Annotated in this window: 78 protein-coding genes (2 of these 78 only partly in view); 32 read left to right on the plus strand and 46 right to left on the minus strand. The window is 64.6% G+C overall.

Annotation, left to right across the window (positions count from 1 at the left end; genetic code table 11):
• The 7 genes from cysT to cysG all read right to left on the minus strand — a co-directional run.
• Window positions 1-682 carry the 5' portion of a sulfate ABC transporter permease subunit CysT gene (gene cysT, locus AC1RUR_RS14490; protein WP_492845009.1) on the minus strand. Its footprint begins 155 nt before the window's first position, so 682 of the gene's 837 nt are visible here — the first part of the coding sequence; it begins with the start codon at window positions 680-682; its stop codon lies off the left edge, out of view.
• A gap of 37 nt (window positions 683-719) precedes the next feature.
• Entirely contained in the window at window positions 720-1,721 is a 1,002-nt protein-coding gene (locus AC1RUR_RS14495; RefSeq protein WP_492845011.1) for a sulfate ABC transporter substrate-binding protein, read from the minus strand.
• A 112-nt stretch (window positions 1,722-1,833) separates the two neighbouring features.
• Window positions 1,834-2,565, minus strand: a complete 732-nt coding sequence (locus AC1RUR_RS14500) for a phosphoadenylyl-sulfate reductase (protein WP_492845013.1) — start codon at window positions 2,563-2,565, stop codon at window positions 1,834-1,836.
• Window positions 2,562-3,077: a DUF934 domain-containing protein gene (locus AC1RUR_RS14505; RefSeq protein ID WP_492845015.1), complete on the minus strand. Its 516-nt coding sequence runs from the start codon at window positions 3,075-3,077 to the stop codon at window positions 2,562-2,564. Before AC1RUR_RS14505 ends, AC1RUR_RS14500 begins: the two co-directional genes overlap by 4 nt.
• A complete protein-coding gene (locus AC1RUR_RS14510; RefSeq protein ID WP_492845017.1) occupies window positions 3,064-4,719 on the minus strand; it encodes a nitrite/sulfite reductase in 1,656 nt (551 codons plus the stop codon). The genes AC1RUR_RS14505 and AC1RUR_RS14510 overlap by 14 nt, the downstream gene beginning before the upstream one ends.
• Before the next feature lie 24 nt (window positions 4,720-4,743).
• Entirely contained in the window at window positions 4,744-5,058 is a 315-nt protein-coding gene (locus AC1RUR_RS14515) for a DUF2849 domain-containing protein (protein ID WP_492845019.1), read from the minus strand.
• The gene (gene cysG / locus AC1RUR_RS14520; protein ID WP_492845021.1) at window positions 5,055-6,479 is read right to left on the minus strand and encodes a siroheme synthase CysG; all 1,425 of its coding nucleotides are present in this window, start codon (window positions 6,477-6,479) and stop codon (window positions 5,055-5,057) included. The genes AC1RUR_RS14515 and cysG overlap by 4 nt, the downstream gene beginning before the upstream one ends.
• A 236-nt stretch (window positions 6,480-6,715) precedes the next feature.
• Between cysG and cysD the strand changes: the two genes are divergently transcribed.
• The 4 genes from cysD (at window position 6,716) to AC1RUR_RS14540 (ending at window position 12,331) form a co-directional block, all read left to right on the plus strand.
• Complete coding sequence (gene cysD / locus AC1RUR_RS14525; protein WP_492845023.1) at window positions 6,716-7,510, plus strand: sulfate adenylyltransferase subunit CysD; 795 nt, start codon at window positions 6,716-6,718, stop codon at window positions 7,508-7,510.
• Window positions 7,511-7,530: 20 nt separating this feature from the next.
• Window positions 7,531-9,447 carry an adenylyl-sulfate kinase gene (gene cysC, locus AC1RUR_RS14530; protein WP_492845025.1) on the plus strand — a complete coding sequence of 639 codons (1,917 nt, stop codon included), beginning with the start codon at window positions 7,531-7,533 and terminating at the stop codon, window positions 9,445-9,447.
• 341 nt (window positions 9,448-9,788) lie between these two features.
• A complete protein-coding gene (locus AC1RUR_RS14535) occupies window positions 9,789-11,954 on the plus strand; it encodes a malate synthase G (protein WP_492845027.1) in 2,166 nt (721 codons plus the stop codon).
• A 176-nt stretch (window positions 11,955-12,130) separates the two neighbouring features.
• Window positions 12,131-12,331 (plus strand): CsbD family protein, encoded by a 201-nt coding sequence (locus tag AC1RUR_RS14540; protein ID WP_492845029.1) that lies wholly within the window; start codon window positions 12,131-12,133, stop codon window positions 12,329-12,331.
• A gap of 116 nt (window positions 12,332-12,447) precedes the next feature.
• Here the strand turns inward: AC1RUR_RS14540 and AC1RUR_RS14545 are convergent, their stop codons facing one another.
• The gene (locus AC1RUR_RS14545; protein ID WP_042335954.1) at window positions 12,448-12,603 is read right to left on the minus strand and encodes a Thivi_2564 family membrane protein; all 156 of its coding nucleotides are present in this window, start codon (window positions 12,601-12,603) and stop codon (window positions 12,448-12,450) included.
• Between the two features lie 270 nt (window positions 12,604-12,873).
• On the opposite strand from AC1RUR_RS14545, the gene AC1RUR_RS14550 reads away from it, so the two are divergent.
• Window positions 12,874-14,967, plus strand: a complete 2,094-nt coding sequence (locus AC1RUR_RS14550; protein ID WP_492845032.1) for a methyl-accepting chemotaxis protein — start codon at window positions 12,874-12,876, stop codon at window positions 14,965-14,967.
• Between the two features lie 151 nt (window positions 14,968-15,118).
• Here AC1RUR_RS14550 and AC1RUR_RS14555 read toward each other — a convergent pair whose 3' ends face one another.
• Complete coding sequence (locus tag AC1RUR_RS14555; protein WP_492845034.1) at window positions 15,119-15,754, minus strand: DUF2865 domain-containing protein; 636 nt, start codon at window positions 15,752-15,754, stop codon at window positions 15,119-15,121.
• Between the two features lie 17 nt (window positions 15,755-15,771).
• Window positions 15,772-16,545: a L,D-transpeptidase gene (locus AC1RUR_RS14560; protein WP_492845036.1), complete on the minus strand. Its 774-nt coding sequence runs from the start codon at window positions 16,543-16,545 to the stop codon at window positions 15,772-15,774.
• A gap of 207 nt (window positions 16,546-16,752) precedes the next feature.
• Here AC1RUR_RS14560 and AC1RUR_RS14565 point away from each other — a divergent pair, with 207 nt between their 5' ends.
• From AC1RUR_RS14565 to AC1RUR_RS14585, 5 genes are all read left to right on the plus strand, one after another.
• The gene (locus AC1RUR_RS14565; RefSeq protein WP_492845037.1) at window positions 16,753-17,865 is read left to right on the plus strand and encodes an AI-2E family transporter; all 1,113 of its coding nucleotides are present in this window, start codon (window positions 16,753-16,755) and stop codon (window positions 17,863-17,865) included.
• A 77-nt stretch (window positions 17,866-17,942) separates the two neighbouring features.
• Entirely contained in the window at window positions 17,943-18,314 is a 372-nt protein-coding gene (locus AC1RUR_RS14570) for an ElaB/YgaM/YqjD family protein (protein ID WP_492845039.1), read from the plus strand.
• 76 nt (window positions 18,315-18,390) lie between these two features.
• On the plus strand, window positions 18,391-18,846 hold the full coding sequence (locus AC1RUR_RS14575) for a hypothetical protein (protein ID WP_492845041.1): 456 nt from the start codon (window positions 18,391-18,393) through the stop codon (window positions 18,844-18,846).
• Window positions 18,847-19,161: 315 nt separating this feature from the next.
• Entirely contained in the window at window positions 19,162-20,304 is a 1,143-nt protein-coding gene (locus AC1RUR_RS14580) for an OpgC domain-containing protein (RefSeq protein WP_492845043.1), read from the plus strand.
• A 102-nt stretch (window positions 20,305-20,406) separates the two neighbouring features.
• Window positions 20,407-21,015 carry a TetR/AcrR family transcriptional regulator gene (locus AC1RUR_RS14585; protein ID WP_492845288.1) on the plus strand — a complete coding sequence of 203 codons (609 nt, stop codon included), beginning with the start codon at window positions 20,407-20,409 and terminating at the stop codon, window positions 21,013-21,015.
• Window positions 21,016-21,023: 8 nt separating this feature from the next.
• Here the strand turns inward: AC1RUR_RS14585 and AC1RUR_RS14590 are convergent, their stop codons facing one another.
• The 16 genes from AC1RUR_RS14590 to urtA all read right to left on the minus strand — a co-directional run bounded on the left by AC1RUR_RS14590 (window position 21,024) and on the right by urtA (window position 36,039).
• A complete protein-coding gene (locus AC1RUR_RS14590) occupies window positions 21,024-22,682 on the minus strand; it encodes a CHASE domain-containing protein (protein ID WP_492845045.1) in 1,659 nt (552 codons plus the stop codon).
• Between the two features lie 298 nt (window positions 22,683-22,980).
• Entirely contained in the window at window positions 22,981-23,604 is a 624-nt protein-coding gene (gene ureG, locus AC1RUR_RS14595) for an urease accessory protein UreG (RefSeq protein ID WP_492845048.1), read from the minus strand.
• A gap of 161 nt (window positions 23,605-23,765) precedes the next feature.
• A complete protein-coding gene (locus AC1RUR_RS14600; protein ID WP_492845290.1) occupies window positions 23,766-24,494 on the minus strand; it encodes an urease accessory protein UreF in 729 nt (242 codons plus the stop codon).
• On the minus strand, window positions 24,475-25,131 hold the full coding sequence (gene ureE, locus AC1RUR_RS14605) for an urease accessory protein UreE (RefSeq protein WP_492845050.1): 657 nt from the start codon (window positions 25,129-25,131) through the stop codon (window positions 24,475-24,477). The genes AC1RUR_RS14600 and ureE overlap by 20 nt, the downstream gene beginning before the upstream one ends.
• 14 nt (window positions 25,132-25,145) lie before the next feature.
• Complete coding sequence (locus AC1RUR_RS14610) at window positions 25,146-25,445, minus strand: putative quinol monooxygenase (protein ID WP_027530199.1); 300 nt, start codon at window positions 25,443-25,445, stop codon at window positions 25,146-25,148.
• A 141-nt stretch (window positions 25,446-25,586) separates the two neighbouring features.
• Entirely contained in the window at window positions 25,587-27,302 is a 1,716-nt protein-coding gene (ureC, locus tag AC1RUR_RS14615; protein WP_492845052.1) for an urease subunit alpha, read from the minus strand.
• A gap of 78 nt (window positions 27,303-27,380) precedes the next feature.
• The gene (locus AC1RUR_RS14620) at window positions 27,381-27,524 is read right to left on the minus strand and encodes a hypothetical protein (RefSeq protein ID WP_492845054.1); all 144 of its coding nucleotides are present in this window, start codon (window positions 27,522-27,524) and stop codon (window positions 27,381-27,383) included.
• Window positions 27,525-27,623: 99 nt separating this feature from the next.
• Window positions 27,624-28,751, minus strand: a complete 1,128-nt coding sequence (locus AC1RUR_RS14625; protein ID WP_492845056.1) for a patatin-like phospholipase family protein — start codon at window positions 28,749-28,751, stop codon at window positions 27,624-27,626.
• A gap of 12 nt (window positions 28,752-28,763) precedes the next feature.
• Window positions 28,764-29,069 carry an urease subunit beta gene (locus AC1RUR_RS14630; protein WP_008131873.1) on the minus strand — a complete coding sequence of 102 codons (306 nt, stop codon included), beginning with the start codon at window positions 29,067-29,069 and terminating at the stop codon, window positions 28,764-28,766.
• Between the two features lie 10 nt (window positions 29,070-29,079).
• Window positions 29,080-29,382 (minus strand): urease subunit gamma, encoded by a 303-nt coding sequence (locus AC1RUR_RS14635; protein ID WP_007605424.1) that lies wholly within the window; start codon window positions 29,380-29,382, stop codon window positions 29,080-29,082.
• Between the two features lie 40 nt (window positions 29,383-29,422).
• Window positions 29,423-30,253 (minus strand): urease accessory protein UreD, encoded by an 831-nt coding sequence (locus AC1RUR_RS14640; RefSeq protein WP_492845058.1) that lies wholly within the window; start codon window positions 30,251-30,253, stop codon window positions 29,423-29,425.
• 36 nt (window positions 30,254-30,289) lie between these two features.
• Window positions 30,290-30,985, minus strand: a complete 696-nt coding sequence (urtE, locus tag AC1RUR_RS14645) for an urea ABC transporter ATP-binding subunit UrtE (RefSeq protein WP_194479504.1) — start codon at window positions 30,983-30,985, stop codon at window positions 30,290-30,292.
• An 88-nt stretch (window positions 30,986-31,073) separates the two neighbouring features.
• Window positions 31,074-31,835, minus strand: a complete 762-nt coding sequence (urtD, locus tag AC1RUR_RS14650) for an urea ABC transporter ATP-binding protein UrtD (protein WP_018646608.1) — start codon at window positions 31,833-31,835, stop codon at window positions 31,074-31,076.
• Between the two features lie 5 nt (window positions 31,836-31,840).
• Window positions 31,841-33,010, minus strand: a complete 1,170-nt coding sequence (gene urtC, locus AC1RUR_RS14655; RefSeq protein WP_492845061.1) for an urea ABC transporter permease subunit UrtC — start codon at window positions 33,008-33,010, stop codon at window positions 31,841-31,843.
• Window positions 33,007-34,614 carry an urea ABC transporter permease subunit UrtB gene (urtB, locus tag AC1RUR_RS14660; RefSeq protein WP_492845064.1) on the minus strand — a complete coding sequence of 536 codons (1,608 nt, stop codon included), beginning with the start codon at window positions 34,612-34,614 and terminating at the stop codon, window positions 33,007-33,009. The genes urtC and urtB overlap by 4 nt, the downstream gene beginning before the upstream one ends.
• A 96-nt stretch (window positions 34,615-34,710) precedes the next feature.
• Window positions 34,711-36,039 carry an urea ABC transporter substrate-binding protein gene (gene urtA / locus AC1RUR_RS14665; protein WP_492845066.1) on the minus strand — a complete coding sequence of 443 codons (1,329 nt, stop codon included), beginning with the start codon at window positions 36,037-36,039 and terminating at the stop codon, window positions 34,711-34,713.
• A 505-nt stretch (window positions 36,040-36,544) separates the two neighbouring features.
• On the opposite strand from urtA, the gene AC1RUR_RS14670 reads away from it, so the two are divergent.
• The 3 genes from AC1RUR_RS14670 to AC1RUR_RS14680 all read left to right on the plus strand — a co-directional run bounded on the left by AC1RUR_RS14670 (window position 36,545) and on the right by AC1RUR_RS14680 (window position 38,910).
• Complete coding sequence (locus AC1RUR_RS14670) at window positions 36,545-38,116, plus strand: DEAD/DEAH box helicase (RefSeq protein WP_492845067.1); 1,572 nt, start codon at window positions 36,545-36,547, stop codon at window positions 38,114-38,116.
• Between the two features lie 23 nt (window positions 38,117-38,139).
• Entirely contained in the window at window positions 38,140-38,427 is a 288-nt protein-coding gene (gene infA, locus AC1RUR_RS14675) for a translation initiation factor IF-1 (protein WP_008131890.1), read from the plus strand.
• A gap of 270 nt (window positions 38,428-38,697) precedes the next feature.
• Window positions 38,698-38,910, plus strand: a complete 213-nt coding sequence (locus AC1RUR_RS14680) for a cold-shock protein (RefSeq protein WP_008131892.1) — start codon at window positions 38,698-38,700, stop codon at window positions 38,908-38,910.
• 102 nt (window positions 38,911-39,012) lie between these two features.
• Here AC1RUR_RS14680 and AC1RUR_RS14685 read toward each other — a convergent pair whose 3' ends face one another.
• The 4 genes from AC1RUR_RS14685 to AC1RUR_RS14700 all read right to left on the minus strand — a co-directional run bounded on the left by AC1RUR_RS14685 (window position 39,013) and on the right by AC1RUR_RS14700 (window position 41,919).
• On the minus strand, window positions 39,013-39,591 hold the full coding sequence (locus AC1RUR_RS14685) for a TadE/TadG family type IV pilus assembly protein (RefSeq protein ID WP_492845068.1): 579 nt from the start codon (window positions 39,589-39,591) through the stop codon (window positions 39,013-39,015).
• A 21-nt stretch (window positions 39,592-39,612) separates the two neighbouring features.
• Window positions 39,613-40,191, minus strand: a complete 579-nt coding sequence (locus AC1RUR_RS14690) for a TadE/TadG family type IV pilus assembly protein (RefSeq protein WP_492845070.1) — start codon at window positions 40,189-40,191, stop codon at window positions 39,613-39,615.
• Window positions 40,192-40,428: 237 nt separating this feature from the next.
• Window positions 40,429-40,926 (minus strand): pilus assembly protein N-terminal domain-containing protein, encoded by a 498-nt coding sequence (locus AC1RUR_RS14695; RefSeq protein ID WP_492845072.1) that lies wholly within the window; start codon window positions 40,924-40,926, stop codon window positions 40,429-40,431.
• Window positions 40,927-41,091: 165 nt separating this feature from the next.
• On the minus strand, window positions 41,092-41,919 hold the full coding sequence (locus tag AC1RUR_RS14700; RefSeq protein ID WP_492845074.1) for a sterol desaturase family protein: 828 nt from the start codon (window positions 41,917-41,919) through the stop codon (window positions 41,092-41,094).
• Between the two features lie 267 nt (window positions 41,920-42,186).
• Between AC1RUR_RS14700 and AC1RUR_RS14705 the strand changes: the two genes are divergently transcribed.
• The 10 genes from AC1RUR_RS14705 (at window position 42,187) to AC1RUR_RS14750 (ending at window position 51,116) form a co-directional block, all read left to right on the plus strand.
• Entirely contained in the window at window positions 42,187-42,351 is a 165-nt protein-coding gene (locus AC1RUR_RS14705; protein WP_492845076.1) for a Flp family type IVb pilin, read from the plus strand.
• Window positions 42,352-42,421: 70 nt separating this feature from the next.
• Window positions 42,422-42,568 (plus strand): hypothetical protein, encoded by a 147-nt coding sequence (locus AC1RUR_RS14710; protein ID WP_492845078.1) that lies wholly within the window; start codon window positions 42,422-42,424, stop codon window positions 42,566-42,568.
• Window positions 42,569-42,693: 125 nt separating this feature from the next.
• A complete protein-coding gene (locus AC1RUR_RS14715; protein WP_492845080.1) occupies window positions 42,694-43,218 on the plus strand; it encodes an A24 family peptidase in 525 nt (174 codons plus the stop codon).
• Between the two features lie 127 nt (window positions 43,219-43,345).
• On the plus strand, window positions 43,346-44,146 hold the full coding sequence (cpaB, locus tag AC1RUR_RS14720) for a Flp pilus assembly protein CpaB (RefSeq protein WP_492845082.1): 801 nt from the start codon (window positions 43,346-43,348) through the stop codon (window positions 44,144-44,146).
• Window positions 44,147-44,157: 11 nt separating this feature from the next.
• Window positions 44,158-45,633, plus strand: coding sequence for a type II and III secretion system protein family protein (locus tag AC1RUR_RS14725; protein ID WP_492845084.1), 1,476 nt, complete (start codon window positions 44,158-44,160; stop codon window positions 45,631-45,633).
• A 20-nt stretch (window positions 45,634-45,653) separates the two neighbouring features.
• A complete protein-coding gene (locus tag AC1RUR_RS14730; RefSeq protein WP_492845086.1) occupies window positions 45,654-46,388 on the plus strand; it encodes a CpaD family pilus assembly protein in 735 nt (244 codons plus the stop codon).
• Window positions 46,385-47,653, plus strand: coding sequence for a CpaE/TadZ family protein (locus AC1RUR_RS14735; protein ID WP_492845088.1), 1,269 nt, complete (start codon window positions 46,385-46,387; stop codon window positions 47,651-47,653). The genes AC1RUR_RS14730 and AC1RUR_RS14735 overlap by 4 nt, the downstream gene beginning before the upstream one ends.
• Before the next feature lie 21 nt (window positions 47,654-47,674).
• The gene (locus tag AC1RUR_RS14740) at window positions 47,675-49,138 is read left to right on the plus strand and encodes a TadA family conjugal transfer-associated ATPase (protein ID WP_492845089.1); all 1,464 of its coding nucleotides are present in this window, start codon (window positions 47,675-47,677) and stop codon (window positions 49,136-49,138) included.
• 16 nt (window positions 49,139-49,154) lie between these two features.
• On the plus strand, window positions 49,155-50,132 hold the full coding sequence (locus AC1RUR_RS14745; RefSeq protein ID WP_492845091.1) for a type II secretion system F family protein: 978 nt from the start codon (window positions 49,155-49,157) through the stop codon (window positions 50,130-50,132).
• A gap of 9 nt (window positions 50,133-50,141) precedes the next feature.
• Window positions 50,142-51,116 carry a type II secretion system F family protein gene (locus AC1RUR_RS14750; protein WP_492845093.1) on the plus strand — a complete coding sequence of 325 codons (975 nt, stop codon included), beginning with the start codon at window positions 50,142-50,144 and terminating at the stop codon, window positions 51,114-51,116.
• Window positions 51,117-51,177: 61 nt separating this feature from the next.
• Here the strand turns inward: AC1RUR_RS14750 and AC1RUR_RS14755 are convergent, their stop codons facing one another.
• The 3 genes from AC1RUR_RS14755 to AC1RUR_RS14765 all read right to left on the minus strand — a co-directional run bounded on the left by AC1RUR_RS14755 (window position 51,178) and on the right by AC1RUR_RS14765 (window position 54,082).
• A complete protein-coding gene (locus tag AC1RUR_RS14755) occupies window positions 51,178-51,990 on the minus strand; it encodes a tetratricopeptide repeat protein (RefSeq protein WP_492845095.1) in 813 nt (270 codons plus the stop codon).
• A gap of 89 nt (window positions 51,991-52,079) precedes the next feature.
• Window positions 52,080-53,582 carry a metallophosphoesterase family protein gene (locus tag AC1RUR_RS14760; protein ID WP_492845097.1) on the minus strand — a complete coding sequence of 501 codons (1,503 nt, stop codon included), beginning with the start codon at window positions 53,580-53,582 and terminating at the stop codon, window positions 52,080-52,082.
• Between the two features lie 296 nt (window positions 53,583-53,878).
• Entirely contained in the window at window positions 53,879-54,082 is a 204-nt protein-coding gene (locus AC1RUR_RS14765) for a hypothetical protein (protein WP_018454690.1), read from the minus strand.
• Between the two features lie 203 nt (window positions 54,083-54,285).
• On the opposite strand from AC1RUR_RS14765, the gene AC1RUR_RS14770 reads away from it, so the two are divergent.
• Window positions 54,286-55,659: a leucyl aminopeptidase family protein gene (locus AC1RUR_RS14770; protein WP_492845099.1), complete on the plus strand. Its 1,374-nt coding sequence runs from the start codon at window positions 54,286-54,288 to the stop codon at window positions 55,657-55,659.
• Complete coding sequence (locus AC1RUR_RS14775) at window positions 55,652-56,494, plus strand: C40 family peptidase (protein ID WP_492845101.1); 843 nt, start codon at window positions 55,652-55,654, stop codon at window positions 56,492-56,494. The genes AC1RUR_RS14770 and AC1RUR_RS14775 overlap by 8 nt, the downstream gene beginning before the upstream one ends.
• Window positions 56,495-56,595: 101 nt before the next feature.
• Here the strand turns inward: AC1RUR_RS14775 and AC1RUR_RS14780 are convergent, their stop codons facing one another.
• The 6 genes from AC1RUR_RS14780 to AC1RUR_RS14805 all read right to left on the minus strand — a co-directional run bounded on the left by AC1RUR_RS14780 (window position 56,596) and on the right by AC1RUR_RS14805 (window position 65,041).
• Window positions 56,596-58,233, minus strand: coding sequence for an ABC transporter ATP-binding protein (locus tag AC1RUR_RS14780; protein ID WP_492845103.1), 1,638 nt, complete (start codon window positions 58,231-58,233; stop codon window positions 56,596-56,598).
• Between the two features lie 7 nt (window positions 58,234-58,240).
• Window positions 58,241-59,419, minus strand: a complete 1,179-nt coding sequence (locus AC1RUR_RS14785; RefSeq protein ID WP_492845105.1) for an ABC transporter permease — start codon at window positions 59,417-59,419, stop codon at window positions 58,241-58,243.
• Window positions 59,419-60,528, minus strand: coding sequence for a microcin C ABC transporter permease YejB (locus tag AC1RUR_RS14790; RefSeq protein WP_492845107.1), 1,110 nt, complete (start codon window positions 60,526-60,528; stop codon window positions 59,419-59,421). The genes AC1RUR_RS14785 and AC1RUR_RS14790 overlap by 1 nt, the downstream gene beginning before the upstream one ends.
• 2 nt (window positions 60,529-60,530) lie before the next feature.
• A complete protein-coding gene (locus AC1RUR_RS14795; protein WP_492845109.1) occupies window positions 60,531-62,375 on the minus strand; it encodes an extracellular solute-binding protein in 1,845 nt (614 codons plus the stop codon).
• Between the two features lie 14 nt (window positions 62,376-62,389).
• Window positions 62,390-64,279, minus strand: coding sequence for an extracellular solute-binding protein (locus AC1RUR_RS14800; protein ID WP_492845111.1), 1,890 nt, complete (start codon window positions 64,277-64,279; stop codon window positions 62,390-62,392).
• 207 nt (window positions 64,280-64,486) lie between these two features.
• Window positions 64,487-65,041, minus strand: a complete 555-nt coding sequence (locus AC1RUR_RS14805; protein WP_492845113.1) for a c-type cytochrome — start codon at window positions 65,039-65,041, stop codon at window positions 64,487-64,489.
• A 221-nt stretch (window positions 65,042-65,262) separates the two neighbouring features.
• Between AC1RUR_RS14805 and AC1RUR_RS14810 the strand changes: the two genes are divergently transcribed.
• Window positions 65,263-66,003: a 3-deoxy-manno-octulosonate cytidylyltransferase gene (locus AC1RUR_RS14810; RefSeq protein ID WP_492845115.1), complete on the plus strand. Its 741-nt coding sequence runs from the start codon at window positions 65,263-65,265 to the stop codon at window positions 66,001-66,003.
• Between the two features lie 21 nt (window positions 66,004-66,024).
• Window positions 66,025-66,885 (plus strand): prephenate dehydratase, encoded by an 861-nt coding sequence (locus tag AC1RUR_RS14815; protein WP_492845117.1) that lies wholly within the window; start codon window positions 66,025-66,027, stop codon window positions 66,883-66,885.
• A gap of 125 nt (window positions 66,886-67,010) precedes the next feature.
• Here AC1RUR_RS14815 and AC1RUR_RS14820 read toward each other — a convergent pair whose 3' ends face one another.
• Complete coding sequence (locus tag AC1RUR_RS14820; protein WP_492845119.1) at window positions 67,011-68,024, minus strand: LLM class flavin-dependent oxidoreductase; 1,014 nt, start codon at window positions 68,022-68,024, stop codon at window positions 67,011-67,013.
• A gap of 377 nt (window positions 68,025-68,401) precedes the next feature.
• On the opposite strand from AC1RUR_RS14820, the gene metF reads away from it, so the two are divergent.
• The 3 genes from metF to AC1RUR_RS14835 all read left to right on the plus strand — a co-directional run bounded on the left by metF (window position 68,402) and on the right by AC1RUR_RS14835 (window position 75,518).
• Window positions 68,402-69,322 (plus strand): methylenetetrahydrofolate reductase [NAD(P)H], encoded by a 921-nt coding sequence (metF, locus tag AC1RUR_RS14825; protein ID WP_492845121.1) that lies wholly within the window; start codon window positions 68,402-68,404, stop codon window positions 69,320-69,322.
• 6 nt (window positions 69,323-69,328) lie between these two features.
• On the plus strand, window positions 69,329-73,183 hold the full coding sequence (gene metH, locus AC1RUR_RS14830; RefSeq protein ID WP_492845123.1) for a methionine synthase: 3,855 nt from the start codon (window positions 69,329-69,331) through the stop codon (window positions 73,181-73,183).
• 634 nt (window positions 73,184-73,817) lie between these two features.
• The gene (locus AC1RUR_RS14835; RefSeq protein WP_492845125.1) at window positions 73,818-75,518 is read left to right on the plus strand and encodes a methyl-accepting chemotaxis protein; all 1,701 of its coding nucleotides are present in this window, start codon (window positions 73,818-73,820) and stop codon (window positions 75,516-75,518) included.
• A gap of 75 nt (window positions 75,519-75,593) precedes the next feature.
• Here AC1RUR_RS14835 and AC1RUR_RS14840 read toward each other — a convergent pair whose 3' ends face one another.
• Window positions 75,594-76,223, minus strand: a complete 630-nt coding sequence (locus tag AC1RUR_RS14840; RefSeq protein ID WP_492845127.1) for a glutathione S-transferase family protein — start codon at window positions 76,221-76,223, stop codon at window positions 75,594-75,596.
• A gap of 155 nt (window positions 76,224-76,378) precedes the next feature.
• On the opposite strand from AC1RUR_RS14840, the gene AC1RUR_RS14845 reads away from it, so the two are divergent.
• Entirely contained in the window at window positions 76,379-77,326 is a 948-nt protein-coding gene (locus AC1RUR_RS14845; RefSeq protein ID WP_492845129.1) for a threonine/serine dehydratase, read from the plus strand.
• A gap of 10 nt (window positions 77,327-77,336) precedes the next feature.
• Window positions 77,337-77,759 carry a DUF6636 domain-containing protein gene (locus tag AC1RUR_RS14850; RefSeq protein ID WP_492845131.1) on the plus strand — a complete coding sequence of 141 codons (423 nt, stop codon included), beginning with the start codon at window positions 77,337-77,339 and terminating at the stop codon, window positions 77,757-77,759.
• An 86-nt stretch (window positions 77,760-77,845) separates the two neighbouring features.
• Here AC1RUR_RS14850 and AC1RUR_RS14855 read toward each other — a convergent pair whose 3' ends face one another.
• The 5 genes from AC1RUR_RS14855 to AC1RUR_RS14875 form a co-directional block, all read right to left on the minus strand.
• Window positions 77,846-78,439, minus strand: a complete 594-nt coding sequence (locus AC1RUR_RS14855; RefSeq protein ID WP_492845133.1) for a GNAT family N-acetyltransferase — start codon at window positions 78,437-78,439, stop codon at window positions 77,846-77,848.
• A gap of 185 nt (window positions 78,440-78,624) precedes the next feature.
• Window positions 78,625-80,130, minus strand: a complete 1,506-nt coding sequence (glpK, locus tag AC1RUR_RS14860) for a glycerol kinase GlpK (RefSeq protein ID WP_492845135.1) — start codon at window positions 80,128-80,130, stop codon at window positions 78,625-78,627.
• Window positions 80,131-80,461: 331 nt separating this feature from the next.
• Window positions 80,462-80,902, minus strand: coding sequence for an endonuclease domain-containing protein (locus AC1RUR_RS14865; protein WP_492845137.1), 441 nt, complete (start codon window positions 80,900-80,902; stop codon window positions 80,462-80,464).
• Window positions 80,903-80,973: 71 nt separating this feature from the next.
• Window positions 80,974-81,747, minus strand: a complete 774-nt coding sequence (locus AC1RUR_RS14870; protein ID WP_492845139.1) for an SDR family NAD(P)-dependent oxidoreductase — start codon at window positions 81,745-81,747, stop codon at window positions 80,974-80,976.
• Window positions 81,748-81,899: 152 nt separating this feature from the next.
• Window positions 81,900-82,329, minus strand: the 3' portion of a protein-coding gene (locus AC1RUR_RS14875; RefSeq protein ID WP_492845141.1) for a hypothetical protein. 158 nt of this gene lie beyond the right edge of the window; 430 of the gene's 588 nt are visible here — the last part of the coding sequence; its start codon lies beyond the right edge, outside the window; the stop codon is at window positions 81,900-81,902.

The following is an 82,329-nucleotide window of genomic DNA, read 5'->3' on the forward strand; positions in this document are numbered from 1 at the left end:
CAGAGACGTTCGGCAGATTGCCGGCAATGAAGATCACCGAGCCGTATTCGCCGACGGCGCGGGCGAAGGCGAGCGCGAGGCCGGTGAGCAGCGCCGGCGCGAGCGATGGCAGGATCACCCGGACGACGGTCTGCCAGCGGCTCGCTCCCAGGCTGCCGGCGGCCTCCTCGATCTCGGGATCGAGATCCTGCAGCACCGGCTGCACCGTGCGGACCACGAAGGGAATGCCGATGAAGATCATGGCGACGAAGATACCGAGCGGCGTGAACGCGACCTTGATGCCGAGCGCAGCAAGCGGCGCACCCAGCCAGCCTTTCTCGGCGAACAGCGAGGTCAGCGCGACGCCGGCAACCGCCGTCGGCAGCGCGAAGGGGACGTCGACGATGGCATCGAAGATTCGCCGGCCGGGAAAGCGGTAGCGCACCAGCGCCCAGACGATGATGCTGCCCATCACCAGATTGACGCAGGCTGCCGCAAAGGCGAGGCCGAACGAAACCCTGAGCGCGTTCAGGGTGCGGCGGCTGGAGAGGATGTTCCAGAACTGCTCGGGGCTGAGCTCGAGCGATTTCAGGAACAGGCCGGCGAGCGGAATCAGGATGATGATAGACAGCCAGGAAAGCGTCAGCCCCATGGTGAGACCGAAGCCCGGCAATGTCCGGCGTCGTGCTGCGAGTGCGCTCACCAGGCCCTCTGCTCAAGCCTCCTACGACAGCGCCCGATCAGTTCTTGTAGATCTGATCGAAAACGCCGCCATCGGCAAAATGTTCCTTCTGCGCCTTGGTCCAGCCGCCGAACACGTCGTCGATCGTGAACAGCTCGACCTTTGCGAAGGAGTTTTCATATCTCTTAGCGATCTCGGCATCGCGTGGCCGGTAGAAATTGCGCGCTGCGATCTCCTGGCCTTCCCTGGTGTACCAGTACTGAAGGTAGGCATCGGCGGCGTTGCGGGTGCCTTTCCTGTCGGCAACCTTGTCCACGATCGCGACCGGCGGCTCGGCGAGGATCGACAGCGGCGGCGCCACGATCTCGAACTTCTGCGGACCGAATTCCTTGAGCGCGAGATAGGCCTCGTTCTCCCAGGCGAGCAGCACGTCGCCGACGCCGCGCTCGACGAAGGTTACGGTGGCGCCGCGCGCACCGGTGTCGAGCACCGGCACCTGCTGGAAGAGCTTTCCGACGAACTCCTTGGCCTTGTCGGCCGATCCGTATTTCTTCTGCGCAAAACCCCAGGCCGCCAGATAATTCCAGCGCGCGCCGCCCGACGTCTTCGGGTTCGGCGTGATCACGGCAACGCCCGGCTTGAGCAGATCGTCCCAGTCCTTGATGCCCTTGGGGTTGCCCTTGCGCACCAGGAACACGATGGTCGACGTGTAGGGCGATGAATTCTGCGGCAGACGCTTCTGCCAGTCGGCCGCGGTGAGACCTTTGCCGGCGATGGCGTCGATGTCATAGGCCAGCGCCAGCGTCACCACGTCGGCCTGCAATCCGTCGATCACGCTGCGCGCCTGCGAACCGCTGCCGCCATGCGACTGCTTGATCTCGACGCTCTTGCCGGTTTCCTTCTGATAGGCACCAGCAAACGCCTTGTTGAACTCGGCATAGAGTTCGCGCGTCGGATCGTACGACACGTTCAAAAGATTGATGTCAGCGGCGAGAGCCGAACCTGCCCAAAGTAGTGCGGCCGCGAGCGGAACGATACGACGCATCATCTCCATCTCCATTCACCTCGACGGCATCGGCGCCGTCGATGGCATGCGGGCATAACTCGGGGCGAAACGCTCTTAAGTCAACGGAACCGGATTTTCTTGTTCGTAGCCGGACAGCCTGACTGTGCTACGAAGTCTTCATCGTATGGATGCCGCATTCTGTCTTGGCCCGGCCGCGCCAGCGACCGGCGCGCGCATCCTCGCCCTCAGTCGTTCTGCTCGTGCAAGGCATACACCCAACCGACAGGAAACCGGAGGCGGCCAGCGGATGACGCGGCAATTTGGCGCGGACGAAGATCGCCTCGAGTTCCTCGCGCGAGACATTGGCGAAGGGGTTGAACTTCAACCGCACGCCGTCGTCCTCGACCACGGGAATGTCGGTGCGCGCATTGCCCTGGAAGCGCTTGCGGCCGTTGAGCCAGGCATCGAACGGCTTCAGCGCGCGAGAGAGCGGCTCGACCTTGCGGATACGACAGCAGGCGTCGGGATCGGAAAACCAGAGGTCGCGCTCAGGATCCTCGCGCGACAAGGCTTCCTCCGCCGGCTTGATCGAGCGGACGTCCTTCAGGCCGAGCGTCGCGATCAGCGTATCGCGATAGGCCAGTGTCTCCTCGAACAGCCAGCCGGTGTCGAGAAAGATCACCGGGATTGCCGGATCGACATCCGCCATGACTTTCAGCAGCGTCGCCGATTCCGTGCCGAAGGACGACACCAGTGCGAGCTTCTCGCGCCCGACCGCCTTCAGGGCCGCCGCGATGATCTCCGCGGGCGAAGCATCGCGCAAAGCGCGATCGAGCTCCTCCGCTGGAGGCAGCGCAGAGACGGGCGTCGACGAAACCTGAGGCGCGATGGCGTTCACGTGCCGACACCTTCGGAGTGGCGCAGCTGCATGCGCCGGTGCAGCGCCGTGATCCGGCCGTCGCCGGTCGGCTGGTAGAACACCGAATAGCGCTTGGCGGTCTGCATGAAGGCGTCCGCGTCGGCCTGCTTCTTGACCTCGAAGGCATCGAAGCCGGCACGCAGCATGAACACGAACTGGTCGCGCAGCACCTGTCCCGTCGCACGCAGCTCGCCGCGATAATTGTAGCGCTCGCGCAGCAGCCGCGCCTGGCTGTAGGCGCGTCCATCGCGGAAGCTCGGAAACACCAGCGCGACCACGGCGATCCTGCCGAGATACGGCACGAGCTCGGCGATGTCGCGGTTGTTCGGCCAGATCACGCCGAGCCTGCCCGCACGCTCGAGCAGCGCATCGGCTTCGCTCAGGAAACGCTCGGCCGGCACCAGGATGTCGCCGCCCTCGGGCAGCGGCGTGTCGACGGCGAGCTTGACGAAGCCGTCCGCGGCGATCTTTCCGCCGTTAACGAGTGGCATAGACGCGCTCCTTGAAGGGTTCGACGCCGAGGCGCTTCACCGTGTCGACGAACAGCTCTTCCGGCCGCTCGCGCAGCGCGAGATAGGCTTCCACGATGTCCTCGACGACATCGGCGACCTCGTCGAACTTGACGCCGGGGCCGATCAGATTGCCGAGCGCGGCGCTCTCGTCGGCACGGCCGCCGATGGTGATCTGGTAGACCTCCTCGCCGTTCTTCTCGACGCCGAGAATGCCGATATGGCCGACATGGTGATGGCCGCAGGCGTTGATGCAGCCGGAGATGTTGATGTGGAGACGGCCGATCAGATTGGCCAGCTCGTGGTTGGCGAAGCGCCGCGTCAGCTCCTGCGCGATCGGGATCGAGCGCGCATTGGCCAGCGAGCAATAGTCGAGCCCCGGGCAGGCGATGATGTCGGTGATCAGATTGACGTTCGGCGTGGCCAGCCCGAGCTTGTCGAGCGCCTTCCACAGCGCCGGCAGGTCGCGCTTGGCGACGTGCGGCAACGCCAGGTTCTGCTCATGGCCGACGCGGATCTCCCCGAAGGAATATCTGTCGGCGAGATCGGCCAGCGCATCCATCTGCTCGGCTGTGGCATCGCCGGGAGGTCCGCCGATCGGCTTCAGCGAGATCGTGACGATGGAATAGCCCTGGTTCTTGTGCGCGGCCACCGAGTTCTTGCGCCACGCCTCGAAATCAGGGTCAGCCGCGGCCTGCCGCAGTTCGTCCGGCATGTGCGGCAGCTTCTCGTAAGCCGGATAGGTGAAGCGCGAGCGGATGTCCTCGATCACCTCGTCGTCGATCTGGAGCGAGGAGTTGCGGATGTGCTGCCACTCCTCCTCCACCTCGCGGGAGAATTTCTCGATGCCGAGCTCGTGCACCAGGATCTTGATGCGCGCCTTGTAGATGTTGTCGCGGCGGCCGTACTGGTTGTAGACGCGCAGGATCGCCTCGATGTAGCTGAGGATGTCGCGGCCGTGCACGAAGTGCTTAATGGCCTTGCCGATGAACGGCGTGCGGCCGAGACCGCCGCCGACCAGAACCTCGAAGCCGGTCTCGTTCTTCTCGTTCTTGGTCAGGCGCAGGCCGATGTCATGGATCTTGATCGCGGCCCGGTCATGGTCCGACGCGGTGATCGCGATCTTGAACTTGCGCGGCAGGAACGAGAATTCCGGATGCAGCGTGGTGTGCTGGCGGATCAGCTCCGACCAGATGCGCGGATCCTCGATCTCGCCCGGCGCGACGCCGGCCCACTGGTCCGAGGTGACGTTGCGCATGTTGTTGCCGGAGGTCTGCATCGCGTGGATGCCGACCTCGGCGAGATCGGCCAGCGCGTCCGGCAGATCCGACAGCTTGATCCAGTTGAACTGGATGTTCTGGCGCGTGGTGAAATGGCCGTAGCCGCGGTCGTATTTGCGCGCGACATGGGCAAGCTGCCGCAGCTGGTTCGACGCCAGCGTGCCGTAGGGAATCGCGACGCGGAACATGTAGGCGTGCAGTTGCAGATAAACGCCGTTCTGCAGGCGCAGCATCTTGAATTCGTCTTCGGTGAGCTCGCCCGAGAGACGTCGCTGCACCTGGTCGCGGAATTCCGAGACGCGCTCATTGACCAGCGTGCGGTCGATTTCGTCGTAAGCATACATAAGAAATTGCCTTGCAGCTTCGCCTTAGGCCTGAGCCGGCAGGTCGATGGTCGCGCCCGCGCGGCGGATCTCTTCGCGCAGATTGCCCGGAAGGATCTTGCCGTCATCGTCGACTTGCACCGGCGCGATATAGGGACCGATCGCTCCGACGTCATCGGCGATCGACTCTGCGAGCAACACTTTCGCCTCGTCGGCGTTTCTCACGATCGCGGCATCAGCCAGTTGTTCCGACCAACCCTTGGCGGTGGTGCGGTAGATCACGACGCCATCCCAGGTGCGGTTGGCGGTGACGACGGAAGGACCAGTGACTTTGAGTTTCTGTTGCAGGGGGGAAGTCATTCGGCAGCATCCAGGAGGTCAGAGATGATTTGCTTGGGTGTTTGGCGACGCAGGGAGCCGGCATGCCGGACCACGTCGCCGATGACGAGAATGGCAGGACCGCCATGGATCCGCCGCACCAGTTCGGGCAGGTCGCGCAGCGTGCCGATCGCGCCTTGCGCATCGGGCCGCGTGACACGGGCGAACACGCCGACCGGCGTCTCCGGCGAACGACCGGCCGCGAACAGGCCGGCGCGCACGGCCGGTGCCGCGGTCATACCCATGTAGACGACGACGGTCATCCTGGTGTCGGTCAGCGTCGACCAGTCCACGGCTTCCGCATCGCGCGCCTTGTGCGCGGTGAGGAAGGTGATGCGGGTCGCTTCATGACGATAGGTCAGCGGCACCTCGAAATCGGCGGCGCCGCCGAGCCCGGCGGTGATGCCGGGAATGATCGAATAGGCAACGCCCGCCGTGCGCAGCGCTTCGACCTCTTCGCCGCCGCGACCGAACACGAAGGGATCGCCGCCCTTCAGCCGTACCACGCGCTGGCCGGATTGCGCGGCCTCGATCATGCGCCTGTTGATGGCGTCCTGGCCGATGCCCGGCTTGCCGACGCGGCGGCCGACCGGCACGCGCGTCGTATCGCGACGGATGCGGTCGAGAATTTCAGGAGAAACCAGTTCGTCATGGAAGACGATGTCGGCATCCTGCAATGCGCGCAGGGCCTTGATGGTGAGCAGATCCGGATCGCCGGGGCCGGCGCCGACCAGCGCGACGGAGCCTTCCGGCTTGTCGGCGCGCGCAAACGCGGAGGGATCGGAAATGGCCTTGAGCGCCGCGTCCGCTTCGCTCCTGCGGCCCGCGAGCACGGCGGCGCCGATCGGACCGTCGATGACGCGCTCCCAGAAGCGGCGGCGCAGCGGAAACTCGGCGATGCGCTCGTTGATGGATTTGCGGAAACCGCCGATGAACTCGGCGAGTTCGCCGATGCGCGCCGGAAGCAGCGCCTCGATCTTCTCGCGCACGCGCCGCGCCACCACGGGCGAGGTGCCGCCGGTACCGACCGCGACCACGACATCGCCGCGATCAACGATCGCCGGGAAGATGAAGCTGGAATGCTCGAGGTCGTCCATGACGTTGACGGGCAGGCCGAGCGCCTTTGCCCGCGCCGACATCGCAACGCCGACATCGCCCGCGCCTGCGCAAACGACAGCGATGACGCCTGCGAGATCGGCGGTGAGCGGATCACCGGCCGCGATCTCGATGCGTGCCGCGTCCTCGGAGCCGAGGCCCAGATCATGATTGCCGTCGATCGCATGCACGCGAATGCGCGCGCCGGCAGCGCTGAGCACGCGCAGCTTGGCGCGCAAAAGCTCACCCGCGCCGATGAGAATCACCGGACCGGCGTTGAGATCGAGGAACACGGGCAAGAACCGCATACGATACTCGCTTCCCCCACATCCGGGGTTGACTGGAATTATTTTCTATATATGTGTCGTTTCGAGCGTGCAAAGAGAAAATTTCTTCTTCTCTTCTGCATCGCAACTATAGAATTTTCGCCTCCAAACGCAAAGTGGCAGAGATGCATCTTCTCAGGACCGATTCCGGTGCAGATGGACGGGACTCCCGCCCTCCCGTTTCCGAGCAAATTCCCATCGCGCTGACCGCGCCCAGCATGGACCATCTGGACCAGCTCGAGGCGCAGAGCATCTACATTTTCCGCGAAGCCTTCGCCCGCCTGAAGAAGATCGCCCTGCTGTGGTCGCTCGGCAAGGATTCCAACGTCATGATCTGGCTGGCGCGCAAGGCGTTCTTCGGCCGCATGCCGTTCCCGGCCCTCCATGTCGACACCGGCAAGAAGTTTCCGGAGATGTATCGCTTCCGCGATCATTACGGGAAGGAGTGGGATCTCGACCTGCGCGTCGAGCCCTGCCCGCCCATCGATGCCGTCGACCCAACGCTGCCGCCGGCCGCCCGTTCCGCCGCGCGCAAGACCGAGGGCCTCAAGATGGCGCTCGGCAAATACGGCTTCGACGGCTTGATCGCCGGCATCCGCCGCGACGAGGAGGCAACACGTGCCAAGGAGCGCGTGTTCTCGCCGCGCGGTCTCGAAGGCAATTGGGACGTGCGCGACCAGCCGCCGGAATTCTGGGATCATTTCAACGCCTCGCCGCCGCAAGGCGCGCATTTGCGCATCCATCCGATCCTGCATTGGACCGAGGCCGACATCTGGGCCTACACCAAGCGCGAGAACATCCCGATCATCCCGCTCTATCTGTCGAAAGACGGCAAGCGCTACCGCTCGCTGGGCGATCAGGACATCACCAATCCGGTTGTTTCGACCGCATCGACCATCGACGAGATCCTGGTCGAGCTCGAACAGACCAAGGTGCCGGAGCGCGCGGGACGCGCGCTCGACCACGAGACCGAGGACGCTTTCGAGCGCCTCCGCGTCGCCGGCTATCTCTGACCCCAGGACGCAACGCGGCCATGAACATGATCGTCACCTCCGCTTCGCCCGCGACCCCGAACGGCACCACGCGTCCGCAGGTCCGCATCGTCATCGTCGGCCATGTCGACCACGGCAAATCGACGCTGGTCGGCCGCCTCCTGCACGAGACCGGCAGCCTGCCCGACGGCAAGCTCGAGATGCTCAAGGCCGTCAGCGCCCGGCGCGGCATGCCGTTCGAATGGTCGTTTCTGCTCGATGCGCTCCAGACCGAGCGCGACCAGGGCATCACCATCGACACCACGCAGATCCGCTTCCGTACCAATTCGCGCGACATCGTCCTGATCGACGCGCCCGGCCACGCCGAATTCCTGCGCAACATGATCACCGGCGCCTCGCAGGCCGACGGCGCGGTGCTGATCATCGACGCGCTCGAAGGCGTGCGCGACCAGACCAGGCGGCACGGCTATCTGCTGCATCTGCTCGGCGTGAAGCAGGTCGCGATCGTCGTCAACAAGATGGACCGCGTGGATTTCTCCGCCGATCGCTTCCAGGCGATCAGCGACGAAATTTCCGCGCATCTGCAAGGCCTCGGCGTGACGCCGACGGCGGTGATCCCGATTTCCGCGCGCGACGGCGACGGCGTCGCCGAGCGCACCGACCGCATCGGCTGGTACAAGGGACCGACCGTGGTCGAGGCGCTGGACCGGCTCGAGCCGGCGCGGCCGCTGGAAGCGCTGGCGCTGCGGCTGCCGGTGCAGGCGATCTACAAGTTCGACGACCGCCGCATCGTGGCGGGCCGCATCGAATCCGGCAGCCTGATTGCCGGCGACGAGATCGTGATCATGCCGGCCGGCAAGATCGCCAGGATCAAGACCGTCGAGAGCTGGCCGGTGACGCCGGTCGCCGGACGGCAGGGCGCGGGCCGCTCGGTCGGCATTACGCTCGACCGCGAATTGTTCATCGAACGCGGCGACATCGTCGCGCACACCGGCTCCGCCCCGCGCGAGACGCGCCGTCTGCGCGCGCGCATCTTCTGGCTGCACGACAAGCCGCTGGCCAAGGGCGACCAGCTCCTGGTCCGCTGCGGGCCGAAGGAAAGCCGCGCCACGGTCGTCGCGATCGAGAAGGCGGTCGATCCCGGCGAATTGTCGAGCGTCGAGAACAAGGCGATCGGCCGCAACCATGTCGGCGAGATCGACATTTCTCTGTCGAGCCCGATTGCCACCGATCCCTACACGGAAAATCCGCGCACCGGTCGTCTCGTGATCGAGGTGTCCGGACGTATCGCCGGCGGCGGCCTCGTACTGTCGGTCGATGCCGGCCAGCGTGCCGTGCCTGTCGATATCGTGCCGGTGGAATCCGCGCTGCGCCTCGACGAGCGCTCTGCGCGCTACCGCCACAACGGTGCCGTGGTCTGGCTCACCGGCCTGCCGGCCTCCGGCAAGTCGACGCTGGCCAAGGCACTGGAACGGCGGCTCTTCACCAATGGCGGCTCGCCGATCCTGCTCGACGGCGACACGCTGCGCGCCGGGCTCAACAGCGATCTCGGCTTCTCCGCCACCGACCGCAGCGAGAACATCCGCCGCCTCGCCGAGGTCGCGACGCATCTCGCCCGCAACGGCCACATCTCCATCGTCGCTGCCGTCTCGCCCGCCCGCGAGGACCGCGCCACCGCGCGCCGCATCGCCGATACCGCGTTCCGCGAGATCCATGTCGCGACGCCGGCCGGCGTCTGCGAAGAGCGCGATCCGAAGGGTCACTACAAGAAGGCCCGTGCCGGCGCGCTGGCCTCGTTCACCGGCATCGGCAACGACTACGAGGCGCCGCAGGCGGCCGAGCTCGTGATCGACACCTCGACACGGACGGTCGCCGAGGCAGCCGACGAGATCGAACAGATGCTGAAGTCGACCGGCGTGCTGTTCGACGAAGTCGTGGATCTCGCCGCGAATATCTGAGGGGCGCGCTCCTCTTGAGGGAGCACACTCGGCGCCACACCACCGGTGTCGCCCTGGCGAAGGCCAGGACACATACTGCGTGATTTATCCGTTGGGCTCGGTCGCAGTACCAAACGACGAGTCTTCGCCAAACCCCTCCTTGGGGTAATGGGTCCTGGCTTTCGCCAGGACGACAGATGTGGCTCCCACCCTTCCTTGACATTTTGACAGACGTCGGAGGCCTTCTCACCGCCCCGATTTTGGGGCTAATAGGACCCCGAAAGCCGCTCCCTGGAGCGCATTTTGCTGCTGTCGGGTCAAAAGCAGCCAAAAAACAGCCATTTCCAACAAGAAAGACCATCATGAAACGCGTCGACGCCCACGGATTGAAGATCGCTCCCGTCCTGTTTGACTTCATCGCCAAGGAAGCGGCCCCGAAAACGGGGATCGCGCCGGATGCGTTCTGGGCCGGGGTTGCCGCCATCATCAAGGAGCTGGGGCCGAAGAACCGGGCCCTGCTGGCAGTGCGCGACACGCTGCAGGCCAAGATCGACGACTGGCACCGCGCCAACAAGGGCAAGGCGTTCGACCTCGACGCCTACACCGCCTTCCTGAAGGAGATCGGCTATCTGGTCCCGGAGCCGGCGACGCAGAAGGTCGAGACCGCCAATGTCGACGAGGAGATCGGCAAGATCTGCGGCCCGCAGCTCGTCGTGCCCCTCACCAATGCGCGCTATGCGCTGAATGCGGCGAACGCGCGCTGGGGCTCGCTCTATGACGCCTTCTACGGCACCGACGCGATCCCGCACGACCCGTCCGAGGGCGGCAAGGGTTACAACAAGGCGCGCGGCGACAAGGTGATCGCGAAGGCAAAAGCCTTCCTCGACGCAGCCGTGCCGCTCGCGACCGGCAGCCACACCGACGTCACCGCCTACAGCATCGTCGCGGGCCAGCTCGCGGTGAAGCTGAAGAGCGGCAACGCGACCGCGCTGAAGAACGCAGCGCAGTTCGCCGGCTTCCAGGGCGATGTGGCCGCGCCGAGCGCCGTGCTGCTCGTCAACAACGGCCTGCATGTCGAGGTGACGATCGACCGCAGCAGCGCGATCGGCAAGGACGATCCGGCCGGCGTCGCCGACATGGTCATGGAAGCCGCGGTCTCGACCATCCTCGACATGGAGGACTCGGTCGCCGCGGTCGATGCCGAAGACAAGGTGCTGGTCTACCGCAACACGCTCGGCCTGATGAACGGCACGCTCTCGGCCGACTTCGAGAAGGGCGGCAAGACGCTGACCCGTTCGCTCAATGCCGACCGCAGCTACAAGACACCGGACGGCAAGGGCGAGGTCAAACTGCACGGCCGCAGCCTGCTCCTGATGCGCAATTGCGGTCACCATATGTTCACCGATGCGGTGCTGGACGAGAAGGGCGAAGAGGTCCCCGAAGGCCTGCTCGACGCCGCCGTCTCGGGGCTTCTTGCCATTCATGACTTGAAGGGCAACTCCAAGGTCAAGAACAGCCGCACGGGATCTGCCTATATCGTCAAGCCGAAGATGCACGGCCCGGACGAAGTGTCGTTCACGTGCGAGATCTTCGACCGCGTCGAGAAGATGCTGTCGCTGCCCGAGAACACGCTCAAGGTCGGCATCATGGACGAGGAGCGCCGGACCACGGTCAACCTGAAGGCCTGCATCCAGCGCGCCTCCAAGCGCATCATGTTCATCAACACCGGCTTCCTCGATCGCACCGGTGACGAGATCCACACCTCGATGGAAGCGGGTCCGATGATCCGCAAGAACGAGATGAAGGCGCAGGCCTGGATCAAGGCCTATGAGGACTGGAACGTCGACATGGGCCTGATCGACGGATTGCCCGGCCATGCCCAGATCGGCAAGGGCATGTGGGCGGCGCCCGACAAGATGGCGGACATGCTTCAACAGAAGCTCGCCCATCCGCAGGCCGGCGCCACCACCGCCTGGGTCCCCTCGCCGACCGCCGCGACGCTGCACGCGCTGCACTACCACCAGGTCAACGTCGTCGCGCGGCAGCAGGAGCTGACCAAGGGCGGACCTCGCGCAAAGCTGTCCGACATCCTCACCATCCCGGTGTCGAAGTCGAACTGGGCGCCCGACGACGTCAAGCAGGAGATCGACAACAACTGCCAGGGCATTCTCGGCTATGTCGTGCGCTGGATCGACCAGGGCGTCGGCTGCTCCAAGGTGCCCGACATCCACGATGTCGGGCTGATGGAAGACCGCGCTACCTTGCGCATCTCCAGCCAGCATCTCGCCAACTGGCTGCATCAGGGCGTGATCACCGAGGCGCAGGTGATGGAATCGCTCAGGCGCATGGCCGTCGTCGTCGACAAGCAGAACGCGGGCGATGCCATCTACAAGCCGATGGCACCCGCCTTCGACGGCGTCGCCTTCAAGGCCGCCTGCGACCTCATCTTCAAGGGCCGCGAGCAGCCGAACGGCTACACCGAGTACATCCTGACTGCGCGCCGCCGCGAGGCCAAAGCTATTGGCTGACAAGGCGGCGGGCTGAGCCCGGTCACCGAAACGTCAAAAGCCCCGGCACGCGCCGGGGCTTTTTTGTTGGGCACCCGTGGATGGGCAAAGGCCGGCGGGCGAAACGTCGCGGCGCGCGCAGGAACGGCGGCGCGCCGCTCGCGTTGTCAGGTCATCAACCACGGGAGATGATGGTCATGGACTGGAATCGTATCGAAGGAAACTGGAAGCAGTTCAAGGGATCGGCCAAGGAGAAGTGGGCCAAGCTCACCGACGACGACCTCGCAGTGATCGAGGGACGCCGCGAACAGCTCGAAGGCCGGCTCCAGGAGCGCTACGGCAAGGCCAAGGACCAGGTTCGTCAGGACGTCGACGACTGGCTCAAGACGCTGCACTAGCACCGATACGGCAAATAAGGCCCCGGCTCACGCCGGGGCTCTTCATTGGACGATCCCTCGGGACCTTGATTGTGGCATCACGGATATCACTGTGGCTCATCCGCGCGTCGCCCTCGCTAGAACACCGTGAGATATTTCAACAGCGACACCACGCCGATGATGATCACGATCACGCGCGCGATCTGCTTGGCGCGGCCATCCATGGGCAACATGTTGATGAGATAGAGCACGAGAATAACGACGAGAAAGGTAACGAGTACGCCGACCAGCATCGCGAGGCCCCCTTCAGGCAAATTGCTAACGATGTCCTAACGCCCGTCTCGCGCGCCGGTTCCATTTCGGCAACTCACTACAACTTCTGGTAAATGCGTACTTCTACCAGCAGGCCGACTGCATAAAACTTTACCCTTTTCCTTTCAGATGCAGACACCGTTTGGGCCCCGCGGCGCAAACGGCATGCGATTGCCGATCTGCCACGCCCCCTTTTGTCGATGTTGCCGGGCGTCGTCACGAACTTTGCGATGGGAATTTGGGGGACTTCGATGCTCAATCGTCTGACCGTATCCGCGCTGCTGAAAGCGGTGATCGCGATCACCTCGGTCTGCGTGGTGATTGCGCTCTCGCTCACCGCCCATGAATCCTGGGATCGGCTGAAGACCGCCAACCGCATCTCGCAGATTGCGGACGCCTCCGCCGATCTGTTCAAGGCGATGCACAATCTGCGCACCGACCGCTCGACCACGACGCGGCTCCTCAACTCGACCGAACCGATGGACCCGGAGATCGAGAAATATCTGCGCGCGATCCGGGACGCCGAGATGCCGGCGATGGTCCACGCGCTGGAGCTGTTGCCGACCATGGACTTTCCGCAGTCCGGCATGCTGGTGCCGGAGCTGGCGCGCCTCCACAAATTGCTGAGCGAGGAGCAGAAGCAGTTCTGGGAAGACGTGGCCAAGCCCAAGGACCAGCGCCGTGCGGGCCTGCCGAAGGAATATATGGAGACGACGCAGGGTCTGCTCGAAACGCTCGACAAGCTCTCGAACGTCCTCGCCGCCACCGTCAACCACCAGGACGCCGCGATCGACCAGTTGCTGTCGATCAAGCAGAGCGCCTGGCTGCTGCGCAATACCGCGGGTGAAGCGTCGCTGATCATCTCGACCGGACTCAATGCCGGTCGCATCACGCCGGAGGCCCGCCTCGTCTATACCCAATTCGTCGGCGGCACGGCCGCGATGTGGAAGGCGCTGGAATTGTCGACGTCAGGCATGCAGCTGCCGCCCGCACTGTCCTCCGCCATGACGACGGCCAAGACGGCCTATTTCGATCCGCAATATCTGACCCTTCGCGACCGACTGGCCAATACGCTTGTCAACGGTGAAAAGGCCGAGATGACTGCGAACCAATGGACACCGGTCACGGTGGGCCGTCTGGCCAGCGCGGTTGCCGTCGCCGAAACGGCACTCGACGCCGCCAAGAGCCATACGCTGGAACAGCGCGGCGCGGCTCAACGCGCACTCATCGTGCAGCTCGCACTTCTGGCGCTCGCCATCGCCCTCGCCGTCAGCGCCATCATGCTGGTCAATCGCCGCGTCATCCATCCGCTCAACACCATCCGCGACGCCATGCTGAAGGTCGCCGGCGGCGACCTTGCCGTGGACAGCGGCTATCTCGACCGCAATGACGAGATCGGCGCGCTCGCCGGCGCGCTGGAAGGCTTCAAGCAGCAGGCGGGCGACAAGCTCAAGATCGAGGAGCAGGAGCGCGAGCGCAATGCGGGTGCTTCGGCGCGCCAGCGTGCGATCGAAACTTATGTCGGCGAGTTCGAGGGCGCGGTGCGCAAGACGCTCGGCGAATTGAGCGAGGCCTCCGGCGAGATGCGCAAGACCTCGGGCGATCTGTCCGCCGTGTCGCGCCAGACCAACGACCGCGTACAGGTTGCCGGCAAGGCCTCCAACGACGCCTCCATGAGCGTCGACAGCGTGGCCGCCGCCGCCGAGGAGCTCTCCGCCTCGATCAACGACATCAGCCAGCAGGCGGCCCATGCCGCCGGCATCGCCGGCCGCGCCGTCACCCAGGCGCGCGAGACCGACGGCACCGTGCAGGGCCTGGCGAAATCCGCCGGCCGGATCGGCGAGGTCGTCGGCCTCATCAACACCATTGCGGCACAGACCAATTTGCTCGCACTCAACGCCACGATCGAGGCGGCACGCGCCGGCGACGCCGGCCGCGGCTTTGCCGTGGTCGCCTCCGAGGTGAAGTCGCTGGCGAGCCAGACGGCCAAGGCGACCGAGGAAATCTCCGAGCAGATCGCCGACATCCAGCGGGTGGCCGGCGATGCCATCAACGCGATCCAGACCATCGGCGGCATCATCGGCGAGGTGAACGAGGTCGCGACCGCGATCGCGGCCGCCGTGCAGGAGCAGGGCGCGGCGACGCAGGAGATCACCCGCAGCACGCAATATGCGGCGCAGGGCACCAAGAACGTCTCCGACAACATCACAGGCGTCAAAGCCGATGCGGATGCCGCCGCGGCCGCTGCGGACAACGTGAAACACGCCTCCGAGATGCTGGAGAGCCAGAGCCGCCAGCTCGGCGAGGACGTCACCGGCTTCCTGGGCAAGATCCGCGCGGCGTAGGGCACGCTGGCGCAACACGCTCGGTGTCGTCCTGGCGAAAGCCAGGACCCATAACCACCGGCCTCTGCAGTGGGCAGGCAGGTCGGTATCTGCGTGCCGCCAGTCTGGGATTCGGGGTAATGCGTCCTGGCTTTCGCCAGGACGACAGGGGCTACTCCTTGGCCACCACCGGCACCTGGCGGAACTTGGCGCGGACCGAGTCCGGCAGCGGGGAGAAGTTCATCGCCACGCCGCGGCGGTCGTTGGCGTTGCGGCTGGCAACCACCAGGCCATCGCTGCCCGCGACGATGTCGCCCTTGCGCAAGGTGGGATCGTCCTCGACCTTGATCTGGGCGAGGCCGGCCGAATTCTTGCCGTTGCAGGTGCAGCCCGACACGATCTCGTTGCGGTAGCGGAAAGCGTTCGGCAGCTCGGAATAGGACTTTCCGCCCTCGGTCGTCGCGTCGTCGATGTTGCTGCCATAGACCAGCGAGGTTTCCGCGGCCGGGCAGAAGCTCTTGCAGGATTGCGCCTTGCTCTCCGCGTCATTTCCTTGCGCCGGGAAGTAGCGACCATCGCAGCCGCGCACGCAATAGGCGGCACCACCGCCATAGGAGGCCCGCTGGCGCGGCATGTCATCGTTCGGGAACGGTAGACGGATTTCCGGCGGCGGCCGCGTCCGGAAGCCGCCGAACAGCGCCGAGAAGAAATCCTCCGCATGCGCGGACGGTGCCAGGGCAAGACCGGCGGCGGCGACGATCAGGATCGCCGTACCGCCCGCCAGCCTGCCAATCAGACGTCTGCTCATGTGACCTCACTCAATCCTTAGTTCACTGCCGACGTCGTGACGTTCAGCGCCTGCCGGCCCGAAGGCAGCGTGGTCACCGCCGGTCGCTTGCGCCAGGAATCGCTCCCTCGGTCGCCGCCTTTCGCCATCAGGGGCGCGTTCTTCGGCAACACCACGACCTTGGTGCCGACGCTGACGCGGCTGAAGAGATCGCTGACGTCCTCGTTGGTCAAACGGATGCAGCCGGAGGAAACGAACTTGCCGATGGTGGAGGGGTCGTTGGTGCCGTGGATGCGGTATTCGCTCGAGCCCAGATACATCGCGCGCGCGCCGAGCGGATTGCCGGGACCGCCGGCGACGAAGCGCGGCAGATAGGGCTGGCGCGCGATCATCTCCGCCGGCGGATGCCAATCCGGCCACTCCGCCTTGCGGCTGACGCTCTGCACGCCGGACCATGTGAACCCCTCGCGGCCGACGCCGACGCCGTAGCGGATGGCGCGGCCGTTGCCGAGCACGTAATACAGGTAGGTATTGCCGGTATCGATCACGATAGTGCCGGCCGGCTCGCTGCGGTCGAAGCTGACGATCTGCTTGCGCAGGCGGTCGGGCAATTGGGCATCCTCGTCCGCTTGCGGCGCCTCGCTCGTGTAGCCCTGCGAATAGGTCTGATCCTGCGGGTACCCCTGCGGCTGCATCGGCGCATAGCCCAGCGTTTGCGCACCTGCGCTGCCGGACGCAGCGACCAGAACCGTGGCGGCGAAAGCGCTGACGGCGCGCGGCGAGAAGCGACGGACTGGAGAGACCTTGGTCATGTGCTGCCCCGTTGGATGTATGCATCGCGAGTGATGCGGCTTCCCAACAAACGCAGCCGAACCGGCTCAAGTTCCATCGCTCGATGCGGCGACCATGTCACAGTCAAGCGAGCGCAACTTCACGAGGCCGCGATGGAACCGCAGTGCTGCTCCGGCGTTTCCTGTTGACCTATGGGCGCCCGGAGACCTCCGTGCGGGAGAGATATTGTGCGCGTCCTTCCCAGTGAACGTCTGCTTTCCGGCAACAACGAGGGCGCCCCGCTTCCCGACAGTCGCAGCGAGCTGCCGCCGATCGTCCGCCGCACCGAGTTCGTTGCCTATGCGCTCGCCGGCCTGCTCCTGATCGCCACTATCGCGGTGCTCTATTTCGCCAAGGCGTTCTTCCTCCCAGTGGTGATGGCCGTCGTCGCCGGTACCATGCTGTCACCGGCGGCGAGTTTCCTGGAACGGCGTCACGTGCCGCGCGCTCTCGGCGCAGTTCTGATCGTGATCGCGGTGACGACGGTGGTCGCCTTCGTCGTCGCGCTGATTGCCGTGCCGGCAATGGAGTGGAGCTCGCGCCTGCCGGAGCTGGGCGCGCAGTTGAAGGAGAAGCTGCATGTCTTCGACCGGCCGCTGGCGCTGTGGAAGGAGCTGCAAACCATGGTCGGCGGGTCCGAGGGGCTGCCAAGCCTCCCGCTGCCGAAAGCCGAATGGGTGCAGCCGATGCTGGAATTCCTCTCGCCGACCTTCGCCGAATTCCTGCTGTTCTTCGCCACCCTGATCCTGTTCATCGCAAGCTGGCGCGACCTGCGGCGGGCGCTGATCATGAATTTCGGCGACCGCGACGCGCGGCTGCGCACGCTGCGGATTCTCAACGAGATCGAGGTCCACCTCGGCAACTACCTGTTGACCGTCACCGTCATCAATATCGGCGTCGGCATCGCGACCGGCATCGTCTGCGCGATCACCGGCATGCCAAACCCGGCCGGGCTCGGCGCACTGGCGGCCGCGCTCAACTTCATCCCGATCATAGGACCGGTCGCGATGTTCATCGTCCTGGTCGTGGTGGGACTCGTCGCCTTCCCGACCATCGGCGGCGGACTGATGGCGGGGCTCGCCTTCGGCGGCATCACCTTCCTGGAAGGGCACTTCGTCACGCCGACCATCATCGGCCGGAGACTGGCGCTGAACGCGCTCGCCGTCTTCATCGCGCTCGCGTTCTGGACCTGGCTGTGGGGCCCGATGGGCGCGTTCCTGTCGTCGCCGCTGCTGATCGTGGGGCTGATCCTGAAGGAGCATCTGTTGCCGGAGAATTCGCCGCAGCTCCCGCAGGCGTGACGGGCTCCCGCGAACGGAACTTACCCCACAACGAAACGTTTTCCGCTCATCTCACCGCCAACAGTTCGGAGCCTGTCATGTCAATAACCGACGGCGAAACCAGGATGAGAGACTGGACTGACAAAGCCACCGCAGAACGCCTCGAGAAGGATGTAGCAGCCGTGAAAAACGATATCGCCGCCCTCACCGACCAGATCACCGACGCGCTCAACACGTTCGCCAATTCCGCGGGAAAGCAAGCCCGGCGCGGCTACAAGCAGGCCCGCGAGAACATGGATTCGACGCTCGACGACATGTCCGAGCGCGGCAGCGCCATGATGGGCGCGGCGCAGGATGCCTATGGCTCGCTCGAGGAGACGCTGGAGGACACCATCACCGCGCGGCCGCTCGCGACCGTCGGTATTGCGCTCGGCATCGGCTTCCTGATCGGCGCCGCCTGGCGCCGGTAGAACGCGGGACGGACCCTGAGATCGCGGCGGCAAGGCCGCCGCCGCCTCGGGCTTGTGGGGGATTGAGGAGCAAGGCATGTTTCAGCGCATTATCAACGGCATCAGCGCATCGACGGGGACGACGGTCCGTCTGACGTCGCTCGCCGCAGGCGCCGCATTCGCGCTGTTCATCACGACGTGCTTTCTTTGCGCGGCCGCGTTCATCTCGGTGCTGGAAAAATACGGCCCGGTGCAGGCCTGCCTCGCCGGCGCCGGCATCTTCTTCCTGCTGACGCTCACCGTGGCGGGCACCTATTGGGGCTACAAGCGCGAGGCGCAGAAGCGCGCCCGGATCGCCGCCGAACGCGCCGCGAAGTCGGCGGCCCCGAGCATGCTCGCCGATCCCATGCTGCTTGCCACGGGGCTCCAGATCGTTCGCGCCATCGGAGTGAAGCGGCTGCTGCCGATCCTGGCGATCGGCGGCGTCGCACTCGGAATCATGGCAAGCCGGGCCGGTGTCTCCGACGAAGCATCGGCTGAGCCTGCCGAGTGACGGCGCGGGCGCCGTGCCCGACATGACTTACGCCCCGCTGCGGCAGGGCGATCGGCCCGAGCGCACCGATCGTGAATCTCACACCGCCGGGCCGCCGAGCTCTGAGGCGCGGACCGCGACCGCAGAGTAGACCGTGCTCCCTTTGCAAAAATTGCGTCCCAGGCAGGCCAAACGCGCACGCGCGAACGCACCGGCGGACCTTGCGTAATTTTTCACCAGTTAGGACGAACCGGCCCCACTCACGCAAACGCTACTCGGATAGGCAGGCGGTTGCCGGTAAAAGCATCACCCTGATTCTCAAAGCTATTTTACTCAATGAAACCGTCCGTCAAGGCGAACCTCGCCGCATTCCATCACGACGCCAGGCTCTATCTGACGCTGGGCATCGCCAACTGGTCGGTGTTCGTCGACCACATCCCGAACAACGTCGTCAATCTGCTGACGCTGCGCAATTTCGGCTTCAGCGGCGCCGCCGACCTGTTCGTGTTCGTGGTGGGTTATGGCGTCGCCATCATCCACGGCAGGATGGCGCTGGAGCGCGGCTATGTCGTCGCGGCGACACGCATCTTTCGCCGCGTCTGGCGACTCTACGCCGCCTATGTCGTGCTGTTCGTGATCTATATCGACACCATCGCCTACGTGGCCTCGCAATCGATGGCGCCGGAGATCATCCACGAATACAACATCTCGGGCATTCTCGAGCATCCGCTGCGCATCCTGGTCCGCGGCCTCGTGCTCCAGGAAGAGCCGCTGAACCTCGACCTGCTGCAATTGATGATCCCGCTGATGGCGTTCTTCCCGTTCGCGCTGTGGGGCCTGCTGCGACGGCCGAACCTGACGCTGGCGGCATCGGTCGCGCTATACGTCGCGGCGCGCTGGTTCGACTGGAATTTCAGGGTCTATCCGGACCAGGAGTGGACCTTCAATCCGCTGTGCTGGCAGATGCTGATGGTGCTGGGCGGCTGGTTCGCGGTGACAGGCTCGCCCGGGCGCGCGCTGCACGGCATGTCCTGGCTGCGGATCCTCGCGGGCGCCTATCTCGTCTTCGCGATGGCCGTCACCCTGATGCGCCACGTGCCGGCGCTGTCCGCCTATTTGCCGGATCTGCTGCTCAACAGCATCGCGCCGACCGACAAGGAAAACCTCGCACCCTATCGGGTGATCCACTTCCTCGCGCTCGCGTTCATTGCGACCCATCTCATTCCGGCCGATCATCCCGGCCTGAAATGGCGGCCGCTTCGGGCGGTGATCATATGCGGCGAGGAATGGCTCGCGGTGTTCTGCGTTGCCGTGTTCCTCTCTTTCGCCGGTCACCTCATCCTGATCACCGGGCCGAACCTGGTGGTGATGCAGGTCGCGGTGAGCGTCATTGGCTTCGCCGCGATGACAGCGGTCGCCTATTACATCACCTGGTCGAAGCGACAGGACCTGCCTGCGGCCCTCCGGCAGCAGGCCTGACCACATGATAATCGTGCGATTCTGCTAGGCCGAGAGCTGTGGCTGCGCTATGCGGAGTGACTCTGCGTATGGGTGCTCTGCGTAAGGAGATTTGGCGTGGCGATGGCGAAAGGCGGGGGTGACGAGGCTGACAGCGCGCCCCGGCGCGGGCGGCCGCGGTCGATCGAGACCACCCATGCCATCCTCGAAAGCGCCTATGCGATGATGGCCGCCACCGGTCTTGCCGCCACCACCATCGACGCGGTCGCGCGCCACTCCAGCGTCTCCAAGATGACGATCTACAAATGGTGGCCATCGCGCGAGGCGCTGCTGATCGACGCCTTTCTCCATCACGCCGCGCAGATGCTGCCGCTGCCCCCCGAGAGTTCCGGCACACCCGCGGCACGCGCGCGCCGCCACGCCGCAGCCTATGCCGAGGCGCTCCAGGGCGAGTTCGGCAAGGTCCAGCTTGCCGTCATCTCCGAATGCATCTCGAAGACCGGCTCGGCGGAGCTGTTCTATGCGCGCTATCTGCAATTCCGCCGCGACGCGCTGGTGGAGATGATTGCGGCGGGCCAGAAGGACGGCAGCATCCTGGCCACGGCGGCGCCCGAGGATCTCTATGATGCGATCTATGGCGCTCTGTTCTATCGCTACGTCTTCGGCATCGCGCCGATCACGCCGGCCTACGCACGCAACCTGGTCGACCTGGTGTTGCGGCCGAAGGGATAGCCGCGCGACTATCGTGCGGGCCTCACCGGCGCCGAGATCTTGTCGGTGCGATCGCGCTCGGTCATGTCGATGACCGTCTCCATCGGCGCGGTCAGCTCGTAGACGTAGGAGACGTCGGTGAAATAGCGCTTGGCGGTGCCGCCGAGCGCTTCGGGCGCGACGCGGTCGAGCAGGATCAGGCCGAAATCGGAATCCGGGCGACGCGTCGCCTCGCTGGTGTTGAACTCCTCCCAGCGGAAATGGAAGACCTCATCGTCCGCCTCGCCCGTCACCGTCCAGTTGGCGGTGATGTGCGGATGCTTGCCGACCAGCGAGAGGCCTTCGTCGGAATGCGAGGCGAGCTCGAAGAAGAGAAGTGACAGGCTCTGCGCCGCGCGGGCGCTGACCGCGATGTCGGGACCGGTGACGGCGATGCGGTCCGCATGTGGAATGGCGCGCGCCTCGAACAGGCCCTTCAGCTTGACGCCCTGCCACTGGCTCTCGCTGAGCAGCGAGACCACGTTGGACATGGCGTGGATGCGGCCGATCAGCAGCTCGCGCGCGACGTCGATGTCCGAGCCGTGGCGCAGCGTGCGCGTCACGATCGACTGGATCACGGCCAGGATGTTCTTGACCCGGTGGTTGAGCTCGTCGATGACGGCGGTCAGGCGGCGCTCGAAGCCGATCCGCACCTGGATTTCCCGGCTGAGCCTCAGATTGTTGTAGGCGACATAGCCGAACAGGCCGCACACCATCGCGGTGATCGCAAAGCCGATCGCCGCCACGATGATCGCGGTCTGCTCGGCACGCCGCGCCGAATTGGTCTTTGCGTAATAGCCGAGCTGCCAGTCGCGGCCGCCGAAACTCACCGTGCGCGTCGCCGATGGTGCTGGCCCGTCCACCGCCGCCATGCGCGTGGAGACAATACCCTGGTCGTTGGCGACGAGCTCGCCGCCGTCCTTGCGCGGGTCCTTGAGCGCGACCGCGAACAACGACATGTCGTCGTTGGTCAGCATGAGCGACGCAAGCTCATAGGAGAATGTGATGAAGCCGACGGGCTCGGTCGCGCCTTCGGGAATGACGGGAGCCGCGACGATCACGCCGACCGGCCCGTTCGCACGCAGGAGGGGCACCGGATCGGAGGCGACCGACCGCTTCTCGATCCTGGCCCGGGCGAGCATCGCGCTGCGCACCGGGTCCTGGTCATAGCTGCGGCCCGGCAGCGCCTTGGTCTCGTCGCTGCGCGGCTCGAGATCCATCAGCACGTCGATCGGCTGGGTGAGGCTTGCAGGATCGATCGGCTTGTCGCCGTAGTCGCGAATTTGCGGCTTCGGGAATCCGGCGGCCGCGATCGCCGCCTGCGCCGCAGCGAGTTCGTTCGGCTGGAGGCGAGCGACCCAGCCGGCCACCACGAAATCGGTCTTGAAGGCGTAGATCGCCGAGCGCAGCGGCTCCAGCATGTTGGGCTTGAGCACCGATGGCGCGCGGAACAGGCCTGAGGCGACACGCGCGAGCAGCTCGCGCTCGGTCAGCCGGTCCTGCACCAGGCTCGCATGGACGTCGATCGCACGCGCGAGCGCGATCCGGTCCAGCGCCAGCTCCTGGTCATGGACGCGATAGGCGGCAAGCCCGGAAAGCAAGGCCCCGAGCAGAGCGATGAAGCCGATGATGAAACCCAGCCGGACCACGCGACTACTCAGACAAAAGCGGGAGGTCGGCAATAAACACGGAGCATATGAACGCCGCTCGAACGGCCATGTGCCGAAACAGGGTGAACCCCGGTGGCAGAGATAATGGAGGAGGAGGCATCAGTACGCAACTTGGGTCGCCTGAAAAGCTTAATCCGCCCGGCCGGTCGTCCGGCCGGAATGGATTTGCCCCGGGTACCGGAGGTAATCAATCGCCATGTCCGAAATTTGTTCCGCGGATACGGTGCTGCCTCAGGCGTTAACGGCAGAAAACGCCTGTGCCAAGTCGTCGCGTCGGTCAGCCCGGCCGTTTCAGGCCGCCTTTGGCCTCGATGAAGCCGACGATACGGTCGAGCCCCTCGCTCTTCTTCAGGTTGGTCATGACGAAGGGGCGCGCGCCCCGCATGCGCTTGGCGTCCGTCTCCATCTTCTCCAGGGAGGCGCCGACATGGGGCGCAAGATCGATCTTGTTGATGACCAGAAGGTCGGACCGGGTGATGCCGGGACCGCCCTTGGACGGGATCTTGTCGCCGGCCGCCACGTCGATGACGTAGATGGTGAGGTCGGCAAGCTCGGGGGAAAAAGTGGCAGCGAGATTGTCGCCACCGGATTCGATCAGCACGAGGTCGAGCCCCGGGAATTTCGCTCGCATGTCCGCGACCGCAGCCAGGTTCATCGAGGCATCTTCGCGGATCGCGGTGTGCGGACAGCCGCCGGTCTCGACGCCGGCGATGCGATCCGGCGTCAGCGAGCCCGAACGCACCAGGAATTCGGCATCCCATTTGGTGTAGATGTCGTTGGTGATCGCGGCGATGTCGTAGCGCTCGCGCATGGTCTTGCAGAGCAGATCCATCAGCGCGGTCTTGCCCGATCCGACCGGACCGCCGACGCCGACACGCAAGGGGCCGTGAGATTTCGACATGTCGCTCGCTCTCTCCTAGTGTCGTCCCGGCGAAGGCCGGGACCCATAGCCGCCGGACTCAGTTGATGGGGCAGGCTGTGGCCACATCCCTCCATAACCACATCCATTTGTGGTTATGGGTCCCGGCCTTCGCCGGGACGACGGAATACGGCGCGCCCCGTTCACGACCGAAACAGCCGCGTATATTGCGTCTCGTGCCGCAGGCTGGCGAGATCAGCGCGAAACGTCGCGCTGCCGAGGTCGTCCAGCGTCGCGCTCAGCGCACGGCTGGCGGTCGCGGCAACCGCGGCTTCCAGCCTCACCAGCACGCGCTGGCTGTCGGTCTGGCCGAGCGGAATGAGCCGGCTGGCCGCGGAAATCCAGTTCGAGACCACGGCGTGCAGGAAGGCGTGCAGCGTCGGCGCCAGCGGAACGCCGTGCATCGCGGCGACCACACCGACCGCGACGGGGTAGACCAATGGCGTGCTGCATGCCGCAACCATGGCATCCAGCCCCTCCGCATCCCACGCGGCGCGGGAGATGTCGATGAAGGCGCGCCCCTGCGATGTCGTCTCGAGCTGCCGCTCGCGCGAGGGCACGAAGGCGCTCGCGAGCTCGGCGGCATCGTTCAAGGCGGCGTCATCGCCAGCCTCAGCGGCACGGTAAGCATGGACCAGGAACGTCGCGTCGCAGAAGCCCGAGCCGTCGCCGAGCATCGCATCGAGCCAGTCGGCGAGCGTCGCCGTGTCGGTGATATCGCCCGCCTCGACCGCCCATTCGATGCCGCTGGAATAGGAAAAGCCGCCGACGGGAAACGCCGGCGACAGCCAGGTCATCAGCCTGTACAGCGCCGCCGCCTCGCGCGCGGCGAGGTCGCCGGCATTGACCGGCTCATTTGTGGTCATGAGCATGCTTGTGGCCGTGGTGGTGGTCGGGATGGTCGCAATGCTCGTCGTGATGGTGGTGATCATGCCCATGGTCATGCGCGGCATGATCATGGTGGTCGTGGCCATGATGATCATGGCCATGGTGGTCATGATGATCGTGACCGCGATGATCATGGTGATGGTCGCCATGATCGTGGTGGGCATGGTCGTCGTGCCCATGCGCGTGACCGGCATCGGCATAGGCGCCGCCTTCGGGATCGAACGGCGCCTCGATCTCGACAACACGCGCGCCAAGCCCCTTCACCATGGCCTCGATGACGTGATCGCGGCGGATGCGCAAGGCCTTGGCCATGATCTGCGTCGGCAGATGACGGTTGCCGAGGTGCCAGCCGACGCGGATGAGGTGGTGCGGATCGCGGCCGCGGATTTCCAGCAGCGGCTCGGGCGCCGCGACCACCTCGACCAGCCGGCCGTCCTCCAGCACCAGCGCGTCGCCGCCGCGCAGCGCGACGGCGTTCTCCAGGTCGAGCAGGAATTCGAGGCCCCGCGTCCCCGTCATCGCCATGCGGCGGCGGTGCCGATCGTCGAAATCGAGCACGACCGTATCCGCCGGCGTCTCCGCGAAACGGTGCTGTCCCTTAACCTGCGTCGCCCGGATCATTGGCTTCTACCCTGTTACCGTGTCTCGACCTTCTCGGGCGTGATCACTTCGATCTTCGGCGGTGCCGTGAAGCATTTCACCGCGACGCGGCCGAACGTCTTCATGTGCTCCTGGCCACGGTGCGGCACCAATGCCTCGGCATTCTCCCACTGCTCGACGAACACCATCTTGGAGGGGTCGGTGACGCTCTCATGCAAATCATAGGCGATATTGCCGGGCTCCTTCCGCGTCTCCTTGATGCAGGCGGTGGCGGCTGCAATGAATTCGGCGCGCGTCTCGGGCTTGATGGTCAAGGTGGCAACGACATAGATCACGAGAAATCCTCCCGGCTTTTCTTCTGGGTTCAGATACCGGGCGGGACATTAGACCAGGTGGGATCGAACGCAAAACCGGAAAAGCCGCACCCGGGGCCATACAGTGCGACCTGCGCCAGGGACATGCGTTGAGGCGCTATTTCAGTACATGAAATAGCGCTGCGCCATCGGCAGCACCTCGGCAGGCGCACAGGTGAGCAGTTCGCCGTCAGCGCGCACCTCATAGGTCTCCGGATCGACCTCGATATTGGGCGTGGCGTCGTTGTGGATCATGCTCTTTTTCGAGATCTTGCTGCGGGTGTTCTGGACCGCATAGAGCTTCTTCTCGATGCCGAGTTTTCGTGCGAGGCCACCGGTGATCGCGGCCTTTGACGTAAACACCACCGAGGACGCCGTGCGCGCCCTGCCGAAGGCGCCGAACATCGGCTGGTAGTGCACCGGCTGCGGCGTCGGGATCGAGGCATTGGGATCGCCCATGGGCGCTGCGACGATCATGCCGCCCTTGACGATGCAGTCCGGCTTGACACCGAAGAAGGCCGGCGACCACAGCACGAGATCGGCGAGCTTGCCCTTCTCCACCGATCCGATCAGCTTCGACACGCCGTGCGCGATCGCGGGATTGATGGTGTATTTGGCGATGTAGCGCTTGACGCGGAAATTGTCGTTGTCCTTGCCCTTGTCCTGCGGCAGCGAGCCGCGTTGCTTCTTCATCTTGTCGGCGGTCTGCCAGGTCCGGATGATGACCTCGCCGAGGCGGCCCATCGCCTGCGAATCCGAGGACATCATGGAGAGCGCGCCGAGGTCGTGCAGGATGTCCTCGGCGGCGATGGTCTCTTTGCGGATACGGCTTTCGGCAAACGCCAGATCTTCCGCGATCGAGGGATCGAGGTGGTGGCACACCATCAGCATGTCCAGATGCTCGTCGATGGTGTTGCGCGTGAAGGGCCGCGTCGGGTTGGTCGAGGACGGCAGCACGTTCTTCAGGCCCGCGACCTTGATGATGTCAGGGGCATGACCGCCACCGGCGCCTTCGGTGTGGAAGGCGTGGATGGTGCGGCCCTTGAACGCCTTGATGGTGTCCTCGACGAAACCGGATTCGTTCAGCGTGTCGGAATGCAGCATGACCTGGACGTCATAGTCATCGGCAACCGACAGGCAGTTGTCGATCGCGGCCGGCGTCGTGCCCCAATCCTCGTGCAGTTTTAGCGCGCAGGCGCCGGCCCTGATCATCTCGACCAGCGCGGCGGGCCGCGAGGCGTTGCCCTTGCCGGAGATGCCGAGATTGACCGGGAAGGCATCGAACGACTGGATCATCCGCCCCATATGCCAGGGCCCCGGCGTGCAGGTGGTGGCGAAGGTGCCGTGCGACGGACCGGTGCCGCCGCCCAGCATCGAGGTGACGCCAGACATCAGCGCGTGCTCGATCTGCTGCGGGCAGATGAAATGGATGTGACTGTCGAAGCCGCCGGCGGTGAGAATCTTGCCCTCGCCCGCGATCACGTCCGTGCCGGGGCCGATGATGATGGTGACGCCCGGCTGGATGTCGGGATTGCCGGCCTTGCCGATCGCGGAGATCATGCCCTCCTTGATGGCGACGTCCGCCTTCACGATGCCCCAATGGTCGACGATCAGCGCATTGGTGATGACGGTGTCAGCCGCGCCCTGTTTGTTCGTGACCTGCGACTGCCCCATGCCGTCGCGGATCACCTTGCCGCCGCCGAACTTCACCTCCTCGCCATAGGTGGTGAAATCCTTCTCGACCTCGATGATGAGGTCGGTATCGGCCAGCCGCACCTTATCGCCGGTAGTCGGGCCGAACATGTCGGCATAGACGGAACGCTTCATTTTGACGGACATCACAAGCCCCGTTTGCTTTTGAATTTCTGATCAGCGCTCACAGCGAAGCCCTCGCCGTTCGCACCGCGTCGTCGAACTTCAGGTCGGGCCATCGGTGCCCCCGCGACAGCCCGCGACCACCTGTTCGGCCCAACCGGTGTAGTCGACCAGATCGTCGCGCTCGTCGGCGGTCAAGTCGGAATGAATTCGCGACCTCGGCGAGATGGTTGATGTAGGGCTCATTGCCCCGCCCCTTGCGCGCCATTCCGTTGTGCCGGCGCGCGGCCAGCTCGGCGGCTTCGGAGACGAGGCGGATCGGAGAAATCACCGGCGAACTCCTGGTCAATGAAGCGCCGGCAGCAAGCCGCGCATCTTGAACAAGTCCTGGAGCTTCAATTGCGCAAGTTGATATCCGGCCTTGCGACGCCGCTGAATCCCTGCGGTCGAAAAATCGCGAAAGGCTCCGGAATCCTGGGACTCCAGGGAAAGGCGGGCCTCCTTCATGAGATCGGCATCGGCCAGATCGATGTTGGTGATCGCGCCCAGTGTCTTGAAGCGCTGCGCGTCCAAAACCCGTCCGACCAGCTGCGAATCACGCGCCTCTTCGGGGACAGCCGCGTAGAGCGCCTCGACGGTCTGCAACAGTTCATTGATGACCGCTGCGTTTGCGCCGTCCTGACGAAGCCGGTTGCCGTAGCGCAGCTCACTCAGGCGGTCGTTGACCTCGATCATGTTCTTCGGCGCAGCACGCTTGCTTCGAAAAAGGTTCATCACGACCAGAATGCGATCGACATTGTCCGATCCGGAGAACGCATCGATGGCATCGCCGAGCGGCGTATTGTCGACGATGCCGCCGTCCCAGAAATTCGCGCCACCGACCGGCGTTGGCGGAAATCCGGGCGGAAGGCTGCCGCTTGCCAGGACATGCTGGGGCCCGATCTCGGTTCGCGGCTCGTCCTTGTGCGGATGGTTCCGGAAGCGCATCAGCTCGCCGGACGAGACATCGACCGCGGTGACGATGAAGGCGGTCGGACTGTCGTTCAGCGCTGCGAAATCCACGTGTTTCTTCAACGTTCCGAGCATGGGCTCGGTGTCGTAGAAATTGGTCCAGCCAAAGACATTCCAGTAATCATAACGCGGCTTGTAGAAGCCGTGCACGCCAAACAAGGCGAGGTCCCGGTTGGCGATGCCCCACCAGTAGTTTCGCGGCTCCAACGAAAGCTCCGACCACAGGGCTTGCAGGCGCTCTCTCGCATCGGCCCGGTCCGCGGCGCCGACCACGCAGGCAGCATTGATCGCGCCAATGGATACGCCGGTGACCGCGACCAGCGTCACGGTCCTACCAGGAGTATCGATGGCATCCATCAATTCCAGCAGCGCCTCGATCGCCCCGAACTCATAGGCTCCAAGCGCGCCGCCGCCCTGGAGCACGAGCCCGATCTCGACTTTATCCTTGGCGAGCGTATCCATGCCAGGCTTGCCTCACAGCTTCCCCATCACGTCACCGCGAAAACCGTAGATGGTCTTCTTGCCGGCGAGTGCGACGAGCTGGATGTCGCGGGTCTGGCCGGGCTCGAAGCGGACGGCGGTGCCGGCAGCGATGTCGAGGCGCATGCCGCGGGCTTTCTTGCGGTCGAATTTCAGCGCCGGGTTGGTCTCGAAGAAATGGTAGTGCGAGCCGACCTGGATCGGACGGTCGCCGGTGTTGGCCACGGTCAGCGTCACGGTCTTGCGGCCGGCATTGAGCTCGATCTCGCCGTCCTGGATGAAGAGTTCACCGGGGATCATGTTTGCGCTCCTACCTGATCGGCTCGTGCACGGTGACGAGCTTGGTGCCATCCGGAAACGTCGCCTCGACCTGGATGTCGTGGATCATCTCGGGAATGCCGGGCATCACCTGGTCGCGGGTCAGCACCTGCGCGCCGGATTGCATTAGCTCGGCCACGGTGCGGCCGTCGCGCGCGCCCTCGAGAATGAAATCGGAGATGATCGCGATCGCCTCGGGATGGTTGAGCTTGACGCCGCGGTCCAGCCGGCGGCGCGCCACGATCGCCGCCATCGAGATCAGAAGCTTGTCCTTTTCGCGGGGAGACAGGTTCATGCGAAATCTCTTCCGTTCAACACGTCAATTCAGCCAGTCATCAGTTCAGCCAGAGTCGCGGCAGCGCCGCCCCGGTGCGCGCCAGCACGGCCATCATGTCGGCGCGCAAACGCGCCGCATCTTGGGCACAGAACCGCGCCATTGCAAAGCCATTCCAGGCGGATATCCCGACCTCGCCGGAGAAGGACTCCGATGCCTCGCGGAGGCGCTCGACCAGGGCCTCGTCGCCGGGCACCACCAGCGCCGTACCGATCGCGGCACCGCCCTTGGCCACGGCCGGTCGCACAAGTTTTGCGCCGATATTGCCGTCGAGCCTGACCGTCTCGGCGAACACCAGCCGGCCGCCACGGCGCAGGCGCCAGCGGTCGACGAACTCGCCCTGCTCCATCCGCTCGCCCATGGCGGTACGGCCGAACACGACGATCTCGCAGAGCAGGAGCGAGGCGGCCTCGTCGAGATCGATGTCGAAGCGGCGATTGACCCGGGCGCGATCGAACAGGATCGTCTCCTGCGGCAACCAGGACAGATGCGAGCCCGCGCCCACCTTCAAGGCAATGTTGAGTTCCGCCGCCGCGCCCGGCGCGCGATAGACTTTCTCCGCGGCCGCCGTCGTCAGTGTCAGCCGCGAGCTGTCCGTCGCCGAGATTTCGATATCGAAGCGATCGCCGCCGGCAACGCCCCCGGCCGTATTGACGAAGACGCCGGAGAGGCCCTCGTCTTCCGGCGAGGGAAAGCGGACACGGAGCGAACCGGATTCATGCAAGACGCCGCGCCGCGTCACGCCGTCGCGGGCGTGCACATCGAACCTGACGGCGCCGCGGGCGCGGTTGGCCTCGAACACCGAAGATGTCGCCAAAGCGTCGCTGCGCATCCGTCTCCCCAGCCGGTCGCGGCAGGATTTTTCGGCCTACAGCGCCATCTGGCGGCTGATTTCGGCCGGGTCGAGATTGGACCGGTCGCAGGTGAACTTCACCGCGCCGCGATCCATCACGGCAAAACTGTCGCCGAGTTCGCAGGCAAAGTCGAGATATTGTTCGACCAGCACGATGGCGATGTTGCCGAGGTTGCGCAGGTAGGAGATGGCGCGGCCGATGTCCTTGATGATCGAGGGCTGGATGCCCTCGGTCGGCTCGTCGAGCAGGAGAAGCTTCGGCCGCATCACCAGCGCGCGCCCGATCGCGAGCTGCTGCTGCTGGCCGCCGGAGAGGTCGCCGCCGCGCCGGCCGAGCATGGATTGCAGCACCGGGAATAGCGAGAACACGTCGTCCGGAATGTTCTTGTCCTGGCGCTTGAGCGGGCCGAAGCCGGTCTTGAGGTTCTCCTCGACCGTCAGCAGCGGAAATATCTCGCGGCCCTGCGGCACGAAGCCGATGCCCTTGCGCGCGCGCTCATAGGGCTTCAGGCCCGTGATGTCGCTGCCGTCGAACACGATCGCACCCGAGGAGATCGGATACTGCCCGACCATGGCACGCAGCAGCGAGGTCTTGCCGACACCGTTGCGCCCGAGCACGCATGTCACCTTGCCGGGCTCGGCCGCAATCGAGACGCCGCGCAGCGCCTGCGCCGCGCCGTAGAACAGGTTGATGTCCTTAACTTCGAGCATCGGAAACACCTTTGTGGGTGAATAGCGAATGGCGAGTAGCGAATAATAGAAACGGCCGGTCCATTCGCCACTCCCTATTCGCCATTCGCTATCTACCTAGATAAACCTCGATGACCCGCTCGTTGGACGAGACCTGGTCGATGGTTCCTTCCGCGAGCACCGTGCCTTCGTGCAGGCAGGTCACCTTGACGCCGAGCTCGCGCACGAACGTCATGTCGTGCTCGACCACCATGACGGTGTGGGTCTTGTTGATTTCCTTCAGCAGCTCGGCAGTGAGATGCGTCTCGACGTCGGTCATGCCGGCGACGGGCTCGTCGACCAGCAACAGCTTCGGATCCTGCGCCAGCAGCATGCCGATCTCGAGCCACTGCTTCTGGCCATGGCTGAGGCTGCCGGCCAGCCGATTACGGGCCTCGGTGAGGCGGATCGTCTCCAGCACCTTGTCGATGCGCTCAGACTCCGCCTTGCTGCCGCGCCAGAACAGCGTGCCGCGGACCGAGTGATCGACATTGAGCGCCAGCAGCAGATTGTCCTGCACGGTCTGGCTCTCGAACACGGTCGGCTTCTGGAATTTGCGGCCGATGCCGAGCTCGGCGATGCGGGTCTCGTCCAGCCGCGTCAGGTCGGTGACACCGTCGAACAGCACGGTACCCTCGTCGGGCTTGGTCTTGCCGGTGATGATGTCCATCATCGTGGTCTTGCCGGCGCCGTTCGGGCCGATGATGGCACGCATCTCGCCGGGTTCGAGCGTCAGCGACAGATTGTTGATGGCGTGGAAGCCGTCGAACGAGACGTGCACGCCATCGAGATAGAGCATTGCGGACGTCGCGCGGGTGTCCATGACGTTCATGACCGCTACTCCGCCATCTTGGGTTCGGTGACGCCGTCTTCGGCAGCAGCGCTCGCGGTGGTCGCCGCGGTACGCTTTTCCTTCGCCTGGTCCCACCATGCATTGAAGGTGCCGACGATGCCCTTCGGCAGCAGCAGCGTCACCAGGATGAACAGCGCACCCAGCATGAACAGCCAGTACGGCGCCAGCATGCCCGAGGTGAAGAACGTCTTGGCGTAATTGACGACGACGGCGCCGAGCGCGGCGCCTATCAACGTGCCGCGGCCGCCGACAGCGACCCAGATCACCGCCTCGATCGAATTGCCCGGCGCGAATTCGGACGGGTTGATGATGCCGACCTGCGGCACGTAGAGCGCGCCGGCGACACCAGCCATGCAGGCCGAGAGCGTGAACACGAACAGCTTGTAGGATTCGACGCGGTAACCGAGAAACCGGCTACGTGATTCCGCGTCGCGGATCGCGATCAGCACCTTGCCTAGCTTGGAGGACACGACGGCGCGGCAGATCAGGAAGCTGCCGATCAGCGCCAGGCAGCTCAGCGCGAACAGCGCGGCGCGCGTCCCCTCGGCCTGCACGTTGAAGCCGAGAATGTCCTTGAAGTCCGTGAGGCCGTTGTTGCCGCCGAAGCCGAAATCGTTGCGGAAGAAGGCGAGCAGCAGCGCATAGGTCATCGCCTGCGTGATGATCGACAAATACACGCCGGTGACGCGGGAGCGGAAGGCGAGCCAGCCGAAGCAGAAGGCGAGCAGGCCCGGCACGACCAGCACCATCAGCGCCGCGAACCAGAACATGTCGAAGCCGTACCAGTACCAGGGCAGCTTGGAATAGTTCAGGAACACCATGAAGTCGGGCAGGATCGGGTTGCCGTAGACGCCGCGGGTGCCGATCTGCCGCATCAGGTACATGCCCATCGCGTAGCCGCCGAGCGCAAAGAAGGCGCCGTGGCCGAGCGAGAGGATGCCGCAATAGCCCCAGATCAGGTCGATCGAGAGCGCGAGGATCGCGTAGCAGACATATTTGCCCCAGAGCGCGACCAGATAGGTCGGCACTTGCAGGAACGAGCCCGCAGGCAGCAGCAGGTTGGACAGCGGGATCAGCACGCCCAGCGCGGCGACGACCAGCAGGAAGATCGTCGCGCCGCGGTCCAGCGATCGCGTCAGCATGTGAGGGGTCATGCTTCCACCGCACGGCCCTTGAGCGCGAACAGGCCGCGCGGCCGCTTTTGAATGAACAGGATGATGAGCACCAGGATGGCGATCTTGCCGAGCACGGCGCCGGCGACCGGCTCCAGGAACTTGTTGGCGATGCCGAGCGTGAAGGCGCCGACCAGCGTGCCCCAGAGATTGCCCACCCCGCCGAACACCACGACCATGAAGCTGTCGATGATGTAGCTCTGGCCGAGATTGGGGCTGACATTGTCGATCTGCGACAGCGCCACGCCGGCGATACCCGCGATGCCCGAACCGAGGCCGAAGGTGAGCGCGTCGACGCGCGAGGTGGCGATGCCCATCGAGGCCGCCATGCGACGGTTCTGCGTCACCGCACGCATCTCCAGGCCCAGCGCGGTGTAGCGCAGCATCGCGAGCAGGATCGCGAACACGGCGAGCGTGAAGCAGAGGATCCAGAGCCGGTTGTAGGTGATGGTGATCTGGCCGAGCTCGAAGGCGCCGCTCATCCAGGAGGGATTGCCGACCTCGCGGTTGGTCGGGCCGAACATGGTGCGGACCGCCTGCTGCAGCACCAGCGACAGGCCCCAGGTCGCCAGCAGCGTCTCCAGCGGACGGCCGTAGAGGAAGCGGATGATGCTGCGCTCGATCAGCACGCCGATGGCGCCGGCGACGAGAAAGGCGAGCGGCACGGCAACCAGCAGCGAATAGTCGAACAGGCCGGGATAGCGGGTGCGGATCACCTCCTGCACGACGAAGGTGGTGTAGGCGCCGATCATCACCATCTCGCCATGGGCCATGTTGATGACGCCCATCACGCCGAAGGTGATGGCGAGCCCGATCGCGGCGAGCAGCAGCACCGAGCCGAGCGAGAGGCCGTACCAGGCGTTCTGCACCGTGGACCACACCGCGAGCGAAGACTGGATCGAGCCGATCGCGCTCGCGGCGGCCTTGGTCACCGAGGCCGGCTGGTCGCCCATGCCGGTGAGCAGCGCCAAGGCTTCCTGGTCGCCGCGCCCCTTGAGGGTGGCGACGGCCTCGAGCTTCTCGACCTCGGTGGCGTCGGACTTGAACAGCAGGATCGCCGCGCGGGCCTCGCCCAGTACAGCCTTGACCGATTTGTTGGCTTCCTTGGCGAGCGCGGCATCGACCGCCTCGAGCGCGGTCTCTTCGTGCGACTTGAAGACGGATTGCGCGGCCTGGAGGCGCGTCCCGATATCCGGCGACTGTAGCGTCAGGCTGCCGACCGCGGCATCGACGCTACGGCGCAGACGGTTGTTGAGGCGGACCGCGCTTGCACTGTCGGGAACGCTGGCCACCGCCTGGCCGGTCGCGGCATCGATCGACTTGCCGTCGGCGCCGGTGACGTAGACCTTCTTGCTGTCCGGATCGGCCATCAATCGGCCGTCCTGGAGCGCGCTGATGATGGGAAAAGCCAGCGGATTGCCGCTGCTCGCGACCACGCCGATCGCCTCTTCCGTATCGGAATAATCATCATTGGCGAATTTGGCGACCGCATCCTCGAACGGACCGGCGAAGGCCGGCAGTGCGAACGCGATCAGGAATAGCGAGAGCAGGAGCGAACAGAGACGGGCGGACAAATTGGCTGGCACTGTGAATGACCCCGGCAGAAATGGTGGAGAAGGCGGCGGGATCGCCGCCTTCTCCGGTCGTGATTGGCCGTCAGGCCTTGTTCGGTCGCCCCCGGATCAGGAGCCCGAGCCCAGGCACTTGTTGGTCTTGACGTTGAAGTTGCCGCACTTCTTGCCGACCCAGTCGCCGATCAGGTCCTTGGAGCCGTCAAGCTCCTTCGACCAGGCATCGCCCGCGACAAGGCCGGGGGTCTTCCAGACCACGTCGAACTGGCCGTTGCCCTTGATCTCGCCGATGAATACCGGCTTGGTGATGTGGTGGTTCGGCAGCATCTTCGACACGCCACCGGTCAGGTTCGGCGCCTCGATGCCGGGAAGCGCGTCGATCACCTTGTCCGGATCGGTCGACTTCACCTTCTCGACCGCCTTCACCCACATGTTGAAGCCGATCACGTGCGCTTCCATCGGGTCGTTGGTCACGCGCTTCGGGTTCTTGGTGTAGGCCTGCCAGTCCTTGATGAACTTCTCGTTCGATCCGTCCTTGGTCTTGATCGACTCGAAGTAGTTCCAGGCGGCGAGATGGCCGACCAGCGGCTTGGTGTCGATGCCGGCGAGCTCTTCCTCACCCACCGAGAACGCGACCACCGGGATGTCCTTCGCCTTGATGCCCTGGTTGCCGAGCTCCTTGTAGAAGGGAACGTTGGCGTCGCCGTTGATGGTCGAGACCACCGCGGTCTTCTTGCCGGCCGAGCCGAACTTCTTGATATCGGCCACGATCGTCTGCCAGTCGGAGTGACCGAACGGCGTGTAGTTGATCATGATGTCTTCCTGGGCGACACCCTTCGACTTCAGATAGGCTTCCAGGATCTTGTTGGTGGTGCGCGGATAGACGTAGTCGGTGCCCGCCAGCACCCAGCGCTTCACCTTCTCGTCCTTCATCAGGTAATCGACGGCGGGGATCGCCTGCTGGTTCGGCGCAGCACCCGTGTAGAACACGTTGCGCTCGCTCTCTTCACCCTCGTACTGCACGGGGTAGAACAGGATGTTGTTCAATTCCTTGAACACCGGCAGCACCGACTTGCGCGACACCGAGGTCCAGCAGCCGAACACGACCGAGACCTTGTTCTTGGTGATCAGCTCGCGCGCCTTTTCGGCGAACAGCGGCCAGTTCGAAGCGGGATCGACGACGACCGCCTCGAGCTTCTTGCCGAGCACGCCGCCCTTCTTGTTCTGCTCGTCGATCAGGAAGAGGATGGTGTCCTTCAGCGTGGTTTCGCTGATGGCCATGGTGCCGGAGAGAGAGTGAAGCACGCCGACCTTGATGGTGTCGTCCGCGGCCTTTGCACCGGAAATGGAAGCCAGACCGAGCATCAGTCCGGCGGTCGCGGCGAGCACGCCGCGGCGGCTAAATGACGCCGCTATATCGTGAGTGGATTTGGTGAGCATTTGTGTATCATCTCCCTGACGCAGACGTGAAAAACGCTGCGAAACGGCCCCACGGCCGCCTGCGATTAACGGAATCGCAAGAACCATGCCATGGGCTGAACACACACCAAGCCCCTGTTTTCATTAGAAAATTTGGCTGAAATCAAAGTTTCGCCGCAGTCCGATTGCTCAAAAAATAGGCCCATAAAATGTATGCTAATGCGGCATACGGTTCATTTTTTGAGCAAAATGCTGCCTCTGTCTAAATTTCCGGCATAACTATTTCTGCACCGCGATGGCCGTTTGGGGCCGACCTGCCTTGAAAGCGCCCGCCCGATGTTCCATATGAACGGTCGAGACCTCTTGCGAATCAAGGGGTCGTTGCGAGCCGCGTGTTCTTAAGCCCTCTACGGGCCTCTGGCTTGCCCCACATCTCCCAAGCCATCCGACACCCCAAACACGCAGGTGTCTTCTCGACACCCTTTTGCGCGCGCCGCGCTGATTGCGCCGGGCGCCCGCTTTTGACATGGAAAGAACCCATCTTTTGACTTCGTTTCAGGACTTCGGCCTCGCCGAACCGATCGCACGCGCTCTCTCCGAGGAGAACTACGTCACCCCCACCCCCATCCAGGCCCAGACCATTCCTACGGCGCTGACCGGCCGCGACGTCGTCGGCATCGCCCAGACCGGCACCGGCAAGACCGCGTCCTTTGCCCTGCCGATCCTGCACCGCCTGCTCGAGAACCGCATCAAGCCGCAGCCCAAGACGGCGCGCGTCCTGGTGCTGTCGCCCACCCGCGAACTGTCCGGCCAGATCCTCGACAGCTTCAACGCTTATGGCCGCCATATGCGCCTGTCCTCGACGCTCGCCATTGGCGGCGTGCCGATGGGCCGTCAGGTCCGCTCGCTGATGCAGGGCGTCGACGTGCTGGTCGCCACGCCCGGCCGCCTGCTCGACCTCGTGCAGAGCAACGGGCTGAAGCTTGGAAGCGTCGAATTTCTCGTGCTCGACGAGGCCGACCGCATGCTCGACATGGGCTTCATCAACGACATCCGCAAAATCGTCGCCAAGCTGCCGATCAAGCGGCAGACGCTGTTCTTCTCGGCCACCATGCCGAAGGACATCGCCGAGCTCGCCGACTCCATGCTGCGTGACCCCGCCCGCGTGGCGGTGACCCCGGTCTCCTCGACCGTGGAGCGGATTCAGCAGCGCATTATCCAGGTCGACTTCTCGGCCAAGCCGGCGTTCCTCGCCCAGCTGTTGAAGCAGGAGCCGGTCAACCGCGCACTGGTCTTCACCCGCACGAAGCACGGCGCCGACAAGGTGGTGAAGACGCTCGAGAAGGCCGGCATTGCCGCCAGCGCCATCCACGGCAACAAGTCGCAGAACCATCGCGAGCGCACGCTGGCGCAGTTCCGCTCCGGCGACATCCGCACGCTGGTCGCCACCGACATCGCCGCCCGCGGCATCGATGTCGACGGCATCACCCACGTCATCAATTTCGACCTGCCCAACGTGCCCGAGACCTACGTGCACCGCATCGGCCGCACCGCGCGCGCCGGCGCCGAAGGCACCGCGATCTCGCTGGTCGCAGGTGGCGAGGAGCTCGCCTATCTCCGCGACATCGAGCGGCTGATCAAGGTGGCGCTGCCGCGCGAAGACCTCCGCACCGATGCCGGTCGCCGCGATGCAGGTCCTCCCCCGCCGCAGCAACGGCAGGGCCGGCCGGGCCGCCCGGGCCAGCGTCCGCAAGGCGCAAGGCATGGTGAGGGACGCCACGGTGACGGACGGCGTGCCGACGAAAGGCATGCCGACGGGCGTCACCATAGCGCCGGCAAGCAGGGTGACGGACGGCCCGGTGAAGGTCGGCATGGCGACGCGCGCCACGTCGATGGAAGGCCCGGCAGCGGCCCGAAGGCCTCAAAGGGGTCTCGTCGCCGCCGCTCCAATGGTAAGATGCATTCTTCGCCGACCGACCGTCCGGAACAGCGTTCCGCGCATAGCGCCGGGACGTCTGATGGGATACAAGGCGTTGCCTTTTTGCGCCGCGAGAGTCGGCCGAACGGCCAACCGAACCGCAAACCCTACTCGCACTAGCCGTCCACGACCTGGAGACATTCATGGCTAAGGAAGAGCTGATCCAGTTCGAAGGACTGGTCACCGAAATCCTCCCCGACGCACGCTACCGCGTGCAACTCGACGCCGGACACGAGATCGTTGCCTACACCGCCGGCAAGATGAAGAAGAACCGCATCAAGACGCTCGCGGGTGACCGCGTGACAGTGGAGATGTCGCCCTATGATCTCGAGAAGGGCCGACTGATTTTCCGTCACAAGGACGAACGTCCCAGTGGGGTGGGTGGACCTCCCCGTCCCGGACAGCGTGGTGGCCAGTTCCGCCGCCGTTGATCGGCTTCCGGCGCGTCAATTGCGGAAGTAAAATTCTGACCTGTATGCTGATCCGCCGCGCACGTCACGGCGGATCAAAAAATCGTGCATGTCAGGATTGTTTCGGAGCCCTATTTCCAATAAAATAAGCTAATCGATTTTCGGCCGGACGACATTGGCATCCACCGGTACAGCCGGTTCAGACACGCTGACGACCCTTCCAGAAATTCGATCTAACCGGCCTGCGCGAGCGGGCTCTTACATTGTGTGATCTGAGAAGGACCTACCCCCGTGAGCATGGGAACCGTGAAGTGGTTTAACGCGACCAAGGGCTTTGGCTTCATCCAGCCCGATGATGGTGGACAGGACGTGTTCGTCCACATCAGCGCCGTCGAGCGCGCCGGCCTCGGCACGCTGCGTGAAGGCCAGAAGCTCTCCTACGAGATCGTGGCTGACCGCCGTTCCGGCAAGTCGGCCGCCGACAACCTTCGCTCCGCCGGCTGAGCCTGCGGACCTTCGGTCCGAATCGGCTCGAGCGAACAAGCCAAACAACAGAAAAGGCCGTGCGCAACGCACGGCCTTTTTTCATGGAAGAACCGGGTGCGCTCAGTAGGTCGTGCAGGCCGTATCCGGGCTGTAATAGACGCAGGTGGACTGGCGTGGCCGGGTGTAGGCGACGTCGCTCAGCGTGATCGCGCTCTTGAGCATATAGCCGACCGACGGCGTGTAGATGTAGCTGACCTCGCTGAAGATCAGATAGGTGCCTCCGATCGCAAGCGTCGTCGGAATCGTGACCGCGGATTTCGCCGTTCGCGGCACGGATCCCTTGCTCCACTGCACATGCGCCTGCAAGGTCGTGGGATCGACATAGAGCTCGCTGATCGTCGCCGACACCGGCGTGGCGGCATAGGGCGTCATGATGCCGGTCGAGGCGGCGAAGAAATTGGTCATGTCGGTATCGCCGACCGAGGTCGACTGCGAGGTGAGGTCCGACAGCGTCCGCGCCATCAGCGTCACCTTGCGATCGATCGCCACGGCCGAGGAGAACTCCACGGTGCCGAAGAACATCACCAGCATCAGCGGCACGATCACCGCGAATTCGGTGGCCGCAAGACCTCTGCCATCGGCAAGGAATTCGTACGCGGATAGGCGCGTCGCCCGCCAGAATTTCGCAATCGCCTGCATCGTTCCGCCCGATCCGTTGTCTCAGTAAGGCTCGTTCTTGAACGCAGCCGTGGCCACCAGCAGCCGCTTGTTGCCCGTGAGATTGGAGATGTTGTAGCCGAGCCCGGTGACGAACAGCGGCCACTGATAGAACAAACGCACCACCACGATGTCGCCCGCGCTACCCGGGCTGTAGCCCATCGTCGTGTCGAAATTTCCGGAGCCGTCGATATGGCTCGACAGCGTCACCGCCGAGAAGGACGAGAAGCTCGTGACGTCGACATAGAGCTTGCTGCAATCGAACAGCGCCGGGATCTGGCTGCAGACGTAGGTCTTGAAGGTCGTTTGCGTGCAGGGCGTGCTCACGCCGGACACGGCGCAGGAGGTCACGGAACCGGATTGCGCCTGCCCGGTCAGCACCACACGCGCGGAATTCTGCGTGATGGTCTCCAGCACCTGGCTGGCGAAGAACATGAGCGCCGTCTCGATGATGGCGAACAGCAGCCCGAAGAAGATCGGCGCGACCAGCGCGAACTCGACGGCTGCTGAACCGCGGCGGCTGCCGCGAAACCGGCGCAGCGCGGCTCGGAGCGTGAAGCTCGTAGGTGCAGGCGATGGCATCGCGTCAAATCCCCCGGGAGCGGCGATCATCTGCTCCGTTCAATAGCTAAAACTGATTGTTTAAGTGTTTCAGGCGAGCCGCAGCCGGCGGATCGCGCCGTTAAGGGGGCGTTAACCAGGACCGACCCGAGGCGCGCAGAAAACGAATGCGCGGAGAGGCGAACTCCTCCCCGCTCGTGCAAGCATCCGGACCCGACCCGTGCGATCGTGCACGGGCCAAGCCGCCAATCGGTCGCGCTAGTTGGTTTTGGCGCCCGCGCCGGCGCTACCGCTGGCATTGCTGCTCAACGAACCGGCCTGGCTCATCGTGGTGTTGAAGTAATTGTCGCTGTCGCCCAGCGTCACGCGACGCTGGCAAAGCGGCATGCAGCTATAGGACTCGCGCTCGATCCCGCGATAGACGGTGACGAGCCGATCGCTCGGACCTTCGACCTGGATCTGCCGGTCGACCAGGATCTCGCCGGCCCGGTCGAGCGCAATGAAGTTGGTGGCGCCGTAGCCCTTCCCGGTCACGACGATCATGCCGCCGGGCTGGAGCGTGACGTCGGCGATCAGGGGATTGCCGACCACGATGGTCGCCACCTTGCCGGGCAGCCGGACCAGCTTGGCCTGGTCGACATTGACGGCGATGGTGTCGGCGGTGGATTCGGCAAGGCCGGCAGCCGGCGATGCCAGCACCGCAGCCGCAACCAGAAGACAGACGCGCGCACGACGGCGCAGCAGTTCTTTACGCATACTCTTACCCCCGGGACGTCACAAACCGGCAGAAGCGACTGGATACAGCGGAGCCGGTGCCCGACCCCGCTAACCTGCCCTCAATTCGTGAACGTTCCGCAAATTCGCTGACTATTGTTTGAACGGACAGGCGTTTTACCGCCGCGGGCGGCCAGAGAGGTCGCGCTAGCGGCGAAACGGATAGGCGAGCTGGCCCGCGATCTCCTTCGGCATGGTCGCTTCGTCCTTGCCGTATTCCTGCGGCAGTTGCCCCTCCGGCATGCGGAAGGTCCCGAACAGCACGTCCCAGATCGGGAACGTCCCGGCGAAATTGGTATCGCCGCCCTCTTCGAGGGGGGTGTGGTGCCAGCGGTGGAACACCGGCGTCGCCAGCACATATTTGAACGGCCCGAAGGTCCAGTTCAGGTTGGCGTGCACGAAGGCCGAATGGAAGGTGGTGAACGGGGCGACCCAGATCATGACGTTCGGGGAGATGCCGGCGATCAGCAGCACGACGTCGACGCCGATCGTACCGAGCATGAGATTGACCGGATGGAAGCGGGCCGCCGAAATCCAGCTCAGTTCCTCCGAGGAGTGATGGATCGCATGGTACTTCCAGAACTCGCCGCCATGGAACAGCCGGTGCAGCCAGTACAGCATGAAATCGGACAGGACCAGGAACAGCACGGCCTGCACCGGAAGCGGCAACTGCGACAGCGGGCCGTGGCCATTGTCGTAGAAGGCAATGAGATCGTCGGCATCGTGGATGTTGAAGAGGAGGCTCGCACCGGCGATCAAGAGCCCGATCCGCATGGTGCGGGCGAACACCGGAACGAAGAACCAATAACAGATGTCGGTGACGATCTCCCGCTTGCGCCACCACGGCGCGCCTGGATTGCAGGCCCAGAAATGCTCGAGCACCGTGAAGACCATCGCGAGCACGAACGTGACGGGGACCACCTTCGCGATGGTCTCGCCGAGCATCAGGGCGACTTGCATGGGCAGGCTCGACATCGTCGCCTCTCTTCCGGATTGCTGGTCCTCCTAGGCCTACTCCGCGAAATTTAAGGGAGGGTGAAGCCGGAGGCGGGCTTGCGGCACATTCGGAACCGAAGCGAATTGCAGCTGCCGCCTTAAGGCGAAATTCACTCTGGGCAAAAGCATCGCGCAGGAATCGGGTTTGCACGATCGAATTAACTCTACCGAAAGAGCTCGGCTTTCATGTTCGTCGCGTCAAAGACAGCGCCGAACGAGGCGATCCAACCCAGATGGAGTTTGTTCATGAAGAACCTGCTTGCGCGTTTCGCCAAGGATGAATCCGGCGCCACCGCCATCGAATACGGCCTGATCGCCGCCGGCATCGCGCTGGCCATCATCACCGTCGTCAACAACCTCGGCAGCACGCTGAACACCAAGTTCGGCTCGATCAGCACCTCGCTGAAGTAAGCGACCGACAAACGACGGCAAAAGCCCCGGACCCCCGGGGCCTTTGTTTTTCTGAGTACGGCGAGTTCCAGTGGCGTTGCGCAAATACAGAACCGGTGCCGCGGTTGCGGCGAGCGAGGCGGAGACGGCGCAGACCGGCTCACCGGCCTACTGGGTCTGCCTTGCACTGCTGCTTGCGACGGTCGCGCTGGCCGTGCGCATCGCCAGCCTCTGGTGAGAGCGCCTCTCGCGGGGGCTCCGCCTGTCAGGGCTGCTGCCGCCGTTTTCGGTTTGTTTAGCACTGCCGGCTAGCATCGAGCGACGCCAGATCCCGCGACAAACCCAGGCCTCAAGACGCAGCCCATGATCCTCGACCTTGCGCGCCTCCTGCTCTTCCCGGCCCTGATGGCGTTCGCCGCCGCAAGCGATCTCTTCACGATGACCATCTCGAACCGCGTGTCGCTGGCGCTGATCGCGGGCTTCTTCGTTCTCGCCCTCGCCGGTGGCATGGCACCTTACGAGATGCTCAGTCATGTCGGCGCCGGCGCGCTTCTCCTGGTCGTGGCCTTTACCTGCTTTGCGATGGGCTGGGTCGGCGGCGGCGACGCCAAGGTCGCGGCCTCCGTCGCGCTGTGGTTCGGCTTCGCGCAATTGATGAACTTCCTGCTCTACGCCTCGCTGTTCGGCGGCGCGTTGACGCTGCTCCTGCTCCAGTTCCGGCAATGGCCGCTGCCCTACGGCCTCGCAGGCCAGGCCTGGCTTGCACGACTGCATGCCAAGGAGAGCGGAATTCCCTACGGCATCGCGCTCGCGCTGAGCGCTCTGATGGTCTACCCGGAAACCGAATGGGTGAAGGCGATCGACCTCGCTCACCTCGCGTTGCGCTGAACGTTCCGGGTAAACCCGGCGTTAAGGCGATTTAGATACGCCTCATTAACCATGCTTTGACGAATAGCTGGTCAACTGCCGATTACGGCGGCGGCTGCGTCGCGGCGTTTGTTGGAAAGTGAAGCGTATGAATAGGGCACGCATTGTCGTCCTGACGGTCGCCATCTGCGCCGGCGGTGTCGCCGCGTACCTGGCGAGCGGCTCGGACAATTCTGCGCCGCCTCCGGCGGCTCCGGTCGCGCAGCTTCCGACCGTCGACGTCCTGGTCGCCAAGAACGACATCGGCCTCGGCCAGACCGTCAAACCGGAAGACGTGCAATGGCAGACCTGGCCGTCCGCGACCGCCAGCGCCACCTTCATCCGCCGCAACGAGCGCCCCGAGGGCGCCACCCAGGTGACCGGTTCGATCGCGCGCGCCCCCTTCATCCAGGGTGAGCCGATCCGCGACCAGAAGCTGGTCAAGGCCGAGGGCTCCGGCTTCATGGCGGCGATCCTGCCCACCGGCATGCGCGCGATCTCGACCGAGATCTCGCCGGAGACCGGCGCGGGCGGCTTCATCCTGCCCAACGATCGCGTCGACGTCCTTCTGACCCGCCGCCTCAAGAATCCGGATCAGAGCAGCGGCGCCCCCGACATCGTCACGTCAGAGATCATCCTGGCCAATGTCCGCGTCCTGGCCATCGACCAGGCGCCAAAGGAGAAGGACGGCCAGAACGCGGTGATCGGCAAGACCGTCACCCTCGAGCTCAATCCCACACAGACGGCGACGCTTTCCGCCGCCCGCCAGAGCGGCACGCTGTCGCTGGCACTGCGCAGCATCGTCGACGTCAAGATGAGCGAGATCACGCTCGATGATTCCGCACAGAAACGCGATGGCGTTTCGATCATTCGCTACGGTATCCCAAGCTCGACGGCGAAGGCACGATGAGGGCAGTCGATATGAAATGCAGGGCAGATCTGGCGGCAATGCGAACCTCCGTGGTCCGCGCCCTGTCGTTTTCGGCCGCCCTCGCGCTGGTGCTCAACCCGGCGTTGACCCCCGTGGTCGCCGCCGACTATCGCCCCGTAGCACCGGTCTCGGCCGACGGCCAGATGAACGCGCGCTTCCTCTCGCTCGGCGTCGGCAAGTCCATCGTGATCGACCTTCCGCGCGACATCAAGGACGTACTCGTCGCCGACCCGAAGATCGCCAATGCGGTGGTCCGCTCGTCGCAGCGCGCCTACATCATCGGCGCCTCGATCGGGCAGACCAACATCGTGTTCTTCGATTCCGCGGGCCAGCAGATTGCGGCCTATGACATCGCGGTCAAGCGCGACCTCAACGGCGTGCGGGCCGCGCTGAAGCAGGTCCTGCCCAATGCCGACATCCAGATCGACGGCCTCGGCGAAGGCGTCGTGCTGACCGGCACGGCGGCGAACCCGATGGAAGCGCAGCAGGCCAACGATCTCGCCGCGCGCCTCGCCGGCGGCGCCGACAAGGTCGTGAACTCGATCGTTGTCCGTGGCCGCGACCAGGTCATGCTCAAGGTGACGGTCGCCGAAGTCGCGCGCAACATCGTCAAGCAGCTCGGCATCGACCTCACCGCCAATCTCAACTACGGTACCTCGGTGGTGAGCTTCACCAACTCCAACCCGTTCACCGCCCTCGGCCGCAATCTCGTCGACGGCAACAATCTGACCACGAAGTTCGGCGCGACGCCGTCGGTGCAGGCCACCCTGCGCGCGATGGAGACCGCCGGCGTGATCCGGACGCTGGCCGAGCCGAACCTGACCGCGATCTCCGGCGAGTCGGCAACCTTCATCGCCGGCGGTGAATTCCCGGTGCCGGCGGGCTATGCGTGCGATCCCACCACGCATGTCTGTACCACCCAGATCAGCTTCAAGAAATTCGGCATCTCGCTCAACTTCACCCCCGTGGTGCTGACCGAGGGCAAAATCAGCCTGCGGGTGATGACCGAGGTTTCGGAGCTGTCGAACGAGAATGCGATTACGCTGTCGCAGGCCGTGACCTCGACTTCGGTGAACTCGCTCACGGTGCCCTCGATCAAGACCCGCCGCGCGGAGACGTCGCTGGAAATTCCCTCCGGCGGCGCAATGGCGATGGCCGGACTGATCCAGCAGCAGACCAAGCAGGCGGTCAGCGGACTGCCGGGCCTGATGCAGCTCCCGATCCTCGGCACGCTGTTCCGCAGCCGCGACTTCGTCAACAACGCGACCGAACTGGTCGTGATCGTGACGCCCTACATCGTTCGCGCGGTGGCGCAGAAGGACCTCTCGCGTCCGGATGACGGCTTCTCCGCGCCTGCCGATCCGCAGGCCGAGCTGCTTGGCAACATCAACCGCATCTACGGCGTGCCTGGCCGGACCGAACCGGCCCGGAATTACCGCGGCACCTACGGCTTCATCACCGACTAAGGCGGAACGGGGACTTCGTTATGACCACAACACCACCCCAGATTCGCAAACGCGCCATCGGCTTCGGTGGCGCGCTCGTCGGCATCGCGCTTGCCCTCGGCGGCTGCCAGCACGACGAGGTCGCCACCGCCTCCATTCCCGACGGCTACAAGCAGCGTCATCCGATCGCGATCGAGGAACAGAATCGCTCAATCGTCGTGTTCGTCGGCCATGCCCGCGGCGGGTTGACCGCGGCCCAGCGCGCCGACGTGATGGGTCTGGCATCGTCCTGGCTGCATGAAGGCACCGGCGCCATCCATATCGACGTGCCGTCCGGCACGCCCAACGCGCGTCCGGTCGCGGAGTCCATGCGTGAAATCCAGGCGATGCTGTCGGCCGCGGGCGTTCCGCCCCGCGGCGTCATCGCCCGCCCGTACCAGCCGGAAGACAAGCGCTTCCTGCCGCCGATCCGGCTGACCTATTCCAAGGTCGCGGCGGTCGCGGGCCCCTGCGGCCTGTGGCCGGAGGACATCGGCCCCTCGATGAAGAACAAGAGCTGGTTCGAGAACAAGGAATACTACAACTACGGCTGCGCCTATCAGCGCAACCTCGCAGCCATGGTCGACAATCCCTCGGATCTCGAGCAGCCGCGGTCGGAGACCCCTTCCTATACGATACGACGCACCGCCGCCTTCGAGAAGTATCGCAAGGGAATGCCGACGGCCGTCTCCTATCCTGAAGCCGACAAGGCCAAACTCAGCGAAACCGGCAAATGATCAGCTACGCTCGCCAGGCCCAAGAAGAGCAGCCGGAAACCTCCCTTCCGCCGGTCGAGGAGCACATTGCGCCTGCGCCTCGCGTCTCGGTCCAGGCCTTCTGCGAAACCGTGGAGACCGCTGCCGCAGTACAGTCGGCCGGCGAGGATCGTCGCCTCGGCAAGGCCCATTTGAAGATCCAGATGGGCGGCATGGCGGCCGCGGTCGAAGCCTACCGCTCGGCGCCCACGCCGAACGTGATCGTGCTCGAGAGCGACGGTCGCAACGATCTGCTGGGCGGGCTCGACCAGCTCGCCACCGTCTGCGACGCCGGTACCCGGGTGGTGGTGATCGGCCGCATCAACGACGTCACGCTCTATCGCGAGCTGGTGCGCCGCGGCGTCAGCGACTACGTGCTCGCGCCGGTTGGCGCGATCGACGTCGTGCGCTCGATCTGCAACCTGTTCTCCGCGCCGGAAGCCAAGGCGGTCGGCCGCATCATCGCCGTGGTCGGCGCCAAGGGCGGCGTCGGCGCCTCCACGATCTCCCACAACGTCGCCTGGGCAATCGCGCGCGATCTCGCGATGGACGCGGTCGTCGCCGATCTTGACCTCGCCTTCGGCACCGCCGGGCTCGACTACAATCAGGACCCCCCGCAGGGCATCGCGGACGCGGTGTTCTCGCCCGATCGGGTCGATACCGCCTTCATCGACCGCCTGCTGTCGAAATGCACCGACCACCTCAGCCTGCTGGCGGCGCCGGCCACGCTCGACCGGGTCTATGATTTCGGCTCCGACGCTTTCGATGCCGTGTTCGACACGTTGCGCTCGACCATGCCCTGCATCGTGCTCGACGTCCCGCACCAATGGTCGGGCTGGACCAAGCGCGCTCTGATCGGGGCGGACGACATCCTGATCGTGGCGGCGCCCGACCTCGCCAATTTGCGCAATACCAAGAACCTGTTCGACCTGCTGAAGGCCTCCCGCCCGAACGACCGGCCGCCACTCTACTGCCTGAACCAGGTCGGCGTCCCGAAACGTCCGGAAATCGCCGCGGCGGAGTTCGCCAAGGCGATCGAGAGCCAACCGGTCGTCTCGATCCCGTTCGAGCCCCAGATCTTCGGCTCGGCGGCCAACAACGGCCAGATGATCGCGGAGATCTCCGCCAACCACAAGTCGATCGAGATGTTTCTTCAGATCGCCCAGCGCCTGACCGGGCGCAGCGAGACGAAGAAGCAAAAGTCGTCCCTGCTTTCACCCCTGATTGAGAAGTTGCGGGGAAAATAAGCCGCCGCATGGAGTCGTTAAGTGTTCGGTAAGCGTAGCGGAACAGACACCGACCTTCGGGCCCCGAAGCCCGGCGCCGTGTCGCCAGAGCCTGTCCCGGCTCCGGCGCCGACGGTGTCGCGCGCGCCGCCCCCGCCGGCCGTCGCCTCGCCGCCGCTCGCCCCGGCGAAGCCTGCGCCGACCATGGAAACCCGCCGCTCGGACAATTATTACGAGGTCAAGGCGACCATCTTCGGCGCGCTGATCGAGGCCATCGACCTTGCCCAGCTCGCCAAGCTCGATTCGGAATCGGCCCGCGAGGAAATCCGCGACATCGTCAACGAGATCATCGCGATCAAGAACATCGTGATGTCGATCGCCGAGCAAGAAGAGCTGCTCGACGATATCTGCAACGACGTCCTGGGTTACGGTCCGCTCGAGCCGCTGCTGTCGCGCGACGATATCGCCGACATCATGGTCAACGGCGCCAACACGGTCTTCATCGAAGTCAACGGCAAGATCCAGAAGACCGGCATCCGCTTCCGCGACAACCAGCAGCTCCTCAACATCTGCCAGCGCATCGTCAGCCAGGTCGGCCGGCGCGTCGACGAATCCTCGCCGATCTGCGATGCGCGTCTCGCCGACGGCTCCCGCGTCAACGCCATCGTGCCGCCGCTGTCGATCGACGGACCCGCGCTCACCATCCGCAAATTCAAGAAGGACAAGCTGACGCTGGATCAGCTCGTCAAGTTCGGCGCGATCTCGCCGGAGGGCGCGGAAATCCTCCAGATCATCGGCCGCGTCCGCTGCAACGTGCTGATCTCCGGCGGTACCGGCTCGGGCAAGACCACGCTGCTCAACTGTTTGACCAATTACATCGAACACGACGAGCGCGTCATCACCTGCGAGGACGCCGCCGAGCTCCAGCTCCAGCAGCCCCACGTGGTCCGGCTGGAAACCCGCCCGCCCAACATCGAGGGCGAGGGCCAGGTCACCATGCGCGAGCTGGTGCGCAACTGCCTGCGTATGCGCCCCGAACGCATCATCGTCGGCGAAGTCCGCGGACCCGAGGCGTTCGACCTGCTCCAGGCCATGAACACCGGCCACGACGGCTCGATGGGCACGCTCCACGCCAACAATCCGCGCGAAGCGCTGTCGCGCTGCGAATCCATGATCACGATGGGCGGCTTTTCCCTTCCGTCGCGAACAATTCGCGAGATGATCTGCGCCTCGATCGACGTCATCGTCCAGGCCGCGCGCCTGCGCGACGGCTCGCGCCGCATCACGCACATCACCGAGGTGATGGGCATGGAAGGCGATACCATCATCACCCAGGACATCTTCCTCTACGACATGATCGGCGAGGACGCCAACGGCAAGATCATCGGCCGGCATCGCTCGACCGGCATCGGTCGTCCGAAATTCTGGGAACGCGCCCGCTATTACGGCGACGAGAAGCGCCTTGCCGCCGCGCTCGACGCCGCGGAAGTGGCGCCGAAGACGTGAGCAGGTCAGCACAGTCATGAACATGCAGGTCCTCGCCCTCGCCTTCCTCGCCACCGCCGCCGTCGGCGGCATCGCCTGGGTGTTCCTCTATCCGCTGCTGTCCGGCGAGCGAAAGGCGGAAAGCCGTCGCGCCTCGATCTCGCGCGCTGACGCGCCCGCGGCCAAGCAGACCGAGAAGAGCCACCGAACGCGCCGCGAGCAGGTCGAGAGTTCGCTGAAGGATCTCGAGGCGCGGCGCCAGCAGGAGAAGAGCGTTCCGCTCAGTGTCCGCCTGTCGCAGGCAGGTCTGGACTGGACGCCGCAGAAATTCTGGATCGTGTCCGCCGTCGTGGCGGGCGCACTGTTCGCGGCCGCCATGTTCGTCGGCGGCGGCCCGCTCGGCGCCGCCGGCCTCGCCTTCGCCGGCGGCTTCGGCTTGCCGCGCTGGGCGCTCGGTTTCCTGAAGAAGCGTCGCGAGAACAAGTTCCTGGCGGCGCTGCCCGACGCGGTCGATGTGATCGTCCGCGGCATCAAGGCCGGCCTGCCGCTGTTCGAATCGATCAAGGTGGTCGCCGCCGACTCGCCCGAGCCGCTGCGCAGCGAGTTCCTGGCCATCATCGAGACTCAGGCGATCGGCATGCCGCTCGGCGAAGCCTGCTCGCGCCTCTACGATCGCATGCCGCTGCCGGAAGCCAACTTTTTCGGCATCGTCATCTCGATCCAGCAGAAGTCGGGCGGCAACCTCTCCGAAGCGCTAGGCAACCTCTCCAAGGTGCTGCGCGACCGCAAGAAGATGAAGGAAAAGATCCAGGCGATGTCGATGGAGGCCAAGGCCTCCGCCGGCATCATCGGCTCGCTGCCGCCGATCGTGATGTTCCTCGTCTATCTCACGACGCCGCACTACATCTCGCTGCTGTGGACCCATCCCACCGGCCAGCTCATGCTGGTCGGCTGCGTCGTCTGGATGTCGATCGGCATCATGGTGATGAAGAAGATGATCAACTTCGATTTTTGACGGTGGCGTATGGTCGAATTTCTCGTTTCGAAACTGCATGACGTACGCTTCATGACGATGTTGCTGGCGGCCATTGCCGCCAGTGCCACCGTCTATACGCTGGTGATGCCGCTGTTCGCCGGCGAAGGCCTTTCCAAGCGCATGAAGGCGGTGGCGAGCGAGCGCGAGCGGATCCGGCAGCGCGAGCGCGAGCGCCTCAACAAGAACGAAAAGGTCTCGCTGCGCCAGACGCCAAAGCAGCTCGTCTCCAGGGTCGTCGAGGATTTCAACCTCACAAAGTGGCTCGCGCAGGAAGCTGCCCGCGACAAGCTCATCATGGCCGGCTACCGCGGTCAGGCGCCCTACATCACCTTCCTGTTTGCGCGCATGGTCACTCCGATCGTCCTGTTCGTAGGCTCGGTCTTGTACGTGTTCCTGATCGCGCATATGGAAAAGCCGATGCCGATCAAGATCGGCATCTGCGTCGGCGCCGCCTATCTCGGGCTTCAGGCGCCGATGCTGTTCCTCAAGAACGCGATCTCCAAGCGCCAGCTCTCGATCAAGCGCGCCTTTCCCGACGCGCTCGACCTGCTGCTGATCTGCATCGAATCCGGCATGTCGGTCGAAATGGCGTTCAGGAAGGTCGCCACCGAGATCGTCGGCCAGTCGATCGCGCTGTCGGAAGAGTTCACGCTGACCACCGCCGAGCTGTCCTATCTGCAGGACCGCAAGGTGGCCTACGAGAACCTGGCACGGCGCACCGGGCTCGAGGGCGTCAAGTCGGTGTGTCTCGCGCTTCAGCAGGCGGAACGTTACGGCACGCCGCTCGGGCATTCCCTGCGTGTCATGGCGCAGGAAAATCGCGACATGCGCATGAACGAGGCCGAGAAGAAGGCCGCAGCGCTGCCGCCGAAGCTGACGGTGCCGATGATCCTGTTCTTCCTGCCGGTGCTGTTCGTCGTCATTCTCGGACCGACCGGCATCAAGGTCACCGAGCTGCAGTGACGCGGACGCGAACCGCGCGCGGTTCGCGTTGGCGACGTCATGACGGCACGATCAGGTAGGATCAGTCGGGCTGGCTGAGCGCGGCGACCGGCGTCCGCTTCGGCGTACTGCGCGGGGCATCGTTGCGGCTCAGCATGTCCTTCAGATAGGCGACATTGGCTGCGGCCTGGTCCGGCGGCAGGTCTGCCTTGACGATGGTCTCGGCTTCGGCGAAGCGGCCCTGGAGGCCGACGACGAGCCCGAGATTCTGCCGCACGCGCGCGCTCGCGCGCGGCGAGGCATAGGCCTGCCGCAGTGCCTCTTCGGCCTTGGGCAGGTCCCTCGACAGCATGTAGGACAGGCCGAGATTGGAGAGCACGCCGGGATCGCCCGGCGCGATCTTCAGCGAGCTCGCATAGTAGGCGCGCGCCTCCTCGTGCCGGCCCAGCTGATCGAGCGCCGTACCCTGCACGGAGAGCAGGCGCCAGTCGGGATTGTCGGGTGAATGCGCCTTCGACAACACGTCGAAGGCCTGCTGGAAATTGCCGTTGTCGGCGAGCGCACGGCCGTACTGGGCAAGCAGCGCCTTGTTGCCGGGATTGGCGATGGTCGCCTGCTCGAGGACCGCGACGGCCTGGGCGCGCTGGCCGTTGGCGCGCAAGGCCTGACCATAGCCGAGCGCCGCCTCGGCGTCCTTCGGATTGGCACGGTAACGCTCGCCATAGACTTCGACCGCGCGCACGGGATCGCTGGGAGGAGCCTCCGCGCGCGACCCGATCGAGCCGGTGACGTCGGAGAGTTTTGACATTGCCGTGCAGCCGCCGAGGCTCATGGCCACCATCGCAAGGAGCGAGGCAGACGCGAGAAGCCGGGCAGGACTGAACCGTTGACGCATGACGCTTTGACTCTCGAGCAGATGGATCGAGCCGAACGCGCCAGCAATAGACTGTTAACCCTAATGGCCGGTTAACGCCGGGATCCCCCTCACGGCGGTGTCTGCGGCGGCACCTCGCCCCCGAGACCCAGATCGGGGCCGAGCGCCTTGACCTGCTCGTTGAGGTCCCGCAGCAATTGCAGCCTCTGCCGGACCTGCGCCTCGACATCGGTGCCCGTGCGCAGCATCCCGGACATTTCGCGCCCGAGATCTTCGCGATTGACCAGGCGCTTCGCGCGGAGCTCGTCGAGCCGAAACGGATCGATGTCGAGTACGCTGGCGGATTGCTCGATCAACCGGCGCAGCAGCACCGTCACCGCAGTAACCGCCTCGGCACCATGCCTGCGCCCGGACCTCGAGAACTTGCCGTCGAGATCGGCCCAGCTACGGGAGGTGACGAGATAGGTACAGAGCGCATTCGCCCAGTCCGGCTCGCCGTCGGCATAGAAGGCGCGGCGCGTCAGGAGCCGGCGAGCCAGCGCCGCGACCTGATCCCGCTTCAGCGCCGCGATCGAAGCGATCTCGATTGCCGACTGGATGGCCGGGTCGCGGGAGTAATCCCGCCCTGCCGGCAACCAGATGGTGCCGTCCGGCAGGTTCGAGTCGAGCAGGCGGAAGCCGCCATCATTGCGCGGCCGCGAGTAGCGCGCGATCGCAAATCCATGTTCGGAATTGCCCGCACGGGACATTGGAGCGAAATGGATGATGTTGAAGCCGGCATCGTCGCCGCCCTGCCCAGTCGAAGACGGACAGGACAGCACGTAGATCGTGCGCCAGAACGCTTCATCGCCGCTGCTTCGCGTCGCACGCGGATCCGGAATCGAATAGCGGGCCAGCCCCTCGACATGCCGGTGACCGTGCAGGACGAGATCGACGTTGAGCGAGGTGACTGCTTCGAGGAAGGTCGCGGGCGCGGCGAGATACATCAGCGGCTCGTCCGGGGCGCCGAGAAAGCGCTTTCCTTCGCCGGTCGCCTGCGGCAGCGGATGATGGTGCAGAGCCAGCACCCGCACCAGGTTTTCGACCGGCTCGGCATGATCGGCGCGGCCGGTCGATCCAAGGCTGCCCGCGAGCTCGACACTCAGCCGGGCGGAATCCGCAACCATGGCCTTGTAAGTGCCCTGATCGATATTGCCGCTCGCAAGCGTCGTGAGGCTCGCGCGGTTGGAATCCAGCAGCACCAGATCGAGGCCGGCCTGACGGTAATAGACGCTCTTCGAAGTCCGCGGCAGATGCAGGTAGTCATAGACGTCGTGGCGGCCTGCGCGCTGGCTCGGGCGCTTGGCGTCATGATTGCCGGCAATCGCCTGAATGTCGGTGAACACACGAGTCTGCCGCAAGGACGCGATGACGGCGAGCGCTTGGTCGAGCGCGCGCGGGGTCGGATCATCGACGAGATCGCCTGTGATCAGCAAAATGCGATCGGGAACATCTGCGAAGTCCGCCATCCTCTCCCGGAGAGCGGCCTTCAGGGTCTCGATCGTCGCAAACAGCCGCCCCGACCCGTCCAGGTGCAGGTCGGAAATCTGCGCAATAACGAACGATCTATCCATTTTGCGCCGCTCATTGCGAGTGCTGCGCCGCTCAAGAACGACGAGAGAAATGCCTTCGACGAACGGGTCCAGGCCGGTCTCGGCCCGGACAAGGAAGAACCCCGGGCAAGTATCAACCATGCGCCGCCTCGTTCTTGCACGCGATGCGTGCAGAATTGTACGACGCAATCTAAAATATCAGCCGATAATGCCACAACCGCAGCGCTAGTAAAGCCCTGCGGCCGCGCTCTCGTGAACGGCAGTTCTCAGCATGGATGGATACGAGATCTGCCCGTCGCCGGTTTCATGTCGTCCGATCAATATTCGATGGCAAGCCGCTTGCGGATTTCGTCGATGCGCTTGTCGAGTGCATCGAAGCGCGCATGTACGGAGCGATCGTGGAGATAGAAGACGTAGCCGCCGGCAAGGAACGCGAAGATCCAGTGATGATGCTCGACATAGCCGAAAATCGCCTCGACGGCCTGGCCGATGAACGTGACCACGCTCCACACAAATTCCATCGCATGTCCTCCCGGCAGGCTTCGCTTCGGCCATCGGCAATCTCTGCACACCTGGCGGCCGCCCTGGGAACCTAGCATGGCCCCCTTGCGGCGAGTAGCGGCTCGCTGAACGGTGACGGCAAAGCCGATTGCAGCCACGGCCAAACTCTGCGAAGTCTCCTCCATTCGCATGACCCGCTTGATCTGACGATCCGGACCCGCCAATGCCTTCTGTCTTCGAGACATCCTCAACCGCCATCCCGATCACCTTCGTCACCAAGTCGAGCTGGGATCAGGTCGCCGAGACGCTGCCGCCGGCGCAGCGGCAGTTCGCCACGGCGAGCGCCTTTGCCGCCAAGCCGGGCGGCTATCTCGCGCTACCCGCGCCCGACGGCGCGATCGCGCAAGTGCTGTTCGGCCTCGAGGACGAGGGTGCAAGGTCGCGCGACCTGTTCCGGCCAGGCGCCCTGCCCGGCCTGCTGCCGCCGGGCATCTATCGCTTTGCCAATGCACCGCACGATGCACGCCTCGCCGCACTCGCCTTCGCGCTCGGCAGCTACCGCTTCGCCCGTTACCGCAAGGCCGACAGGCCCGATGTCCGGTTGGTGCCGCCTGATGGCGTCGACGCCGCCGAGATCAACCGCATGGCCGACGCCGCAATGCTGGCGCGCGACCTCATCAACACACCGTCCAACGACATGGGGCCGGAGGAATTGGCCGCGGCGGCGCAGGCGCTCGCCAGCGAATTCGGTGGGAGCTTTACCTGCACCATCGGGGAGGATCTGAGAACGAATTTTCCGCTGATCCACGCTGTCGGCATGGCCTCGGACCGCGCGCCGCGGCTGATCGACATCGGCTGGGGCAACCCTGATCATCCCAAGGTGACGCTGGTCGGCAAGGGCGTGTGCTTCGACACCGGCGGGCTCGACCTGAAGCCGTCGAGCGGCATGCTGATCATGAAGAAGGACATGGGCGGCGCCGCCAACGTGCTGGCGCTCGCGCGCATGGTGATGGACGCGAAGCTGAAGGTCCGGCTGCGCGTGCTGATTCCGGCGGTCGAGAACGCGGTCGCAGGCAATGCCTTCCGCCCGCTCGACATCTTTACATCGCGCAAGGGGATCACGGTCGAGATCGGCAATACCGACGCGGAAGGCCGCCTGGTGCTCGCCGATGCGCTGGCCCTCGCCGACGAGGAGAAGCCCGACCTGCTGATCGATCTGGGCACGCTGACCGGCGCCGCACGCGTCGCGCTGGGGCCGGATTTACCGCCCTTTTACACCAATGATGAGACATTGGCCGCCGACGTCGCGCGCTGCGCCGTCAAGGAGAACGATCCGTTGTGGCGCATGCCGCTTTGGCCGGCTTACGATGCGTGGCTGGACTCCAAGACCGCCACCATCACCAACGCACCATCCGGCGGCTTTGCCGGATCGATCATTTGCGCGCTGTTCCTGCAACGCTTCGTCGAAGAGGCGAAGAGCTGGCTGCATGTCGACATCTATGGCTGGACGCCGTCGGCGAAGCCGGCGCGCCCCGAAGGCGGCGAGTGCCAGGCCGCCCGCGCGATCTACAGATTGCTGAGCGAGCGCTATGCATGATCCGCGAGTAACGCCGGCGCGGGGCGACATCGCCGCCAAATATCTCGAAGGCAAGGTGCAGGCGGAGCGCTTCGTCACCGGCGAGGAATTCGAGGTGACGGAGGCGATTGCAGCGGTGCGCGAGCAGCCGTCCTCTGACGCGATGCTGATGACGCAGGCGCTGCGCGGCGAGCGCGTCACGGTCTACGACCGCAATGGCGAAGGCTGGGCCTGGGGCCAGCTCGCCGGTGACGGCTATGTCGGCTGGCTTCCCGATGCGACGCTCGTGAGGCCGACGGCCGCGCCGACGCACAAGGTGAGCGCGCTCCGGACGTTTGCCTTCCCCGGTCCCTCGATCAAGCTGCCGCCTGCCGACACACTCGTGATGGGATCCAAGCTCGCGGTGGCCCGCGAGGACGGTAGCTTCGCGGTGACGCGGGACGGAGCCTATCTGCCGAAGGCGCATCTTGCACCGCTCGACCATCGCGAACCGGACTTCGTCGCGGTGGCCGAGCGCTTCCTCGGCACGCCCTATCTGTGGGGCGGCAAGAGCAGCCTCGGCATCGACTGCTCGGGCCTCGTGCAGGTCTCGCTGACGGCGGCAGGCACCGGTTGCCCGCGCGACAGCGACATGCAGCAGGCCGGCCTTGGACGAGCCCTGGAGCCCCACGAGCGGAGCAGCTTGCGGCGCGGCGATCTGATCTTCTGGAAGGGCCACGTCGCCATCGTCCGCGACGGCAGCACCATGGTTCATGCCAATGCGCATCATATGGCGACGGTGATCGAGCCGATCGAGCCGGCCATTGCGCGGATCAAGCAGGCCGGCAGCGAGGTCGTCGCGATCAAGCGGCTGTAGCCGCATCTTGTGGGATGGGTAGAGCGAAGCGAAACCCATCGCTTTGCGGCCGCGTCGTTAGAATGATGGGTTTCGCTTCGCTCTACCCATCCTACCGAAAACTACGTCGCCACCGATCCATTGCCCGCCGTCTCCAGCCGGAACGCGGCCGCGAACAGCGCGCGCGTGTAATCGCTCTTCGGGTTCTTGAACAGCTCGGCCGCCTGCCCCTCCTCGACCACCTTGCCGCCGCGCATCACGATCAGATGGCTGGCGAGCGAGGCGACGACGCGCAAATCATGCGAGATGAACATGTAGGTGAGATCGCGCTTGCGCTGGAGCTCGCGCAGCAGATCGACCATCTGCGCCTGGAACAGCATGTCGAGCGCGCTGGTCGGCTCGTCCAGCACCACGAAATCCGGCTCCAACACCACCGCGCGCGCGATCGAGATGCGCTGACGCTGGCCGCCGGAGAACTCGTGCGGATAGCGGTAGCGGGTGTCGGGCTTCAGCCCGACGTCCTCCAGCGCCTTGACGACGCGCACTTCACACTCCTCGCGCGACAGTTTCGGCTGATGCACGGAGAGACCTTCGGCGATGATGTCGGCGACCGACATGCGCGGGCTGAGCGAGCCGAACGGATCCTGGAACACGATCTGCATGTCGCGCCGGAACGGCCGCATCTCCTTGAAGCGCAGGCCCTGGATGTCCTTGCCCAGGAACACGATGCGGCCATTCGAGGAGATCAGCCGCAGCAGCGCCAGACCCAGCGTGGTCTTGCCCGAGCCGGATTCGCCGACGACGCCGAGCGTCTCGCCCTTGCGGACGGCGACGCTGACGCCGTCGACCGCCTTGATGTGCCCCACCGTCTTGCGCATCAGGCCACGCTTGATCGGAAACCACACCTTCAAATCATCGGTCGACATCACCACCGGCGCATTCGGCCGCGGCGGCGCGGGATCCGGCCTCGGCTCGGCGGCGAGCAGGTCGCGCGTATAGGGATGTTTCGGGGTCTTGAAGACCTGCTCGACCGGCCCCTGCTCGACGATCTCGCCGCCCTTCATGACGCAGACATGGTCGGCGATGCGGCGCACGATGCCGAGATCATGGGTGATGAAGAGCAGGCTCATGCCGAGCCGCGAGCGAATCTCGGCGAGCAGCGTCAGGATCTGTGCCTGCACGGTGACGTCGAGCGCCGTGGTCGGCTCGTCCGCGATCAACAGATCCGGCTCGTTGGCGAGCGCCATCGCGATCATCACGCGCTGGCGCTGGCCGCCGGAGAGCTGATGCGGATAGCTGTTGAGCCGCGTTTCGGGCTCGGGAATGCCGACCTGCGTCAACAGCTCGAGCGTGCGCTTGCGCGCCTGCGCATTGCTGGTCGGATTGTGCAGCTGGATGATCTCGCCGATCTGCGCCTCGATCGTGTGCAGCGGATTGAGCGAGGTCATCGGCTCCTGGAAGATGATGGAGATGTCGCTCCCGCGAATCTCCCGCATCTCTCGCTCCGACTGGTCGATCAGCTCCTGCCCCTTGAAGCGAATGCTGCCCGAGGGATGCGAGGCGTTCGGATAGGGCAGGAGCTTCAGGATCGAAAGCGCGCTGACGGATTTGCCTGAACCGGACTCGCCGACCAGCGCGACGCATTCGCCGCGCTTGATCTGGAAAGAGACCTTGTCGACCGCGAGCGTCGTCGCGCCGCCCTGGTGGAAGGCCACCGAGAGGTCGCGGACGGCAAGCAGGGGTTGGTTGATCGCGTCCATCACGCCCTCACTTGAACGTCTTGCGCGGATCGAAGGCGTCGCGCACGGCTTCGCCGATGAAGATCAGCAGCGACAGCATGATCGCGACCGAGAAGAAGCCGGTGAAGCCGAGCCACGGCGCCTGCACGTTCGACTTGCCCTGCGACAGCAATTCGCCGAGCGAGGGCGAGCCGGGCGGCAGGCCGAAGCCGAGGAAGTCCAGCGCGGTCAGCGTCATCACCGAGGACGACACGATGAACGGCAGGAACGTCATGGTCGCGACCATGGCATTCGGCAGCAGGTGCCGGAACATGATGACCTTGTTCGACACGCCGAGCGCGCGCGCGGCCTGGATGTATTCGAAATTGCGACCGCGCAGGAATTCCGCGCGCACGAGGCCGACCAGCGACACCCATGAGAACAGCAGCAGGATGCCGAGAAGCACGAAGAAGCCGGGCACCAGCACCGACGACAGGATCAGGAGCAGATAGAGCGAGGGAATCGCCGTCCATATCTCGATGAAACGCTGGAACAACAGATCGATCCAGCCGCCGAAATAGCCCTGCACCGCGCCGGCCGCGATGCCGACAACGGAGGAGATGATGGTCAGGCAGAGACCAAACAGCACCGAGATGCGGAAACCGTAGATCACGCGCGCAACCACGTCGCGACCCTGATCGTCGGTGCCGAGCCAATTGTATTCGAGATCACGGCAGCTCTTCAGGCCCTTCTTCTCCACGACGGGCTTGCACTGCGCCTCCGTCAGCATCCAGGTCGGCGGGGACGGCGCCGGCGTCGGCAGGTCGAGATTGTGGGTGTCATAGGAGTAACGGATCAGCGGCCAGACGATGCTGCCGCCCTTCTCCTTGATCAGCTTCTGCAGATACGGATCGCGGTAGTCGGCCGCCGTCTCGAAATCGCCGCCGAAAGTCGTCTCGGAATAGGTGACGAAGGCCGGCCAATAGAGATGGCCATCGTACTTGACCAGGAACGGCCGGTCGTTGGCGATCAGCTCGGCGAACAGCGACACCACGAACAGGATCATGAAGATCCAGTACGACCAGTAACCGCGCCGGTTCGCCCTAAAATTCTGCCAGCGGCGCCTGTTGAGCGGCGATGGCGCGAACGGCTTGCGCGTGATCGGTACGGCGTCGCCGAGCGGCGACTTCGCGGTGGTCTCGATCGGGGTGGGAGCGGCCAGCGTCATCAGACCTCCCGCGCCTCGAAATCGATCCGCGGGTCGATCCACATGTAGGTGAGATCCGAGATGAGGTTGATCACGAGGCCGACGAGCGAAAAGATGAAGAGCGTGCCGAACACCACGGGGTAGTCGCGGTTGAGAACGCTCTCGAAACTGAGCAGCCCCAGCCCGTCCAGCGAGAAGATGGTCTCGATCAGAAGCGATCCCGAGAAGAAGGCGTGGATGAAGGTGCTGGGAAAGCCCGCGATGACGATCAGCATCGCGTTGCGGAAGACGTGACCATAAAGCACCCGGTTTTCGCTGCAGCCCTTCGCGCGCGCGGTCGTCACGTACTGCTTGCGGATCTCGTCCAGAAACGAGTTCTTGGTCAGGAACGTCATGGTGGTGAAGGCGCCGAGCCCCATCGCGATCAACGGCAGCGTCAGATGCCAGAAGTAGTCGATGATCTTCCAGTACCAGGGAAATTGCGACCAGCCGTCCGACGTCAGTCCGCGCAGCGGGAACCAGTTGAAGAACGAGCCGCCGGCAAACAGGATGATCAGGAGGATCGCGAACAGGAATCCGGGAATAGCATAGCCGAGCACGAGCACGCTCGAGGTCCAGGTGTCGAACCGCGTGCCGTCCTTGACCGCCTTGCGGATGCCAAGCGGGATCGAGATCAGATAGGTCAGGAGCGTCAGCCAGATGCCGAGCGAGATCGAGACCGGCAGCTTTTCCTTGATCAGCTGGAGCACGCTGACATCGCGGAAATAGCTGTTGCCGAAATCGAAGCGGGCGAAATTCCAGACCATCAGCGCAAAGCGTTCCGGTGCCGGCTTGTCGAAGCCGAATTGCTTCTCCAGCTTCTTGATGAAATCAGGGTCGAGCCCCTGCGCGCCGCGATATTTCGAGTTGATGGCATCGCCACCGGCGCCGAGTTGCCCCGGCGCCCGTTGGGCAAAGTCGCTGCCGCCCGAAATGCGCGAGGTACCGCCGGTGTCGGAGCCCGAGAGCTGCGCGATGACGCGCTCGACCGGACCGCCAGGCGCGAACTGCACGACGACAAAGGACACGAAGAGGATTCCGAGCAAAGTCGGGATCATCAGGAGGATGCGACGCGCGATATAGGCGCCCATGGCTATTTTGCCTGCTCGAGCTTGGCCGCTTTGGCCTTGTCGGACCACCACGTCTCGGGTACGCCGCGCGCGAAACGCGGCTTGACTTGCGGGTGACCGAACTCATCCCAATACGCGATCCAGAACGACGCCTTGTTCCAGTGCGGAATCCAGTAACGTCCCGAGCGCAGCACGCGATCGAGGGCACGACAGGCACTGTAGAGCTCGGCCTGCGTCTTCGCCGAGGCCGCCTTCTCCACGAGCACGTCGATCACGGGATCGGAAATGCCGGCGAGATTCTTCGATCCCTTCATCTGGACGAATTTGCTGGAAAAGTAATTCCGAAGGGCCGCACCGGGAATCTGCGGATAGATGAATCGGTCGATCGCGATATCGAAATCGAATTCCTTCTTGCGGAGCTCCTCCTGGGTCGGGTCGACAAATCGAAGACTCGCTTCGATGCCGAGCACGCGCAGGTTCTTGATGAAGGGGGTGTGGTGCGGCTCGAAAGAACGCTCGTCCAGCAGGAACTCCAGCGTGAGCTGCTCGCCGGAAGCGTTGACCCGGCGGCCATCCTTGATAGTCCACCCGGCTTCGATGAGAAGCTCTCCGGCCCTGCGCAACAGCTTGCGGTCCTGCCCGGAGCCGTCACTTTCCGGCGGGAGCCAGACAGGGCCGAAGACCTCCGGCAAGAGCCGGTCACGGAACGGTTCGAGCAAGGCGATTTCATCCGCGGACGGTTCGCCCTTGGCCATCATCTCGGAGTTCTCGAACACCGAGCGGGTCCGCTGATAGGACCCGTACATCAGGTTCTTGTTGGTCCATTCGAAGTCGAACGCCAACCCGATGGCCTCGCGCACGCGCCGGTCCCTAAACTTCTCCCGCCGCGTGTTGATCAGCCAGCCCTGCGCGCCCGACGGCCGCTCGTCCGGAATGACCTCGCGCTTGACACGTCCATCCTTGAAGGCCGGGAATTCGTAGCGCGTTGCCCAGACACGAGACGTGAACTCCTCGCGAAACAGGTAATTGCGCCCTGTGAAGGCCTCGAAACCGGTTTCGCGATCCCGGTAGTACTCGTCTCGGAACACATCGAAATTGTACTGACCGCGGCAAACCGGGAGGTCGGCGCCCCACCAGTCCTTCACCCGCTCGAACTCGACAAACCGACTCTGCTCGAAGCGGGAGACGCGATACGCTCCCGAGCCGAGCGGAGACTCGAGGGAGGTCTCGTCGAACGAGCGGTTCGCGTAATAGGCTTTCGAGAAGATCGGAAGCGCGGCGGCGAGGGGCGGCACATCGAGGCCGCGCGACGCGGAGAATTTCAGCAGCACGGTCCGCGGATCCTCCACGACGACGTCGACAAGCTCCGCCAGGATCGCACCGTAGCTCGGATGCCCCTTGGTCTTGAGCACGTTGAGCGAGAACGCCACGTCTTCAGCGGTGATCTTGCTGCCGTCGTGAAAGGTAATCCCGGGGCGCAGCTTGAAGCGAAAGCTCGACCGGTCGGCCGACACGCTCAGCTCTTCGGCCGCAAACAGGTAGACCGCGTCAGGTTCGTCGAACGCCCTGGCCATCAGCGAAGCGAAGGTCAGATCCATGTCGCTCGCCGAATTCCCCTTCACAATATAGGCGTTGAAGGAATCGAAGGTGGATCCGCCGGAACCGACAAGCTGCGAGAACAGCCCGCCTTTGGGCGCGTCCGGATTGACGTAGTCGAACCTGGCAAAGCCGGCGGGGTATTTCAGCTCGCCGAACGCCGAAAGGCCATGACTGGGGACGTCGTCGTTCGCGAGCGCCGGCCGCAGCCCGGCGCTGAGCGCACCGCCGGCACCCAGGGCCAGCACATGCCGGCGTGAAAGCTGCGCCATGCGGGGAGTATCCTTCACGACTTCTTTGCGATCCGCGCCGCCTTGTCTGCGTCGTACCACCAGATGAACGGGAACCCCGACGCACCGTATCTGGGCAATTCCGCCGGTCGGCCGAAGCGATCCCAACGCGCGGTACGCACCTTCGAATAGGTCCACTGCGGCACGACAAAGTGATTCCACAGCAACACACGGTCAAGCGCCTTGGTTGCCGCGACGAGCTCGTCGCGCCCCTTGGCATAGATCACCTGTTCGATCAGCTTGTCGACCGCAGGATTTTTGATGCCCGCAAGATTTTGCGAACCAGCGATGTCAGCCGTCTTCGACGACCAGTATTCGCGCTGCTCGTTACCTGGTGACTGCGATTCCGGCCACGACTTGGTGATCACGTCGAAATCCCACGCGCGCGTCCTGTTCTCGTATTGGGTCGGATCGACGGTCCTCACGCTCACGGCAATTCCCAGCCGCTCCAGGGATGGCTTGTAAAACAGCGCGACCCGTTCGAAGCTCGGATCCTCATTCAGCAACTCGAGAGAGAACTGGGTGCCGGTCTTGACGTCGATCAACTTGCGATCGCGCACTTCGTAGCCGGCTTCCTTGAACAGTCGGAGTGCTTCGCGCAGATTGTCGCGCACGGCTTCCGGACTGCCGCCGACCGGATTGGTGTAGGCCGTCGTGAAGACCTCAGGCGGGACTTCGGCACGGACCGTATCGAGAATATCGAGCTCCTTGCCCTGCGGCAGGCCCGTCGCCATCAGATCCTCGAGTCCCTCGAAATAGCTGCCGACGCGCTTGTACTGGCCGTAGAAGAGCTGCTTGTTCGTCTCCTCGAAGTCGAACGCGAAGTTGAGCGCGCGACGCACGCGAGGATCGCTGAACTTCGCGCGGCGCAGGTTCGGCACGAAGGCCTGCATGACGCCAGAGCTGCGATTGGGAAATTGCTCGAGGATCACCCGCTTTTCGGTCACGGCCGGGAAATCGTAGGCTGTCGCCCAGTTCTTCGCGCTGTTCTCAGTGCGCCAGTCGACCTGATCGGCCTTGAAGGCCTCGATCGCCACGGTGGTGTCGCGGAAATACTCGTAGCGGATCTGGTCGAAGTTGTTCTGGCCGACAGCGGCGGGCAGGTCGCGCCCCCAATAGTCCTTGGCGCGTTCGAGCGTGAACGACCGGCCCGCGACGAACTCCTTGACCCGATAAGGGCCAGACCCGAGCGGAATCTCCAGCGTGGTCGTGGAGATATCGCGCTTGCGGCCCTGCGCATCGGTCCCCTCCCACCAGTGCTTCGGCAACACCGTGAGTTCTCCCACGATCTGCGGCAGTTCGCGGTTGCCCGGCGCGTCGAATGTGAACTTCACATCGCGCTCGCCGACTTTCTCGGCCTTCACCACATGGCTGTAGTAGGCCGCATATCTCGGGTGATGCGTCTTGAAGGAATCGAGCGAGAAGATCACGTCATCCGCGGTCACCGGCTTGCCGTCATGCCATTTGGCCTGTGGTCGTAGACGATAGATGACGAAGGAAAAATCATCGGGATGGCTGACCGCCTCGGCCAGCGCGCCGTATCCGGTCGAGACTTCGTCGAGCGAGGACGCCATCAGGGATTCGTAGATAAACGCGATGGCGCCGGCGACCTGCCCTTTCACACCGGAGACGACCATGTTGAGATTGTCGAAGGTGCCAATGGCGATCTGACGCACGATGCCGCCTTTGGGTGCGTCCGGATTGACGTAGTCGAAGCGCTTGAAGTCGGCGGGGTACTTGACCTTTCCGAACAGCGACAGCGCGTGGCGCCATGGGAGCTCGCTCGCCGACTGCGCCTGGGCCGGTCCAACAACGGGAACACCAAGGGCGGGGAGCGCTGCGGCAGCAGTGCTGGTGAGCAGGAGATCGCGTCGGGTAATGGCCAAATCAACATTCCTGTCTTGAAGGAGGCTACTCCTTTAAGTTCCCAATATAGGCGAGGTTTCGACGGAATATGTTGCTTTTTCCTCATCTTGGAAGGCCGGCCTCCTGGATGCGGCCAAACGCCCCGATAAACTCACCGCGAGCCCCGGATACGGAAACGGCCGGGCTTTTCAGCCCGGCCGTTAATTCCAAGACAGGTTTTTGACGCCTTACTTCGAGGCCGTCGGGATCGGCTGCGGATGCTCTGACAGCGAATTCAGATAGGCAATCACGTCGGCGCGCTCGGAATCCTTTGGGATGCCGGCGAAGCCCATCGCGGTGCCCGGGATGAAGCCCTTCGGATTGGCGATGAACTTGTTGAGGTCGTCGAACGTCCAAGTGCCGCCCTTGCCCTTCATGGCGGCGGAGAAGTTGAAGCCGCCACGGCCCTCGCCCCTGGCCTCTCCGACGACGCCATAGAGGTTCGGACCGACGCGATTCGGGCCGCCCTTCTCGAAGGTGTGGCAGGCGCCGCATTTCTTGGCTGCGGCAGCGCCCTTCTCGACGGAAGCGGTCTGGAGCAGCTTCTCGATCGGCTCGGACGGGGCAGCGGCGGCGCCGCCTTCCTTGCCGTGGCCAGCGTCTTCCTTCACGGCGATCTCGAAGCCCGGCTTTTCCGGCATCTTGGGCGAGAACAGCGCGCTCGCGGTGAAGCTGGTCACCAGCAGGATGAGACAGGTGCCGAGCACGGCACCGAGAATCTTATTGAGTTCGAACGAGTCCATTTCCGGCCAGGCCCCACACCGCAGTAAGGAAATAGCGGCCAAGCGGCCGCCAGGACGAGCCTCGGGAGAATCAAAGCGTTCCTTGTTGTTTCCCCGAGTTTTGCCATTGAGATATCGGTTTGCCCGGGGTCTGGCAACCCGTATAAGCGACCCGGCTTCGAACCCGTCCCCACCCCATTTCTCGGCGCGGAAAACGCCCCCGTTTCCAGGCCTTTAAACCAATGACCGATCCCCGCATCCTGGTGCTGATCCCGGCCCGCATGGCCGCCACCCGCCTGCCCGGCAAGCCGCTCGCCGATATCGCGGGCCTGCCCATGATCGTGCATGTGATGCGCCGCGCGGAAGCCGCCGGCATCGGCCGGGTCGCGGTCGCAACCGACACCGCCGAGATCGCGTCCGTCGTGACCGCCCATGGCGGCGAAGCCGTGATGACCCGCCCGGAGCACCCCTCCGGCTCGGACCGCATCCACGAGGCCATGCAGAAGCTCGATCCCGAGGGGAAGGCCGAGATCGTGGTCAATCTGCAGGGGGATTTCCCGACCATCACGATCGACAATATCCGCGAGGTGCTGCCGCCGCTGCAAGACCCGGCCGTGGACATCGCGACGCTGGCCTCGCAGATCCACACCGAGGAAGAGGACCTCGCACCGAGCGTCGTGAAGGCGATCGGGACCTCGCTTGGGGGCAAGCGGATGCGCGCACTTTATTTCACCCGCGCCACCGCGCCGACCGGCGACGGACCGCGCTACCACCATATCGGCCTCTACGCCTATCGACGCGCCGCGCTGGAGCGCTACGTCTCGCTCCCCCCCTCGCCGCTGGAATTGCAGGAGAAGCTCGAGCAGCTCCGGGCGCTGGAGGCCGGGATGCGCATCGACTTCACCATTGTCGATACCGTGCCCCGCGGGGTCGACACGCCGGCGGACCTCGAGACCGCCCGCAGCCTCCTTTCCAAATCCTGAGCCGCTGTTACAAGGCCCGTCATGAGCAAGCTGAAAATCGCATTCCAGGGCGAACCTGGAGCCAATTCCCACATCGCCATCGTCGAGGCCTATCCCGACGCCGAGCCGATGCCCTGCGCCACCTTCGAGGACGCGCTGTCGGCGATCTCGTCGGGCGAGGCCGATCTCGGCATGATTCCGATCGAGAATTCGGTCGCCGGTCGCGTTGCCGATATCCATCATCTGCTGCCGGCCTCCGGCCTCTTCATCATCGGCGAATGGTTTCTGCCGGTCCGGCATCAGTTGATGGCGGTGAAGGGCACCAGGATCGAGGACATCAAGAGCGTCGAGAGCCATGTCCATGCGCTCGGCCAGTGCCGGCGCATCATCCGCAAGCTCGGCATCAAGCCGATCGTACACGCCGACACCGCCGGCAGCGCCCGCGACATCTCCGAACGCAAGGACAAGACGGTCGCCGCGATCGCCTCGCGCCTCGCCGCAAAGATCTACGGCCTCGACATCCTCGCCGAGGACATCGAGGACGAGGCCCACAACACCACGCGCTTCGTGGTGCTGGCACGCGAGCCGAAATGGGCCGCGCAAGGCTCCGGCCCGCTGGTCACGACTTTTGTATTCCGGGTACGCAATTTGCCAGCCGCGCTCTACAAGGCGCTCGGCGGCTTTGCCACCAACGGCGTCAACATGACCAAGCTCGAAAGCTACATGGTCGACGGCAATTTCTTCGCCACGCAGTTTTATGCCGATGTCGACGGCCACCCCGAGGACAAGGGCCTCGCCTTCGCGATCGAGGAGCTGAAATTCTTCTCGCGTGAATTCCGCATCGTCGGCGTGTATCCCGGCCACCCGTTCCGCGCGACGTTCAGCGAAACCCAGCAGGACTGATCTCGTGTCCCGGACGCGCAAAGCGCGAGCCGGGACCCAGGGGCCGCGAGACCCGGACTGCGATGGGCCCCGGCTCAGCAGCGCACCGCTGGAGAGTGTTGCGCTGCGTCCGGGGCAAGAGAGCTTTACGCGGCCGCCTTCAGCCCAAACGCCTCCGCCAGCAGCGAATACGACTTCTTCCGCGCGTCGTGATCGTAGACGGCCGTGATCACCATCAACTCGTCCGGCTTGCTGGCATCGATCAGCGGCTGAAGTTTTTTCTGCACCGTCGCTGGATTGCCGACAAACAGGCGCGAGCGGTTGCGGGCGATCGAGGTGCGCTCGGAATCCGTATAGGGATAGGCCAGCGCTTCCTCGACGCTCGGCAGCGGCAGATACTGGCCGCGGTCGCGGCGCAGGCGGTTGAGGTCGAAAGAACTCGCGAGCCTTTCGGCCTCCTCATCGGTGTCGGCAGCGATAGCGGCGACCGCGAGGATCGCGTGCGGGCTCGCGCTCCAGGCCGAGGGCTGGAAGCGGTTGCGGTAATGCACCATCGCATCGATGGCATCGTGGCTGGCAAAATGATGGGCGAAGGCGAAGCCCATGCCGACTTGCGCCGCCAATTCCGACGAATAGTCGCTGGAGCCGAGCAGCCAGATCGGCGGCAACGGCGTATCGTCGGGCATCGCCACGACATTGTTGTAGGGGTGACCTGCGGGGAATTCGCGGGTCTGCCACAGGATCAATTCGTGCAGCCGTTCCAGGAAATCGTCGCCCTCGCGGCGGTCGAGCCGGCTGCGCAGCGCGTAGGCCGTGGCCCCGTCGGTGCCGGGCGCACGGCCGAGGCCAAGGTCGATGCGGCCGGGAAACAGCGCCTCCAGCATCTTGAAGCGCTCGGCCACGACCAGCGGGGCATGGTTGGGCAGCATCACGCCGCCGGAGCCGACGCGGATATGCTTCGTCACCGCCGCGATCTGCCCGATCATCACGTCAGGCGCCGGGCTCGCCACCGAGGCGAGGTTGTGGTGCTCGGCGAGCCAGTAGCGGACATAGCCAAGCCCATCGACATGGCGCGCCAGATCAAGGCTGTTGCGCAGCGCCGCGGCGGGCTTCGTGCCTGTGGTGACGACGGAGAGGTCGAGGACTGAGAGCGGGATCATGGCGTGTTAACGTAGTGGAGGGCGGCGCAGCGGCAATGGGCAGGTAGCGCAGGTCTGGCGTGTGCGAGCCTATACGCCCCATCAAGCGCGCTGTTGGGACAATTGAGATTGGCGCGATAGCAAATTCAATCTGCCCACAACAATGCCGGCCACCGGATCACCGCAAGATATAATCTATCTCATTGATATTACTTATATTAATAACATACCGCTCAGCCCACAATAAATTCTATAGTCGTAAAAATTCAATACATTATCACATAAGTGGGCTACTTCCCATCTCCGATGGGCTGTCGAGTACGGCCGCTTTGGCTTATCTTAGCAACTCCCAATCTAGACCTGACCGCGGGCCGCGAAGACCTGGAGTGAGTGGTGCCATGACTGATCTGACGACGCCTGCGACAGCCGACGGGCAAGACGGGTACCTGAAGCGGCCTGCGATCTCCTTCGAGTTCTTCCCGCCCAAGTCGGAAGATATGGAGCGGAATCTCTGGGAGACCATCAACCGGCTGGCGCCGCTCGACCCGAAATTCGTCTCGGTGACCTACGGCGCCGGCGGTTCGACCCGTGAGCGGACCCACTCGACCATCACCCGTATCCTCAAGGAGACCGCGCTGCTGCCGGCCGCGCACCTGACCTGCGTCGGCGCCTCCCGCGGCGAGATCGACGAGATCGTCGACCGCTATCACGAGGTCGGCGTCCGCCACATCGTGGCCCTGCGTGGCGATCCCGTTGGCGGCATCGGCACGCCCTACTCGAGCCATCCCGACGGCTACCAGAGCTCTGCCGACCTCGTCGCCGGCATCAAGAAGCGGCACGCGGATATCGAAGTGTCGGTCTCGGCCTACCCCGAGAAGCATCCCGAAGCGCGCGACTTCGATGCCGACATCGACACGCTGAAGGCCAAGGTCGACGCCGGCGCTGCGCGCGCGATCACGCAGGTGTTCTTCGATAACGACCTCTACTTCCGCTATCTCGACCGCGTCCGTGCGCGCGGCATCGATATTCCGATCGTGCCGGGCATCATGCCCATGCACAATTTCAAGCAGGCGAGAGCCTTCGTCACCCGCACCGGCACCTCCGTGCCGGACTGGCTGGCCGAGAAATTCGAAGGCCTCGACGAGGACGCCGAGACCCGCAAGCTGGTGGCCGCGACCGTCGCGGCCGGCCAGGTGCAGAAGCTGGCGAAGCGCGGCGTCGACACGTTCCATTTCTACACCATGAACCGCGCCGATCTCGTGTTCGCGATCAGCCATTTGCTCGGCATCCGCGCCAAGAGCGCGCAGAAGGCGGCTTAAGACACAATGACCGTAACTCCCTCTCCCAAGCGAACTGCCCTGCTCAACGCCGCGCGTGAACGCATCCTGGTGCTCGACGGCGCCATGGGCACGATGATCCAAAACCTCCAGTTCGACGAGGCCGCCTTCCGCGGCGAGCGCTTCAAGAATTTTCACCGCGACCTGCGCGGCAACAACGATCTCTTGATCCTGACCCAGCCGCAGGCGATCGAGGACATCCACGCCGCCTATTTGCGCGCCGGTGCCGACATCGTCGCGACCAACACCTTCTCGACCACCTCGATCGCGCAGGCCGATTACGACCTCACCGACATCGTCTACGAGATGGCGCGCGAAGGCGCCCGCCTCGCCGGCAATGCCGCAAGGCGCGTCGAAGCCGAGGACGGCAAACCGCGCTTCGTTGCGGGTGCCATCGGACCAACCAACCGCACCGCCTCGATCTCGCCTGACGTGTCCAACCCCGGATACCGCGCCGTCACCTTCGACGATTTGCGCAAATCCTATGGCGAGCAGATCAACGGCATGCTCGACGGCGGCGTCGATCTGCTGCTGGTCGAGACCATTTTCGACACGCTGAACGCCAAGGCGGCGCTCTATGCGATCGCCGAGATCACCGAAGCGCGCGGCATCGACGTGCCGGTGATGGTGTCCGGCACCATCACCGACAAGTCCGGCCGCCTGCTCTCCGGGCAGATGCCAGAGGCGTTCTGGAATTCGGTGCGGCACGCCAGGCCCGTGACCATCGGCTTCAACTGTGCGCTCGGCGCCGAAGATCTGCGCGCGCATATCGCCGATATCGGCCGCGTCGCCGACACGCTGGTCTGCGCGTACCCCAACGCCGGCCTGCCCAACGAATTCGGCCAATATGACGAGACCCCGGAATACATGGCGCGCCTGGTCGGCGAGTTCGCGGCGTCCGGCCTCGTCAACATCGTCGGCGGCTGCTGCGGCACCACGCCGGACCATATCGCGGCGATTGCGGCCGCGGTCGCCCCGCACAAGCCGCGCATCGTGCCGGAGATCGAGCCGCGCCTGCGGCTCTCCGGCCTCGAGCCCTTCATCCTGACCGACGCGATTCCGTTCGTGAACGTCGGCGAGCGCACCAACGTCACGGGCTCGGCCCGCTTCCGCAAGCTGATCACCGCCGGCGACTACACCGCCGCGCTGCAGGTCGCGCGCGACCAGGTCGAGAACGGCGCCCAGATCATCGACGTCAACATGGACGAGGGGCTTCTGGACTCGGAAGCCGCGATGGTGACGTTCCTCAATCTCGTCGCCGCCGAGCCCGACATCGCCCGCGTCCCCGTGATGGTCGACTCTTCGAAATTCTCGGTGATCGAAGCCGGCCTGAAATGCGTGCAGGGCAAGCCGGTCGTCAACTCGATCTCGATGAAGGAAGGCGAGGAGAAGTTCATCCACGAGGCCAGGATCGCCCGTCGCCACGGCGCAGCGGTCGTGGTGATGGCGTTCGACGAGGTCGGCCAGGCCGACACGTTCGCGCGCAAGACCGAGATCTGCAAGCGCGCCTACGACATCCTCGTCAACCGCGTCGGCTTCCCGCCCGAGGACATCATCTTCGATCCCAACATCTTCGCGATTGCGACCGGCATCGAGGAGCACAACAATTACGGCGTCGACTTCATCGAGGCGACGCGCTGGATCCGCCAGAACCTGCCGGGCGCGCATATCTCGGGCGGCGTCTCCAACCTGTCGTTCTCGTTCCGCGGCAACGAGCCGGTGCGCGAGGCCATGCACTCGGTGTTCCTGTATCACGCCATCAAGGCCGGCATGGACATGGGCATCGTCAATGCCGGACAGATGATCGTCTATGACGACATCGACGCCGAACTGCGCCAGGTCTGCGAGGACGTCATCCTCAATCGCGATCCTGGCGCCTCCGAGCGCCTGCTGGCGCTGGCGGAAAAATTCCGCGGCACCAAGACCCAGACCAAGGAAGCCGATCTCGCCTGGCGCGAATGGCCGGTGGCCAAGCGGCTGTCGCATTCGCTGGTGCACGGGATCACCGAGTTCATCGAGGTGGACACCGAAGAGGCCCGCAAGGAGTCGAAGCGCCCGCTCGACGTGATCGAGGGGCCGCTGATGGCCGGCATGAACGTGGTCGGCGACCTCTTCGGCGACGGCAAGATGTTCCTGCCGCAGGTGGTGAAGTCCGCGCGCGTGATGAAGCAGGCGGTGGCCTGGCTGATGCCGTTCATGGAGGAAGAGAAGGCGCGCAACCTCGCCAACGGCATCGGCACCGAGGGCTCCTCGTCCGCCGGCAAGATCGTGCTCGCGACCGTGAAGGGCGACGTCCACGACATCGGCAAGAACATCGTCGGCATCGTGCTCCAGTGCAACAATTTCGAGGTCATCGATCTCGGCGTGATGGTGCCGGCGGCGAAGATCGTCGAGACCGTGAAGGCGGAGAAGGCCGACATCGTCGGGCTATCAGGCCTGATCACGCCCTCGCTCGACGAGATGGCGTTCTTCGCCGGTGAATTGCAGCGCGAAGGCCTCAAGCTGCCGCTCTTGATCGGCGGCGCCACCACGAGCCGCGTGCATACCGCGGTCAAGATCGACCCGAGCTATCGCGCCGGTCCCGTGGTCCACGTGAATGACGCCAGCCGCGCCGTCGGTGTCGCCTCCTCGCTGCTCTCGCCCGAGAGGCGCGAAGCCTATGCCGCCGAGGTGCGGGCCGAATATGCCAAGATCTCGGATGCGCATCTGCGCGCGCAGGCCGACAAGAAGCGGCTGAAGCTGGATGTAGCCCGCGCCAACCGGGTGCCGGTCGACTTTGCCAGGAACAAGCCGGTGAAGCCGACCTTCCTGGGCACCCGCAGCTTCGACGAATACGATCTCGCCGAGCTCGTGCCCTATATCGACTGGACGCCGTTCTTCCAGACCTGGGAGCTCGCGGGACGCTTCCCCGCCATTCTCGACGACGCCAAGGTCGGCGAGGTCGCGCGTTCGCTCTACGACGACGCGCGCAAGATGCTCGACCTGATCGTCAGGGAAAAATGGTTCCGGGCGCGCGCCACCGTCGGCTTCTGGCCGGCGAATGCGCAAGGCGACGACATCGTGCTCTATGCCGACGACAGCCGGACCAAGCAGATCGCGACGCTGCACACGCTGCGCCAGCAGCTCGAAAAGCGCGAGGGCCGTTTCAACGCGGCGCTCGCCGACTTCGTCGCGCCTGTCGGCACCGGCGTGCCCGATTATGTCGGCGGCTTCGTCGTCACCGCCGGCATCGGCGAGGACGCGGTCGCCGACCGCTTCAGAAGCGCCAATGACGACTACTCCTCGATCCTGTGCAAGGCGCTGGCCGACCGCCTCGCCGAAGCCTTCGCCGAGCGCATGCATGCCCGCGTGCGCCGTGAGTTCTGGTCCTATGCGCCGGACGAGACACTCTCCCCCGATGATCTGATCCTCGAAAAATACCAGGGCATCCGTCCCGCGCCCGGCTATCCCGCGCAGCCCGACCACACCGAGAAGGCCACGCTGTTCGAGCTGCTGGATGCGGAGGCCACCGCCGGTGTGAAGCTGACCGAGAGCTTTGCGATGTGGCCGGGCTCATCCGTGTCAGGGCTCTATTTCGCCAGCCCCGAGAGCTATTATTTCGGCGTCGGCAAGATCGAGCGCGACCAGGTCGAGGATTATGCCGCGCGCAAGGGCATGACGGTCGCGGAGGCCGAGCGCTGGCTGGCACCGGTGCTGAACTACATCCCGTCGCAACAGACCGACAAGGCCTTCGCGGCAACGCCCGCGAACGACGAGACGCCAGCGGATCTCGCCTCGCATCCGCCGGGCTGCACCTGCGCGGTGCACCTCGTCTGGCAGAAGAAGCGCGCGGGGGCGGGGTAGGTCCGCCTTCCAAACAAAAATGCGAAAACAACCCCATGCACAGTAGAATGGAGTTGAAAGGCTTGAGGAATTTCGGTGTTACCGAAAATGACTTGATCCGTCGGGCAAAACACCTGTAATATTCCACCATCGCCCACCGCGCCGATCATCGTCAGCCCCGGGGCACGCGCCACGATTTTCGCGGCTGCACGGTATCCGGAAACGACGCGCGAGTTCCGCAGCGATGTCCGCTGCGGAGGACCGGCAGGACTTCGCGTGAACGAAACGATTTTCCCGACAGACGATCCGCAGCTGTCGTGTCGCAGCTCTTCGCACACGACAACCATTGCTGCGCGCAGAAGCAGGATTGCGATCGACTGCCGTTAATGTCCTGCAAGGCGCAGGGACGAACGATTGCGCGGCGCGCGGGAAGTATCGGCAGGATAATTCCGCGATGTCGAACATGTGCACGCTATCGTGCGTGCAACCGCGACAACACGGCGCAGTCGTCCCGTGGAACTACGGCATGCCTCCTTAACGGTCACTGAAGCGCATCCGTATAATTTCGGCTTCGGCAGTGAGCCGCCGTTCGATGCGGGCGCGGTCCAACAATCAACAATTCAATGCGGATCTGCCGCGCCTCGAGGATCAGACAATGCCCTTCGCTTCGTTCCGCCCCAGGATGACAATCGGCAGCAGGATCTATGCGCTGATCGGCCTCAGCTTCATCGGTCTGATAGGAATCGCCTACCTGGATTCGCGCGAGCTCGGCTCGAGCCTGACGCAACAGAGGGAGCTCGAACTCCGTCATGTCGCCGAAGTGGCGCTTGGAGTCATCAGGCAGGAGTATGATGCCGCGCAGAAGCGGGAAGTGACGGAGACCGACGCACAGAAGCGCGCGTTGGCGCGCGTCGCAGCGCTTCGCTATGGCAACAACGACTACTTCTTCATCATGGACATGCGCGGCCGGCTCCTGATGAACCCGGTCTCGGAAAAGCTCATCGGGCAGGACCTGTCGGACTTCAAGGACGAGACCGGCAAGCACTTTTTCACCGAGATGATCGAGAAGGTTCGGACCAACAGCCGCGGCTATGTCGACTATTACTGGCCCAAGCCCGGCTCCGAACGGGCCCAGCCCAAGCTCAGCTATGTCGAGGGCTTTGCTCCCTGGACCTGGGCGATCGGCACTGGCGTCTACATCGACGATCTCGAAGCGCAGAAATGGTCCTCGACGAAGCGCTCCCTGGTGATCCTGGCCGTGCTCCTGCCGCTCGTGCTCACGATCTCTGTATTCGTCGCCCGCCTCATCACGCGGCCGCTGCAACAAATGGCAGTCGCGATGAAGGACATTGCGGGCGGCAAGCTCGACGCCGCAGTGCCTGGTATCGGCCGGGCCGACGAAGTCGGCGAGATGGCTGCCGCCGTCGAGGTGTTCAAGAGCAACGCCGTGGCGCGCCTGAAGCTCGAGGCCGAGCAGAAGGAGGCCGAGGCGAGGGCCATGACTCAGCGCAAGACCGACATGCTCAAGATGGCCGACGATTTCGAAGCGGCCGTCGGCCTGATCATCGAAACCGTTTCCACCCATTCGTCGCGGCTCGAATCGTCCGCGGGCGTGCTCACGTCCACCGCTGAACGGGCCGAGGAACTCGCCACGACCGTCGCGGCGGCCTCCGAGGAGGCCTCGACCAACGTGCAGTCGGTTGCGTCCGCGACGGAAGAGCTGTCGTCCTCGGTCAACGAGATCAGCCGCCAGGTCCAGGATTCCGCCCGGATGGCCGGAGAAGCCGTTCATCAGGCCCGCACCACCACCGATCGGGTAAGCGAGCTGTCGAACGCTGCGGCCCGGATCGGAGACGTCATCGAGTTGATCAACAGCATCGCCAGCCAGACCAATCTGCTGGCACTGAACGCGACCATCGAGGCCGCGCGCGCCGGCGAGGCAGGCCGCGGATTTGCCGTGGTCGCCTCCGAGGTGAAGGCGCTGGCGGCACAGACCGCCAAAGCGACCGACGAGATTGGCCAACAGATCACCGGCATTCAGTCCGCGACCCACGAGTCAGTGAGCGCGATCAAGGAGATCAGCGGCACCATCGAAAAACTCTCCGAGGTCTCGTCGGCGATCGCCTCGGCGGTGGAAGAACAGGGCGCAGCGACGCAGGAGATCGCGCGCAATGTCCAGCAAGCCGCGCACGGGACGCAGGAGGTCTCCTCCAACATCACCGACGTGCAGCGCGGCGCGACCGAGACGGGCTCGTCCTCGGCGGACGTGCTGACGGCGGCCAAATCGCTGGCGGCAGAGAGCGGCCGCCTCAAGCGCGAGGTCAGCAAATTCCTCGAAACGGTGCGAGCGGCCTGACCGCCGGCTGCGGCTACCGCTTTTCTTGGGATATCCCGCGCTTCTCTTCCGCGAGGATCCGGCGGAGCGACACGTTCACCCCTTCGGCGGCGCCAGCGGCTGCACGATCTCCTGGAACGGGATAAGCGCCTCGCAGCGCGCGGCATGCGCCGCGAGCGCCGGATAGCGCGCTGCGTCGAACAATTGCGGGTGCGCCTCGCGGGTGAAGCGGACGACGCAGGCGACCGCGATGTCGGCGTGGCCGATGCGATCCCCCAGCCAGTATGATGTCGTCACGCGGCCACGTTCGGCTTCGAGCACCTTCAGCACGTCGCCGATCTGCGCCTGGCACCGTTCGACCCACAGCGCGAGCTGCTCCTTCCGCAGCACACGCTCGTAGAGCAGGCTGACGGCCTTGTCGCCGAGGCCGGAGGCGAGCGCGCAGATGCGCAAATGCCTTCGCCGGTCGGCGCCGCTTCGCGGCAGCATCGCCTTCGCCTCGCCGACCAGCTCGTCGAGATGATCCAGGATGATCGTGCTCTCGATCAGCGCCTCGCCGTCGTCCAGGACCAGCGTCGGCACGCGGCGCAACGGATTATACGGCGCTATTCTGTCGGCGTCGCCGAAGGTCGACCACGGCCTGTGCTCGAAGGCGAGCCCGTAAAGCCTGAGCGCAATCGCGACCCGGCGGACGAAGGGGGAATCATATTGGCCGATCAGGAACATGGTTCTCGCTCTTCTTTGTCGTTGAACAAGGCAGGGCCGATCAGTTTCCACGACAGGATCGCCGCCGCGCAAGAAAGATCTTGGAAATGGAGCATTGCGCCGGATGCAACGGCGCCGCGACAGCGTCTCGCGGATGCGCTATCAAGGACGGCAACATGACAGTGACATCAGACATCAATCGGGAGCGGATTGCGGCGACCGAGGCCGTCATCCGTCCACACATCCGGCGTACGCCGCTCGTCCAGGCCGATCTCGCCGATTTCGGCCTGCAGGCGGCGCCCGTCACGTTCAAGCTCGAGCTGCTGCAGCATTCAGGATCGTTCAAGGCGCGGGGCGCCTTTGCCAATCTGCTGTTGCGGCAGGTGCCGGAGGCCGGTGTCGTGGCCGCTTCGGGTGGCAATCACGGCGCGGCGGTCGCCTATGCCGCACAACGCCTCGGCGTTGCCGCGACGGTCTTCGTGCCTGACATCACCTCGCCGGCCAAGGCCGAGCGGATCAGGAGCTATGGCGCGAATCTCGTGATTGCGGGCAGCCGCTACGCCGATGCGCTCGCCGCGAGCGAGGCCCATGTCGCGCAGACCGGGGCGCTTGCCGTCCATGCCTACGACCAGGTCGAAACCCTGCTGGGCCAGGGCAGCGTCGCCCTGGAGCTGGAGCAGGACGCGCCCGGCATCGACACGCTGCTGGTGGCGGTCGGCGGCGGCGGACTGATCGGCGGCACCGCGGCGTGGTGCGCCGGCAGGACGCGCATCGTCGCGGTCGAGCCGGAGCAGTCGCCGACGCTGCATGCCGCCTTCGCGGCGGGCGCGCCGGTCGATGCGCCCGCCGGCGGCATCGCCGCCGACAGCCTTGCACCGCGACGCGTCGGCGAATTGATGTTCCCAATCGCACGGGCCCATGTCGAGCGAGTCGTCCTGGTCACCGACGATGCGATCCGGCAGGCGCAGACGGCGTTGTGGTCGAGCCTGCGCCTGGTGGCCGAGCCCGGTGGCGCAACCGCGTTTGCCGCGCTGCTGTCCGGCCGCTATCGTCCCTCACCCGGCGAGCGGGTCGCAGTGCTGGTCTGCGGCGCCAATACCACGGCGGTGAATTTCAACAGCTAGGAAGCGTCGCATGATCAGGCATCGCGGATTCGTCCTGACGTTGATCCTGCTATCCCTGACCAGCCACGGCGCCCACGCCCAGGATCGCCCGATCGGCTTCCTGACCCCGTCGAAGAACATCGTCTGCCAGTTCTTCACCGACAATGGCCAGGGCGTGCTCCGCTGCGACATCATGAACATGGAGACGCGCCCGCGCCGGCCCGCCGATTGCGAGCTCGACTGGGGCCACGCCTTCGAGATGAGCGCGAAGGGCAGCGCCGGTCGCATCTGCGCCGGCGACACGGTGATGGACCCGTCGCTGCCGGTGCTGGCCTATGGCGAGGTGTGGCAGCGCGGGGGATTTACGTGCCGGTCGGAGCAGACGGGGCTGACGTGCTTCAACGCGATGCAGCACGGGTTCTCGCTGGCAAGGGCGGAGCAGAAGGTGTTTTGAGATCGTAGCTCCGCATGGACCGGAGCGGAATGCGGGGATGCTGTCCCGGATTACGCTTCGCTCCATCCGGGCTACGAGCGCGCGCGCTATTCGATGATCGGCACATGCTTCGCCGCCGTCCGCGGTGCCGTGCCATCGAGGCGCGGGTCGTCGGCAATCTCGATCTGGCGGCGGAACGGGCGGAAGCCGGAGCGCTGGTAGAATGCGACGGCGGAGGGATGGTCGAAGGTGCAGGTGTGCACCCAGACGCGGCGGAGCTCGCGCGACCATGCGAGCTCCATCGCGCGGTTCATCAGGAAGCGGGCGGCACCTCGCCCGATCAGGCCGGCGGTGACGCCGAAATAGACCAGCTCGCACTGGTCGGCTTCGCGGAAATCCAGCTCCAGCAGGCCTTCGTCGCGGCCGTCTGCAACCAGCGCGCAGACTTCGATTCCAGGCGCGTGGATGATTGCGGCGAGCTCCGCATCGTTCATGCGTGCGCGCGAAAACCACAGCCAGTCCTCGCCGACGCGGCGGTGGAGATCGCGATACCAGGGAAGCGCGGGGGTGTCGACCTTGCGCAGCGACCAATTGCCGGGAGGGTCGTCACGGCGCGCGGGGCGCGCGGTCATCTCGAGATGCGTGACGACGGCGGCGATCTTGCCGGCGGGGATGTCGGAATAGCCGTCGGGGAGGATCATAGGGCTGACTCGTTCAGTTCAGGCCAAGGCGGCGACCACACAAACAGTGTCGTCCCGGCGAAGGCCGGGACCCATAACCACGAGTATAAATTGTTTTGCGATGTTCGAACGACTAGTCCCGTTCACAACATCTGCTGCGGCGTATGGGTCCCGGCCTTCGCCGGGACGACTCGAAGAGGGCGTGCCTACCCCTCCCCCTCGTCGCTCGCCAGCACGCCCTTCACGGCGCGCGCCCAGCCGGCGAGCTTTCGTTCGCGCGTTGCCTCGCTCATGTTCGGCTTGAAGCGGTGCTCGAGGCGCCAATTGTCGGCGAATTTTGTCGGCTCGGGATAGACGCCGGCCTGGAGCCCGGCGAGGTAGGCGGCGCCGAGCGCTGTGGTCTCCTGGATCACGGGGCGATCTACCGGTGCGTCCAGCAGATCGGCGAGGCGCTGCATGGTCCAGTCGGAGGCGGTCATGCCGCCGTCGACGCGCAGCACGACGCTGGCGGTCTCCGAGCTCGGCCAGTCCGCACGCATCGCGGCCCAGAGATCGAAGGTCTGGTAGCAGACGCTTTCGAGCGCGGCATGCGCAAGCTCGGCGGGACCGGTGTTGCGGGTGAGGCCGAACAGCGCGCCGCGGACGCGCGGATTCCAGTAGGGCGCGCCCATGCCGACGAAGGCGGGGACGAGATAGACGCTCTGCATGGAGTCCGACTGATCGGCAAGAGGTCCGGTCTCGGCGGCGTGCTTGATGATGCCGAGGCCGTCGCGCAGCCACTGCACCGCCGAGCCCGCGACGAAGATCGAGCCTTCGAGCGCGTAGGTGCGTTTGCCGGCGAGCTGATAGGCGACGGTGGTGAGCAGCTTGTTCTTCGACACCACCGGCGTGGTGCCGGTGTTGAGCAGCGCGAAGCAGCCGGTACCGTAGGTGGACTTCATCATGCCCGGGCGGAAGCAGGCCTGGCCGATGGTCGCGGCCTGCTGGTCGCCGGCGATGCCTGAGATCGCGATGGCGCCGCCGAACAGGTCGGGCAGGCTCTCGCCGAAGCGGGCGGACGAATCCTTCACCTCGGGCAGCATCGAGCGCGGCACGCCGATGATCTCCAAGAGCTCGTCGTCCCACTCGCCGGTGTGGATGTTGAACAGCAGCGTGCGCGAGGCGTTGGTGGCATCGGTGGCGTGGACCTTGCCGCCCGTGAGGCGCCAGAGCAGATAGCAGTCGATGGTGCCGAACATCAATTCGCCGCGCGCGGCGCGCGCCCGCGCGCCGGGGACGTGGTCGAGGATCCAGGCGACCTTGGTGCCGGAGAAATAGGGATCGATGATCAGGCCGGTCTTCTGCGAGATCACCGGCTCGCGGCCGTCGGCCTTGAGCTTGGCGCAGATGTCGGCGGTGCGGCGGTCCTGCCAGACGATGGCGCGGTGCACGGCCTGGCCGGTGGCGCGGTCCCACACCACCGTGGTCTCGCGCTGGTTGGTGATGCCGATCGCGGCGATGTCCTTTGCGCTGATGCCGGCCTGCGCGATCGCATCGCGGCAGACGTTCACGGTCGAGGTCCAGATGTCCTCCGGCTCATGCTCGACCCAGCCCGAGGCCGGGAAATGCTGCGGAAACTCCTGCTGCGCGCGGGCGGCGATGGAAATATCGCTGCGAAACACGATGGCGCGCGATGAGGTGGTGCCCTGGTCGATGGCAAGGACGAAAGACATGGAAGCTACCCTGGCGTTTTCTCAGGTTTTCTTGGCGGTCTCTTGGCGTTTTCCCAGAAGGGATCGTTCTGTCGCGCCAAAGGGAGCGGATTGAAGGCGGAAGGTCAAGGCTGGCTCTTGCTTACCCTCCCCTGCAGGGGGAGGGTCGACCGCGCAACGCGCGGGCGGGGTGGGGTGAAGCCGCAAAGGCGGTCTCACTTGCGTCGAAGAGAACGATCTCTCCCGCGTATTCGGGGGGCACTGCATTCGCGGATAGTCTGTCACCCCACCCCGCTGCGCATTGCATGCGCAGCGACCCTCCCCCTCCAGGGGAGGGTAAGAGAAGGCGCGGCTAGGGGCGGCGATGTTTCAGTCGCTTTGTCTCCGCATCACGCGATCCGTATAGCTCGACATAGATGCGCTCAAGCACGGCGGTCAGGTCGCTCGTGATCTCGGAGTTCCAGAAGCGGATGATTCGATAGCCTTCGTTCTCGAGCCAGCGTTGACGCTCAAGGTCTCGCCTGGCTGTGTCGTCCTCGTTGTGGTGCCCGCCATCGAGCTCGATGATGAGGCGCCTGGCCGGGCAGAAGAAGTCGACGATGTAGGCGCCGATCGGCGCTTGCCGGCGGAAGTGCGAGCCTTCGATCGGAATATCCTTGAGGGCTCGCCACAATATCCGCTCATGCGGGGTCGTATTGGCCCTCAGCTTCTTTGCGGCTGCACGTCGGATTGATGTCGAGACCATTTGCGTGGCTTCACCCCACCCCGCTTCGCGTTGCGCAATGCTCAACACGAAGCGCCCCTCCCCCTGCAGGAGAGGATGAAGTGAAGCGGCATCGCGATACAATTGCAAGTGGTGACGGGCTACACCGCTGCCGTCGTCACGCCGCCGTCGATGACGATGGTCTGGCCGGTCATGAAGCTCGACGCGTCCGAGGCGAGGTAGGCGACTGCGCCGGCGATTTCGTGGGGTTCGCCGATGCGGCGCAGCGGCGTGGTGGCGGTGCGGCGCTTCAGCAGGGCTTCGTCTTCCCACAGCGCGCGGGCGAAGTCGGTCTTGACGAGGCCGGGCGCGATGCAGTTGACTCGCACGCCCTTCGGGCCCCATTCACCGGCGAGCGAGCGGCACAGCGCGAAGTCGGCGGCTTTCGAGATGCCGTAGGCGCCGATCACGGTGGAGCCGCGCAAGCCGCCGATCGAGGAGATGATGATCACCGAGCCGTTGCCGCGTTCGGCCATCTGCGGGATCGCGAGTGCGGAAAGCCAGATGTTGCTCTTCACGTTCGAGCCCATGATCTTGTCGAAGGCCTCGTCGGTGATGTCGAGCAGCGGGCCGTAATAGGGATTGACCGCGGCGTTGCAGACGAGGATGTCGATCTTGCCGTAATGCTTCGTCGCGCCCGCGACCAGCGCCTCGACCTCGGCCTTGCGCGCGATGTTGCAGGGGATGACGATGGCGTCACCGCCGGCCGCATTGATGCCGTTGGCGACCTCCTGGCAGGCCTCCGCCTTGCGCGAGGAGACCACGACCTTGGCCCCTAACCTGGCCAGCAGCTCTGCCGAGGAGCGGCCGATGCCGCGGCTCGAGCCGGTGACGATTGCGACCTTTCCGGTGAGATCGAACGGGGTGTTTTTCATGGTGCCTCCCAGATTCCGCTTGTTCAGTCGTGATCGCCCGGCGAAGCCTCTGGCGAGGCCGGGCCGGGCGATATGACAGCGGTGAGTGTGGCTGGCGCCGCGCAATCCGTCGAGGGGCCGATACGCCGCTGACGGAGGCGTCGGCTGGGAGCTCAGTTCTGGTCGTCGCCGAGCGCTGCGACCAGCCTATCGTAATACTTGCTGACGAGATCGATATTGCCCTTGTTCTCGACGGCCGGCGCCGGCGTCTTCAGGAGTTCGTTGAGCTCGTCGAGGGCTTCCTTCTTGTCCTTGGCCGGCATCTTCTTGTCGGCCTGGACCTGCGCGATCTGCGCTTTGACCACGGCATCGGTGCCGACATATTTCTTGGTCGCGGGATCGAAGCCGCCGAGCACCAGGCTGATGTTGTCGACGACGTTGTTGTAGTCGTCATAGCCGGCAAAGCCGTTCTTCTTGGCGATGCCGTCGAGCTGGGCGATCGTCTTCTGGTCGGGCGCGGCGTTCTCCGGCAGCTTCTCCGTGATCGCGTCCATGTCCTTCTGCGCGGCAAGCACGCCGTCGATCTGCTTCTCGGTCAGCGCG

The organism is Bradyrhizobium sp. GW821-FHT12B03, assembly GCF_058807535.1.

Coding starts and splice junctions, on each gene's coding strand:
- AC1RUR_RS14750 (WP_492845093.1), top strand. CDS start 50,142: ATGGTCGAATTTCTCGTTTCGAAACTGCATGACGTACGCTTCATGACG.
- AC1RUR_RS14535 (WP_492845027.1), top strand. CDS start 9,789: ATGAAACGCGTCGACGCCCACGGATTGAAGATCGCTCCCGTCCTGTTT.
- AC1RUR_RS14775 (WP_492845101.1), top strand. CDS start 55,652: ATGCATGATCCGCGAGTAACGCCGGCGCGGGGCGACATCGCCGCCAAA.
- AC1RUR_RS14540 (WP_492845029.1), top strand. CDS start 12,131: ATGGACTGGAATCGTATCGAAGGAAACTGGAAGCAGTTCAAGGGATCG.
- AC1RUR_RS14505 (WP_492845015.1), bottom strand. CDS start 3,077: ATGCCACTCGTTAACGGCGGAAAGATCGCCGCGGACGGCTTCGTCAAG.
- AC1RUR_RS14725 (WP_492845084.1), top strand. CDS start 44,158: ATGAAATGCAGGGCAGATCTGGCGGCAATGCGAACCTCCGTGGTCCGC.
- AC1RUR_RS14845 (WP_492845129.1), top strand. CDS start 76,379: ATGACAGTGACATCAGACATCAATCGGGAGCGGATTGCGGCGACCGAG.
- AC1RUR_RS14790 (WP_492845107.1), bottom strand. CDS start 60,528: ATGGGCGCCTATATCGCGCGTCGCATCCTCCTGATGATCCCGACTTTG.
- AC1RUR_RS14760 (WP_492845097.1), bottom strand. CDS start 53,582: ATGGATAGATCGTTCGTTATTGCGCAGATTTCCGACCTGCACCTGGAC.
- AC1RUR_RS14640 (WP_492845058.1), bottom strand. CDS start 30,253: ATGCGCAGCGACGCTTTGGCGACATCTTCGGTGTTCGAGGCCAACCGC.
- cysG (WP_492845021.1), bottom strand. CDS start 6,479: ATGCGGTTCTTGCCCGTGTTCCTCGATCTCAACGCCGGTCCGGTGATT.
- urtE (WP_194479504.1), bottom strand. CDS start 30,985: ATGCTCGAAGTTAAGGACATCAACCTGTTCTACGGCGCGGCGCAGGCG.
- AC1RUR_RS14765 (WP_018454690.1), bottom strand. CDS start 54,082: ATGGAATTTGTGTGGAGCGTGGTCACGTTCATCGGCCAGGCCGTCGAG.
- AC1RUR_RS14715 (WP_492845080.1), top strand. CDS start 42,694: ATGATCCTCGACCTTGCGCGCCTCCTGCTCTTCCCGGCCCTGATGGCG.
- AC1RUR_RS14700 (WP_492845074.1), bottom strand. CDS start 41,919: ATGTCGAGCCTGCCCATGCAAGTCGCCCTGATGCTCGGCGAGACCATC.
- AC1RUR_RS14850 (WP_492845131.1), top strand. CDS start 77,337: ATGATCAGGCATCGCGGATTCGTCCTGACGTTGATCCTGCTATCCCTG.
- urtA (WP_492845066.1), bottom strand. CDS start 36,039: ATGCTCACCAAATCCACTCACGATATAGCGGCGTCATTTAGCCGCCGC.
- AC1RUR_RS14745 (WP_492845091.1), top strand. CDS start 49,155: ATGAACATGCAGGTCCTCGCCCTCGCCTTCCTCGCCACCGCCGCCGTC.
- AC1RUR_RS14815 (WP_492845117.1), top strand. CDS start 66,025: ATGAGCAAGCTGAAAATCGCATTCCAGGGCGAACCTGGAGCCAATTCC.
- AC1RUR_RS14555 (WP_492845034.1), bottom strand. CDS start 15,754: ATGAGCAGACGTCTGATTGGCAGGCTGGCGGGCGGTACGGCGATCCTG.
- infA (WP_008131890.1), top strand. CDS start 38,140: ATGGCTAAGGAAGAGCTGATCCAGTTCGAAGGACTGGTCACCGAAATC.
- AC1RUR_RS14795 (WP_492845109.1), bottom strand. CDS start 62,375: ATGGCGCAGCTTTCACGCCGGCATGTGCTGGCCCTGGGTGCCGGCGGT.
- cysC (WP_492845025.1), top strand. CDS start 7,531: ATGAACATGATCGTCACCTCCGCTTCGCCCGCGACCCCGAACGGCACC.
- glpK (WP_492845135.1), bottom strand. CDS start 80,130: ATGTCTTTCGTCCTTGCCATCGACCAGGGCACCACCTCATCGCGCGCC.
- AC1RUR_RS14635 (WP_007605424.1), bottom strand. CDS start 29,382: ATGAACCTGTCTCCCCGCGAAAAGGACAAGCTTCTGATCTCGATGGCG.
- AC1RUR_RS14695 (WP_492845072.1), bottom strand. CDS start 40,926: ATGCGTAAAGAACTGCTGCGCCGTCGTGCGCGCGTCTGTCTTCTGGTT.
- ureE (WP_492845050.1), bottom strand. CDS start 25,131: ATGATCCGGGCGACGCAGGTTAAGGGACAGCACCGTTTCGCGGAGACG.
- AC1RUR_RS14670 (WP_492845067.1), top strand. CDS start 36,545: ATGGAAAGAACCCATCTTTTGACTTCGTTTCAGGACTTCGGCCTCGCC.
- AC1RUR_RS14735 (WP_492845088.1), top strand. CDS start 46,385: ATGATCAGCTACGCTCGCCAGGCCCAAGAAGAGCAGCCGGAAACCTCC.
- AC1RUR_RS14835 (WP_492845125.1), top strand. CDS start 73,818: ATGCCCTTCGCTTCGTTCCGCCCCAGGATGACAATCGGCAGCAGGATC.
- AC1RUR_RS14770 (WP_492845099.1), top strand. CDS start 54,286: ATGCCTTCTGTCTTCGAGACATCCTCAACCGCCATCCCGATCACCTTC.
- AC1RUR_RS14730 (WP_492845086.1), top strand. CDS start 45,654: ATGACCACAACACCACCCCAGATTCGCAAACGCGCCATCGGCTTCGGT.
- metH (WP_492845123.1), top strand. CDS start 69,329: ATGACCGTAACTCCCTCTCCCAAGCGAACTGCCCTGCTCAACGCCGCG.
- AC1RUR_RS14600 (WP_492845290.1), bottom strand. CDS start 24,494: ATGCTCATGACCACAAATGAGCCGGTCAATGCCGGCGACCTCGCCGCG.
- AC1RUR_RS14620 (WP_492845054.1), bottom strand. CDS start 27,524: ATGAGCCCTACATCAACCATCTCGCCGAGGTCGCGAATTCATTCCGAC.
- AC1RUR_RS14870 (WP_492845139.1), bottom strand. CDS start 81,747: ATGAAAAACACCCCGTTCGATCTCACCGGAAAGGTCGCAATCGTCACC.
- cpaB (WP_492845082.1), top strand. CDS start 43,346: ATGAATAGGGCACGCATTGTCGTCCTGACGGTCGCCATCTGCGCCGGC.
- ureG (WP_492845048.1), bottom strand. CDS start 23,604: ATGTCGAAATCTCACGGCCCCTTGCGTGTCGGCGTCGGCGGTCCGGTC.
- AC1RUR_RS14550 (WP_492845032.1), top strand. CDS start 12,874: ATGCTCAATCGTCTGACCGTATCCGCGCTGCTGAAAGCGGTGATCGCG.
- cysD (WP_492845023.1), top strand. CDS start 6,716: ATGGACCATCTGGACCAGCTCGAGGCGCAGAGCATCTACATTTTCCGC.
- AC1RUR_RS14585 (WP_492845288.1), top strand. CDS start 20,407: ATGGCGAAAGGCGGGGGTGACGAGGCTGACAGCGCGCCCCGGCGCGGG.
- AC1RUR_RS14515 (WP_492845019.1), bottom strand. CDS start 5,058: ATGACTTCCCCCCTGCAACAGAAACTCAAAGTCACTGGTCCTTCCGTC.
- ureC (WP_492845052.1), bottom strand. CDS start 27,302: ATGTCCGTCAAAATGAAGCGTTCCGTCTATGCCGACATGTTCGGCCCG.
- AC1RUR_RS14785 (WP_492845105.1), bottom strand. CDS start 59,419: ATGACGCTGGCCGCTCCCACCCCGATCGAGACCACCGCGAAGTCGCCG.
- AC1RUR_RS14855 (WP_492845133.1), bottom strand. CDS start 78,439: ATGATCCTCCCCGACGGCTATTCCGACATCCCCGCCGGCAAGATCGCC.
- AC1RUR_RS14755 (WP_492845095.1), bottom strand. CDS start 51,990: ATGCGTCAACGGTTCAGTCCTGCCCGGCTTCTCGCGTCTGCCTCGCTC.
- urtC (WP_492845061.1), bottom strand. CDS start 33,010: ATGACCCCTCACATGCTGACGCGATCGCTGGACCGCGGCGCGACGATC.
- AC1RUR_RS14780 (WP_492845103.1), bottom strand. CDS start 58,233: ATGGACGCGATCAACCAACCCCTGCTTGCCGTCCGCGACCTCTCGGTG.
- AC1RUR_RS14580 (WP_492845043.1), top strand. CDS start 19,162: ATGAAACCGTCCGTCAAGGCGAACCTCGCCGCATTCCATCACGACGCC.
- AC1RUR_RS14705 (WP_492845076.1), top strand. CDS start 42,187: ATGAAGAACCTGCTTGCGCGTTTCGCCAAGGATGAATCCGGCGCCACC.
- AC1RUR_RS14570 (WP_492845039.1), top strand. CDS start 17,943: ATGTCAATAACCGACGGCGAAACCAGGATGAGAGACTGGACTGACAAA.
- AC1RUR_RS14690 (WP_492845070.1), bottom strand. CDS start 40,191: ATGCCATCGCCTGCACCTACGAGCTTCACGCTCCGAGCCGCGCTGCGC.
- AC1RUR_RS14630 (WP_008131873.1), bottom strand. CDS start 29,069: ATGATCCCCGGTGAACTCTTCATCCAGGACGGCGAGATCGAGCTCAAT.
- urtD (WP_018646608.1), bottom strand. CDS start 31,835: ATGAACGTCATGGACACCCGCGCGACGTCCGCAATGCTCTATCTCGAT.
- AC1RUR_RS14685 (WP_492845068.1), bottom strand. CDS start 39,591: ATGCAGGCGATTGCGAAATTCTGGCGGGCGACGCGCCTATCCGCGTAC.
- AC1RUR_RS14820 (WP_492845119.1), bottom strand. CDS start 68,024: ATGATCCCGCTCTCAGTCCTCGACCTCTCCGTCGTCACCACAGGCACG.
- AC1RUR_RS14810 (WP_492845115.1), top strand. CDS start 65,263: ATGACCGATCCCCGCATCCTGGTGCTGATCCCGGCCCGCATGGCCGCC.
- AC1RUR_RS14510 (WP_492845017.1), bottom strand. CDS start 4,719: ATGTATGCTTACGACGAAATCGACCGCACGCTGGTCAATGAGCGCGTC.
- AC1RUR_RS14575 (WP_492845041.1), top strand. CDS start 18,391: ATGTTTCAGCGCATTATCAACGGCATCAGCGCATCGACGGGGACGACG.
- AC1RUR_RS14495 (WP_492845011.1), bottom strand. CDS start 1,721: ATGGAGATGGAGATGATGCGTCGTATCGTTCCGCTCGCGGCCGCACTA.
- AC1RUR_RS14625 (WP_492845056.1), bottom strand. CDS start 28,751: ATGGATACGCTCGCCAAGGATAAAGTCGAGATCGGGCTCGTGCTCCAG.
- AC1RUR_RS14840 (WP_492845127.1), bottom strand. CDS start 76,223: ATGTTCCTGATCGGCCAATATGATTCCCCCTTCGTCCGCCGGGTCGCG.
- AC1RUR_RS14560 (WP_492845036.1), bottom strand. CDS start 16,545: ATGACCAAGGTCTCTCCAGTCCGTCGCTTCTCGCCGCGCGCCGTCAGC.
- metF (WP_492845121.1), top strand. CDS start 68,402: ATGACTGATCTGACGACGCCTGCGACAGCCGACGGGCAAGACGGGTAC.
- AC1RUR_RS14545 (WP_042335954.1), bottom strand. CDS start 12,603: ATGCTGGTCGGCGTACTCGTTACCTTTCTCGTCGTTATTCTCGTGCTC.
- AC1RUR_RS14805 (WP_492845113.1), bottom strand. CDS start 65,041: ATGGACTCGTTCGAACTCAATAAGATTCTCGGTGCCGTGCTCGGCACC.